At 32.3% G+C, this 115,343-nt stretch carries 98 protein-coding genes and 2 tRNA genes (1 of these 100 running past the window's edge); 39 read left to right on the top strand and 61 right to left on the bottom strand.

What is annotated here, in order from left to right:
- From PMI10_RS07065 to PMI10_RS07055, 4 genes are all read left to right on the top strand, one after another.
- On the top strand, positions 1–1,343 hold the 3' portion of the coding sequence (locus PMI10_RS07065; protein ID WP_007806104.1) for a SusD/RagB family nutrient-binding outer membrane lipoprotein. It extends 82 nt beyond the left edge of the window; only the last 1,343 of its 1,425 coding nucleotides appear in the window; its start codon lies off the left edge, out of view; the stop codon is at positions 1,341–1,343.
- Positions 1,344–1,607: 264 nt separating this feature from the next.
- Complete coding sequence (locus tag PMI10_RS22035; protein ID WP_007806101.1) at positions 1,608–1,763, top strand: hypothetical protein; 156 nt, start codon at positions 1,608–1,610, stop codon at positions 1,761–1,763.
- A 73-nt stretch (positions 1,764–1,836) separates the two neighbouring features.
- Positions 1,837–2,346 carry a PRC-barrel domain-containing protein gene (locus PMI10_RS07060; RefSeq protein ID WP_007806099.1) on the top strand — a complete coding sequence of 170 codons (510 nt, stop codon included), beginning with the start codon at positions 1,837–1,839 and terminating at the stop codon, positions 2,344–2,346.
- 147 nt (positions 2,347–2,493) lie between these two features.
- Positions 2,494–3,852, top strand: a complete 1,359-nt coding sequence (locus PMI10_RS07055) for an NAD-dependent succinate-semialdehyde dehydrogenase (RefSeq protein WP_007806097.1) — start codon at positions 2,494–2,496, stop codon at positions 3,850–3,852.
- 93 nt (positions 3,853–3,945) lie between these two features.
- On the opposite strand, the gene PMI10_RS07050 is transcribed toward PMI10_RS07055, so the two are convergent.
- Entirely contained in the window at positions 3,946–4,857 is a 912-nt protein-coding gene (locus PMI10_RS07050) for an SDR family NAD(P)-dependent oxidoreductase (protein WP_007806095.1), read from the bottom strand.
- Positions 4,858–5,035: 178 nt separating this feature from the next.
- Between PMI10_RS07050 and PMI10_RS07045 the strand changes: the two genes are divergently transcribed.
- From PMI10_RS07045 to PMI10_RS07015, 7 genes are all read left to right on the top strand, one after another.
- A complete protein-coding gene (locus PMI10_RS07045; RefSeq protein WP_007806093.1) occupies positions 5,036–5,734 on the top strand; it encodes a DUF1826 domain-containing protein in 699 nt (232 codons plus the stop codon).
- A gap of 509 nt (positions 5,735–6,243) precedes the next feature.
- Positions 6,244–7,551 (top strand): hypothetical protein, encoded by a 1,308-nt coding sequence (locus tag PMI10_RS07040; protein ID WP_007806091.1) that lies wholly within the window; start codon positions 6,244–6,246, stop codon positions 7,549–7,551.
- 346 nt (positions 7,552–7,897) lie between these two features.
- Entirely contained in the window at positions 7,898–8,752 is an 855-nt protein-coding gene (locus PMI10_RS07035) for a M12 family metallopeptidase (protein ID WP_007806088.1), read from the top strand.
- Positions 8,753–8,946: 194 nt separating this feature from the next.
- Positions 8,947–9,345 carry a hypothetical protein gene (locus tag PMI10_RS07030; protein WP_007806086.1) on the top strand — a complete coding sequence of 133 codons (399 nt, stop codon included), beginning with the start codon at positions 8,947–8,949 and terminating at the stop codon, positions 9,343–9,345.
- Positions 9,346–9,347: 2 nt separating this feature from the next.
- The gene (locus PMI10_RS07025) at positions 9,348–10,412 is read left to right on the top strand and encodes a hypothetical protein (RefSeq protein ID WP_007806084.1); all 1,065 of its coding nucleotides are present in this window, start codon (positions 9,348–9,350) and stop codon (positions 10,410–10,412) included.
- A gap of 240 nt (positions 10,413–10,652) precedes the next feature.
- The gene (locus PMI10_RS07020; protein WP_007806082.1) at positions 10,653–12,638 is read left to right on the top strand and encodes a tetratricopeptide repeat protein; all 1,986 of its coding nucleotides are present in this window, start codon (positions 10,653–10,655) and stop codon (positions 12,636–12,638) included.
- Between the two features lie 55 nt (positions 12,639–12,693).
- Positions 12,694–13,530 carry a recombinase family protein gene (locus tag PMI10_RS07015; protein WP_050992435.1) on the top strand — a complete coding sequence of 279 codons (837 nt, stop codon included), beginning with the start codon at positions 12,694–12,696 and terminating at the stop codon, positions 13,528–13,530.
- A 93-nt stretch (positions 13,531–13,623) separates the two neighbouring features.
- Here PMI10_RS07015 and PMI10_RS07010 read toward each other — a convergent pair.
- The 4 genes from PMI10_RS07010 to PMI10_RS06995 all read right to left on the bottom strand — a co-directional run bounded on the left by PMI10_RS07010 (position 13,624) and on the right by PMI10_RS06995 (position 17,093).
- Positions 13,624–13,697: transfer RNA gene (locus PMI10_RS07010), tRNA-Arg, on the bottom strand.
- Between the two features lie 185 nt (positions 13,698–13,882).
- Positions 13,883–14,479, bottom strand: a complete 597-nt coding sequence (locus PMI10_RS07005; protein ID WP_007806077.1) for a 3'-5' exonuclease — start codon at positions 14,477–14,479, stop codon at positions 13,883–13,885.
- Positions 14,480–14,481: 2 nt separating this feature from the next.
- Entirely contained in the window at positions 14,482–16,398 is a 1,917-nt protein-coding gene (locus tag PMI10_RS07000; protein WP_007806075.1) for a DUF294 nucleotidyltransferase-like domain-containing protein, read from the bottom strand.
- A gap of 278 nt (positions 16,399–16,676) precedes the next feature.
- Complete coding sequence (locus PMI10_RS06995; protein ID WP_007806073.1) at positions 16,677–17,093, bottom strand: hypothetical protein; 417 nt, start codon at positions 17,091–17,093, stop codon at positions 16,677–16,679.
- 148 nt (positions 17,094–17,241) lie between these two features.
- Between PMI10_RS06995 and PMI10_RS06990 the strand changes: the two genes are divergently transcribed.
- Entirely contained in the window at positions 17,242–18,471 is a 1,230-nt protein-coding gene (locus PMI10_RS06990; protein ID WP_007806071.1) for a multidrug effflux MFS transporter, read from the top strand.
- A gap of 41 nt (positions 18,472–18,512) precedes the next feature.
- Here the strand turns inward: PMI10_RS06990 and PMI10_RS06985 are convergent, their stop codons facing one another.
- The 6 genes from PMI10_RS06985 to PMI10_RS06960 form a co-directional block, all read right to left on the bottom strand.
- Complete coding sequence (locus PMI10_RS06985; RefSeq protein ID WP_007806069.1) at positions 18,513–19,775, bottom strand: NAD(P)/FAD-dependent oxidoreductase; 1,263 nt, start codon at positions 19,773–19,775, stop codon at positions 18,513–18,515.
- Between the two features lie 64 nt (positions 19,776–19,839).
- A complete protein-coding gene (locus PMI10_RS06980; RefSeq protein ID WP_007806067.1) occupies positions 19,840–21,174 on the bottom strand; it encodes a DEAD/DEAH box helicase in 1,335 nt (444 codons plus the stop codon).
- 348 nt (positions 21,175–21,522) lie between these two features.
- The gene (locus PMI10_RS06975; RefSeq protein ID WP_007806065.1) at positions 21,523–22,200 is read right to left on the bottom strand and encodes a metal-dependent hydrolase; all 678 of its coding nucleotides are present in this window, start codon (positions 22,198–22,200) and stop codon (positions 21,523–21,525) included.
- Between the two features lie 25 nt (positions 22,201–22,225).
- Positions 22,226–23,188 (bottom strand): 1,4-dihydroxy-2-naphthoate octaprenyltransferase, encoded by a 963-nt coding sequence (gene menA / locus PMI10_RS06970; protein ID WP_007806064.1) that lies wholly within the window; start codon positions 23,186–23,188, stop codon positions 22,226–22,228.
- 75 nt (positions 23,189–23,263) lie between these two features.
- Positions 23,264–24,097: a 1,4-dihydroxy-2-naphthoyl-CoA synthase gene (locus PMI10_RS06965; protein ID WP_007806063.1), complete on the bottom strand. Its 834-nt coding sequence runs from the start codon at positions 24,095–24,097 to the stop codon at positions 23,264–23,266.
- 693 nt (positions 24,098–24,790) lie between these two features.
- Positions 24,791–25,696, bottom strand: coding sequence for a LamG-like jellyroll fold domain-containing protein (locus PMI10_RS06960; protein WP_035631517.1), 906 nt, complete (start codon positions 25,694–25,696; stop codon positions 24,791–24,793).
- Positions 25,697–26,173: 477 nt separating this feature from the next.
- Here PMI10_RS06960 and PMI10_RS06955 point away from each other — a divergent pair.
- Positions 26,174–26,254 (top strand) — tRNA-Tyr (locus tag PMI10_RS06955).
- 142 nt (positions 26,255–26,396) lie between these two features.
- On the opposite strand, the gene PMI10_RS06950 is transcribed toward PMI10_RS06955, so the two are convergent.
- Positions 26,397–27,227 carry a M57 family metalloprotease gene (locus PMI10_RS06950; protein WP_007806060.1) on the bottom strand — a complete coding sequence of 277 codons (831 nt, stop codon included), beginning with the start codon at positions 27,225–27,227 and terminating at the stop codon, positions 26,397–26,399.
- Between the two features lie 572 nt (positions 27,228–27,799).
- On the opposite strand from PMI10_RS06950, the gene PMI10_RS06945 reads away from it, so the two are divergent.
- Entirely contained in the window at positions 27,800–30,514 is a 2,715-nt protein-coding gene (locus tag PMI10_RS06945; RefSeq protein ID WP_007806059.1) for a S8 family serine peptidase, read from the top strand.
- A 318-nt stretch (positions 30,515–30,832) separates the two neighbouring features.
- Here PMI10_RS06945 and PMI10_RS06940 read toward each other — a convergent pair whose 3' ends face one another.
- Together PMI10_RS06940 and PMI10_RS06935 are read right to left on the bottom strand one after the other, a co-directional pair.
- Positions 30,833–31,522 carry an SIMPL domain-containing protein gene (locus PMI10_RS06940; RefSeq protein WP_035631526.1) on the bottom strand — a complete coding sequence of 230 codons (690 nt, stop codon included), beginning with the start codon at positions 31,520–31,522 and terminating at the stop codon, positions 30,833–30,835.
- A 52-nt stretch (positions 31,523–31,574) separates the two neighbouring features.
- The gene (locus tag PMI10_RS06935) at positions 31,575–32,213 is read right to left on the bottom strand and encodes a rhomboid family intramembrane serine protease (protein ID WP_007806057.1); all 639 of its coding nucleotides are present in this window, start codon (positions 32,211–32,213) and stop codon (positions 31,575–31,577) included.
- A 112-nt stretch (positions 32,214–32,325) separates the two neighbouring features.
- On the opposite strand from PMI10_RS06935, the gene PMI10_RS06930 reads away from it, so the two are divergent.
- Positions 32,326–33,195, top strand: a complete 870-nt coding sequence (locus PMI10_RS06930; protein WP_007806055.1) for a lysophospholipid acyltransferase family protein — start codon at positions 32,326–32,328, stop codon at positions 33,193–33,195.
- Between the two features lie 56 nt (positions 33,196–33,251).
- On the opposite strand, the gene PMI10_RS06925 is transcribed toward PMI10_RS06930, so the two are convergent.
- Positions 33,252–34,106, bottom strand: coding sequence for a CvfB family protein (locus tag PMI10_RS06925; RefSeq protein ID WP_007806052.1), 855 nt, complete (start codon positions 34,104–34,106; stop codon positions 33,252–33,254).
- 166 nt (positions 34,107–34,272) lie between these two features.
- On the opposite strand from PMI10_RS06925, the gene PMI10_RS06920 reads away from it, so the two are divergent.
- Positions 34,273–35,622 (top strand): M28 family metallopeptidase, encoded by a 1,350-nt coding sequence (locus tag PMI10_RS06920; protein WP_007806049.1) that lies wholly within the window; start codon positions 34,273–34,275, stop codon positions 35,620–35,622.
- Positions 35,623–35,676: 54 nt separating this feature from the next.
- Here the strand turns inward: PMI10_RS06920 and menD are convergent, their stop codons facing one another.
- Positions 35,677–37,338 (bottom strand): 2-succinyl-5-enolpyruvyl-6-hydroxy-3-cyclohexene-1-carboxylic-acid synthase, encoded by a 1,662-nt coding sequence (gene menD / locus PMI10_RS06915; RefSeq protein ID WP_007806047.1) that lies wholly within the window; start codon positions 37,336–37,338, stop codon positions 35,677–35,679.
- 174 nt (positions 37,339–37,512) lie between these two features.
- On the opposite strand from menD, the gene PMI10_RS06910 reads away from it, so the two are divergent.
- Positions 37,513–38,013 carry a GNAT family N-acetyltransferase gene (locus tag PMI10_RS06910; RefSeq protein WP_007806045.1) on the top strand — a complete coding sequence of 167 codons (501 nt, stop codon included), beginning with the start codon at positions 37,513–37,515 and terminating at the stop codon, positions 38,011–38,013.
- A gap of 147 nt (positions 38,014–38,160) precedes the next feature.
- On the opposite strand, the gene PMI10_RS06905 is transcribed toward PMI10_RS06910, so the two are convergent.
- Entirely contained in the window at positions 38,161–38,748 is a 588-nt protein-coding gene (locus PMI10_RS06905; protein ID WP_007806043.1) for a glutathione peroxidase, read from the bottom strand.
- Positions 38,749–39,349: 601 nt separating this feature from the next.
- Here PMI10_RS06905 and PMI10_RS06900 point away from each other — a divergent pair.
- The 3 genes from PMI10_RS06900 to PMI10_RS06890 all read left to right on the top strand — a co-directional run bounded on the left by PMI10_RS06900 (position 39,350) and on the right by PMI10_RS06890 (position 42,474).
- Complete coding sequence (locus tag PMI10_RS06900) at positions 39,350–39,880, top strand: RNA polymerase sigma factor (protein WP_007806041.1); 531 nt, start codon at positions 39,350–39,352, stop codon at positions 39,878–39,880.
- Positions 39,880–40,668: an anti-sigma factor gene (locus PMI10_RS06895; protein ID WP_007806040.1), complete on the top strand. Its 789-nt coding sequence runs from the start codon at positions 39,880–39,882 to the stop codon at positions 40,666–40,668. The genes PMI10_RS06900 and PMI10_RS06895 overlap by 1 nt, the downstream gene beginning before the upstream one ends.
- Positions 40,669–41,094: 426 nt before the next feature.
- Complete coding sequence (locus PMI10_RS06890; protein WP_007806038.1) at positions 41,095–42,474, top strand: T9SS type A sorting domain-containing protein; 1,380 nt, start codon at positions 41,095–41,097, stop codon at positions 42,472–42,474.
- A 160-nt stretch (positions 42,475–42,634) separates the two neighbouring features.
- Here the strand turns inward: PMI10_RS06890 and argH are convergent, their stop codons facing one another.
- From argH to PMI10_RS06830, 12 genes are all read right to left on the bottom strand, one after another.
- Positions 42,635–43,915, bottom strand: coding sequence for an argininosuccinate lyase (gene argH, locus PMI10_RS06885; RefSeq protein ID WP_007806036.1), 1,281 nt, complete (start codon positions 43,913–43,915; stop codon positions 42,635–42,637).
- Positions 43,916–43,993: 78 nt separating this feature from the next.
- Entirely contained in the window at positions 43,994–45,064 is a 1,071-nt protein-coding gene (locus PMI10_RS06880; protein WP_035631515.1) for a M20 family metallo-hydrolase, read from the bottom strand.
- A gap of 212 nt (positions 45,065–45,276) precedes the next feature.
- On the bottom strand, positions 45,277–46,050 hold the full coding sequence (argB, locus tag PMI10_RS06875; RefSeq protein ID WP_007806032.1) for an acetylglutamate kinase: 774 nt from the start codon (positions 46,048–46,050) through the stop codon (positions 45,277–45,279).
- A 102-nt stretch (positions 46,051–46,152) separates the two neighbouring features.
- Entirely contained in the window at positions 46,153–47,100 is a 948-nt protein-coding gene (locus PMI10_RS06870) for an N-acetylornithine carbamoyltransferase (protein ID WP_007806030.1), read from the bottom strand.
- An 86-nt stretch (positions 47,101–47,186) separates the two neighbouring features.
- A complete protein-coding gene (locus tag PMI10_RS06865; protein ID WP_007806028.1) occupies positions 47,187–47,576 on the bottom strand; it encodes a GxxExxY protein in 390 nt (129 codons plus the stop codon).
- A 62-nt stretch (positions 47,577–47,638) separates the two neighbouring features.
- On the bottom strand, positions 47,639–48,400 hold the full coding sequence (proB, locus tag PMI10_RS06860; protein WP_007806026.1) for a glutamate 5-kinase: 762 nt from the start codon (positions 48,398–48,400) through the stop codon (positions 47,639–47,641).
- Positions 48,401–48,458: 58 nt separating this feature from the next.
- Positions 48,459–49,652, bottom strand: coding sequence for a glutamate-5-semialdehyde dehydrogenase (locus PMI10_RS06855; protein WP_007806024.1), 1,194 nt, complete (start codon positions 49,650–49,652; stop codon positions 48,459–48,461).
- 39 nt (positions 49,653–49,691) lie between these two features.
- The gene (locus PMI10_RS06850) at positions 49,692–50,831 is read right to left on the bottom strand and encodes an aspartate aminotransferase family protein (protein WP_007806022.1); all 1,140 of its coding nucleotides are present in this window, start codon (positions 50,829–50,831) and stop codon (positions 49,692–49,694) included.
- A gap of 87 nt (positions 50,832–50,918) precedes the next feature.
- Entirely contained in the window at positions 50,919–51,896 is a 978-nt protein-coding gene (gene argC, locus PMI10_RS06845) for an N-acetyl-gamma-glutamyl-phosphate reductase (protein ID WP_007806019.1), read from the bottom strand.
- On the bottom strand, positions 51,889–53,082 hold the full coding sequence (locus PMI10_RS06840) for an argininosuccinate synthase (RefSeq protein WP_007806017.1): 1,194 nt from the start codon (positions 53,080–53,082) through the stop codon (positions 51,889–51,891). Before PMI10_RS06840 ends, argC begins: the two co-directional genes overlap by 8 nt.
- A 66-nt stretch (positions 53,083–53,148) precedes the next feature.
- On the bottom strand, positions 53,149–53,790 hold the full coding sequence (locus PMI10_RS06835; RefSeq protein WP_007806016.1) for a GNAT family N-acetyltransferase: 642 nt from the start codon (positions 53,788–53,790) through the stop codon (positions 53,149–53,151).
- A 467-nt stretch (positions 53,791–54,257) separates the two neighbouring features.
- Positions 54,258–56,528, bottom strand: coding sequence for a M1 family metallopeptidase (locus PMI10_RS06830; protein ID WP_007806014.1), 2,271 nt, complete (start codon positions 56,526–56,528; stop codon positions 54,258–54,260).
- A 183-nt stretch (positions 56,529–56,711) separates the two neighbouring features.
- Between PMI10_RS06830 and PMI10_RS06825 the strand changes: the two genes are divergently transcribed.
- Positions 56,712–57,563, top strand: coding sequence for an aldose 1-epimerase family protein (locus PMI10_RS06825; RefSeq protein ID WP_007806012.1), 852 nt, complete (start codon positions 56,712–56,714; stop codon positions 57,561–57,563).
- Positions 57,564–57,641: 78 nt separating this feature from the next.
- Here PMI10_RS06825 and PMI10_RS06820 read toward each other — a convergent pair whose 3' ends face one another.
- From PMI10_RS06820 to PMI10_RS06800, 5 genes are all read right to left on the bottom strand, one after another.
- Positions 57,642–58,484, bottom strand: a complete 843-nt coding sequence (locus tag PMI10_RS06820; protein WP_007806011.1) for a DUF2911 domain-containing protein — start codon at positions 58,482–58,484, stop codon at positions 57,642–57,644.
- A 72-nt stretch (positions 58,485–58,556) separates the two neighbouring features.
- A complete protein-coding gene (locus PMI10_RS06815; RefSeq protein ID WP_035631513.1) occupies positions 58,557–59,219 on the bottom strand; it encodes an HAD family hydrolase in 663 nt (220 codons plus the stop codon).
- 44 nt (positions 59,220–59,263) lie between these two features.
- On the bottom strand, positions 59,264–59,989 hold the full coding sequence (locus PMI10_RS06810) for a tRNA threonylcarbamoyladenosine dehydratase (protein WP_007806008.1): 726 nt from the start codon (positions 59,987–59,989) through the stop codon (positions 59,264–59,266).
- Between the two features lie 41 nt (positions 59,990–60,030).
- The gene (locus PMI10_RS06805; protein ID WP_007806006.1) at positions 60,031–60,678 is read right to left on the bottom strand and encodes a TatD family hydrolase; all 648 of its coding nucleotides are present in this window, start codon (positions 60,676–60,678) and stop codon (positions 60,031–60,033) included.
- Complete coding sequence (locus PMI10_RS06800; protein ID WP_007806004.1) at positions 60,678–61,277, bottom strand: DUF1684 domain-containing protein; 600 nt, start codon at positions 61,275–61,277, stop codon at positions 60,678–60,680. The genes PMI10_RS06805 and PMI10_RS06800 overlap by 1 nt, the downstream gene beginning before the upstream one ends.
- A 433-nt stretch (positions 61,278–61,710) precedes the next feature.
- Between PMI10_RS06800 and PMI10_RS06795 the strand changes: the two genes are divergently transcribed.
- From PMI10_RS06795 to PMI10_RS06780, 4 genes are all read left to right on the top strand, one after another.
- On the top strand, positions 61,711–62,613 hold the full coding sequence (locus PMI10_RS06795) for a right-handed parallel beta-helix repeat-containing protein (protein WP_007806003.1): 903 nt from the start codon (positions 61,711–61,713) through the stop codon (positions 62,611–62,613).
- Between the two features lie 209 nt (positions 62,614–62,822).
- The gene (locus PMI10_RS06790) at positions 62,823–63,191 is read left to right on the top strand and encodes a BlaI/MecI/CopY family transcriptional regulator (protein WP_007806001.1); all 369 of its coding nucleotides are present in this window, start codon (positions 62,823–62,825) and stop codon (positions 63,189–63,191) included.
- 6 nt (positions 63,192–63,197) lie between these two features.
- On the top strand, positions 63,198–64,925 hold the full coding sequence (locus PMI10_RS06785; protein ID WP_007805999.1) for a M56 family metallopeptidase: 1,728 nt from the start codon (positions 63,198–63,200) through the stop codon (positions 64,923–64,925).
- An 87-nt stretch (positions 64,926–65,012) separates the two neighbouring features.
- Complete coding sequence (locus tag PMI10_RS06780; protein WP_007805998.1) at positions 65,013–65,153, top strand: hypothetical protein; 141 nt, start codon at positions 65,013–65,015, stop codon at positions 65,151–65,153.
- Positions 65,154–65,157: 4 nt separating this feature from the next.
- Here PMI10_RS06780 and PMI10_RS06775 read toward each other — a convergent pair whose 3' ends face one another.
- From PMI10_RS06775 to PMI10_RS06760, 4 genes are all read right to left on the bottom strand, one after another.
- Positions 65,158–65,673 carry a DinB family protein gene (locus tag PMI10_RS06775; RefSeq protein WP_007805996.1) on the bottom strand — a complete coding sequence of 172 codons (516 nt, stop codon included), beginning with the start codon at positions 65,671–65,673 and terminating at the stop codon, positions 65,158–65,160.
- Between the two features lie 11 nt (positions 65,674–65,684).
- Complete coding sequence (locus tag PMI10_RS06770) at positions 65,685–68,273, bottom strand: phosphoenolpyruvate carboxylase (RefSeq protein WP_007805994.1); 2,589 nt, start codon at positions 68,271–68,273, stop codon at positions 65,685–65,687.
- Between the two features lie 89 nt (positions 68,274–68,362).
- Positions 68,363–68,842, bottom strand: coding sequence for an Lrp/AsnC family transcriptional regulator (locus tag PMI10_RS06765; protein WP_007805990.1), 480 nt, complete (start codon positions 68,840–68,842; stop codon positions 68,363–68,365).
- Between the two features lie 77 nt (positions 68,843–68,919).
- Positions 68,920–70,074, bottom strand: coding sequence for a M14 family metallopeptidase (locus PMI10_RS06760; RefSeq protein ID WP_007805987.1), 1,155 nt, complete (start codon positions 70,072–70,074; stop codon positions 68,920–68,922).
- A 312-nt stretch (positions 70,075–70,386) separates the two neighbouring features.
- Here PMI10_RS06760 and PMI10_RS06755 point away from each other — a divergent pair, with 312 nt between their 5' ends.
- The gene (locus PMI10_RS06755) at positions 70,387–70,866 is read left to right on the top strand and encodes a helix-turn-helix transcriptional regulator (RefSeq protein ID WP_007805985.1); all 480 of its coding nucleotides are present in this window, start codon (positions 70,387–70,389) and stop codon (positions 70,864–70,866) included.
- An 85-nt stretch (positions 70,867–70,951) separates the two neighbouring features.
- Here the strand turns inward: PMI10_RS06755 and PMI10_RS06750 are convergent, their stop codons facing one another.
- Complete coding sequence (locus PMI10_RS06750; RefSeq protein ID WP_007805983.1) at positions 70,952–71,464, bottom strand: 1-acyl-sn-glycerol-3-phosphate acyltransferase; 513 nt, start codon at positions 71,462–71,464, stop codon at positions 70,952–70,954.
- A gap of 102 nt (positions 71,465–71,566) precedes the next feature.
- Between PMI10_RS06750 and PMI10_RS06745 the strand changes: the two genes are divergently transcribed.
- Genes PMI10_RS06745 through PMI10_RS06725 form a run of 5 tightly spaced genes read left to right on the top strand, consistent with a single transcriptional unit; the run spans position 71,567 to position 74,454 of the window.
- Positions 71,567–72,232 (top strand): spermidine synthase, encoded by a 666-nt coding sequence (locus tag PMI10_RS06745; RefSeq protein ID WP_007805980.1) that lies wholly within the window; start codon positions 71,567–71,569, stop codon positions 72,230–72,232.
- Positions 72,233–72,241: 9 nt separating this feature from the next.
- The gene (locus PMI10_RS06740) at positions 72,242–72,919 is read left to right on the top strand and encodes a peptidoglycan DD-metalloendopeptidase family protein (protein ID WP_007805978.1); all 678 of its coding nucleotides are present in this window, start codon (positions 72,242–72,244) and stop codon (positions 72,917–72,919) included.
- 6 nt (positions 72,920–72,925) lie between these two features.
- On the top strand, positions 72,926–73,402 hold the full coding sequence (locus PMI10_RS06735; RefSeq protein ID WP_007805976.1) for a hypothetical protein: 477 nt from the start codon (positions 72,926–72,928) through the stop codon (positions 73,400–73,402).
- A gap of 7 nt (positions 73,403–73,409) precedes the next feature.
- Positions 73,410–73,934: a hypothetical protein gene (locus PMI10_RS06730; protein ID WP_007805974.1), complete on the top strand. Its 525-nt coding sequence runs from the start codon at positions 73,410–73,412 to the stop codon at positions 73,932–73,934.
- A gap of 49 nt (positions 73,935–73,983) precedes the next feature.
- Positions 73,984–74,454, top strand: a complete 471-nt coding sequence (locus PMI10_RS06725) for a nuclear transport factor 2 family protein (RefSeq protein ID WP_007805972.1) — start codon at positions 73,984–73,986, stop codon at positions 74,452–74,454.
- 75 nt (positions 74,455–74,529) lie between these two features.
- Here PMI10_RS06725 and PMI10_RS06720 read toward each other — a convergent pair whose 3' ends face one another.
- The 6 genes from PMI10_RS06720 to PMI10_RS06695 all read right to left on the bottom strand — a co-directional run bounded on the left by PMI10_RS06720 (position 74,530) and on the right by PMI10_RS06695 (position 80,237).
- Entirely contained in the window at positions 74,530–75,906 is a 1,377-nt protein-coding gene (locus tag PMI10_RS06720; protein ID WP_007805970.1) for a nucleoside permease, read from the bottom strand.
- Between the two features lie 67 nt (positions 75,907–75,973).
- Positions 75,974–76,666 (bottom strand): (d)CMP kinase, encoded by a 693-nt coding sequence (gene cmk, locus PMI10_RS06715; protein ID WP_007805968.1) that lies wholly within the window; start codon positions 76,664–76,666, stop codon positions 75,974–75,976.
- Positions 76,667–76,703: 37 nt separating this feature from the next.
- The gene (locus PMI10_RS06710) at positions 76,704–77,303 is read right to left on the bottom strand and encodes a murein L,D-transpeptidase catalytic domain-containing protein (protein WP_007805965.1); all 600 of its coding nucleotides are present in this window, start codon (positions 77,301–77,303) and stop codon (positions 76,704–76,706) included.
- A 5-nt stretch (positions 77,304–77,308) separates the two neighbouring features.
- Positions 77,309–78,328 (bottom strand): type IX secretion system protein PorQ, encoded by a 1,020-nt coding sequence (porQ, locus tag PMI10_RS06705; protein WP_007805964.1) that lies wholly within the window; start codon positions 78,326–78,328, stop codon positions 77,309–77,311.
- Positions 78,329–78,526: 198 nt separating this feature from the next.
- Complete coding sequence (locus PMI10_RS06700) at positions 78,527–79,627, bottom strand: BT_3928 family protein (RefSeq protein ID WP_007805962.1); 1,101 nt, start codon at positions 79,625–79,627, stop codon at positions 78,527–78,529.
- Positions 79,628–79,697: 70 nt separating this feature from the next.
- Positions 79,698–80,237 (bottom strand): DUF1599 domain-containing protein, encoded by a 540-nt coding sequence (locus tag PMI10_RS06695; RefSeq protein WP_007805960.1) that lies wholly within the window; start codon positions 80,235–80,237, stop codon positions 79,698–79,700.
- Positions 80,238–80,390: 153 nt separating this feature from the next.
- Here PMI10_RS06695 and folP point away from each other — a divergent pair, with 153 nt between their 5' ends.
- Both folP and PMI10_RS06685 read left to right on the top strand, forming a co-directional pair.
- Complete coding sequence (folP, locus tag PMI10_RS06690) at positions 80,391–81,215, top strand: dihydropteroate synthase (RefSeq protein WP_007805958.1); 825 nt, start codon at positions 80,391–80,393, stop codon at positions 81,213–81,215.
- 5 nt (positions 81,216–81,220) lie between these two features.
- Complete coding sequence (locus tag PMI10_RS06685; protein WP_007805956.1) at positions 81,221–81,853, top strand: hypothetical protein; 633 nt, start codon at positions 81,221–81,223, stop codon at positions 81,851–81,853.
- On the opposite strand, the gene PMI10_RS06680 is transcribed toward PMI10_RS06685, so the two are convergent.
- Positions 81,843–82,658, bottom strand: coding sequence for a M48 family metallopeptidase (locus PMI10_RS06680; protein WP_007805955.1), 816 nt, complete (start codon positions 82,656–82,658; stop codon positions 81,843–81,845). The genes PMI10_RS06685 and PMI10_RS06680 overlap by 11 nt on opposite strands.
- A gap of 296 nt (positions 82,659–82,954) precedes the next feature.
- On the opposite strand from PMI10_RS06680, the gene PMI10_RS06675 reads away from it, so the two are divergent.
- Complete coding sequence (locus tag PMI10_RS06675; RefSeq protein WP_007805953.1) at positions 82,955–85,162, top strand: tetratricopeptide repeat-containing sensor histidine kinase; 2,208 nt, start codon at positions 82,955–82,957, stop codon at positions 85,160–85,162.
- A gap of 19 nt (positions 85,163–85,181) precedes the next feature.
- Entirely contained in the window at positions 85,182–85,823 is a 642-nt protein-coding gene (locus tag PMI10_RS06670) for a response regulator (protein ID WP_007805952.1), read from the top strand.
- A gap of 148 nt (positions 85,824–85,971) precedes the next feature.
- Here the strand turns inward: PMI10_RS06670 and PMI10_RS06665 are convergent, their stop codons facing one another.
- From PMI10_RS06665 to PMI10_RS06600, 13 genes are all read right to left on the bottom strand, one after another.
- On the bottom strand, positions 85,972–86,751 hold the full coding sequence (locus tag PMI10_RS06665; protein WP_007805950.1) for a carbonic anhydrase family protein: 780 nt from the start codon (positions 86,749–86,751) through the stop codon (positions 85,972–85,974).
- A gap of 705 nt (positions 86,752–87,456) precedes the next feature.
- Positions 87,457–88,377 carry a PorP/SprF family type IX secretion system membrane protein gene (locus PMI10_RS06655; RefSeq protein WP_007805947.1) on the bottom strand — a complete coding sequence of 307 codons (921 nt, stop codon included), beginning with the start codon at positions 88,375–88,377 and terminating at the stop codon, positions 87,457–87,459.
- A gap of 3 nt (positions 88,378–88,380) precedes the next feature.
- Positions 88,381–94,059, bottom strand: coding sequence for an HYR domain-containing protein (locus PMI10_RS06650; RefSeq protein ID WP_007805945.1), 5,679 nt, complete (start codon positions 94,057–94,059; stop codon positions 88,381–88,383).
- 319 nt (positions 94,060–94,378) lie between these two features.
- The gene (locus PMI10_RS06645) at positions 94,379–94,936 is read right to left on the bottom strand and encodes a hypothetical protein (protein WP_007805943.1); all 558 of its coding nucleotides are present in this window, start codon (positions 94,934–94,936) and stop codon (positions 94,379–94,381) included.
- A 119-nt stretch (positions 94,937–95,055) separates the two neighbouring features.
- Complete coding sequence (locus tag PMI10_RS06640) at positions 95,056–95,448, bottom strand: hypothetical protein (RefSeq protein ID WP_007805941.1); 393 nt, start codon at positions 95,446–95,448, stop codon at positions 95,056–95,058.
- Between the two features lie 139 nt (positions 95,449–95,587).
- Complete coding sequence (locus tag PMI10_RS06635) at positions 95,588–96,370, bottom strand: hypothetical protein (RefSeq protein WP_007805939.1); 783 nt, start codon at positions 96,368–96,370, stop codon at positions 95,588–95,590.
- A 75-nt stretch (positions 96,371–96,445) separates the two neighbouring features.
- A complete protein-coding gene (locus PMI10_RS06630) occupies positions 96,446–98,143 on the bottom strand; it encodes a leucine-rich repeat domain-containing protein (protein ID WP_007805937.1) in 1,698 nt (565 codons plus the stop codon).
- 124 nt (positions 98,144–98,267) lie between these two features.
- Positions 98,268–99,230, bottom strand: coding sequence for a DUF2931 family protein (locus PMI10_RS06625; RefSeq protein WP_007805935.1), 963 nt, complete (start codon positions 99,228–99,230; stop codon positions 98,268–98,270).
- 219 nt (positions 99,231–99,449) lie between these two features.
- Entirely contained in the window at positions 99,450–101,363 is a 1,914-nt protein-coding gene (locus PMI10_RS06620; RefSeq protein WP_238539452.1) for a tetratricopeptide repeat protein, read from the bottom strand.
- A 6-nt stretch (positions 101,364–101,369) separates the two neighbouring features.
- Positions 101,370–101,897 carry a hypothetical protein gene (locus PMI10_RS06615; protein WP_157489736.1) on the bottom strand — a complete coding sequence of 176 codons (528 nt, stop codon included), beginning with the start codon at positions 101,895–101,897 and terminating at the stop codon, positions 101,370–101,372.
- A 377-nt stretch (positions 101,898–102,274) separates the two neighbouring features.
- Positions 102,275–102,649 carry a T9SS type A sorting domain-containing protein gene (locus PMI10_RS06610; RefSeq protein WP_007805926.1) on the bottom strand — a complete coding sequence of 125 codons (375 nt, stop codon included), beginning with the start codon at positions 102,647–102,649 and terminating at the stop codon, positions 102,275–102,277.
- A 150-nt stretch (positions 102,650–102,799) separates the two neighbouring features.
- Entirely contained in the window at positions 102,800–105,394 is a 2,595-nt protein-coding gene (locus PMI10_RS06605) for a T9SS type A sorting domain-containing protein (protein ID WP_007805925.1), read from the bottom strand.
- A gap of 143 nt (positions 105,395–105,537) precedes the next feature.
- Positions 105,538–107,727 (bottom strand): glutamine synthetase III family protein, encoded by a 2,190-nt coding sequence (locus tag PMI10_RS06600; RefSeq protein WP_007805922.1) that lies wholly within the window; start codon positions 107,725–107,727, stop codon positions 105,538–105,540.
- Positions 107,728–108,156: 429 nt separating this feature from the next.
- Between PMI10_RS06600 and PMI10_RS06595 the strand changes: the two genes are divergently transcribed.
- On the top strand, positions 108,157–109,170 hold the full coding sequence (locus PMI10_RS06595; protein WP_007805919.1) for a glutamine synthetase beta-grasp domain-containing protein: 1,014 nt from the start codon (positions 108,157–108,159) through the stop codon (positions 109,168–109,170).
- A 356-nt stretch (positions 109,171–109,526) separates the two neighbouring features.
- Here PMI10_RS06595 and PMI10_RS06590 read toward each other — a convergent pair whose 3' ends face one another.
- Entirely contained in the window at positions 109,527–111,563 is a 2,037-nt protein-coding gene (locus PMI10_RS06590) for a M13 family metallopeptidase (protein WP_007805917.1), read from the bottom strand.
- 82 nt (positions 111,564–111,645) lie between these two features.
- The gene (locus PMI10_RS06585) at positions 111,646–112,518 is read right to left on the bottom strand and encodes an AraC family transcriptional regulator (protein WP_007805914.1); all 873 of its coding nucleotides are present in this window, start codon (positions 112,516–112,518) and stop codon (positions 111,646–111,648) included.
- A gap of 598 nt (positions 112,519–113,116) precedes the next feature.
- On the opposite strand from PMI10_RS06585, the gene PMI10_RS06580 reads away from it, so the two are divergent.
- From PMI10_RS06580 to PMI10_RS06570, 3 genes are all read left to right on the top strand, one after another.
- Positions 113,117–113,521 (top strand): T9SS type A sorting domain-containing protein, encoded by a 405-nt coding sequence (locus PMI10_RS06580; RefSeq protein ID WP_007805912.1) that lies wholly within the window; start codon positions 113,117–113,119, stop codon positions 113,519–113,521.
- Between the two features lie 386 nt (positions 113,522–113,907).
- The gene (locus tag PMI10_RS06575; protein WP_007805910.1) at positions 113,908–114,318 is read left to right on the top strand and encodes a hypothetical protein; all 411 of its coding nucleotides are present in this window, start codon (positions 113,908–113,910) and stop codon (positions 114,316–114,318) included.
- Positions 114,319–114,702: 384 nt separating this feature from the next.
- Positions 114,703–115,110, top strand: a complete 408-nt coding sequence (locus PMI10_RS06570; RefSeq protein WP_007805908.1) for a T9SS type A sorting domain-containing protein — start codon at positions 114,703–114,705, stop codon at positions 115,108–115,110.
- Positions 115,111–115,343 lie beyond the last annotated feature (233 nt).

The raw sequence follows: 115,343 nt of genomic DNA, 5'->3' as shown, positions 1-115,343 counted from the left end.
ATCCAAATGCAACTGAAACACCATTGGCACCTTACCTGTTAACAGGAACATTAAAGCAGGGTGCTGACTTATATTGGGGCTCGGAAAATAATTTTAATTCGTCTTTGTTATTTGTTCAGCATTGGGCTAAAATACAATATACGGAACCGGACAGATACGATGTGTCCAACACTTCTTTCACTTCTTTGTGGAATACCGGATATGCAACCCTGATCACGGATTTGAACATGATTCTGAATTTCCCGGATCAGCAGGCAAATTCAAATTATAAAGGGATTGCACTGACTCTGCGTTCATGGACGTTTTTATTGTTGACAGATGCTTATGGAAGTATTCCTTATAAAGAAGCAGGTCTAAAAGTGACGCCGGCATATAATACTCAAAAGGAAGTATATACAGGATTACTCGAAGATTTGAAGCAAGCCCAGTCCTTACTAAGTACAACAAACGGTACTGTAACCGGTGATTTGGCTTATAAAGGAGACATTTCAAAATGGAAAAAACTGGTGAATTCACTTCGTTTGCGTATTGCATTGAGAATCTCGGACAAGGAACCTGCTTTAGCAAAGCAAGCCGCGATTGATGCAACAACTGATGCTGCAGGGGTAATTAGCAGCAATAGCGAAACCTTTCAGTTTATTTATACCAGTTCACCACAACAAAATCCGGCCTCAGCCTGGTTCGAAACCCGTGATGATTATCGTATTTCGAAGACATTGGTTGATAAGTTATATGAGTTATCCGATCCGCGTTTACCCGTTTATGCACAGCTGCCATCAGACGCAAGTGTAGGTAAATACGTTGGAGGTGCGAATGGATTGTCAAACAGTGATGCCAACAGTCAGGGTTTTGCCAAAACATCAAAACCGGGTACTTACTTCCTGACCTCGTCATCACCGGCTGTGATTGCTTCTTATTCCGAAACGTTGTTCAATCTTTCCGAAGCGGCAGCCCGTGGCTATATTGCCGGAGATGCAGAACAGCTTTATAAAAATGCAATTACCGCATCATTTAATCAATTTGGTATTACCGATGCAACAATTATTTCTAATTATCTTAATCAGGCAATCGTGAAGTACGATGCAGCAAATTATGCCAAATCGATAGGTACACAAAAATGGATCGCATTCTTTGGACAAGGTCTTGACGCCTATGCTGAGTGGAGAAGACTGGACTATCCGGTTTTAACAGCCGGTCCGGCTACGGTTTTGGATGGAAAAATACCTTCACGTTTCTTCTATCCGGGCACAGAGCAGTCGTTGAACGGAACTAGTTATCAGGCTGCAGTAGCTGTTCAGGGAAAAGACCTGCTTACTACAAAGTTGTGGTTTGATGCAAATTAAGCTGAATTACTAAAAGGGAATAATTTAATATGAAAAGCTAAATCGAAAGATTTAGCTTTTTTTGTACTGGACTCGTTAATATTATATGACAGATTTTCAGTAATTTTTCATTGAATTGAAATCGTATAATTATAAAATAATTTTCCAAATCAATCTACTGGGAATTGTGTAACATCCTGCTGAAATTAAATACTTCTTAGTCTCATCTCATTTGTATCTTTAATAGTATTTTAAAACTATTTTATAATCAAAAAAAAATGAGTTATGGCAGAAATTAAAATTGAGAAAAAGAAACCGATATGGCCATGGATTGTAGCACTGCTGATAATCGGAGCACTTATATACTACATCTATTGTACAGATCATGAAGCTAACAGTGAAAGCACCATACAAACCGAAAATACTACAAGTGCACAATAGACACAATAACTGGAAAACAGTGGGACCATATTGTTCTTTCGCATACAGTAGATAATATTATTTATAAAAAATTATGGAAAATAAAGACAAAAACTTATACAGACTGGACGAACTGTCTGATTATAAAATTGCTTCAAATTATTCTGATGTAAGAGGATGGAAGATAGTAGATGCTGACAACCATACAATAGGCAAAATTGATAACCTCTGGGTTAATAAAGATATGCAGCGCATAGTCTACCTGGATGTGAAATTAGATAAAGGATTAATAGACGACGACAACCGTAATGAGGTACGTGATGTGATAGCGAACGACAATGGAAAGGAGTTTATCTATAAAGAAGGAGATAGCCATATCATCATACCAATTGGATCAGTAAACATAAATAAAGATACGAAAATTGTTATGGCTAACAATATAGGATATGATACCTTTAGAAACACAAGCAGATACAATAGACTGGATAATTTTGACAGGGACTATGAAAGAAGAGTAATGAAGTCCTATTATCCTGAAAATGATCCTGGTTCTGACAGCAATGATGACGCTTTTTACAACCGCAGGGAATTTGACAACCACTAGTATTGCTGATTAACAGATCTTAGATCTCAGGGATAACCGATGTGTTATAAAAATAAGATTAAAAAGATCAAATGTTTAATATGTTTGATCTTTTTTTTAAAGTATCTTTTACAGAACTTTTAATTAGACAGGTTAAAATTTAATATTATGATAAAGTCTATAAATCCTTATAACCAAGAGATGGTTTATGAGATTTCTGAATTCGGGAGACAAGATATTGACAAAGCAATTGACAGGGCGGAGTTGCAGTATAAGTTATGGAAAGAAGTTCCCTTTTCTGAACGTTCAGTGCTTATGAGGGCGGCAGGCGAGGAATTGAGGAAAAACTCCAGTGAATATGCCCAAATTATTACTCAGGAGATGGGAAAGCCTATCATTCAGTCATTAGCAGAAGTGGAAAAGTGCGCTAATTTATGTGATTATTACGCTGAGTACGCTTTCGAAATGCTTGCCGATAAAGTAATTGAAACAGAAGCGCATAAGAGTTATGTAAGCTACGAACCAATAGGGATTGTTTTGGCGATTATGCCATGGAATTATCCGTTTTGGCAGGTCATGCGTTTTGCAGTGCCTGCACTGATGGCAGGAAATGTTGGAATATTAAAACATGCCAGTAATGTGATGAAAAGCGCCATGAGTATTGAAAAAATATTCGAAAGGGCAGGCTTTCCTCCAGGTTGTTTTACTAATCTGCCTATTGGCAGTAAAATGGTAGAAGAAATCATCAGGAACCCCAAAGTGAAAGCTGTTACACTGACTGGAAGTGAAGCAGCAGGAAGAGCTGTAGCAGCCATTGCAGGAAGTGAAATTAAAAAAACGGTACTAGAGTTAGGGGGCAGTAATGCCCTGGTTGTTTTTGCTGACTGTAATCTTCAGCAAACTGTGAAAACCTGTGTGCAAGCTCGTTTTCAAAATGCGGGACAGAGCTGTATAGCCGGAAAGCGCCTGCTTGTAGAATCATCTATTGCGGCAGAATTTACAAAAGCATTTCTGGAAGGTGTCAGCAAGCTGCGACCGGGAGACCCATTGAGTGAGGAAACAACAATAGGTACTATGGCACGTATTGATCTTGCTGAAGAACTCGAAAAGCAGCTTCAGGACGCATTGGATAAAGGTGCAGAAGTCTTGCATGGAGGTAAAAGGAATAAAGCTTATTTCGAACCTACTGTTATAGGCAGTGTTACAACAGATATGGCTATTTTTAAAGAAGAAGTTTTTGGTCCTGTGATTGGAATCACAACTTTTAAGGATGAAGAAGAAGCTGTTCAGCTTTCAAATAACAGCCCATTTGGACTAGGAGTTACAATTTTCACAGAGGACTTTAAAAAAGCATCCAGATTGGTGCCGAAATTTGATGAAGGGGCAGTCTTTGTAAATGAACTCGTAAAGAGCGATCAGAGACTGCCTTTTGGAGGGACTAAAAATTCAGGATATGGACGTGAACTGTCACAGGATGGCATTCAGGAATTTGTAAACAAGAAAACTGTTTACATTAATAAATATTAAAAATTGGAGTATTAACCTTTTTGTTTTATGGAAACATTAGCTAAAAAGTACAGATAGTCATCTTCGATTCGGAAGTTTCCCCAGAGACGGTATTTAATCGGCAGCTGTTCCATATAAGGATACAACCCACCTCCGGGGAAGTATCCGAATAAAAAATGAACTGATCTTCGCAAGAGTTCCGGGAATGATCATCATTTTTCCCCGCAGCGTACCGCGAACTGCAATTTCACCAACTCTTTCCGGCGGCACAGCCATCTTCATACCAAACCAACCCAGTTGTTTCTTTGTATATTGAACAATCTCTGGTTTGGTAAACACCGGACCAGGACTCAGACAACTCACACTAATATCTTTTTTTCTTAATTGATGACGTAAAGCGTAACTGAAAAAGATGACCGCTGATTTAGTTGCAGAATACATGTTTTTGGAAGGAATAGGGGCAAGTCCGGCCATACTTGCAACATTCAGTATATAAGACGGTTTGTTTTTCTCTAAAAGTGGCAACAAGGTAAGAGTCAAGGCCATGCACGACTCCACATTTAGACGCACCATATACCGCAATGAATCAAGAGGCAGGGATAAATAATCCTTTGGCCCTCCCAACCCGGCCACATTGCAAAGCATTTTTAAGCGGATATTTTTGCTTGTACACCATCTGGCGATTGAATCGGCAGTTGATTCGTGCTCTAAATCTAGTTTTAATAATTCAACATGAACTTTATAACCCTTTTCTAATCTTTCTTTTGTCTTATCCAGAGAATCCTGATGACGGGCAATCAGGATTAGGTTAAACTTCCTTTTTGCCAGAGCCTTGGCAATGCCATAACCAATTCCCTTGCTACCACCGGCAACCAGAGCATAATCTGAATGTTCAATACTTACGTTGGTCGGCTTCACATAAGACATAGAATCAATATTTGCCTGCAGGAGGCGCAACTCATCTTTCTGTGCACTGACAGGTAAAGCGGTTAAGAAAAGCAGGATGAATAAAATAATAACTTTCATTTATTTGTTTCTATATAAGCAATTTAAGTATTATTTTGGCAAGTTTTAATAAAAGGCTAAGAAATTTGTCCAGGTGGATTGATGGGGAAATTTATTTAGTTTTAAAATGATTTTGCAATAAAATATGATTGCATAATTTTGTAATGCATGAAGTAGCCAGCTTCGTAAATATTATACTATGAGGAATACATTTTCTGACAGCAACCAAATTGGAGTGGTATCTACTTTCTCTGAGCTTGTACATACGGATTTCAAGGGAGAAATGAATGCGCTGTGCTGGTACAGAAATTTGGATGGTGATTTTAATGATATTGTAGCCCGGTTATGCATAAAAGAAAATATAACAGAAGTTTATCCTGAAGATCTAATCGCACTCCAACTATCAGAAAAGGGGAATATAGCAAGGGAAATAATCTTAAATGATTTACAATTATTAGCTGATTTTGGAGCTTCGCCGTCTCTTAATTTACTGAAGTGTTATGAACGTGATGATGAATTTGATTTCATATCGACTGATGTGTATTCGTTTCATGTAGATCGTTCGCCCATTGCAACAGATACTTTTTTATGTACCTATCACGGAGCGGCTAGTGATATTATTTCTAATTCGCAGGCAGAGCAAAAAATTCTAATCCCAGAAATCCGAGCAAAGCTAAAAGAGCTGTATGACGGACCATCCGAAGATTTCGAAAACTTTTTGAAGGAAAATTATTTTGATTTGCATTATCATGCACATACAGATGTAGAACCTGTTAATTTAGGATTAGGACATCTTTGGAGGCTGGCTGTAGATCATCCAAAACAACAGGTGCTCCCTTGTATTCATAGAGCACCAATAGAAAATGAAGGGGAATATCGGTTGTTGTTGATTTGTTAAGGGGATTATTAGAGCAATGCAGTTGAGGAAAGCTTTTTTTAAATCCTTGAAAACCGAATTGGATGTATTAACAATATTCATCTTCTCCGTTACAGTAGGGGAGAATAGTATTAATTTTAACCATAAATATGATGTGCGCAACGATAGCGCGGAAATTCTTTCCGTGCCCGTTCCTATATTAATAAAAACTAATATAAAGTTATATAGTTAAAAACTGTATTTTCTTTTTTTTAAATCTGTTAAGATATACTTTGCGGGCACGGATTACAAATCCGCGCGATCGGGTTTAGTCTTAAGGCTGTCCTTTTTTTGTGAGACCATAGTAAATCCCCTTAATGCAAAGTGATTGAAATAATTTATCCTACAGCAGATGAACAGGTATTTTTACCTGCTTGAAGAATGCTAGCTTTTGATATTTTAGCCTTTTGACTATAAGTGATTTTTCAAACTGTCTCTTTGAGCGGTTTGACAGTGAAAAATTTTGAGAAGAATAATATAAAATAGAAAAAATGTACGATTTCAGTATTGAGCATAACGCCCAAAAAATTAATTCCCCGGAAACTAAATTGTTTTTTAAGGAAGTGTCAAGTTCTTATTTTAATGATAATTATCGCGCTGCAGTAGTAACATTATACAGTGTGGTGATTGTTGATATTCTAGGAAAATTGGAAACATTATACGACATGTATTCGGATCCTGCAGCTGAAGCGATACTAGATCAGATTCGTGGTTTGCAGGCTGCAAATTCAGTGGGTTCGGAATGGGAAAAAGTATTGATTGAAGAAGTTAAGACCCGTACCAATCTGCTCAATAACATTGATCATGCAAGAATTTTATCTTTAAGAGGCGACCGTCATTTGTGCGCCCATCCTGTATTGGACAGGGGCGATAAACTCTACACTCCAAACAGGGAAACCGTGGCTGCCCATATCAGAAATATGTTGGAGTCGGTGCTGCAAAAACCTGTAATATTATCCAAGAAAATTTTAAAGGTAATACTGGTTGATATTGCTGCAAATGCATCCATTTTGATTGGTGATGAGCTGGAGAAATACATTCAGTCGAAGTATCTTCAAAATTTGGACAGTATAACAGAAGTGGCTATTTTTAAAGAACTGTGGAAGTTTGTTTTTAGATTGGAGGATGAGGAGAGTTCTGTTAACAGAGAGCTTAATTACAGGCTGTTGACTTTGCTTTATAAAAAGAATTTTGTTGTGTGCGACCAAAAAATTAAAGAGGATAGTAAATATTACAGTACCGTGGCTAATTTACCTGAAGCTATGAGTCTGATTGTAGATTTTCTTGCAAGGCATGGGGAATTATATCAGGATTTTACAGCTGATTTTAAGCTAGTTTTAAAAAAGTTTGTTTTGGCCAGCCCGAATGCCGTAATGGTCTGCTGGTTTTTAGAAGGTGATTTTGTGAAACATCTTGCAAAATTGAAAGTGGAAATCCCAAAAGATTTTGGAATGTCTCAATGGCCCTTTGATGCCAATTCTCAGGCATATGAGAATTTAGTTAAAATGGCAGAGACAAAGGGATATCTTTCGGAGATTGCAGATTTTATTGCTTGGAGATATCCCGCAGTGAGAGGCTTTGATGAAGCTGACAGGGTTTTCAATGATATCCTAAAACCTAATATTGATATGTTGTCCGATGCGCAGTTAACCAAAATTTGTGCAGATACCAATAAAAACGGCCAGGCATATGGACGTAAAAAAGCAGCAGGAGATCATATCTTTTTAAAATCTGTTATTGAATCAAGGCCGATGGCTGCAGGTTTCTCATTTAGTGCCTACAGAAATGTTTTCAGATAAATCAAGTATGGTCGTTTTATTAAGGCGGGATGTTTATAAATGTATATACTTGAAATTGAGGAAAGATGAACCCTCAGCAGTTCGTGATACTAAAATTAGTAGGTACCCAAATCTGCGGTCTTTATTAATTCCGAAAACCTTTTTAATACAGTATCTATTAGTTGCTCATAGTGCACTTCCTCGGGCACGTGAAAACAGGTAAATATACTCCTTGCAGATAATAAAAATAGATCTATTTTTACTACAAAAAAACGGAGGTTCTATTTATAAGTTAAGATTTTCCACGTGTCTTTTGAACAGTTTTCGTTTTTTCGTTGAAAAAATAAATTTATTAATTAGCAATATCATGGAAGAATTAAAGGTATGTGTTGACTTAAACAATGATTCGAATCCGAACAGCTTAAAATTTGCTTTGTTTAATTCATATAAAGAAAGAGATAGTAATTTATTTACTGATAATTACCGCGCAATTATTCAATCCGACACTTTGACGGAGCAATTATTGTTGGATGCAAAAGAGCACAATGACTTTGATAGCCTGCTTTTTACAAAACAAAACACTTCAGATTTGATAATAGAACTTGCTGTCGAAAGAGGAAAGCTATGGGCAAATGGAAGGGAATTGAAAATCAAATTTTTAGGAGGGAACGATACACTCCGAAGCAGGGTAATTTTCTTTGCTAGACAATGGGAGGAATTTGCCAATATTAAATTTAATTTCATTGAATCGGGAGATGCTGAAATCAGGATTTCTTTTATGATGGGAATGGGATCATGGTCTGCTGTCGGAACAGATGCATTGAACAATACAGATCAATCAAAGCCTACTATGAATTTTGGCTGGCTTGATGATAATACTCCTGACTCTGAATTCAGCAGAGTGGTTATACATGAATTTGGGCATTGTTTAGGATGCATCCATGAACACCAAAGCCCTGAAGCTAATATAACATGGAATAAGGAAGTTGTTTATAATTATTACAAAAGTACTCAAACTCCTCCATGGGATAAAAATAAAGTTGATCATAATATTTTTAATAAGTTCACTTCAGCAACAGTATCAAATAGTGTTTTTGATCCAAATTCTATAATGTTGTATCCGATCCCGAAGCAATTTACTACTGATGGATTTTCAGTCGGCATGAATGAAGTTCTTTCCGAAAGCGATAAAAATTTTATTGCGAAGTGCTATCCAAGATAGTAACAATGAACTTTAAAATAATTTCAAATATTAATACCAAGAGGTACTTTTTAATTTTTGGGTATTCTGCTGATATTCATAAAATAGTAAAAATATAATAGTTGGTTTAAAAATCATTTGTATAGCATTTCTGAATTTTGATTTATAACATCAAGGCAATTACGATAATATTTTCTTTAAAAAACCGATAGATTATGGCAAAAACTCTACGAATTAATCTTACTCTAGATGAAATCGAATTACTCATTCGCACTATGGAGAATTCATCTTCACCAAATATCTTGAAAAAAAAAGATAGACTGGCAGTTAAATATCTTTCCCATGTGATTGCACAGGATGTTATTAATGTAGTGCCATTAAATGTAATTTCGAAAGGGATTTCGTTACTTACAGGAAAACCTCAAGATAAAATTACCTTATTATCCAAACTTAGTGATCTTGGTCTTACCCCTACAAAGAAAGGACAACTTCGTGCCTATCTAAATGGATACATTCAAAAGCAAGGGAGCAGTTTATTTATTTCTGAAACAGAAATGGGGATTGTTGTCACCGTGGAAGATCTAAATAGACTTGTAGAATCCAAAATTCCTTGACAATGATTAGAGACAAAATAATTTTTATAAATTTACTATTTTTCATTTTGTATGCCAATTCGTTTGGACAGGTAAATGTAGCACCTAAAGTCAAAGACACTACAGTAACGATTAAGTTATTACAAACAAAGGACACTACTTTCTCTATTAAGACAAAAAACGATAGTATTTTGGCTTTTCTACTTTCTAAAGAGACAAAAGTAGAATTCGCATTAAAAAATACCAAACTGGATACGAAATCTCCGGCATGGTATACGAAATTATCTTTGAGACAGTCATTTCAGAATAAAAATGACAAGGCTGAACCTGCATATGCAACACTTATATTTCCTAAAGATTCAGCATCTTCACAAAATTTTAGTTTTGCTTTGGGATATAATGTACTTAGCGGAAGGGGAGAGGCATCACTTAATCCATTTATTGAGTGGCAGAAGAATAATCTTAGTGATAAAGAACAAAATGCATTTATGGCAGGCCTAAATTTCCAGATTCCTTTATGGCCAGTTATTAAATATGGAAGCGACAAAGGGAAAAAATGGACACTCTATACTATTGCTGCCTTAAATTATAAACATGATTCTGAGAAAAAAACGGAGGGAACTCAGGCAAGCTTATATTTTACCCCTTCTTTTGTTGGTAATGATAAGAAAATTGCTCTATTACCTGATGTCCTAAGTAACAATTGCGTGCTAGATTATTATTATAATATTTACGGCGGATTAGAGTTTGAAAACCGTGCCCAGGTATCAGACCCTATATATAAAGGCAAGACAGGGCGTTGGTATTTCCGAATTACAGGGACGTTTTATCCATTGTCAGAGATTTTAGTCAAACGATTGGAATTCATTCCAGAATTTACTTATCGCAATGCTTTTTCAAATACAAGTGCTGTTGAAGAAAGGGTTAATAGATTGACAAAACTGTCGGTGAATTTAGTTATAGTAAGTAAAGAAAAATCAAAATTTGCTGATGTTAAACTCGGATACGAATATAAAAAAGGCTGTGATCCTACAGTAGGATTTGATAGACAACAAGTAAATACAGTTGTATTTAAAATTAAAATATAGCTGAAAGTTATTATAAAATATATGCCTGCTCTTGAAATTAGTTACTTTTGAAATGCTTTTATATAAAGATTAAATTCATTGATTCTTATGACTACAAAAATATTATTTTTAAAGCCAGTAATTATTATTGTGAAAAGGAAATTAAGATCTTTGTATCTATAGATGTTTTTAGAAGTGTTTTATAACTGTATGCTTTATTTATTTTAATTTAATTTTTGCAGCAAGGCTGCTTTTTTACTGATGGACAAACCCAGCAGACATTTTACCCATGTTTTAGAAAATAGATCAAACAAATTTTTAAATGCGCAGCTTCCTGAAGAATGGTTTTTAGATAAGCCTGATCACGATTACGGGATTGATTTTACAGCTAATATCGTAATTAATGGACAGGTAACCGGTCTTAATTTTTCGATTCAATTAAAATCAAAAAAGATTGAAAACAATGAAAGTTCAGCAGTAATATCTATCAAGTACCGTACATTACGTCTATATAATACCCGATTGGAGCCCGTGCTACTTATTGCATATGTCAAGGCAGAGGATGAAGCTTATTATCTCTGGTTTGATGAACTTAAAATAGACCTTACCAGCAAGCAAAAAACTTTAAGAATCAATATTCCTAAAACAAACAAACTTAGCCTGATAAAGTGGGATGAACTAACGGCCCATGTACAAAAAAGATTCAGCATCAAAACATTAGTTGATGGAATCAAGGATTTAGAATATGACGAGATGTCTAATGCACAGATTATGGCATGGAACAATTACTATTGTTCAAAGTTTGAAAACGCGGCCTTTTATTTTAAGAAGACGCTTTACGAAGAACAGAATCCTGACTCAGAAATCTCCCTTCTCGAAGGACTGGCGCACAGTTTGTATATGCTTTACCGCTATCAGGAGGCGCTTGAGACAATTGACAAGGCGATATTATTATCCGGCACTTCTGGACAATATCTTACTAAGGCCTGCATACTGGCAGAGGACGGAATAACCAATAAAAACAAAGCAAGATCTTTAGAGGCAAAAAAAATATTTTCCTCATATATTGAGCAGCAGGATACTGTCGCCAGTCACTTGTTTAACTATGCCAATTCATTGCGATATTTGAATGAATATGAACAGGCAGCCGCACATTATAAAAAAGGACTGGCTATAGATCCTAATCATGCAGAGGCATGGAAAAATTTAGGCTCGTGCTATTACGAGTTTCGTGATCACGAAAAGGAAATCAGCTGTTATGATAAAGCTTTAAAGTTAAAGCCGGATCTGCAGGAAGCGCTGTTCAGTAAAGGAGCCACACTTTCTTTTGTCTATAATAAAAATAAAGAAGGGCTCGAACTGATGATGCAGGCTTTGGATGTGGGAGAGAAAACAATGATACTTAATTTCCCTTTTGGTTATTTTTGGATTGCCCAAGCATATAAAAAAATGGGAAATACAGAGCAGGTTCTTTATTTTATAGATAAAGGCTTAAATATTGATCCAGAGAACAGTACCATGCTGGATTTTAAAACAGATTTCCTGGCATTGCACTGGGATGATAATGAAGTATTGAAATCAAAAGCACGAGATTTTTTTTCGTTCAGATTAGAACTCGACGGGAATTACAGATGTCTTTATTATTTAATAAAAATACAGGAGGCATTTGATAATAAAAACGTACTCGAATATTTGAAAAAAAATCTCGACATACTCCAAAAATCAACGGTAGAAACACTTTCGCAAAGCAATGTGCAGCTCAGTGAAGTTCTTGATTTTTTGATTCATTATGACAAGTACAGGCAGTTCAGAAATGATATTCCTCAGAACCGATACACCAGTCATCTGGTAAGCCCGCATTTCTATCCTGAAAAGGAATTTTTAGAGGTTCTCGATTTAGTGGCTGCCAGTAGTTTCAGTGCTGCAATCTCAGTTTATGAAAATGGAGGCGACCTGTATGCTGTTGCTTCTAAAATTTTGGATTGTCTGCTTTCACTGCCGGATTTAATAACGCTGCTGACTATCAAAGAAAATCTTAGCATGCAAGATAAAAAGGAAGCTGTGATTATTCTGTTTAGGGAATTTCCTCATGCAGTGATACGTGAATTTTCAGGCCAGCTGGGATACATAAGTGGAAAGCTTAATCTTGAGCCCCTAAATACGGATGATATTCTTTCGGGAAACTGGCTGGATCAGCTTCAGGAAAAAGTATATAATATGGCACTTGAAAAGTTTAAACTGAAGTAATCTAGATAATGCAGTGATACCTACAAATACTGCCTGTTGTAATTAGTCCACTCTGTTGTGGTATAATCACAGCCAAATAAATAATTGCTGCAGCCAAAGAACTTATAAGTATTGCCTTCTAAATAGTATTGAAGTACAAGATGTAATTTACGAAGACTTTTCAGCAAAAACTTTTAACAGGCCGGAATGGAAGAAAATTTTGTTGAATCTTAAAAGATATAAAAATAAAACTGATTTGGTTTTATTTACAAAATGGGACAGATTCAGCAGAAATGCTGTGGATGCATACCAAATGATAAACCTTCTGAGAAAAATGGGAGTTGAGCAGGCTATCGAGCAACCATTGGATTTAAGTATTCCGGAGAATAAAATGATGCTTGCTTTTTACTTAGCCGCACCTAAAGTAGAAAATGATAGACGAGCCTTAAATACTATGCATGGTATGAGGAGAGCTCGGAAAGAAGGGCGGTATATGGGTACAGCACCTTTTGGTTATATGCACAAGACTACTGAAGATGGGAGGAAGTATATAGCAATAAATGAAAAGCAGGCAGCTGTAATTAGATGGGCTTTTCATGAAATTGCTAAAAAAGCTTTCAATACAGAGTCAATTTATGTTTTAGCAAAGAAAAAAGGACTTACTGTTACAAAAAGTGGTTTTTGGGTAATGATTAAAAATCCTTTGTATTGCGGAAAAATATTTATTCTCAAATATAAAGACGAGAACAGCTATTTTGTAACTGGACAACATGAGGCTATTATTTCGGAAGAATTGTTTAATCAGGTTCAAGAAGTGTTAGATGGCAGATCTAGAGTTTACAGGCCTAAAATAGTAACATTTACCCTGAAAATTTTACATTTAGAAATAATCAATTCCAAACCGCGCAGGTAAACGAAATTGCCAGTAGTATCTATTTGGTAAACAGGGAGTTAAAGGATAAAAAAAACGGGACAAAAGATGATTTTAATCTTTTGTCCCGAAGAGTGACCTCGACTGGATTCAAACCAGTAACCTCTTGAGCCGTAATCAAGTGCGCTATTCAGTTGCGCCACGAGGCCTTAATGCGGGTGCAAATATAGGTATAAATGTGACATATGCAAAATAAAAATACCAGAAAAATCAAATAAAAATGATTCGTAAAATTATATATATGATAGTCAGTACTTTCCTCGTAAATTATTTTCCAAATAATTTCGGCTTGCTTCTCTAAAACCGGATTAAGCGGTGAAAATCGGTGCAAAATTTATTTAATTCCCAGTCTCGATTTTAGTTTTAAAAACAATAATGCAATTTTATAAGCATCTTCGGCTGAAGAATTTCTATCGCTTTTTGGAATTTTATATATATCACATAAATCATCCAACGAAAATTGTTTGTCATTAATATCATGTAATTTTCTGTACATAACATCAATATCTAATGCTTCATTTTTTAATCTGCCACAACTTAATCGTTCCAGTGCCGCATTTATCATTTCAATATCAAAATTAATATGATGACCTACTAAAACTGCATTTCCCAAGTAATTTATAAAAGTTTCAAGAGCTTCATTCTCCTCAAGCTTTGTCATTTTGCTGTCTATTATAAATTCATTTGACAGACCATTATCATGCAAATACTTATATTGTAATAAAACCGCTTCGAAATTATCCAGAATAATTATACTGTCATTAACAATTCCAAAAGAACCTAAGGATAAAATTACATCTTTGTCAGGATTTAATCCTGATGTTTCTGTAGATATAACTACAAACCTATTTGGTTTCGTTTCAAATTTATCCAGATAGTTTTTCCAAAAATCGGGATATTCTTTGTTGATATTTTTAAGCCAGTCCAGCATATTTATGAAAATTGTGTAAGTTGAAATTTACTTTTAATTAACTCCTCAAGGTCACGCATAGGAGCTAATGCATTTTTTAATTTCTCTTTATCTGTTTTAGAAAAATCCTTCAAATTTATATATTGTCCGGAATCATCATTCTTTAATCCTTCAACTGTTCTAAATTTAACCAATGTCATAAAAGCTTCAGCACAACTTAAATATATTTCAGCATTTTTAGAATCTGAAATTGCGAGTTGTTTAAATCTTAAATAAGTGTTTTTAATTCCTTTTATGTTTGAACTTAATATAAGTAATCTTGCTCCGTCTATCAAAGGCATTAATGCTCTTGTTTTAATATCGAATTTCATTTTATGAGGGCCTTCTTCTTCTAAAATAAATTTTTTGAAAAAACTTAATGGTGAATTCTTTTTTAAAGCATCGTTTCCTAAAAAATCAAAAAATAATGGATTGTTAATGGCGTTTTTATAAATAATATTTTCTATTGCTTCTTCTATTTTTGGTTCCCCAAAAACAATTTCATAATCAAAGAAAATACTGCTTAAATCATTACTGTTTTCACCTGGAGTATTCATCCAGCTATTGTACTGTTTTACCCAGTCTGTCAACGACTTACACCATAACATATTACTTGCCATATGACCATTTGGACAAAATTCATAACCCACTTTTTCCAACAAGGATGTAGTTCTTTTTGCGAGCCTTAAAAAGTAATCTTTTACTTCTCTGTACTTATCGGGAGTGACGTCTTCAAAAATCAAAATACTGTCCTGATCAGTAAGTAAAAGCTGCTCTTTTCTTCCCTGGCTGCCTATACTTAACCATGCAAAACGGGCAGGAGGGGAGCCTAAATCTAAAATTGTCAATTCAACGGCACGTTTTATAAGAGCTAAATTTATTTCGCTTGCTATATTACTGATATGTGAAATTGGAATATTCTTTTGAATTGAATTTTGAATTAAATCTGATAATCGTTCCCTGATTTGTTTTAAATCTTTTGGCAATTGTGAACGTTTTATTTCTTTAATCAATACGCCAGGATTACTGGCCTGGGCAACAATTAAATCATGTTCTGAAATAATTCCCTTAACAGCCGATTTGTTTGTTCCGTCTTTGGTAACACATAAGTGCGTCACATTATGTTTTAACATTAACAACTGAGCTTCAGCCAATGATACGTTTTCAATTACAGTAACAACAGGAGAAGACATAATTTTATCAATTCTCTCCGTAATAGGATAACGTCCTGTGGCTATTTTTGATGATAAATCACCATCAGTTAAAATACCAATTGGGTTATTATTTTCGCAGACAACGATATTATCAACCATTGCGTTTGTCATTAATATGGCAACATCCTTAACAATTTTATCACCTGTAGTTGTCAATGGCGAATTATTATAGTTCAAAGACTGGATATACTGCATATCTGATTGTGGATCTGCATAATACACATTCTCTGAAGTCAATTTACCACCAGAATTTACACTTTCTTTTGTATGTCGTGAATTTATGGCGAAACTTTCAAGCAGGAAGTTTAAAACATCTGAATTATTTGCTACAAACGGCCTGAAAATCGCAATTGGAATAGCATAAACAATACTATCTTCACGCGCTTTGGCGGTCATCATATAATTATTTTTTGCAAAAAATGGACGCAAACCAAAAATATCTCCTTCGTGACATTTATTGATTATAGTTTCTTCTGCATCAGCAATTGTTGTCAGATTAATGATTCCTGATGATACGACATAAAAACTATCATGAAGTACGTCGTCATTTTGAAACAATATTGCCTGTTTTTCTAAATTTATTACACGAATATTGGTCGCAATATCATACAGCTCCTGAAAAGTTAAATTATTAAATGGTGGGTATTCTTTTAAAAAATCTGCAATATGTTCAGCAATTGTATTCATAGTGAATTTAATATAGTCTGATGTAAAAATAATAAAATAAAAAATCATAATACTACCAATGATGGAGTAAAACGATTAATTTGTAAAATTCTTAATATCTTTTAAAATTATTTAAAGAAAATATCTATTAGCTTCAAATGATTAAGAAATTAGGCAATCGACCAGAGTTATGTCATGAACGCAAAAACCGAATATTCTATTTTACATAATATAAATTATAGTTCAAATGATAATAAACTTAAAAGGCATTACAAACGTAATGCCTTTTAAGTGAAAATTTATATCTTTTTAGAAAAAACAGCTTTACCGTTTAACGAAACCTCTATTTCGTTTTTTTGTTCATTGAAAGTTGTTCTTAAAACGTTTCCTTTAAAAACTGAAACGTCACCATAAATTTTTCCGTTTTCAACAGAAACATATTCAAATAATAATTTTTTATTATCCGGTTCGATTCCTAATTTATAACTGGAAAATTTAGTTCCTTTTAAATCAAATTGCTGTTGTGAATCAATAATTTTTCCATCAGCATAAAAATTCGTGATAGATTTATTTAATGTAATATCCGGATAATATTCATTTACTTTTTTAAGGAGATCATATTGTGCCGGATTTACATCTTCCAATTTTGATGAAATTGTCTGAGCAAATGATATTGTTGTAAAAATAAAAGCAAATAGTAAAATGTAATTTTTCATATTTATAAATTTATAAGATTAATACCTGACTCATTATTGAGTCAAATATGTTAAAAACCAATCCGTTTTTATATAAAATGGATTAGTTTATGCAACAAGATAAGAAATATTTACCTTTGCAGGAAATTAAAAGCAATATTTTAAGAAAATGACAACAAAAAAATATATTAAACTCATCCTTATTTTAGGTTCTTTGACTGCACTTGGTCCTTTTTCAATTGATATGTATTTGCCTGGTTTTTCAGGAATTGCAAAGGACCTGCATACAACTGTAGCTAAAGTATCTATGAGTTTATCCAGTTATTTTGTTGGAATTTCTACTGGCCAATTGTTATATGGTCCATTATTAGATCGCTTTGGACGCAAAAAACCATTATTTATTGGTTTGCTGGTTTATATTTTGGCATCTTTAGGATCTGTCTACGTTACAGATATAGACACTTTTATATTCCTGCGTTTTATCCAGGCTATTGGCAGTTGTGCCGCAACCGTAGCTTCAGTAGCTATGGTACGGGATTTATTTCCTGTAAAAGATATCCCTAAAGTCTTTTCATTATTAATGCTTGTTCTTGGGCTTTCACCAATGTTAGCACCAACAATTGGAGGTTATATAACTGAATATTATGGATGGCATGTAGTCTTTTTAATATTAATGTGCATGGGAATTGCTATTCTGGCGGCATCACAACTAGGCTTGCCAAATACCTATAAACCGGATACTTCTATTTCACTAAAACCAAAGCCAATCATTTCAAACTTTTTAAAAGTCCTAAAAGAACCTCAATTTTTTACTTATGCATTTACCGGAGCAATAGCATTTTCAGGGTTATTTTCATATGTTGCGGCATCGCCTATTATTTTTATGAATATTTACCATGTTGATGCCAAAACATATGGATGGATTTTTGCGTTTATGTCGGTAAGTTTTATTGGTTCAAGCCAATTAAATTCGGTTTTACTGAAGAAATTTTCCAGTGAACAAATGATTTTTAGTGCTTTAATAGCTCAATCTGTAATAAGCATTATTTTTTTAATTCTTTCTTTAAATGACCTTTTAGGGTTGTATGAAACAATTGGAATGTTATTTTTGTTTTTAGCCTGTTTAGGAATTTCAAATCCTAACACTGCAGGACTTACAATGGCTCCTTTTGCTAAAAATGCCGGAAGCGCTTCTGCATTAATGGGAGCAATTCAGCTCGGTTTGGGAGCTCTGGTTTCTTTTTCCATTGGGGTTTTTGTTAAGGATTCTGTAACTCCAATGGTAGTGATTATGACAGCAACAACCATTTTGGCATTTATTATTCTAAATATTGGGAAACGTTTTATTAAACAAAAAGTAGAAGTATCTTCTGGAGATGACATTACGGTTGCACATTAGATTATATAAAAAAACCGGAATCTAAATTCCGGTTTTTGATTTTATTGTTGTTTTTTATCGGGTCTGATTATCATTCTAAGAGATTGATCGCTGGCAAAATAAGCTATCATCCAATTATAGAAAGTTTTTATTCGGTTTCTGTATGTAATCAGCGAAATTAAATGAATAAATAACCAAATGATCCACGCAAAAAATCCATTAAAATGCCATTTTGGACTTGGTAAATCCACTACCGCTTTGTTTTTTCCAATAATAGCCATAGATCCTTTGTCATTGTAAACAAAAGGTTTAAGTGGTTTCTCCTGAATTAAAGCTTTAAAGTTTTTTGCCAGGTTTATTCCTTGTTGAATCGCAACCTGAGCAACCTGAGGATGTCCGTCAGGAAAGTTTTTATCACTCGTCAAAATAGCTGTATCACCAATAGCATATATATTTTCTGTTGCATTCACTTTACTGAAAGCATCAGTAGCCATCCTTCTGCCACGGCCGTAACTTTCGGCCGGCATACCTTCAAATATTTTGGCTGTAACACCGGCTGCCCATATTAAATTTCTGGTTTTAATGGTTTCGCCGTTTTCAAAATATACTGTATCATCAACATAATCAGTCACTCTGCTATTTAATTTTACTATAACTCCCAAATTTTTAAGTGCTTCTAAGGTGTCTTTTTGAGAAGCTTCACTCATAGGTGCCAGTAAGGCATCACCACCATCAACTAAATAAATATTACTCGCTGTGGTATCTAATTCCGGATATTCTTTCAATAAAATATTCTTACGCATTTCAGCAAACATACCCGAAACCTCTACTCCTGTTGGCCCTCCTCCTGCTACAACAATTGTTAATAACTTACGACGTTTACGGATTTCTTTACAAATAGATGCTTTTTCAAGATTTTTAAGCAGTGTATTTCGCATTACGATGGCATCATTTAAGGTTTTCATCGGAATAGCATTTTTCATTACGTTTTCCATACCAAAGTAACTCGTTTCTGCACCTGTAGCAAAAACCAAATGGTCATATGTTAATTCACCATTACTCAAAATCACTTTGTTTTCAGCGGGAACTACAGACAATAATTCGCCTAAACGAAATTGAAGGTTTTTTTTGCCTGCAAAAAATTTTCTAAAAGGATAACTGATACTGGAAGGCTCCAAAAAAGCCGTAGCAACCTGATATATAAGTGGCGGAAAAAAATTATAATTATTTTTGTCTACAAGTGTAACTTGTATTTGAGGATGATTAACAAGCTCTTTTGCTAAATTTAAACCTGCAAAACCACCTCCAATAATGACTATTTTCATAAATATTGTTTTAATTACCTCATAAAAGTACAATATAATTTAACAGTTACAAAGTCGGAATAACTTACTTTTTGAATTTTTTAACAGGTTTTTCAACTATATCGTTTTTGTTCTGCAGAACATAATTAGCTAATAATTTTTCAATTAATTCATCTTTAGTCAAATGATGAAAAACAGTTTTTATTTTTGTTTTTAACTCAGCAGAAATATCATGATTTGGTTTTGTTTTAAAGATTTGTTTTGCCCATAAAAGGGTATTATTTTCTTCTAAACTTGCAACAGTTGGTTTTTTAAATTCTGTAAACTTCAAACCCAATTCTCTTTCAAAATCAGGAATCTCAATTATTTCTTCTTCTTGTAAAACTGTTAAGGAAAGTCCCTTTGCTCCTGCTCTTGCTGTTCTTCCGCTTCTGTGGACATAAGTTTCATAAGTGTCCGGCAAATGATAATTTACAACATAAGAAATTTCTTTAACGTCAATTCCTCTGGCTGCCAAATCTGTAGCAATCAAAATATTGATATGTCCTTCACGAAATTGCTCCATAATCCTGTCACGGATTCCTTGTGATAAACTTCCGTGAAGTGCTCCTGATGAAAATCTATTTATGGCCAGATTTTTAGCTAATTTGTTGACCGCAGCTTTAGTTTTACAGAAAATGATTCCACGTTCGCCCTCTTTTGAATTCAAAAAATGCATCAAAACATCCAGTTTTTCAATAGGATCAACCACAATATATTCGTGATCGATTCCCTGATTACCAACTGTTTCCATGCTGGCACTTATCTGAACTACATTTTTGTTTAAATAATTCTGAATCAGCTGTTTTATTGTCCCGGGTAAAGTGGCCGAAAATAATAAAGTCCTGTGTTTTTTTGGAAGCTCTGTAATAATTTCGTCCAAGCTTTCTTTTAAAATTGAAACCATTTCATCGGCTTCGTCTAAAACCAAATATTGGGTTTGTTTCAAGTCAACAGCTTTACGCTGAATCAAATCAATTAAACGCCCCGGTGTTGCCACAACAATATGTGTTGGGTTTGTAAGCCGCTCAATTTGAGGTTTTATCGGAATTCCTCCGCAAGTTGCCGCAATAGAAATATTTGGGATATGTTTTGAAAAACCTTCGAGATTTCTAAAAATTTGCTGCCCAAGTTCTCTTGTTGGTACCAGAATTACAGCCTGAACAACTGGAGATGCTGTATCGATTAATTGCAATAAAGGCAATCCGAAAGCGGCAGTTTTTCCTGTTCCGGTTTTGGCTAAACCCACAACATCATGATTTTCAGATAAAAGTAATGGAATTGTTTTTTGTTGGATTTCTGTTGGCTCAACAATATTCAATTCGCTTAGTGCTTTTAAAATTGGTGTTGAAATTCCTAATGATGAGAATTGTTTAGACATTGTTTTTATTTTAGATTTTAGAGTTCCGGTTTTTTAATTTTAATTTTTCGTCAGTTCAAGTGATCCCGGTTTTAGGAGGGATTGTATCGAGAACAAGAAAATTAAAATTAAAATAGTTCTCGATACATTTTTTGTTCCGTTTTACTACTCAAAAAACACTCGAACTGACGTATTCACCCAACAGGTTTAATTAATGAAACTATTGTTTAAAATAATTTCTTGTAAAAAACTAAAGCTCTAGCCCTGATGGAAGCGGCATCCTTTTTCTGGCTTCTTTAGCCGGAAAAAGATATAGCGTACAGCAGGAAACAGCTCCTTCCTTCTACTACACTCAGGATATAACATATTTTATAATTCTATAGATTCTCCGATTTCGAGGAGCATTAAATCTTTTCCTTTATCGAAAAATTTACGAATAGATTCTTCATGATTGATTTCGATATATCCGAAAGTGTCAAAATGATATCCGAGTATTTTATCGCATTCTACAAAATCAGAAGCAATTATGGCATCCTCAACATCCATTGTAAAATTACTCCCTATTGGTAAAATAGCAAGGTCTAATTTGGTACGCATAGGGATAAGTTTCATATCCATCGTAAGTGCTGTATCGCCTGCAATATAGATATTTTTATGCTCGCCTTCGATCACAAAACCTCCCGGATTTCCACCGTTACTTCCGTCAGGAAAAGAACTTGAGTGAATTGCGTTTACATATTTTACTTTTCCAAAGTCAAAATTCCAGCTTCCGCCATGATTCATCGGATGTGCTTTTAGGCCAAATTTCGCATAATAGCTTGCAATTTCGGCATTTGAAACTATGGTAGCTTGTGTACGATTTGCAATTGCCTCCACATCCAGGACATGATCGCCATGTGCATGTGTAAGCAAAATATAATCGGCTTTTAATGTGTTTATGTCAATAGCTGAAGCCAATGGATTCCCTGTAATAAAAGGATCTACAATAATATGTTTACCCCCTACTTCAATTCCTAATGAGGCATGACCGTAAAATGTGATTTTCATTTTAATTAAATTTTGAGTGAAACAATTATCTTCCTCCTAAAAAAAGATTTACAACAATATCAGAAATTAATGAAATCATACATACTGTTAATAATATGGAAAGCAAGAATGTACTAAGTGCCAGTTTTTTTAATTCTGGATCTAATAGCTTAGGGTTCTGGTTTTTATAAACAGTAATTAAATGTTTTGTTAAAGGTATGTAAGCCAGTAAAAACAGATACTGATCGAAATTATAATGGCTTAAAATGGCAAAAATTACCACTAAAAGCATTGCTGTTATGATTAATGAAAAATGATAAATTTTAGCTTTTGCACCGCCCATTTGAACTACAATGGTGTTTTTCCCTGATTTTTTATCAGATTCTTCATCACGCATATTGTTCAGGTTTAAAACTCCTACGCTCAACAAACCAATTGAAATAGCCGGTAAAATCAAAAGGGGATCAACTTCTTTTGAATATAAAAAGTTAACTCCTAAAGTGCTTACTAATCCAAAAAAGACAAAAACAAAAATATCACCGAAACCTTTGTATCCATATGCTGAATTCCCTACTGTATAACGAATTGCCGAAGCAATTGCTGTAATTCCGAGCAATAAGAAAAAGATGGAATAGATGAAATTTGTTTTTCCAAAAGCAAAATAAATTAAAATTATGGCTGATAATAATGTCAATGCAGACGTAATTATAATTGCTTTTTTCATTGCCTGAGGCGTAATTGCACCACTTTGTATAGCTCTTTGAGGGCCTATTCTGTCAGCATTATCCGTACCTTTTACCCCATCACCATAATCATTTGCAAAATTGGACAATATTTGTAATCCAAGCGTAGTTAAAAGTGCAAAACCAAAAATCTTCCAGCTGAATACTTCTGTTGGTGTATTAATGGTTTCTGTTGGGTTTGATAAAGCATAAATACTTCCTACTATAATTCCGGAAACTGATAAAGGTAATGTGCGCAATCTGGCGGCTTCAATCCAATGTTTCATTATTATTTATTTAGTTTTTTTTAGTTTTAGGTTTCAAGTTTCAGGTTCGTAGCTTGAAACAATTTTTATAATTTTTTATGGTAACCATTTATTTTCACCAAAATTAGGCTTTCTTTTTTCTAAAAAGGCATTTCTTCCTTCTTTTGCTTCTTCGGTCATATAAGCCAAACGTGTTGCTTCTCCGGCAAAAACTTGTTGTCCAACCATGCCGTCATCGGTTAAATTCATGGCAAATTTCAGCATTTTTATAGATGTCGGCGATTTTTGAAGGATCTCTTGAGCCCATTCGTAAGCAGTGGCTTCTAATTCGTCATGCGGAATTACGGCATTTACCATTCCCATATCCATTGCTTCCTGAGCAGAATAATTTCTTCCTAAAAAGAAAATTTCACGTGCTTTTTTCTGTCCAACCATTTTAGCCAGATATGCGGAACCATAACCACCATCAAAACTGGTTACATCAGCATCCGTTTGTTTAAAAATAGCATGTTCTTTACTGGCCAAAGTCATATCGCAAACTACATGCAAACTATGTCCGCCGCCAACTGCCCAACCCGGAACCACAGCAATTACTACTTTTGGCATAAAACGAATTAAGCGTTGCACTTCAAGAATATTTAAACGATGTTGACCATCATCTCCAACATAACCCTGATTTCCACGTGCATTTTGATCTCCCCCACTGCAAAAAGAATAAACCCCGTCTTTTGTAGAAGGGCCTTCAGCAGAAAGTAAAACTACTCCTATTGAAGTATCTTCCTGTGCATCATAAAAGGCCTGATATAATTCTGAGGTTGTTTTTGGGCGAAAAGCATTTCTAACATTTGGCCTGTTAAAAGCTATTCTTGCAACTCCGTTACATTTTTTATACGTTATATCTTCGAATTCTCTGGCAGTTATCCAATCCATTTCTGTTTATTTTTGTTTGAAATAATTATAGCGTAAAAATAAACCATTTTTACATTTTTACCTACTCAATTCCTTGCAAGTCTTTCTTCTAAATTTGATACCTGACAACCAATAAAGTTTTTAAAATAAAAAATAATAATATTTAACACTTGCTTTCAAAAAAAATAAGTATTTTTACAGTCTAGAAATCAATAAGATACATTTTTTTATTGGTTTTAAGATTGATTTTCTTTCACTGATTTATTAACCTAAAAAATGACTTTTTTGAGAAAATTTAAAAAATTTGTCGCTCATTTTTTTACGGTTTTTAATTATAAAACAAAAAATAATGGGCAAATGATTTATTCATATGCATCAACTTCAAAAAAAAGAGAGTAACACCGAAGGTTAAATCCTAGATTTGTTTATTCAATTTATTAAAAAATGATTATGATAATAGAAAATTAAAATTGAAAAACTTTCTATAAATATTATATCAAACCAAAGGTTAAACCGTGAAATTGATTTCTTGTTTTTGAAAAAAATGAATTGATTGTTTAAAAGACACACCTTTCGAAAAGTAATTCTTAAAATTTTTAAAAGTTTTACTTTTTAAGTAGATTAGAATATTTTATTTCTGTTTTTTTTTAATTACAATTTTTTAAAACTAGAATAAAAAGAGAAAGGCTATTCGTAATGAATGGCCTTTCTTGTTTATTTAGATGTTATTTTTTTCGAAGGTGAATTAGTTACTTTCAATAAATATATCCCTTCCGGAAGTTCTTTTAAATTTATTTCCTGTGAATTATTACTTAATACCTTTTGCCCCTGGGAAAAAACTTCTATTTTTTTTGTATTCAAAGTATTTGGTTTTATAGTAACCGTCGAATTCTTATTCGTTTTTTGGTTCTCTTCTTTTACAATAGTATTTAACTTAGAATTTGCTACGGCAACAGGGATAACTTGTTTTGAAGAATTATATAATGCCTGTATCTCTTGATCAGATAAGGCAACGTCATAAATTTTTAATTCATCAAAATCAGCATTGATGCCTACTTTTGTATTGAACTCTCCTAATCTAAAAATATTCCCTTGAGTATCTCGGGATATCTCTTTTGAATCTTTTAATAATTCACCATTTCTGTATATTTTTGAAATACTGCCATCAAATGTAACACTATATTGATACCACGTATCCTTAATCAAAGAAGTGTTCACCATGATGTTATTTGAAACACCCCAACCCGCCAGGCTTAAATCAGAATTAGAGTTTTTTATACCTTGTTGCAGGAGTCCAAAATATTGACCATTAAACGCCAATCCATATCCCCAAATATAATTTGCAGACGAAAGATCATTCATTTTAATCCATATAGTTATCGTTCTTGGTTTGTTATTCTGCGGAAGATTATCAATTACAGCTTCTAAAGCCTTGTTTGTCAATCTTTGTGCACCTTTTTCATTCCCCATTCTATCTGTTACATAATTTTCTGCCCCCATAAAAGATATGGTGTTTTTCGTATTCTGTAATGTTCCGTTAAAATTAAATTCGTGAATCGGTACTTGGGCAGCAACTTCTAACGAAATGAAAATTATTAATGTAAGTAGTGTTTTTTTCATGATAGTTGTATTAAAACATTTTATCATTTTAATATTACTAAAATATGTTTAAACCAATTTTTTAAGAAATTTACTCGACAAACGACTTAAATAATCGTTAAAATGACACAATAGAACAATTTACAAAGCGATTTTTTTTTATTATTTTATCAAAAAAAATATTAAATATATGTTTTTTTGATATTAAAAAACTTATTTTCTTACGTATAAATACGGTTAATCCAATAATTATAATATCATTTAGGGTTTTACAAAAATTAAACCCTAAATACAAGATGAATTTTACCATAAAATGATTTAAACTAATTATTCTGTCATAAAAAATTGAGAAATTGATTTAATCCTGATTATTATTTTATTCACTACCAATGGATTAAAAAATAACTTAAAATTAAGTTCGATTTTAGTTTGTAAACATCAAAAACGTTTATATATTTGCAACCGCTTAGAACAACAAAGCGCATCAATACAAGCTTCGGGGAGATACTCAAGCGGCCAACGAGGGCAGACTGTAAATCTGCTGTGTGAACTTCGCAGGTTCGAATCCTGCTCTCCCCACAAAAAAGTCCTAATGAAAATTAGGACTTTTTTTATGGCATAAAATTAAAGATTCCCAATACCAATGAAAAAAAAAGAGGCTGCTTCACAAATTGGGTGAAACAGTCTCTTCTATTTTGTAAAGACAACTCTAATTCAACTTTTAATATAAATAATTCAGAGCTGTAATATCGTTAGCATTGAAAGCTCCGGTTTCGCTTGAACTAAAACATGCTCTCATATAAGAAGTTGCATCATATCCTGAAGGTGTACCCGGAATTAGAATTGCTCCAACTCCAGCTGTTCCTTCGTTTGAATTCTCTCCACAGCTTTGACGGCTAAACCAGTCTGTATGACGTAAACCAATGCAGTGTCCTATTTCATGTGCAGATACGTGCGCATTTACATTTGTTGAATAAGAATCTAATCCAGAATATAATGTAACTGAATTATAAGGATTCCCTCCTGAAGGGAAACCTGCTACTCCACCGGCAGATCCTGTCTGTCTTCTCACAACAATATTTGCACCTGAAGTACTTGAACTAAAGGTTAGTGTAAAATTAATAGACAAACCTAAATTATTGTATCTGTTTATTGCCGCTTGCAATCCATTACGCATATTTGTGCTCAAGGCTGATGTACCAGTTCCTGATAATCCAACAACCCTGATAGTTCTTGGAGCAGAAACTAAATTAGTGGTACGGTATTGTTCTGTAGTAATACCTCCGTGAAGATCCATTTTATCTAATTGATCCTGTGTGATGACAATATCTCCTTCTATAAGGAAGGCATCCTCAGTTGTACCGTCTAAATTAGTATTTTTAATAACCTGAACATCTGAGTTATTTAGTGATAATGAACTAATTTTACTTAACACTTCTGGTGTTACTTTAAGAGATTCTTGATTTGTTTGAACTGAGTTATCTTCTTTATTACAAGATAACACTGTTAGTGCTATAAGCGCCAAGGCTAAAATTGATTTAATTTTTTTCATAGTAATCTTTTTGATTGTTAAATTTAGTTGATAAAAAAGGGGTCTTTACAAGATATTGTAACATTTGTCCTCAAATTTATATAATATTTAACATTAAAATACTTATAAATTTTATATTTAACAAATTTAACATTCTTTGTTAAATATTTTGTATTATTATTTTAATAATAATTATCTGATTATTAGGGAAGATCCAGTTAAATCGGGAATCAAACATAAACCAGTTAGTTAAATATCATTATACTAGTTCAATATTTTACTTTGTTTAGCAGTAAAAAAAAATATTTTACATTTTTTAGAATAGTATTTAAATATAAAAACGATTACAAATACAATATTGCTTTTACAGATTTTGAAGATTTAGAATGAAATAAAAAATCATAAAATTTTTACAAATAATTTAATAACTTTGATTTACTTATAACGGATAAATATTTCAAATAGAAATCATTAAGCACAAATTTTATCTTTACCTTGTCTAATTAAAAGGGATAAGCACGTGCAACAGACAATCTTTGTGCCATTGATAATATTGATAATAATGCTTATAAAATTTATAACATATATAGTAAATGAATAAACGAATTACCTTTCTCTTTTTTATGATAACGACAATCAGTTTCTCGCAAAGTGCCGAAAAATGGAAACGATACATCAAAAAAGAAAACGAAAGAAAATTTGAGAAATACTATTTTACATTTTTAGAAAATGCACATCAAAACAAATACAAGGTTGTAAAAAAACTGGACAGTACTTTTTGTATTATTGAAAATGAAAGTTTACGATCTGACCACTCTGTAAAAAAAAACCTTCCTGTTAATAGTTTATGGAAATTACCCTCAAATTTTTCAAATCATGAGGAAAAAAGGCAGTATATAATTGCAACTGATACAATCGACGCTTTAATTACTGAATTGAAATCAATGCGTATTTCTGATATTAAAATACTCGATAATCATCTTGTAATCATAAAAAGTGATTCGAAAAAAATTATTGATGAGATCATAGAGTTGAACAGTGTATCTTCTATTTCGCAAGAATCCCTACAGCCAAAAGCTGAATCTAAAATAATAGATCAAAATTTTAGTATAAATTCTATAAATAAAGCCAATATTAATTTTCCTCTTTTAACAGGCGAAAATCAGATTGTTTCTATCAAAGATGATTTTTTTGATCTAAATGATATAGACCTTTTAAATAAACACATTCCTTCTAAAACACAATCGGCTAATGTAACGAGCCATGCAACGGCTATGGCTACTATAGTTTGCGGATTAGGAAATAGTTCTGAATTAGGAAAAGGAGTCGTTCAAAAGGCTAAAATACAATCGTCTGACTTTTTGAATATTTATCCCGATGAAGTTGCAACTTTAGAAGGTGCAACCACTCAAAATCATTCCTACGGCACATTGATTGAGAATTTTTATGGCTCTCTCGCTAATGCCTATGATTTTCAATTATTCTCAAATGTAAATTTGACTCATTGCTTTTCCTCAGGTAATAGTGGACTCCAGGGTTATAAATCTATTACGGGTAATTTTAAGCAATCTAAAAACAGTATTGTATTTGGTTGTATTGACCAAAATGAAATAATTATGCCGTTTTCATCAAAAGGTCCAGCCTATGACGGACGTGTAAAACCAGATTTAGTGGCCTTTAGCACACAGGGAACTTCAAATTCTACAGCACTAGCTACAGGAATTATTACATTGATGAAGCAACATTATAAAACAATAAACAATACCTCTTTGACGAATGCGCTCACAAAAGCAATTTTAATTAATAGTGCAAAAGATTTAGGTAACATAGGCCCGGATTTTACCTATGGCTATGGTAATATCAATGCTAATAAAAGTTTAAAAACCATCAGCGAAAATAGAATTATATCTGGTAATTTGACATCTGGTCAGACAAATTCACATACCATTACGCTTCCGTCAAATGCAAAAAACTTAAAAATCACATTAGTATGGAATGATTTGCCCGCTGCAATCAATAGTAATATAAGTTTGGTAAACGATTTAGATATGGAAGTAATTTCAGCTGACAATAACACTTTTTTACCATGGATTCTTAATCCGGATGCTCCACAGCAACAAGCTGTAAGAGGCAAAGATAAAATTAACACTATAGAGCAAGTCACTAGTGAAAACCCCGTATCTGGATCTTATACTATCAATATTATTGGTTCATACGTCTCCAATACATCCCAGGAATACAGTATCGCTTACGAATATGAATTGGAAAATCGATTTGAATGGAATTACCCTGCTCATAATGATAATTTCCCTTATGACGGCAAAACTATTTCGCCTTTCAAATGGGATTCTTCATTTTCTGGTATTCCAGGACAATTGTCTATTAGTTATAATAATGGACAGACCTGGGAAATTATCACAGATAATATAAATCTGGATAATGAACAATTTACTTATACGCCTACAGAACAAAAATTTTCAAAAGCAAAACTAAAAATGACTATTGATAATACCGATTATATCTCTGAAAGCTTTACGATTTCTTATGATTTAAATATTAGTACGAGCTTAGTTTGTGATGGCACAACAGAAATTAATTGGGACAAACCTACCAATGTTACTTCATTTAATATATATAAACTAACAGGAGATCATTTAGAATTTAAAGAACAAACAACAAGCTCAAATTACACGTATACTGACGGAAAAATCTACACTGTAGTTCCTGTACTTGACAATAATGAAGGAATAAAAAGTGAGTCAACATTACAATATGCTCAAAACTCAAATTGTTATTTCGAGTTGACTGTAGCAGAAGTTTTTGAACAGAACAAAGTAAAAATTGATGCCAGTCTTTTTAGCTTGTTCAATATCAAAAGAATTGAGTTAGTAAAAATAATTAATAATGCCGAAAGTGTTATTAGTACAATAAATGATATCAATTCAAAAACATTCTCTTTTTTAGACACTGTCCCTATAAAAGGCATTAATAAATATAAAATAAACATAATTTTAAAAAACAATAATATAATAAGTTCTCCAATTCTTGATACCAACTATTTAGGCAATGATTTGTTTTTTGTTTCCCCCACTCTATTAAGCAAAAATGAAGAATTAAATATTGAAGCCAAAAAAGAGCAAAACGCTATTTTCTATTTATATGATATTAGTGGACAAAATACCATTACTTCGCCATTACTTTCTAAAACCAATAACATTTATATGAAAAATATTGCGTCAGGAATTTATATCTATAAAATAGTTACAAGCTTAGGAGAAATGCAAACAGGTAAAATTGCAATTTTTTAAGCTATTGTTGATTATCTACTTTTTTCAACGTATTACATAAATAGTTTTTAATTTTGTACTTTATACTTCTATGAAAGTAAGTGGAATTTTTCCTAATCCGCATTAAAGACTATTCTTAAGATCTTGGTATTAGCATAAATTATAATTTTTCTACCAATGGCTTTAGTCACGGAATTTATATTGTAGAATTAACCTAAAAACAATGAAAAAGGCCTAATGAAAATTAGGACTTTTTTTATGGCATAAAATTAAAAATTCCCAATACCAAAATTTAAGATTATTGGTATTGGGAATTTTTATTGTAATCTGTTTTTAAGTTTAGTCTAAGATAAAACTAACGCTCACATTTGCTGTAATTTCAATTTCTCCAATCGCTAAAGTTTCATTTGAAGCGCCTGCATCAGCTGATTCTTTCATTCTCATACCTGCATACATTGGCTGTGGCTGGTAAATTTGTGAATTATCGGAAATAGTAATTGCTTTTCCAATTTTTTGACCTAAAACCGAAACATAGTCTTCTGCTTTTGATTTTGCATCTTTAATAGCCAGTTTTCTTGCTTCTGACTGATATTGGGTTAGTTTAGATGATTCAAAAGAAACTTTGTCTATACGATTAATTCCTTGCTGAACCAAACCTTCCATCAATTCATCATATTTAGATAAATCTTTCAATACAATTTCTACTGTTTGTATCGCATTGTAGCTGGTTTTCTTTTTCTCATAATCATACTGCGGATTTAGAGCAACCTGTTTCGTTTTAAAATCTGCTGTTGGAATATTCATTTTTTTAATGAATTTTAAAACAGCATCTATTTTTTCGTCGTTTTGTTTTTTAACATCCTTAGCATTATTCCCTTTTGTTTCAACCGTAGCCGAAATACTAACCTGATCAGGTGTTACTTTTATTTTTCCTTCTCCATTTACATTTATTTGAGGAATTTGCTTGATTTCCTGACCGTAAGTCATTGTCATAAACATGATTGTTATAAATAATACTAGTTTTTTCATTTTTGTTATATTTAAATTATTTAATAATGGCATTTCAAAATTTATGCCAGCATTATAATTTATCCATTTTAGCCATTACAAAAAGTATTAGAATAGGAATCGCCAGTAAAATTGTCATCAAACTATGGTCCATAATCAATGACGGTTCTCTTATCAAAGTGATTAAATAACCTCCTACAGCTCCTCCAAAATGCGCCGTATGCCCAATGTTATCATTTTTGGCTTTCATCCCATAAATAGAATATAATAAATATAAAATTCCGAAAAGATACGCTGGTATAGGAATGATCCCAAAAATTCCCAACATCATGTCAGGTTGTAATAATATTGCGGAATATAAAACACCCGTTACAGCTCCTGAAGCTCCAACGGCCCGATAACTGTAATCATTTTTATGGAATAACATAGTTAGTAAGCTTCCAAAAATTAAACTCCCAACATAAACTAAAATGAATGAAAAATTACCCAGATAATCAATAACGGTTGGCGCAAAAAACCAAAGCGTCAGCATATTAAACGCTAAATGCATTATATCAGCATGTAAAAAACCCGAAGAAAGCATTCTTATCTGCTCGCCGGAACGAATACTTCCAACATGAAATTCGTATTTTCTAAAAAAAGCAAGATCGTTAAATCCTTTGTAACTAATTAGTGCATTGGCAACAATAATCCCTATCAAAATGGTATTCATAAATTTTATTTTATTTGAATTGTAAATATAGTCAATCTTGGAGATAACTTTCAAACTGTCCAAAATATATGGCGTTATTCATTTTTACTTTATCTTTGTAAAAAAAAGTTAGATGCAGTTTCTTGTTTATATTTTGGCTTATCCGCTACTTTGGTTTATTTCAATACTTCCTTTTCGAATATTTTACTGGTTTTCAGATTGTGTTTATTTTCTGGTGTATTATGTTTTAGGCTACCGCAAAAAAATAGTACGTGAAAACCTTGCTCTTGCATTACCTCATTTAAACGATACAGAACGAAAAGTTATAGAAAAAAAATTCTATCAGCATATGTGTGATATGTTTTTGGAAATGATAAAAACAATGAATATTTCTCCGGAAGAAATGGATAAAAGATTTACTGTTACCAATATTGATGCGATGAGGGCATATGAAGAAAAAGGTAAAAGTATCGTTTTATTAGCTTCTCATTATGCGAGTTGGGAATGGCTTTTGAGCCTTACTAAAAGATTAAAATTCAGACCAATTGGTGTTTATAAAAAAATTGCCAATCCTTATTTTGATAAATTAGTTCGAAAAATACGTTCAAAATATGGTACTGAATTAGTTGAAACTAAAAAAACAATTCCATTAATGGCACAAAATCAACGAGAAGGAATTTTAAGCCTTTATGGATTAGCCAGTGATCAATCACCTAAAATGGATAGAATTTTTCATTCAAAAACGTTTATGGGAATTGAAGTTCCGGTTCATACCGGTGGTGAAATGCTCGCCAAAAAATATGATTTAAGTGTTTTATTTATTAAAGTAAAAAAAATAAAAAGAGGATATTATGAATCAACGATAGTTCCGATTTGCGAAAATCCAAATGATTATGCAAATTTTGAAATTACTGAAATGTATTTAAAAGAAGTGGAAAAACAAATTCTTGAAGCTCCGGAATATTATTTATGGACGCACAAAAGATGGAAACACCGAAAATAAAAAAATCCCAAAAAGATTCCTTCTCGGGATTTTTTTGAATTAATTTTTAAGTAATTTTATTCTTTTACAAGATAAATTCCATCCTCTTTAATTTCTATAAGTTTGTCTTTATAAAGAGCTCCAATTGCTTTTTTAAAAGTTTTTTTGCTCATTTTTAATACGGTTTTAATGTCTTCAGGATGTGAATTATCATTTAAGCGTAAAAATCCACGATTAGCTCTTAATTCATCCAGGATTTTCTCGGCATTAGGCTCAATGCTTTGATAACCCTGTACCTGCAAAGCAACATCTATTTTATTATCGGGACGAATATTTTTTATATAACCACGCATCCTGTCTCCGGTTCTTATCGCATCATCATATACTTCATCTTTATATAACAATCCTTTATGTTGTTCATTGATGATCACATTGATTCCCAATTCAGTAATATGCGAAACGATTAAATCAACTTCTTCCCCTTTTTCAACTGTAAGCTGATCGTTCTTTAAAAATTGGTTCAATTTACTTGAAGCCACTAAACGATTGGTTTTCTCATCCATATAAAGATAAACCAAATAACGCTTTCCTTTTTCCATTGGACGGGCCTGCTCCTTAAACGGAACAAGGATATCTTTTTCCATCCCCCAATCCATAAAGGCGCCAACCTGATTGATGTAATTTACCCTCAATAAAGCAAATTCATTCAATAAAATATAAGGTTCAAGTGTTGTTGCAACCGGGCGCTGCTCATGGTCTAAATAAACAAAGACAACGAGTTCTTCGCCTATTTCAAATTCATTCGGAACGTATTTATTTGGTAATAATATATCATGAATCCCTTCCGGGTCTTTTTCAGGATTTCCTAAAAATAATCCAACTTTGGTATCACGTAAGATGGTAAGTGTATTGTATTTTCCTATTTCAATCATTATAATGAGATTCTGAGCTCTAAAACAGCTAAGTTTTTAAAGCGCAAATGTACGAAGTTTGAAAATGGTAAAGCGAAAAATGTTTTGCATAAAAATTAAGAAATATCTTTTTTAGGATTCATTCTATTTTAATTAAATTTGAGAACCTTAATTAATTCCAAATCAAATGAAAAAAAATACTTTTTATTTCGTTTTTACCTTTTTATTCTTTTCTCAAATAAGTATTTCACAAGTTGCTGAAGATCCGGAAATAAAAAAAATGATTACAGAAGTTAAAGCGGAAAACCTGGAAGCAACGGTGAGGAAATTAGTTTCTTTTGGAACCAGACATACTTTGAGTGACACGAAGAGTAAAACCAAAGGAATTGGTGCCGCACAAAAATGGGTAAAATCTGAATTTGATAAATATGCTTTGGAATCTAATGGAAGGTTAACTTCAACTATTGATTATTTTACAATTAAGGCTGACGGGAAACGAATTACAACAGACAGCCAGCTTGGTAATGTAATGGCAACTTTAAAAGGAACAGATCCTAATGATAACCGTATTCTTATTATCAGCGGACATCTGGATTCACGTGTAACTAATGTAATGAATGTAAAATCTGATGCACCGGGCGCTAATGATGATGCGTCCGGAGTTGCCGCTGTAATGGAATTGGCTAAAATTATGAGCAAAAGATCTTTTCCTTCCACTATTATTTTTGTTGCTGTAACAGGCGAAGAACAAGGTCTTTATGGCTCCAGACATCTTGCCGAATTAGCTAAAGAATCTAATTGGAATATTATTACCATGCTGAATAATGATATGATTGGAAATAGCTTATCCAGCGGAACTAATTTAAGAGACAACACGCAAGTCAGAATCTTTAGTGAAGCCATTCCGTATTTAGAAACTGAAGACGAAGCTAAAATACGTAAAGCAACAAATCGCGACAATGATAGTCCTTCGAGATTATTGGCACGTTATATTAAAATAGTTACAGAACAATATGTAGATCAGTTAAAAGTAAAATTGGTGTATAGAAATGATCGCTTTTTACGCAGTGGGGATCATACCCCATTTAGTCAAAATGGATTTACTGCTGTTAGGTTTTGTGAAATGAATGAAAATTTTGAACATCAACATCAGGATTTAAGAACTGAAAATAATATTAAATTTGGTGATCTTCCTGAATTTATGGATTTTGATTATTTAAGAAAAAATACCTGTGCCAACTTAGCAACTTTGGCAAATTTAGCATGGTCCCCGAAAGCTCCTGTAAATGTTGGTATAGAAGTTAAAAATCTTTCAAATTCTTCAACGTTAATTTGGAATGCCCCAGATGAGAAAGTACAGTATGGTTATCAGATTTTGATGAGAGAAACTTCTTCTCCCAATTGGGAAAAAACATTTTTTGTAAAAGATACTAAAGCTGAAATACCCTATTCAAAAGATAATTATTTCTTTGCAGTACAAACAGTTGATGATTTGGGACATACAAGTTTACCTGTATTCCCAATACCAATTCGTTGAAACTTTCGCTAAAATAAAAAAGCACCTGATCAGGCGCTTTTATACTTAATTTATTTAAATCAATTCCCTGAAGTATTGCTTTAAAATAACATCATTTTCAAAAGTTGGAGTAAAAATTTCTAAAATATTTGGTTTATCATTTATTTCATAAAATGAAGTTATACTTTTTTCTAATGAAGGTAAATCTGTTGCGGTAAAATAATTTATTTGATACATTTTTGCCAAATGCTCAGCAGTTAAATGATGGGAAGTCTCAAAATAGGTATTAAAAACAGGTTTCTCTTCATGTCCGGGTAAAATTCTAAAGATCCCCCCTCCTCCATTATTAATCAAAATAATTTTGAAGTTTTTAGGAATATATGAATTCCATAACGCATTGCTGTCATATAAAAAGCTGATATCGCCGGTAATAAAAACATTAGGTTTTAAGCTTCCGACAGCTGCACCAATTGCTGTTGATGTACTTCCGTCAATTCCACTTGTTCCGCGATTACAAAAAACTTCAATCGACGGATCAATATCAATTAATTGTGCATATCGAATTGCTGAGCTGTTACTTATTTGCAATTGACTATTTTTAGGCAAAGATGCTATTACTTTTTCAAACACTTTAAAGTCTGAAAATGGGATTTTATCCAAGTACTTTTGCTTTTTAATTTTTCGCAACTCATAAATCTTGTTTATCTGTTTGAAATAATCACTTTTTACAAAAACCGCTTTAGATAATAAATCATTGAAAAAATGATTTGGCTGCATTACAAAATGTTTTGTTAATGCATTGAATGTATCATAAGCACGTAAAGTATCAACATGCCAATGATGCACCGGTTTGTATTTTCGTAAAAAACCTTTAATACGTTTTGAAACGACCATTCCTCCAAAAGTCACTAAAATTTCCGGTTCAAACTCTTTAAAATCAATATCATCAAAGGGTGTAATTAAAGTATCAATACTATTAATAAAACTCGGATGATGTAAATTAGAGGTAGTTTCTGTCAGCACTACAATCGATGGGTCTTTAACCAGATTCTCTATTGTTTTCTCATCAATTGAATTTACTTCATTTACACCAACTAAAACAAGTTTGCGTTTAGCCGAATTCCAAATAGAAACAAAATCTTCTACATTTTCAATGATTTTTGATTCAGTCGTTTCTTCAGCATTGGTGATTTTTGATTGAACCGAAAGTATCTCAACCGTTTCATACAAAGGCTCTTCAAAAGGTGCATTAATATGTACCGGACCTTTTTGAAGAATTGCTGTTTCTATTGCTTTATTTATTTTTAAATCATTTTCTTCCGAAGCTTCTTCAGTTAAATTGGCATTAAAGACCGAATGATTTTCATAAACATTTTGTTGGCGTATTGTTTGACCGTCTCCAATATCTATTTTATTTTGCGGACGATCTGCCGAAATAACGATTAACGGAATCTGACTGTAAAATGCCTCCGCAACTGCCGGATAATAATTCAATAATGCTGATCCTGAAGTACAGACAATTGCTGTTGGAAATTTGGTTTGCTGGGCAATTCCTAATGCAAAAAAAGCTGCACAGCGTTCATCTGCAATGCTGTAACAGTTAAAATTAGAATTTTGTGCAAAACCTATGGTCAAAGGTGCGTTTCTGGATCCGGGAGAAATTATAATGTTGGTGATGCCTTTTGCTGAACAAATTTCTATAATGCTTTGAGCAAGCGGTATTTTGGGGTAAATCATTCGTTATAGTATATTATTTTTTAAGAAATTATAAATTTCCTATATCGCAAAGTTACAAACTTCACATTATAAACAGAAAAGATATTAAGCCTCTTTTTATAAAAGAGAATATATTTGTAAAAGCAAATTTTTAAATAAAATAAGCTTCGCATACATTTAACAATCTTATAAAACATGACAAATTTAACAATACGACCTGCAAAATCAGGAGATTTAGACAAAATACTGGAGATTGTTAATCATTCTATTCTGCATACAACTGCAAATTACAACTATGATATTCAGACTTTGGAAATACAGACAAAATGGTTTGAGGATAAAAAAACTAAAAATATGCCTGTTGTTGTAGCCGATTTAGATGGTGAAGTCGTTGGTTTTGGAAGTTATGGACAATTCAGAGAAAAAATTGGATACCAATATACTGTTGAACATTCTGTATATGTAGTTGATAATGTGATTGGAAAAGGTATTGGAACTAAATTATTAACCGAATTAATCAGGTTGGCTAAAGAACAAGGCTTTCATGTAATGATTGGTGCAATCGACGGTGACAATACAGGAAGTATTGCTTTTCATGAAAAATTTGGTTTTACAGCAATAGGAACTATTCGTGAAGTAGGCTATAAATTTGATCATTGGCTTGATCTGGTTTTTATGCAGCTGATATTAAAATAAATTTTCTTTTCAAAAGACTGCCTGGTCCCTGATGAGAACAGCATGAGCGATAGCGAACTGACGAAGTAAACAGCTTCTAAAAAAAAATCCACAAACTTATATCTTAAATACAAATTTGTGGACTTTTTGGTCTAGATAGTCTAAATATTAGCTTTTTATCCAATTTATAATTTCCGGATCAGTTGGCAATGTCTTTGGTTTAATTACTTTTACCAATTCTCCTTTTTCGTTAATCAGGTATTTCTGGAAATTCCATTCTACTTCAGAATCCTGCAAACCATTTTTCGACTTTTGAGTCAAAAATTTATACACCTCACACATATCATCCCCTTTTACAGAAACTTTGTCCATCATAGGGAAAGTCACTCCGTAATTTTGCTGGCAAAAAGCGCCAATTTCTGCATTTGTTCCAGGTTCCTGCGAAGCAAAATTGTTTGCGGGGAAACCTACAATTACAAAACCTTTATCTTTATATTGTTTGTAAATGGCTTCAAGATCTTTATATTGAGGTGTTAATCCGCACTTTGAAGCAGTATTTACAATCATTACTTTTTTTCCTTTTAAAGAAGCAAAGTCAAAAGCGTTTCCTGATAAATCTTCAACTTTATATTGATAAATGGTTTCTTTTGTCATAACCTTATCTGTTTTAGGCGTTTTTGCTTTATTTGTTTGTGCCTGAATTTGGTAACTAAATAAAAATAGTAAACCACAGGACAGAAATAATATTTTTTTCATCGTTTTAATTTTTTATAAAATTAATCAAAATCAATTTTACATGAAGCTTTTGATTATGTTATTTTTATTAAATATAAGTTAAATAAAGAAGCCTAACGCTAATCAGGCGTTAGGCTTCAACCATACAAACAAATCAAACCATGTATTAAATCTTATTTCCTTTTTCTTGACATTAAAATGAATAGTTGATGCTTCGGTTTATAAGGAAAATTATTTTTTATATCCAGATACCTTAGATACTCTATTAAATACATAAACATTTTCGATTGGAAGTCCCGAAGACATCAACTATTAATTTCTTCATTAATTTGGCTGTACTCATAATAATTAAATAATAAATATGAATTCTTTTACCTTTTACAAGTAAATTAATATCAGATTTTTACTATAATAAATTATGTACGTAAAAAATTGAATTTTGGTTTTAAAAAACATCATAAAAAAGCTAATTATTTTTAGTTTCCCTTATTTTACAAGGGGTTTCAGGCATAAAAAAAACACATTTTTACAAAAAAATGAATTATCTTTAACTCAGATATTTCATACACTTTTGTCCATCAATTGAAAATGTATATGTTTGTATAAGCTAAAACCAAAATCTATGAGTCAGGAAGAATTATTAGTTTTAATTTACAAGAAAGATGAAAAAGCTTTCACACATTTATACGATATGTATTCCAAAAGTTTATTCTCTATAATCAATGTTCTGGTAAAAAACAGAGAAGAAGCAGAAGATGTTCTTCAGGAAGTATTTGTAAAAATTTGGAAAAACATTGATTCTTATCACGAAAGTAAAGGTCGGTTTTATACCTGGATCCTAAATATCGCCCGAAATACATCGATTGATAAATTACGTTCTAAAAGCTTTAATAACAGTCAAAAAAACCTAAACTCTGATAATTTCGTACATCTGTTAGAGGATAATAATAAGTTGAACAATAAGATTGATACGATTGGAATTCAGGAATTTGTTAAAAAACTAAAACCAAAATGTATTGAAATTATTGATTTGTTATTCTTTAAAGGATATACACAACAAGAAGCGTCCGAAGAATTAGCTATTCCGTTGGGAACAGTAAAAACACAAAACAGGAACTGTATTAATGATTTACGTAATTATTTGAAAATCTAATGGAAGCAAAAGACTATATAGAATCAGGTATTTTAGAACTTTATGTGTACGGATTACTAAGTGAATCCGAAAACATAGAAGTTGCCAATATGGCAAAAAATAATCCCGAAATTGACAACGAAATAATTTCTATAGAAAAAGCAATTGTAGCACTGTCCTCTAGTTTTTCACCTTTTCATTCTGTAGCCAATTATGAAAAAATTAAAGCTAAACTTGAACTGAAATACGGTAAAACTATCGAAATGAAACCAGCATCCCGCTGGTCAGAATATACCGGGTGGGCAGCTGCCGTATTATTACTTCTGGGTATTGGTTATCAGACATTACAGTTAAATGAAACCAAACAGGCTATTTCAACTATTGGTAGACAAAAAAATAAAATTGAAAAAGAGTATGCTTATTTAGGAGAAAAAAACAAAGCTGTCGAAAAAAATCTGACTATTGTCAGGGATATTAAAAATACAGGTGTAACTCTGGGAGGCCAAACAGTTTCACCAAAATCATTTGCAAAAGTGTACTGGAATAAAGAAACCAAAACAACTTATATTGATGCTGCAGGTTTGCCTAAACCTCCAAAAGGAATGGTTTATCAGGTATGGGCACTTAAATTAAGCCCTGTCCTGACTCCAACAAGCATTGGTTTATTAAGTGATTTTGAAAAAAATGATCAAAAAATATTTGCTGTAAATCAAACTGTTTATGCTGAAGCTTTTGGTATTACATTAGAACCGGAGGGCGGAAGCATCACGCCAACAATGGAACAATTATATACTTTGGGAAAAGTTTAATTTTATAATATTTAAATTAATGAACATACAAAATAACACCCCTTATTCTCAAATTTGGGGTTTCTTTTTATCATTTTATTTTACAATTTGATTCCTCTCTTGCTCCTTTTTTACTTGTAGTTTTAAGACTGGCTTTTAATTTTTTAGAGTTTTCAAATGAAGTATTCTTACAATATATTTTTGAGGAATCTAATTATCTTTTTTAAATCATATTGAGTTTTTATAGTTTTTAAAATAAAACACTCTTAAGAATGTTTTATTTTTATAAATAATTGAATTAAGCACTCATTAATTCAAAAGTATATCATAAAATTATAATTATTTTATAAAAATATTTATTTTAAATTTTATTCAATTAAATTTGTGCAATCGATTACATTAAACCACGATCGTTAAATTAACTTAAACAATTAAACAAAAATTAAAATGAGAAAAAAATTCCCCTTATTCTTTTTCCTACTAAGTTTATCCAGTGTTTTTGCACAAAATTATTACATGTCAGCTCCCGAAGGATTTGGTGCTGCAGCAACCGGAGCTGGAACTCCGACTGCTTCTAATACAGTAACTGTTTCAGATTATGCATCTTTAAAAACAGCCCTTAACTCAACTTCCACTGCTAATTCAGTAATTTTGGTTTCGGGAACTATTGATTGTGTTTATACTAGTGTATTATTGAATAATAAAACTATTATCGGTTTACCGGGAGCAAAACTTAGAAATACTCAGATAACTGTTGGTGATTCCCCAACTTCAGCCGCAAATTCTGGAACTCTTTATATAAAACCCGGTTCTAATAATGTTATTATCAGAAATCTTATTTTTGAAGGACCTGGCGCTTACGATGTTGATGGCCGTGACAATCTTACCAATGAAGGTACCAATGTTTGGGTGGATCACTGTGAGTTTCAGGACGGAATGGACGGTAACTTTGACAACAAAGGTGATGCAGATAATGTAACCATTTCATGGTGTAAATTCACCTATTTAAAAGCTCCAACTGCTGGTGGATCAGGAGGTTCTGCTGATCACCGTTTTACTGACTTAGTGGGATCGAGTATTACTGATTTCCCAACAACAGATGCAAATGGAAGATTCAGTATTACCTTTAAAAACTGCTATTGGGCAGAAGGCTGTAAAGCCAGAATGCCAAGAGCCAGAAATGCCGAATTACATTTATTAAATTGTTATTACAAAACTTCCGTTTCTGGAGCTACCGCAGTTGGTTTAGGTGCAGGAAATAAAGGTACAACTTGTTATGTGGAGAATTGTAATTTTGAACAAGTAGCTACAATTTCCAGCCCTGTTAGCGAAGGTTCCGGAACAGTTCAGGTAAAATTTGATGGTTGTGTTAAAGGAACAACTTCTACGGCAGTTACAGGTCTGGATGCAGGAACGGCACCCTCAAAACCAACTTATACTTATTCAGTACTTCCTATAGCCAATGTTGCTACTTATGTACCAAATGCAACTTGTGGTGCAGGTGCTACACTTCAGGTTACTTCAGCTGGTGTGATTTCTAGTAGTTGTCCTAATTTAGGCGTTAATGATAATATATCTGATTTAGAACTTAAATATTATCCAACAGTTGTAGACAACTTTTTAAACATCGAATTTTCAAGTATTGAAAATGGTACAGCTCTTATTGAAATATTTTCCGCTAATGGAAGTAAAGTATATACTCATACAAAAAGTGTTACTGGTAACGAGAAATTAGAATTAAACGTTGGAAGCCTTGCTAAAGGGGTTTACATCAGTAAAGTACAAATTGAAAACAGAGTTAAAACTTTTAAGGTTATAAAAAATTAGTTTTAAACAAACTCCATAAAAAAAGGTTATTGACAAAAATCAATAACCTTTTTTTATGCTCAAAACTCTAAGTTTAATACTTATATTAACTTTAATCAATAAATTATATAAAAAAAGACCGATTAGTGTATAAAGCAAATCGGTCTTTTTTTATGATATTTTAAAATGCAGCTTTCATTTTATCTTTTATAGCATCCAGACAAAGATTATTAATACTGCCTTCGTGTGTATGTTTAGTTTCTTTTGGCGATTTATAAGTTCCGGCTTCCAGTTGTTCAGCAACAGCTTTGTAAGCATCTCTAAAAGGCATTCCTGCCGCAACCATTTCATTTAAAGTATCTACAGTAAACAAATAATCATATTTTTTATCTTCTAAAATATGATCTTTTACTGTAATGTCTTTTATAGAGAAAATAGCAATATCCAAACAGGCTTTTAAGTTTTGAATTGCCGGAAACAGACCTTCTTTTAGCAACTGTAAATCTCTGTGATAACCACTTGGAAGATTATTTGTAATTAAAGTGATTTCATAAGGCAACGCTTGAATTTTATTACATTTCCCTCTGATTAATTCAAATACATCAGGGTTTTTCTTGTGAGGCATAATGCTCGAGCCTGTTGTAAGATGCGATGGCAAACCAATAAAATTAAAATTTTGACTCATATACAAACAAACATCCATCGCAAATTTTGATAGGGTTGCTGCTACACTGCTCATTGCAAAAGCAACGGTTTTCTCAGCTTTACCTCTACTCATTTGTGCTGCAACTGCATTGAATTTTAAAGTTTCGAAACCCAATTCCTGAGTTGTAAATGTTCTGTTGATAGGAAATGAGCTTCCGTAACCGGCTGCAGAACCTAACGGGTTTTGATCTACAATTTTTCCCGCTGCATTAAGCATTGTAATATCATCAATCAGACTTTCGGCGTAAGCAGAAAACCACATTCCGAATGAGGAAGGCATTGCAATTTGTAAATGCGTGTACCCTGGCAGCAAAACATTTTGATGTTTCTCTGCAGATTCCATCAACAAGTCAAAAAGTGTTTTTACCTGTTCTTTTAAAGCTTTGACTTCGTCCTTTAAATACAAATGAACATCCACTAAAACCTGATCATTACGAGAACGCGCTGTATGGATTTTTTTTCCGGCATCGCCCAATTTTACTGTCAGTAAATATTCAATTTTTGAGTGAACATCTTCAAAACTATCTTCAATTTCAAAGTTCCCTACCACAATGTCGGCGATAATATCATTTAATCCATCAACCAAAGAAGTAGTTTCTTCTGAAGTCAATAAACCTATTTGTCCAAGCATTTTGGCATGTGCAATAGAACCTAACGCATCATATTTAGCAAGAACCAAATCAAGTTCACGATCGTTTCCAACAGTAAAATGTTCGATTTGCTTGTCGGTTGGTATTCCTTTTTCCCAAAGTTTCATAGGTAATATTTTTATATATTTTAAGTAAACCTAACAGGTTTTAAAAACCTGTTAGGTTTAATCAATTTTCGATAACAATTATAATTTAAAGAAATCCGTTAGTATTTTGATATACAAGTCGATTCCTTCTTCAATTTCGTTGATAAAAATAAATTCGTCTGCCGAATGTGACCGGAGTGTTTCCCCCGGACCAAGTTTTAAAGACTGACAACTCAAAACCGATTGGTCTGAAAGCGTTGGTGAGCCATAAGTTGTTCTTCCTAAAGCGATTCCGGCCTGAACCAAATCATGTGCAATTGGAATAGACGAAGCATTTAAATGCATTGATCTTGGTGTTACTTCGGCATTTACATTGGCTTTTACCACTTCAAGAATTTCTGTATTTGAATAGCAGTCGTTCACACGAATATCGATAACCAAATCGCATTCTGAAGGTACAACATTATGCTGTTTTCCTGCACTGATCTGCGTTACGGTCATTTTTACGGGGCCTAAAACATCAGATATTTTGTCGAATTTATAGTTTTTAAACCATTCCATTACCGGAATTGATTTGTAAAGCGAATTATCATCATTTTGATGTGCGGCGTGACTTGCGGTTCCTTTCACTTTTACATCAAGAACCAACAAACCTTTTTCGGCAACGGCCAATTGCATTAAAGTCGGTTCGCCTACAATAGCACAATCCAGTTCCGGTAAATGTTTTAAAACGCTGTTTAAACCATTTTTTCCACTACTCTCTTCTTCAGCTGAAGCTACGATTACCAAATTATATGGCAAGTTTTGATTCTCATAAAAATGAACAAAAGTGGCTAACAGTGACACCAAACATCCTCCGGCATCATTACTTCCTAAACCAAATAATTTCCCGTCTTTTTCAATTGCTTTAAACGGATCGTTTGTATATGCCTGATTTGGTTTTACGGTATCGTGATGTGAATTCAGTAAAAGCGTTGGTTTATTTTCGTCGAAATATTTATTGAAAGCCCACACATTATTGTTCTCTCTTTTAAAAGGAATCTCGTTTTGATTGAACCAATTTTCTATTAAAAGTGCCGTTTGATCTTCTTCACTGGAAAATGAAGGTGTTTCAATCAGGTTTTTTAATAAATTAATTGCCTCTTTGGTAAGCGTTTCTATATTTTTCATATGTGTGTTGTCTCTGCCACTAAGGCTCAAAGTCACAAAATTTTTCAATTGATTCCTTATAATCAATTTGTGACAATTTTAATTTGCGCAAATTTCTTAAATTAATATTTAAAATGGCTTCCTGGTTGCGTTTTTTTGCCACGAATTATACCAATTTTTACTATTTTTTTAAAATTTTAATTCGCCAAAGTTGGTGTAATTCGTAACATATTTTATAATGTAATTGTTGTATGCAAAACATTTGGATTCTGTAACATTCTATGATGCCCAATTTTAATTTTCTGAACGCCTCGTGCTAAACTATTAAAGCAATTATCCAGTTTTGGAATCATTCCGGAATGGATAACTTTTTGTTCCTTTAACTCTTTGTATAAAACCTCATTTATTTCAGCAATTACCGAAGAATCATCTTCTGAATCTTGTAAAACACCTTGTTTTTCAAAGCAATAAGTTAGTGTAACATCAAAAACTTCAGACAATGCAATTGATAGTTCGCTAGCAATCGTGTCTGCATTTGTATTTAATAATTGACCATTTTTATCGTGTGTGATGGCGCAGAAAACGGGTACAATTCCGTTTTCAAGCAACGTTTTCAATAAAGGTGTGTTTACTTGCTTTACATCACCAACAAATCCGTAATCGATTGTTGGATGGTTTCTTTTGGTTGATTGGATTAAATTCCCATCTGCTCCTGAAAAACCAATTGCATTATTATTTTTAGCCTGTAATTGCGCCACAATATGTTTGTTGATTTGTCCTGCGTAAATCATCACGACAACATCAAGCATTGGAGCATCTGTAATTCGGCGCCCTTCAATCATTTGCGGAACCAACCCAATACTTTGAGCCATTTTTGTAGCTGATTTTCCACCGCCATGAACAAGAACTTTATACCCTTCAATCTTAGAAAAATCGGTTAAAAATTCCTCTAATTCGGATGGATTATCAATTATATTACCGCCTATTTTTATTACTGTAACGTTCATTTCTTTTAAGGTTCATAGGTTCAGAGCGACAAAGACACAAAGGTTTCTTTTAAGGTTTTTAAACCTTTTTACCTCTGTAACTTTGTGACTTTATACCTTTATTTATAACTTCTTCAAAATCTTCTGTAAAACTAATTGTGCCGAATAGGTTCTGTTATTGGCTTGCTGAATTACAATTGAATTTTCACTGTCGATAACTTCATCGCTCACAATTACATTACGACGTACTGGCAGACAATGCATAAACTTTCCATTATTGGTCAATGCCATTTTTTCAGCAGTTACAGTCCAATTTGAGTCAGTGTTCGTTACTTTTCCGTAATCATTAAAATTACTCCAGTTTTTCACATATACAAAATCAGCATTTTCGAACGCTTTATTTTGATCGTATTCAATTTTGCAGTCTTTTGTGATTTCCGGACTTAATTCATAACCTTCCGGGTGTGTGATTACAAAATCCATATCTTTTTGCATTTGCATCATCTCTACAAATGAATTAGCTACCGCCTGAGGCAAAGCTTTAGGATGTGGAGCCCATGAAAGAACTACTTTTGGTTTGTGTTTCGTTTTGTATTCTTCCATCGTAATTGCATCAGCCAAAGATTGTAATGGATGACGAACGGCACTTTCCATATTTACAATTGGCACTGTAGCATGTTTCAAAAATCCTGAAATTACTGTTTCAGCATAATCTTTTTCTTTATCGGCCAAACCTGCAAAAGCACGAATGGCAATAATATCACAATATTGAGAAACAACTTCTGCAGCTTCTTTGATGTGTTCTGAAGCACCGGAATTCATTACTGCTCCGTCTTCAAACTCTAAAGTCCAGCCTTCGTTGGTAAAGTTCATTACCATAACATTCATTCCTAAGTTTAAAGCGGCTTTTTGAGTACTCAAACGCGTTCTTAAACTCGGGTTAAAGAATAACATTCCTAAGGTTTTATTCTTTCCTAAGCTTTGATTTTTAAGCGGGTTCTTTTTAATTTTTAGTGCACTTTTTACCCATTTTGATAATGAATTGATATCTTGAATTGAAATATAGTTCATGTTTTTTTGTATTGTGTTATTTAGACGCGGATTATACTGATTCACTATCGCGAAAACGCGGATAAAAACTGATTTTTCTTTTCTTTCTATTTTCTTATTTTCCTACTATTTTCGAAAACCTTCCGTTTAAATTCAGGTTTCTTTCCAAAATTCAGGAGCAAACCAACTTCACAATTTGTTCCTCTTAAATAGTTTAATATTTGATTTTCAAATGCAGGAGCAATACTGTCTGCAGCTTTTAGTTCTAGAATAACTAAATTCTCAACAATTAAATCTGCGTAATATTCTCCAACTTCAATTCCTTTATAGTAAACTTCTATTTTTCTTTGAGCTTCAACTTTTAAGCCTTTACTTTTTAATTCCAAGTATAAAGAGTTTAAATAAACTTTTTCTAAAAATCCATACCCTAATTCATTATAAACTTCATAAAAAGTTTTAATAATTGCATCGGTTAACTCTTCATGTAATAATTCCATATATAAAAATCAGTTTTTATCCGCGTTTTCGCTTTAGCGAATCCGTATTATCCGCGTTATAATTAAACGATCTTAGTAAAAGGAATTTCGTTTTGTAAAGCTTTCAAAATAAAATTATCATTTAAACCGTTCACAATCCAGGTTTCGATGTTTGCTGCTTTTGCAATTCCTGCAGCTTCAATTTTTGACTGCATTCCTCCTGTTCCGTGTGACGATTTAGATTCTCCGATTTCTTTTTCCAAAAGTTTCAAATCATTCACTAAACCAATCGTTTCCGGATTTTCATTATGAATTGAAGCCTTTGTATATATTCCGTTAGTATTAGTTGCAATTATCAGAATATCAACATTTAATAAAACTGCTGCCAAAGCCGCCAATTTATCATTATCACCAAACTGAATCTCATCTGTGGCAACAGTATCATTTTCATTGATAATCGGAATGTAATTATTCTCTACCAAAACATTAATCGTATTGACAATATTTACTTTCGACTGGTCCTTTTCGAAATCAGAATAAGACAATAAACATTGTGAGGTCAATAAACCTAAATCGCTGAAATTTTCGTGGAAAATCCGCATTAAATGAGGCTGTCCAATTGAAGCCAAAGCTTGTTTTACAATAATTTCCTTGCCTTTGCTTTCGAGTTTTACAAATTGTTTAGCAGCTGCAATAGCACCTGAACTTACAATTACAAACTCGTAGTCTTTGTTTAAAGCTGCGATTTGCATACCAATATCCTCAATCTTTCCTCTCGAAATATGATTGGTTTCCTTGGTTAAGGTATTACTTCCTATTTTTAATAAAATCCTTTTTTTAGTCATTATTTTTTTAGCTCCTAAGGTTCTGAGTTACTAAGATTCTAAGTTTTTAAATCTAAAATTATCTAATTTGCCCTTCTCCGTAAATATACCACTTATTAGTAACCAGATGTTGTAAACCAATTGGTCCTCTTTGATGCAGTTTGTCTGTACTGATAGCCAACTCTCCTCCTAATCCTAATTGAAAACCATCTGTAAATCGGGTCGAAACATTCTGATAAACAGCTGCAGCATCAATACTTTCCATGAAATTTTGTGCTATATTATCATTTTTTGTAATGATGGAAGCAGAATGTCCTCCACAATATTTATTAATTTTAGCAATAGCTTCAGAATCTGAATCAACTGTTCCAATTACAATTTTATAATCTAAAAACTCTTCGTACCAAATATTTTCATCTGCAAGTAATTTGGTGTTTTTAAACGTCTCCAGTGACTTATCCACTAAAATTTCAACGTTAGCTTCTATCAATTCTTCAATTAACATTGCAGCAAAACCTTCAAAATTTGGTATTCTGTTATCAATTAGAACTTTGTCAACAGCGTTGCAAGCAGATATTTTAGCCGTTTTAGCATTCAGAATTACTTTTAAGGCAATTTCTAAATCGGCTTCCTGCTGGACATAAACAAAATTATTTCCGCGACCACTTACAATTACAGGACAAGTTGCGTGTTTTTTGACAAACTCAATCAGTTTTTCACCACCACGGGGAACTATTAAATCAACTTTTTGAGTTGGTTTTTCTAAGAAAGCCTGAGTTTCGGTACGATTGTAATTTAAATATTCAACCCAATCTTTTGAAACTCCATTTTCTTCTAAAGCTTTATGCCATAAACTCACAATTTTCAAATTCGATTTTAAAGCTTCCTTTCCTCCTTTTAATAAAATCTTATTTCCGGATTTAAAAGCGATTCCACCTGCTTCAATGGTTACATCAGGTCGTGATTCGTAAATAATTAAAACTGTGCCAAATACAGCTGTTTTATTTGTTACCCGAATTCCATTATCATGAACAAAATGAAAACGCTCTACTCCAACAGGATCCTCTTGAGAAGCCAATTGATTTAATGATAAAATCATCTCGTCGACTTTTTTATCATCTACTTTCAGGCGTTCTTCCATCGCTAAATCTGAACCGTCGTATGCATTCAAATCTTCTTGATTGACCTGAATAATCTGACTCCGATCCTGCTCTACCAGTTTTGCCATGGAATGCAAAACCAAATTGCGTTTTTCTATTGATAATGGATTCATAATTTATAGTTGGTTGGTTTTTTGGTTGTTTCTAAAAACTTAATTTTTAAGCTCTTCTAAACTTTCTTTTAAAGCTACGATGAAAGTATCGATATCTGATTTTTTCACAGTAAGTGGCGGTAAAATTCTAAGCAAATTTTTATTGTTTGCACTTCCTGTGAAAATATGTTTCTCGATAATCAGTTTTTTTCTCAATGCACTTACATCAAAATCAAATTCAATTCCGAGCATTAATCCTTTTCCTTTTACTTGTTTGATTCCTGGAACTTGTTTGATTTGTTCAGCGAAATAAGCCGAAACTTCGTTTACGTTATCTTGTAGTTTCAATTTTTCGATTACATCCAAAACTGCAATTCCTGCTGCACAAGATAAATGACTTCCTCCAAAAGTAGTTCCTAATAATCCGAAACTTGCTTCAAATTTTGGAGAAATTAAAATCGCTCCCACCGGAAAACCATTCCCCATTCCTTTTGCAACCGAAATAATATCAGCGTTAATTCCGTGATGTTGGAATGCGAAGAACTTTCCGCTTCTTCCGTATCCTGATTGTACTTCGTCTAAAATTAAAACAACTTCATGTTTTTTACATGCTTTTTCTAAAGCCTGAAAAAATTCGGTTGTCCCCTGATCTAAACCTCCAACTCCTTGAATTCCTTCAATAATTACAGCAGAAACATCACCTTTTGAAAGCTCTGCTTCTACTAATTCGATTTGATTAAGTGGTAAAAAAGTTACTACTTGCTGTGCGTTAATTGGCGCTACAATTTTTTTGTTATCTGTAACAGCAACGGCTGCAGAAGTTCTTCCGTGGAAAGAATTATGAAAAGCCACAACTCTGGATTTTCCGTTATGGAAAGAAGCTAATTTCAATGCATTTTCGTTTGCTTCAGCTCCGGAACTGCATAAAAATAATTCGTAATCTTCTAATCCTGAAAGCTTTCCTAATTTCTCTGCTAATTCAACCTGCAAAGGATTCTGAATAGCATTCGAATAAAATCCTAAATGATCCAATTGATCTTTCAATTTGGCAACATAATCAGGTTGCGTATGGCCAATCGAAATTACGCCATGTCCGCTATATAAGTCTAAATATTCCACTCCGTTATTATCTGTAATGGTGCAGTCCAGCGCTTTTACAGGAGTTATATCGTAAAGTGGGTATACATTAAATAAATTCATATCTTTTTTTGTTTAAAATTTCATGTTTCATGTTTCAAGTTACGTTTAGGGTGAAACTTGAAACTTAAAACCTGAAACAAATTTTTCCTAAAATCCGCTTGGTTTCAAATGTAAACCTGTGGTTTCTTCCAATCCAAACATTAAATTCATGTTTTGAATTGCTTGCCCGGAAGCACCTTTGGTTAAGTTATCAATGATAGAAGTGATTAAAATCCGGTTTCCTTTTTTCAATAAACTGATGATACATTTATTTGTTTGAACGACTTGTTTCATATTGATGTTTGTCGTTGTCACCGTTACAAAAGGTTCATCTTTATAGAAATCTTCATATTTAGCAACCAATTGCTCTAAACTATCATCAGAAAGTGTGTATAATGTTGCAAAAATTCCTCTTGGAAAATCTCCTCTATTCGGAATAAAAAGCAATTCACTTTCAAAATCATCCTGTAATTGAACCAAACTTTCTGAGATTTCGCCCAAATGTTGGTGCTCAAAAGCTTTATAATGAGACATATTATTGTTTCTCCAACTGAAATGAGATGTTTCTGAAAGTCCAACTCCAGCACCGGTACTTCCTGTTGTCGCATTAATATGAACGTCATTATTCAATAAATTATTTTTCGCCAAAGGCAACAAAGCCAATTGAATAGCCGTAGCAAAACAACCAGGATTTGCAATATAATTTGCTTTTTTAATCTCTGCTTTATTCAATTCCGGTAAGCCGTAAACAAAATCTTTCCCTTCGAAATGAGCAGCTGCATTCAATCTGAAATCATTTCCTAAATCAATGATTTTCGTATGACTTGCAAATTGATTTTCCTTTAAAAATGAAATCGACTTTCCATGACCCAAACATAAAAACACAACGTTTACATCCGGATTAATAGTATCAGTAAAATTCATTTCAATGTCTCCCATCAAATCATGGTGCGCCACAGAAAGTGGTTTACCAGAGTTCGTCGTACTGTAAACAAAATCGATGTTTACATTTGGATGATACATTAATATTCTGATAAGTTCTCCGGCCGTGTAGCCTGAACCACCAATTATTCCGATATTAATCATGATCTAAATGGTTTACAGATGAAAATATGTTTTGAGCATTTCCTAAAATTTTAATAAACCCTTTTGCATCGTCAGATGTCCAGGCATTGTTCATTTCTCCATATTGACCAAAACCGGTGTTCATCAAATCATTATCTGATTCAATTCCGTCTAGCGAAAAATGATATGGTTTTAATGAAACAGTTACAACACCATTCACTGTTTTTTGTGTGTCTTGCAAAAACGTTTCAATGTTACGCATCACAGGATCTAAAAACTGTCCTTCATGAAATAACATTCCGTACCAGTTTCCTAATTGCTCTTTCCAGTATTGCTGCCATTTACCCAGTGTATGTTTTTCTAATAAATGGTGTGCTTTGATAATGATTAAAGGCGCAGCGGCTTCAAAACCAACTCTTCCTTTAATTCCGATAATCGTGTCACCTACGTGAATATCTCTTCCAATGGCAAAAGCATTTGCGAGCTTTTCCAATGCAACAATGTTATTTGAAGGTTTGTCAAATTGTCCGTTTAATCCAACCAGCTCTCCTTTTTCAAAATGTAATCTTACTTTTTCTTCACCTTCTTTTTTCAATTGCGAAGGATAAGCTTCACTTGGCAAAGGCTGGCTTGAAGTTAAAGTTTCTTTTCCTCCAACACTTGTTCCCCATAATCCTTTATTGATAGAATATTGTGCTTTTTCCCAAGAATAATGAACACCATTTTGAGCTAAATAATCAACTTCTTCTTGTCTTGAAAGCTTTAAATCTCTAATTGGAGTAATAATTTCAATTTCCGGAGCGATAGTCTGGAAAATTAAATCAAAACGAATCTGGTCATTTCCTGCACCTGTACTTCCGTGTGCGATGGCACTTGCTCCCACTTTTTTAGCATATTTAATTGCTTCAATAGCCTGAAAAACACGCTCTGCACTTACTGATAATGGATACGTATTGTTTTTTAATACATTTCCAAAAATCAAATATTTTATAGCTTTATCATAATATTTATCTACGATAGTTAAGTTAGCATGTTGTGCGCTCCCTAATTCGTAGGCTCTTTTTTCGATAGCAGATAATTCTTCTGCATCAAATCCTCCTGTATCTACCAGTACGGTGTGAACTTCGTATCCTTTTTCATTTTTTAAATATTTCAAACAATACGAGGTATCTAATCCTCCACTATAAGCTAATACAACTTTTTTCATTTTTTATAATTTAGGCCAATACTTTCGTATTTAGCAAGTTTGAGATTCATTTTATCTGTTTATTACTTATGATAAAAATCCAAAAGAAAGGATTTTACTTAAGAATAAAGCTTGTTTAATTTTTTTCAGTCTTTTCAAAACAGCTTCATTAAAAGGATGTCTTGGCGGATCTTTTTGCTTTTCTTTTGGGTCATACAACATTCCTGTACAAAGACACATTTTGTTTTCTTTGCTTTTTAGAATTTCGTAATTCGTACAGGTTTTACAGCCTGACCAAAAACTTGGATCGGTTGTAAGTTCTGAGAAAGGGACTGGTTTGTAGCCTAAATCAGAATTAATTTTCATTACCGCCAGACCAGTTGTGATACCAAATATTTTGGCGTCCGGATATTTTTGCAAAGAATAATCAAAAACTTTCGATTTTATCTTTTTGGCTAAACCATGGTTTCTATAGTCAGGATGCACAATTAAACCTGAATGTGCCACGAATTGGCCATGTTGCCAACTTTCGATATAACAAAAACCTGCAAATTTTCCGTCTGCCAGAGCAATCATAGCATCACCGTTCGACATTTTTTTCTGAATGTACTCAGGAGTTCTTTTAGCAATTCCGGTACCTCTCAGCAAGGCCGATGATTCTATTGTATCGCAGATTTCCTGTGCATACTTAAAATGTTCTTCTTGAGTAACAACAATAGAGATTTTCATTTCAATAGTTGAAGTTTAGTGTTAAAAATAAAAACAGATTGCTTTTTCTGAAATCCAAAAAATAATCCGGTAAAATCAAATAGAATACTTGCTATCAACTCTAAACCAAAAAAATGATTGTGAGTGACGTTTAAATAATAAATGCTTTTAGGATATGTTTGCCCTATGGACAATTTAGATGATTTCAAAATGAAAATGAATATAAATAAATATGCGACGAAAAACTCTGTGAATACTATAGAGATAGCATCCGTACTTCGGGAGAAGTAATCGGCAAGTTTGTCCGTGTAATAGAAATTATATGTAAACTTATTTTATTCATTGGTGCAAAAGTACACTATTTTTTTATTTACAAATCGAATTTTTGAAATTCTAACATTTTTTTAATTAAATGTTATTTTTTAATAAAAACAAAACCCGATAAGTTTCATAAACCTATCGGGCTGAATTATTTGTAAAATTTTATTTTAGTTTTTAGTAAACGGGATTACTTGTCCATTTCCTATAACAATCATATCAAAAGCAGTTTTAGCTTCATTAAATTTAAATTTCAACCCTGCTCTATTGGATTGAAAAGTATCTTTTTCATTAGCTACTGGCTCAATAGTAAATTTAGGATAATTTGTAATTTCAACACTAAGTACACTGTTTTTTTCAGTAATATCAATCTTTAAAGGTGCTTTTGCAGCAGAATAATTTCCTAAATAAGCATCTAAAATTATATCTTTTTCCACTATCCCTTTTCCTGCAGTCCAAACATTGTTACTTTCGTTATAATCAGGAAAAACATGATCAGGATCCAGCGTTATACTTTCAATTTCTTCTGTTGAATTGTGTTTGAATGACCAATCTTTATTACGCTGCCAAATTTCAACCGGCAATTTAACTCTTGTAACTTTTCCGCTTTTTGTTTTTACATCCAGAATAATAGGCATTGGCATTTTATCGAAATTTTCTACCGTAATAATAACACCTTTTGCAGGGTCATTTTTTATATATTTAATAGAATTAATTCCCTGGTCAAAACGCCAGTTATTAACAAACCAACTTCTCCAGAACCAGCTTAAATCTTCTCCGGCAACATTTTCAATAGTTCTGAAAAAATCATCAGGAGTCGGGTGTTTATATGACCAACGCTCAACATATGTACGCAATGCTTTATCAAAACGCTCTTCTCCTAAAACCTGCTCTCTTAAAATTGTCAATCCTGCACTTGGTTTTGCATAACATAAAACCCCAATATTGGCTTCTTTCATGTTATCGGGAGAACTCATAATAGTTTCTAATTTCGGGCTTGTATAATATTCCCAATCTTCATGTAAATCAGTAGGTTTCTGCTTATATTCACCTTTATTAAAATCAACTGAACTTACAGAATTGATAAAAGTATTAAAACCTTCATCCATCCAGGCGAATAAACGCTCATTTGAACCAACAATCATTGGAAACCAAATGTGTCCGAATTCGTGATCCGTTACTCCCCATAAATCTTCTCCTTTTGACTTCCATCCACAAAAAACAATACCGGGATATTCCATTCCTCCTTCATTTCCTGCAACGTTTGTAGCTACCGGATAAGGATATTCAAACCATCTTTTCGAGTAATTTTCAATTGATGTCTTCACGTATTCAGTTGAACGCCCATAAGCATCATTACCGGCACTTTCTACCGGATAAGCTGACAAAGCCAATGCCTTTTTACCACTTGGCAAGTTTATTTTTGCTCCGTCTAAAATAAAAGCAGGAGATGACGCCCAGGAAAAATCACGTGCATTTTTGATTTGATAATGCCATGTTTTTTCGGCTGTTGCATTCGAATTAGCTGTCGCAACAACTTCTTCTGCGGAGCGAATCATAACAGTTTTATCACTTTGGCCTGCTTCCTTATAACGTTTAAATTGCTCTGCAGGCAATACCTCTGCCCCATTCAACAATTCACCTGAACCTACAACATAATGATTTGCAGGTGCCGTAATTTTTACATCAAAATTACCATACTCCAAATAAAACTCAGATGCTCCCAAATATGGCGCAGTATTCCAGCCTCTTACATCATCATACACACACATACGAGGATACCATTGTGCAATCGTGAAAATTTTACCGTTTTTAGTTTCTAAAACTCCCATTCTGTCCGATCCTTCAAAAGGTGCAATAAACGAGAATTCAATTTTAATTTTTACAGCCCCTCCTTTTGAAGCTAATTCCTCCGGAAGAAAAATTTGCATTCTGGTGTCTGTAATTATATATTTTGCTTCAGCCTCTGTTTTTTTCTTCCCACCTGAAATTACTTTTACGGATTTTATTTTATTTCCTCCATCAAAAACCTGCCCCTGAGCCCCGTTACGGCTTCCTGTTAAAGGCACTACTGCATTTCCTCTTGAATCATTTTTGAATAAATTCTGATCTAAATTCAGCCATACAAAAGACAGCTTATCCGGACTGTTATTGGTATACGTAATCTCGTCCGTACCAATAATTTCATTTGTTGGGGCATTTAATTTTGCTGTTATTTGATAATCAGCCCTGTTTTGCCAATATTCAGCACCGGGTTGACCACTTGCTGAACGGGTCGAAGTACCGTTCTTTGTGTAAAAATGTGGTGCAAATGCATCATGATAATCATAATTATTAACTGAATTTGTTGCTGTCGTAGCTGGGGTTTGTTGCGCCCAAACAGAAGAAATTCCAATAAACAAAGCCATACTCAATATCGCTTTTGGAAAGTTTGTTTTCATATTTATACCTATTTGTATAACAAATTAATGAAAAAAAAAGCTATTTACAGAGAAAAACAAAAGCTATAATTCAGTTTTAATAAAATTTTATCAAAATAATAATTTGACACTTTTAAACTGAAAACTAAAATTTAAAAAATATATTTACAATTAATAAAATCAACTTAAAATAAACTTACTATTTTGAATACAACTATTTCCAATAAAACACTAACCGCTTCTATAAAACATGCCGGAGCTGAACTATTTTCGCTAATTGACAATCAAAAAAAAGAATATATATGGAATGGAAACCCGGACTTCTGGCCAAAACATTCCCCTATACTTTTTCCAATTGTAGGTAGCTTAAAAAATAACACTTATACATTTAATGAAAAAGAGTATCATTTGTCAAGACATGGTTTTGCTCGTGATATGGAATTTCAATTGATTGAAAAAACAGAATCTTCGGCTACTTTCTCTTTGGAATATAGTGAAGAAACACTTCAAAAATACCCTTTTAAGTTTGAATTGCAGATTATTTACCTGCTTGAAGAAAATAAACTTCAAATCGCTTACAAAGTAATCAATAAAGGAGAAACTCAAATTCCTTTTTCTATAGGTGCACATCCTGCCTTTGCTTTACCGAAAGAATTTTCAAATTACAGTATTCAATTTGAAAAAGAAGAAAAACTGGAATATTCGCTTCTTGAAGACGGCTTGATTTCCACTAAAACAGAAATTTTAGAAACTACCAAAAATGGTGTTTCATTAAATTACAAATTATTTGAAAATGATGCTTTAATTTTTAAAACTCTGGAATCAAATTCGTTGACTATTCTTGAAAACTCAAAACCATATATTAAAGTTGATTTTGAGGATTTTCCAAATTTAGGAATCTGGACCAAAGAGAATGCATCATTTATTTGTATTGAACCTTGGTTTGGTTATTCTGATACTATTGAAAAATCGGGCGATTTATTCAAAAAAGAAGAGATACTGATTTTAGAAGCAAAACAAACTTTCAATACTTCATTTGATATAGAAATCCTTTAATTTTTTTTTAAACGTAATAAAAAACCCATTTTGAAATATATCAAAATGGGTTTTATTTTTTTGAAGACAGACTGCAAATTATCTACTCCACTCAGAAATACTATCCTTGTTCATTTTTACGTAATCCTGATTATTGGCAGCTTCAGCGGCAGCCAAAGAAATTTTAGCAGTTTCTATTGCACCTGCTTTATCACCTTGCTTTGCCTGAATTAACGATTTTAATCTCGTAAGATAATACGGTTTCTCTGTACTCATTTCCAAAGCTTTATCGACATAATCCCTGGCACTAATCATATTCCCGTTTGATTGAAACAGATATTGTGATGCTGCATAATAATCGTTCCATGTTGGGCCTGCCAAAGTTTTTTGAATGCTTGCAGTAGCAATTTTAGAAGTAGGAACTTCAAATTTCAACGCAACGTGAGAGTTTTCCCAAGCCATTTCCAAATAAGCGAAATTCTGATCCAATCCGTTGATTCCAATTGTAAAAGACTCAACCGGAGTTGGTAATGCATCTTCTTTAACAGTTGTTCTTAAAACTACATATGACTCGTTCCAATTTTCAGGTAATCCCCAATTATCTGTAGAAAGATAAAAAATCACTTCCCAGCTTTCAATTTTAGGAATAGTATAAATTGAATATTTTCCTTTTTTTAATGTTTTACCATCAATAACCACATCATCACTAAAATTAATAATTGTATTTTCATTAGCTCCGGTTCTCCATATTTTACCAAAAGGAACTAAATTTCCAAATACAGCCCTGCCTCTGGCACTTGGTCTTGAATAAGTAACTTCAACATCTGTTAAACCAACAGTTTGTTTTATATAACCTTTTGGACTTGCCTGAGGTGTTTTTATTTGTGCTTCTGTAGCAAAAGGCGCCAAAATAATAGCTAATGCAATAAGAATTTTTTTCATTATAATAGTTTATTTGTTTTGTTTTCAAATTTACAAATTCAAAAAGGGTAAAAATGTTAAATATTACTTAATTCAAGCATCCAACTGTGATATTTTTAGAGCATTTAATTCATTGAAATGATTTATAATCAAATCAGCATCTGATAAATCCTGTAATGCCGAATTTTCACTGTTATATCCGACACAAAAAATACCTGCGGCTTTTGCGGCCTTTACTCCATTGGTACTATCTTCTATTATTATACAATTTTCTTTTGGAGCAACCGATAAAGAAGCTGCATGTACAAAAATTGCAGGATTAGGTTTTGACTGTGGAAAATCTTCTCCACTAACAATCGCAGAAAAATACTGATGCAAATTGAATCGGGTAAAAACGCGGTCAATAGTTACTTTTGATGCCGAAGAAGCCAAAATTAACTGAATTTTATTATGGTATAAATCTTTTATTAAATCTTCAACGCCTTCCAGTAAATACAAATCTTCTTTGGTGTCAAAAGCATCATTAAAAATACTTCTTTTTCTTTGAATCAAATCTTCAACTCCATGTTCAATTGTTGGAAAAAAGCCTTTTAACGTTTGAAAAGTGTTACGGGTCGAAAATCCTGTAAATGAGGTATACATTTCTTCGGTAACATCAATGTCCAATTCTGAGAATTGTTTGTAGTAGGCATAACGATGAACGGGTTCTGTGTCAACAATTACGCCATCCATATCAAAAATTACTGTTTTTATCATTTTATCGATTGTGGTATTTTAAGCTTATTAGGAATATTATAAATTTAGATTTTATTTTCTTTTTTAATTAAATATCGAATAACCGTTTCCGCTGCATATAAACCAAACAAACCAGGCATATAACTATTGGTTCCGTAGAATGATTTTTTATAATTAGACCCATCAGTCATTCTTAAACTCGATTCATCCTGAATTTCTGAGGAAAAAACTACTTTTAATTTATCAATTTTGACTTCTTTCAGGCGTCTGCGAATCGTTTTGGCAAAAAAACAATTTACTGTATTGGTAATATCTGCAACTTTTACTTTTGAGGCTTCCATTTTACCGCCTGCACCCATACTACTGATAATTTTGACCCTTTTTCTCTTGGCAGCAATAATTAAATTTAATTTTGGAGTTACGCTATCGATACAATCCAAGACATAATCAAACTCTTCAGTAACAATTTCGAAAGCACGTTCAGGAGACAAAAATTCCTTTACACGGGTAAGTTTTAATTCCGGATTAATATCCAGCAAACGATCACCTACAATAGTAATTTTTGGCTGCCCGACAGTAGAATGTAAAGCCGGTAATTGCCTGTTAATATTAGTGATATCTACTACATCACCATCAACAATTGTCATTTTTCCAACTCCCGCCCTTGCTAAAAACTCAGCTGCAAATGAGCCTACTCCACCCAATCCTACTACCAAAACATTTGAGTTTTGTAAATTATTTAGTCCTTCTTTTTTAAATAAAAGCTCGGCTCTTTCTGTCCACTCTGCCATATTTTCCTTGTTGTTTATATTTTGTTTTTTGTTAATAGTTTTTATTTATTAAAAACACTTTTGAAATTACCTGAAATAATATCTTTTAATTCTTTGATTGATATCTCTTTATATTCTGAAGCTAAATCATATACCTTTTGAATATTTTCATCAGCTGTATCAGTTTCCAGGAAAAAACAATCATTTGGAACGGCCTGAAAAACAGTTTTTAATTCAGGGTTCTTCAGTAAATATTTTCCAAACGAAATATAAAATCCTTCCTTGATAAGCTGAACTGCCAGCTGACCATTTTTTGAAAAACCATGTACAATCATCGGAACTGAAATTTTCATTTTTTTCTTAATGGCAATCAATTCCTGAAAAGCAGCCACACAATGTATGACAACCGGTTTTTTATATTTTTCGGCTAAGGCTAATTGTTTTTCAAAAACTGAAATTTGTAATTCTAACGGGATTTCAATTCGTTTATCTAAACCGCATTCTCCAATCGCCAGGCAATTTTCGGTTTGTAATTTCTCTTCAATAATTTTCAAATCAATATCAATTTGATCTTCTGTAATATACCATGGGTGAATTCCAATAGAATAAAATGGAAGAGAATCATTAAATTCCCGGGGATATTGATTTACCAGTTCTAAAACACCAGGTTGATTTGTATATTGATGTGTATGAAAATTAAAGAATTCCATTAATGAAAAGTTTTTACTCCGGCTTTAATTTCTACATTCAGATCATTTTCTAAAGGTACAATTGGACATGAATACTTATGATTATAGGCACAATACGGATTGTAAGCTTTATTAAAATCAATTAGAATCGTATTCCCTTTCGGAATTTTTAAATCTATATATCTTCCACCTATATAACTTTCTTTACCACAAGTTTTATCTGAAAACGGCAAAAATAAATAATCTTTATATTCATCAGACTTTGAAAGTTCAATATCCTGATAAACGTTTAATTTTAAAGCTATACCATCAATAGAGAAGAAAATGGTACCATATTTTATGTATTTGGGTTTTCTGCTTGTAGAAGTTTTCATTTCGAAAACTTTTTCATCTTTTGCCTTAACAAATTTTGCATTCACATAATACTTGCTGCTTAGCGGATAAAAGTCTAAAGTTTTAAAAGTTTTTAAATCCGTTTCCATCAACGGACTTGTCTTCGCATCGGCATATTCTGAATTAATCTTCTTCTGAAATTTTTCAGCATCTATTCGATCAAATTTCTTTTGACAAAAGCCAAAATTAAAAGTTAAAAGCACAACAAGAATAAAGATTTTTTTCATCGTTAAAATTTTAGCAAAATTAACCAAAAACAACAAATTAATGTTCCCTTTTAATTGTTTATTGTTTTTGAAAGCTTCTAATTCAAAATATACCTTCTATAATATTCAAACAATAGTAACGAATTAGGGATTTAATCATTACTTCAGATTAAAATTAAGAACAATTAAAATAAAATAATTGTTAGTTAAAAAATTGAATAAGTTCAATTTTTTAATGGAAATAATTTAGTAATAATCATTTTTAGTCAATATTTTTTAAACAATATGTAATTTTGTAATAAAATTTTCATAAGTTTGCGTAATCGATTACATGCTGATTATCAATGTTTTATTTTTTTTTAAAATTTTCATTGGAATCAAAAAATAATCATGAAAAACAATTAAACTTTATTAACCACATTTATTAACCAAATTATCAAACCTTTTAATTATTATGAAAACAAATTTTAAATTACTTGTATTATGTTCAATAATTTCTTTCACAGCGTGTGAAACCAGCGAAGCTCCTTTAACGGATAATGAAGCAGCAATTAATTCAGAAGAAGTTACACCAAACAACAGTTCTCTTACTGCAAAAAGCACTACAGTTACAACCGAATCTGCATTGAGATCCGCTGTTTCGTCTGCAGCTGCAGGAGATGTCATTACAATTAGTGGCACAATAAACCTTACACAGACCTTAGAGCTTGCAAAAAGCGGTACTTCAAGTTCTAAAATAAATCTAACAGGAGGTGTTTTAAATTGCTCAGGTCAGCCATCAGGCAGCTGGGGAGTAAAAGTAAACGGAAGCTACTGGAATATTACCAATATGACAATTAAAAATGCACCGGATTGTGGTATAGTTTTTCAAGGCGGCGGTTATAATTATGTTAATAATGTAACCACTTCTGCTAATGGAGATTCAGGTTTACAAATTTATAATGGAGGACATGACAATTATGTATCCGCATGTAAATCAAACGACAACTACGATGCTGCAAACGCAGGGGAAAATGCAGATGGCTTTGCTTGTAAATTATCTGCTGGAAAAAATAATGTATTTGATGGCTGTACAGCTAATCATAATTCTGATGATGGTTGGGATCTTTATGGTCAGCCATATACAGTAACGATCAGAAACTGTACTGCAAGCAACAATGGTTTTGGAACTAACGGAGACGGTAACGGATTTAAATTAGGAAGTGCCGGCCAAAGTGTTCCTCATACCGTAACTAATAATACAGCTACAAATAATTTAGCCTGGGGTTATGATGGAAACGGAAATACTGGCCATATTACTATTACCGGCAGCGGAGGATCTGGAAACAAAAAAGGTCTATTTACACGTTTATATTAATTCATATATAAATTCAAAATATAATATTCAAAGGCTGTCTAATCAAGACAGCCTTTTTTTTATGCCTCTTTAAAACAATAATTAAAATCAGAATTAAAAGTACTTATTTGTAAAAAAGCACTAAGCAAACTATAAAAAAAGTTAAATAACTATTTTTATAGTTGTGTAACTAAAAAAATAGTTGTACGTTTGAATTAAAATTACAACACATGCAAAAGTTAACCAACAAGGAAGAAGAAATCATGCACATTTTATGGAAACTTAAAAAAGCTTTCGTAAAAGAAGTTCAGGCAGAAATTACTGAAGATCAGCCACACTATAATACATTATCTACTATCGTGCGTAATTTGGAAGAAAAAGGATATGTTAGTCATAATGCTTTCGGGAACACGCATCAGTATTATCCAATTGTGAGTATTGAAGACTATCGCAAAGGATTTATGAGTACAGCAATTGATAATTATTTCAATAGCTCCTATAAAAGTATGGTTTCATTTTTTGCCAAAGAAGAAAAAATATCTGCAGCCGAATTACGTGAAATCTTAGCTATGATTGAAACTCCCAAAGAAGAAAAATAATCGCTTATGGAAACACTTTTCATATATATCGCAAAATCAAGCGGATTGTTAATATTGTTTTACTGCACTTATTATTTTTTGTTACGGCAAGAAACATTCTTTAACAGCAGTCGTTGGTTCTTATTGGCCGGTTTGATCACATCAGTAGCTTTGCCATTTTTGGTTTATACCAAAATTATTTGGGTTGATCCTCAAATTTCAAATATTAACTATTCACAAGTATATATTCCGCAAAATATTGAAAAAGAAACTTTTGAAATAGATTGGAATTTAGTTTCACTCATCATTTATGCTATTGGTTTTTTAGCTTTTATGATAAAATTTACATTCGATTTTTACAGTTTAAATTCTATTTTAAAAAATAAAAAAATACAACAACAAGCTGATTTTAAGTTTATTGATATAAAGGAAAACATCGCTCCTTTTTCTTATTTTGATTATATCGTGTACAACTCATCACTGTACACTTCTACAGAATTAGAAAGTATTATTGAGCACGAAAAAGTGCACAGCGATCAAAATCACACAATTGATGTATTAATTTCAAGAATTTTTTGTGTACTGTTTTGGTTTAATCCAATTATTTGGCTGTATAAAAAAGCCATACTACAAAATCTTGAATTCATTGCCGACAGTGAAGCAGCAAAAAAAATATCAGACAAAAAAGCGTACCAATACACGCTTTTAAAAATAACAACACATGAAAGCTGTGTTGCCATTACCAATCATTTTTATCAATCATTAATCAAAAAACGAATTGTCATGTTAAACAAAAATCAATCAAAAAAAAGGAATTATTGGAAGTATTATGCTGTAATTCCTGCACTAGTAGCATTTGTGTTTGTGTTCCAAATTAAAACAATAGCACAGGAGAAAAAAGAAGCTAAGGAAGTTTCTGAAAAAATATCATCTGTTGATGTTTACAAAATTAAAAAAACAACAACCGATCAGGAATTAAAAGTAATGAGTGAAAAATTGAAGCAAAATCACGATGTTGATGTTACTATCTCAGATGTCAAAAGAAACTCAAAAAACGAATTGACTTCAATCAAAGTTGATCTTCAAAAAGGAACAGAAGAAGTTCAAACTATCCAGATTGAAGGAAACGAAGCTATTAAAAGCTGTGGAATTATTATTACAACTGACGACAATGGTTCTAAAAAAATTAATTTAGTTACTGATGGAGGAATTGATAAACCAATGGTTATCAAAAATCACGTAGTAGAAGCTAGAGAAACTAAAAATCAAGATGTTTCCCCAACATACCCTGTATCTCCTGCACCACCCGCACCACCGACAATGCCTGTGTTTCCTGAAGGTCCAATGCCGGCAGCCCCAGCTGTTGATATGTCAAAAATGCCAAAACCTCCTGTAGCTCCAACCAATCCACAAGATAAAGCAGCTATGAAAAAATTTGAAAAAGAAATGGCGGAATTTGAGAAAAAAATGGAAGCTTATGAACCTGACATGTCTGCCTACGAAAAAGAAGTAGATGAGATCATGGAAAAAAGATCCGCTATTTTTGACAAGGAAATGGAGAAATATGATCTGGCAATGGAAAAGTTTAACGCTGATATGGAGAAATACAATGAAGATATAGAACAGAAATATGGAGAAAATTCAAAGCAGTACAAGCAAAATATGGAGCAACATAAAAAAGACATGAAACAACATGCAAAAGATATGAAAGAACACGAAAAAAATATGAAGAGAATGGAGCAGGAAAGTAAATAAATATGCTCCAATTCTAAAATCATAAAACAAAAAGACTTTGCAGTTATGCAAAGTCTTTTTTTATATCTTTGAAAAAATATATTAAAAATGTATAAAATTTTAGCCAAAATAAACAAAATCATTTTACCGAGTTTTACTAAACAAGGCTTAGATATTTCGAAAGCAAAAAAATGGCAAATGGCTATTATTGGCTATCGTTATTTTGTAACTACCCGTGCTTTGGGATAATAAATTATAAATATCTTTCTGAAATCACTTTCAAATGATGATTTTGATGTCCTGTTATAATAAATCCAATCGCTCTTACCGAAATAGCTGTATTTGAAGCTGTACCTAAAAAAGTAAGCTGCTCTTCATTTAAGCTTTCAAAAAAACTAATAGTTGCCTTTCTGACATTTTCATATTCCAAAAGTAAACTTTCAATAGAACGATTATTGGCAAATGCAAACGGAACATAATCGTTTTCTTCAAAACCGGGTAATGGTGTTTTATCACCACGACTAATTCTCAAAGCGCGATATGCAAAAATTCGCTCCGTATCCGTCATATGCAGAATGATATCTTTTATAGTCCATTTTCCTTCCGCATAACGATATTCTAATTTTTCAACTGGAATCTTTTTTACAAAACCCACCAACTGAGGTAAACCCTCAATCAGACCTTCCATTAAAGTCTTATCAGTTGTAGCTTTAATATAGGTGGCATTAAAAATAGAATATTCATTTGGTAATAATTCGCTGGCTTTCATAATTTAATATTTTAGGCTGAATTTCTACTTGCATTTGTATTTCCAAAAAGAGAACGGGTTACCACTTTTTCATAAACCTTAATCAGTTCTTCGTTATGGCCTTTTTCTTTATTCAATTCATTAATTCTCAGTAAGGCATATTGCTGTATTGTCAACAATGGCAACACTATACGCTCTCTTATCTGAATAGAAGCTTTACCATCAGGATAATTTTCCATAAGGGTTTTGTGACCGGCTATTTTAAGCAGAAGGCGTTCTGTTTCTAAAAACTCATCGTAGATAATTTGCCAAAACTCACCAAATTCAGGATCTTTTCTCATATAAGCTGTTAATGGTAAAAATGATTTTGCCAGTGACATCATACTGTTTTCTAAAAGTGTTCTAAAGAACAAAGAATTATGATACAAATCATGTACTTTATCCCATTGGTTAGTCTCTTCAAAATGTTTTAAAGCTGAACCAACTCCAAAAAACCCAGGAACGTTTTGTTTTAATTGACTCCATGAACCTACAAAAGGAATTGCTCTTAAATCAGCAAAATCCAATTGTTCAGATTTACTTCTTTTAGACGGACGGCTTCCAATATTTGTTTTAGAGTAATATTTTAACGTACTCATTTTCTCTAAATACGGAATAAATTTTAGGTGATTTTTAAAACTTAAATATTTATCATATCCTAATCCTGCCAATTGAGTCAAAATTGCAGTTTCTTCTTTACTCAATTCATTTTTCTCTTTACTAAAAACCTGATTTGTTACTCCGGCACTTAATAAATTTTCGATATTGTAACGACAGGAATCTAAAGTTCCAAAATTAGAACTGATAGTTTGTCCTTGTACCGTAATTTGAATTTCATTATTCTCGATTTTTGGACCTAAAGACGCATAAAATTTATGAGTTTTTCCTCCACCACGTGCTGGAGGCCCACCACGTCCATCAAAGAAGATAGCTTTTATACCATATTTTCTTGAAATTTGCGTAAGTTCAATTTTAGCCTGATAAATACTCCAGTTTGCCATTAAATAGCCACCATCTTTTGTTCCGTCTGAAAAACCAAGCATAATAGTCTGCTTATTTCCCCTTGCGGTTAAATGTGCTGCATATTCCGGATTTGTATATAACTGCTCCATAATTTCATGTGCTTTTTGCAAATCATCAACTGATTCAAAAAGAGGAATGATATCAACTGTTGGATTTTCCCAATTATTCAAACGAATCATGGCAAAAGTTTCCATTACATTCAATGCGCTTTCATTGTTACTAATGATATAGCGATTAGCACCAAATTCTCCGTTATTTTCCTGAATCGTTTTAATTGCCTGAACTGATTCCAAAGTTGATTTGGTAATCTCATTATCAAAGTCAGCCGGATTTAAATTACCTTTTACTTTTGATAAAACAACTAATTTTTCTTCTTCTGATAACTCAAAATAATTGTTCGGGAATATTTTTGAATCTGAATTTAAATAATAATTTACTACATCATGAAAAACGGCATCATGAATTTTACTATTTTGACGAATGTCCAAAGTAGCAAAATGAAATCCAAATAAATTGATTTTAACCAATAAAGATTCCAATTCATGTAAATATAAAGACTGGTGATTTTCAATTATTATTTTACGGATCTTATTTAATTCTACTAATAATTCTTCCAAAGTGATATAAATTTCACCCTCCTTAGAATAAAAAACGGAACGATAAAGTTTGTTTTCAAGTTCAGCCACCAAAGTATCTACACCTGAGAAAGTTAGCTTTCTTTTTAAATTCCTCATTTCAACATAATAACACTTTAAAATTGAAGTACGAAGACGTTCAGCAACTTTTAACGTAATTTCTGTTGTAACAAACGGATTTCCATCACGATCACCTCCTGGCCAAAAACCAAGTTTTATTAATTGATTTTTAATAGCTTTTCCCTGAAGAATATTTTTTTGCAGATAATGTACAATTTCACCGGAAGTTTCATAAAATACATTTTCCAGATACCAAATTAAACTCACCGCTTCATCATATGGATTTGGTTTTTCGTTTTGTATAAAAGGAGTCTTTCCTAACTGTGCCAATAATTGCTTAATTTTTAATAAATCATTCAATCGAATTGCTTCTGTCAAATCATTTATAATTCCAAGAACCGGACCAGGATAAAATTGCGTTGGATGTGCTGTTAAAACCGTTCTTACATTAAAACTCTCAAGAAATTCAATTAATTCTTCATCTTTTTCTTTCGCATCTGATTTTTCTTTAATATCTCTTAAAGAACCACGTCCTTCCATATTGTTTACGGCAGGAAAAGCAGCATCTTCAATTGCATCAAACAATACAATTTGGCGCTCGATATATTGAATAAATCGAAACATCAAATCTATTTTTTCAGTTTCCGAAGCGTTATTTAAATATTTGTTTGAAAAAAAATCAAAAATCTCTTTAGGGGTTTCTTGTTTTTTAAAACCGGTTTCGCAAGTTTCTGTAAATAAAGGAAGTAAAACCCCGGTATTATCTATAGAATCAAAAGGCAATGTTATAAAAACACTATTATAAATATGATATTTAGAGAGAACATCTTGATTAAAACGCTCTATTTTAGGCAACGTGTACATAATCCTTTTTATAGTTGATTGGTTAATTAGTCATAAAAAAACCCCAAGAAAACTTGAGGTTATATTTTAATATAGCATTCAAGAAAATATTACATATTTTTAAAAATAGTATGCATCAAACGCTTCTTATCGTTAATACTTTCTTCTAATGAAATCATTGTTTCAGTTCTGTAAACTCCCTCAATATCATCAATCATGAAAATAACTTCTTTAGCATGCTTGGTATCTTTAGCTCTGATTTTACAGAAAATATTAAATTTTCCTGTAGTTACAGACGCTACTGTTACGAATGGAATTTGGTTAATTCTTTCTAATACAAATTTTGTTTGAGATGTATTATTAAGAAATACGCCTACATAAGCAATAAATGAATACCCTAATTTATCGTAATCTAAGGCTAATGAAGATCCCATTATTATCCCTGCATCTTCCATTTTTTTTACTCTAACATGTACAGTTCCAGCAGAAATCAACAATTTTTTGGCAATGTCAGTAAACGGAACTCTCGTATTATCTATTAACATATCTAAAATCTGGTGATCTACTTCATCTAAACGAAATTTACTCATAATTCTTTAATTAATATTACTAATTGGTATTACAAAGTATAAAAATATATATAAAAAACAACAAATTCACAAAAAATTTAACTTTTTATCAATCCGTTAACAAATTTAACATTTTTGTTTAAATAAAAATTTGCTTTTTGATTCGTTTTTGGAAAATTACTAAACTCATCCGAATACTCCGCGCCTTTTGCATCGTATTCATAATGTCCAAAATAATTTTCTAACTCACCTACTTCAACTATATAAGCGTTAAATTGAATCTTGTTGTCAATCAATTCTTCTTTGTATTGTGCGACAAAATTCGTAATAATTTCGATACCATCATAATTTATTTTGATATTTTTATACATAAAATCATAAAAAACCACTTTATTTTGTGAAATATTCAAATAATCAGTAATCCTATTATTAACTATATCGTTTTCGAGAAGTGCTTCAAAACTTGTAACAAGTGAGAAAAATATAAATTTTCGGGTAATCTCTCTGGAGTAATCATTTTGAAAATGACCAGCTTCAAATAAAATAGTTGGCACTCCTAAAAACTGAAATGTATCTCCTATACAATTAATATTGAACGAATCATCAAAACGGCCAATTTGACCGGGAATATATTTTTCAAGCTCATCATTAATTGCAGCAATTAAATTAATAGCTTTTAATCTGTTTTCGTTAATTTCTCTTTCTTCATTATAAGACGGGGCCAAAAAAGAAACAGTAGCAGGTTTACCCGTTTCTCCGGCACCAAAAATAGTACGCTGATCGTGCAGATTAAAACAATAATGAGGTTTAAAAACTTCAAAAACTTCACGCAGTACTTTGCTTTCAGGCTGAGTCAGGGTTTGAGAATCACGATTTAAATCAATTTCATTAGCATTAGCACGGGTATATAACGCTGCACCATCAGGATTTAGTATTGGTATACAGTAAAAAGTAAAAGCTTCGAGCATTTTTTTAGCAAATTCAGATCCGCTGTTTAAGACATTAATGAAGTCGAACAAAGCTTTAGTAGTCGTACTTTCGTTTCCATGCATTTGCGACCACAGATAAATTCGTGCTTTACCAGTTCCAATTTCGTAACTATATATTGGTTTATCTAAAACCGATCTGCCGATAATCTTAACTTGATTATCCGTATTAATTTTATCTAATAGAGGTTGAATATGTTCTATAGTAAGGTAACGCCCTTCAATAGATTGCTCTTTGTTTTGGTTGAATAATTCTTCTAAATTCATGACTTTTTAATTAGTTTACAAAAGTAAACATCTTTATTTTTACAATTGTAAACTAATTAAAATAATATTAATTTAGAATTGTAAACAGGTTTTCAGATACTGATGAAGGTTTTGTTTTGTTAATAATTGACAATTGTTATTCATGTTAATAAAAACACTTAACTAACTGTAAATTAATAATATAAAAATACTAACCTATAGTTATAAATCAAGGTTTGTAAGTTGTAAAATTTGATTCTAATCCCATAAATAGGTTATATCATTTCTTTTGGTTACATTTGTAAATAGTTAATTTATAAATAATAATTTACAATGGTAAACATCGATGATTTTGTAAAAAGACTTGAAATTATATTGGATTATTATGCGCTAAATGCTTCCTCTTTTGCAGATAAAATTGGTGTTCAGCGTTCAAGTATGTCACACCTTCTTTCCGGAAGAAACAAACCCAGTTTAGATTTTGTATTAAAAATTTCAGAGGTTTTTCCCGAGGTTGACTTATATTGGATCTTAAATGGCAAAGGAAATTTTCCTAAAAATGATGAAAATATAATTTCAAAAAAACAAATTGCTGATGAGATTATGCCAATAGTCCCACCTCCTTCTGTTTCATCAAATGAAAATTATATTACCCGAGATTTATTTTCAAAAATTGATAATAGCGAAAAAGAAAAAACACAATCGGGAAACATTCGGGAATTTAAAAATACAAATTTTGGTTCTGAAGAAAATGAAATAGAAAAAATTGTGTTTTTTTATAAAAACGGGACATTTAAGGTATATATCCCGTAATTTCAAATTTAGCGTGTTTTTGAAAAATTTTAAAAATATTTTTCATTTAAGCGATTCTCAGGCAACTTAAAATATATTAAAAAAATTAAAGCTGAAAGCCATTTTTAGAAATCCTGCCTGAAACAGCTTCATAATGTTTTTTTAAAATTTGTAAATCTGCTTCATAATCACCGGTAGGGAAAAATGCCTTTCCAAGATTTACTTCTTTTTTACCCCAATCAAATGCAACAGGAATAATTGGCACGTTTGCCTTTAAAGCAATATAATAAAATCCGCTTTTAATTTCCGAAACTTCTTTACGGGTTCCTTCAGGAGCTACGGCCAGACGAAAAACTTCTTTTCTGTCAAAAATTGAAGCTATTGCATCTACCTTATTCAAACCACCAGATCGATCAAGAGGCTCACCTCCTACACTTCTAAAATAATATCCAAACGGAAATTTAAATAATTCTTTCTTACCTACCCAATTCATTTCCAAACCTGATATTCCTCTTGTGAAAATTCCTAAATAAAAATCATGATTACTTGTATGTGGCATCACCATCATCACACACTTTTTTACTTCAGCATTCTCAATCCCTACTATTTTCCAGCCCATTAGCTTAAAAAAAAGGAATTTATACAATTGTTTCTTCATTAAAATTTCATATTTCGCACAAAATAAAAAAAAATTAAACTAAATTTGAGTAAAAGCATAAAAATGATTCAAAAAATATTTAGTTATTTAATTCCAATTAAAATATTCAAAAAAAAATCAACACGCAGTAAAATGATTGAAGTTACCTGGGCTAATGGCGAATTGGTTTTAGATTCTGAAAACACAAATTACTCTTATGGAAGCCTGCAGCGTATATTAAGGTATGGTTTAAAAAGCATTGGTTTTAAAACTATTCAAAAAATGAATCATATTTTAGTTTTGGGAGTTGCGGGTGGAAGTGTTATAAAAACACTGGTTGATGAAATTAAATATAAAGGTAAAATAACCGGAGTTGAAATTGATTCTGATATAATTCAGATTGCAAACGAATATTTTAATCTTAATCAGATTAAACAATTAGAAATTATTATTGATGATGCTTTTGAATTTGTTTTAAAAACCAAAAATCAATATGACTTGATTATCATTGACATTTTTGAAGACACAAATATGCCCAACTTTTTATTTGAACGTTTTTTTAGCGAAAGAATTTGTTCAATATTAAAAAATAAAGGTTTTGTACTCTTCAACACTATGATTCTCGATGAAGCTCATAATATTAGAAATCGGAAATACATTTCAGAAATTAATTCAAAATTATATTCCTCTAAAATGTTACCTCGTGTTGAACATCATAACGAATTGATTATTATCGAAAAAGTAGCCTAAACTCTATTTATGAAACCTCTTTCATCCATATTAAAAACTTTCCCTGCAACAAAAGTTATTGATTCAACTATTGATTATTCAAAATATATTTCGCTGGATTTGTCTGTTGCCAATCAGGAATTAGTTGAAAATCCGTCTGAGATCTCAGCTGATTTTGAAGAGTTTATTGCTAATTATTTAAAAAAAAATAATGCAAAAGTGGCTTTTGGCGGTTATATCGAAGGAAGGAATATATATCAGCGAAGCCCCATTTTTAGAAATGGTCAGTATCCTGAACGTAACATTCATATAGGTCTTGATTTATGGATAGAAGCCGGCACTCCTGTTTTAGCAGCTCTTGATGGTAAAATACATAGTTTTAAAAATAATGTGGGTTTAGGAGATTATGGACCTACAATAATTTTAGAACATGAAATTGAAAATCAAAAATTTTATACTTTATATGGACATTTATCGTTAGAAAGTATAGAAGAGATTAGCGTTGGGCAATTTTTTAAAAAAGGAGAATATTTGGCAAGTATTGGAAATTCTGAAGTTAACGGAGATTATGCACCTCATTTACATTTTCAGATTATTAAAAATATAGAAGATTATTGGGGTGATTATCCGGGAGTTTGCAATACAAATGATTTAAATTTTTATATCGAAAATTGTCCTGATCCAAATTTATTATTAAAAATAACATAAATAGTTATGAAGAAAGCAGGATTGATTATATGTTTGTTGTTATTAATTGGTTGTAAATCTAAAACAGTCAGCAGGGACACTGAAGATTTGAAAATAAAAAAAGTTTCAGCTGATGAAGTAGATTCTAATCAGCAAAACAAAATTTACAGATTAGGTAAAAGAGTTCTGGAAACTTGCAATACATCAAAATTTAAACCTTTTAACGAAACTGAAGTTACTAAATCTGTGATGGAGAATACAACTGAAGAGCGTTTGACTAAAACTTGTTTGAGATTTAGACAATATTACGGCAGTTTTATTGACTTGAAATTGGATGGTGTTTATAAAACCAAACAAGAAACAATTTATCGCTATCATGCTTTATACACAAAAAAGATTGCCAACAAAGAGCTTCGGATTTTTGTGAATGAGGAAAATTTAGTTTCTGCCATAAAATCAATGGATTGGGATGAAAAATTCGAATCTAAAATAATTGAAAAATAAATTAATTATGAATTTTAAATTACCCTTGTTTTTGTTTCTTTTGCTTTCAACATTTGTAAATGCTCAACAGACTATGAGTGTTAAGGGATCAAAATCTTTTCCCGCAACTGAAAATTATACTTTTATTTGCGAAAAGTATGTACTGACAGGAGAAGTTGATGTGCAAATTGCAAAAACAGATAAAGGGGGTATTTTAAAATTGACAATTGCAACAACAAATGATAAAACAAGAATTTCAGGCGGTGTGTATGTTGATTTAGTTAATGGCGATGTAATTGCTTGTGTGGATAAAAACAATAAAGAAACCGGGGATGGAAAAACTACTTCCTATTATTATTTTACACCAGCAGAATTATTAAAACTAAAAAAAACTGACATTCAGGCAACCAGATTTATTGTTACGGGTAATTCAAATACTTTTGGAGATCAAACAGGCTATTTTACTGCCGTCAATAAAAAGAATTACTTTTCTACAGCGTTTGATAAATCTAAAAAAACCTTTGATACTGCCAAAGCAATTAGTCTTTTATAAGTAATTTTAATCAAAATAAATCTTACATTTATAGTCTAATTTTGTGTAAATGAATCCGAACGAAAATTTAATTGTTAAGTTTTATACTGCTTTTGCAAATGTTGATGCCAAAACCATGAGCGAATGTTACCATCCCAAAGTACATTTTGTAGATCCGGTGTTTGGCCTTTTAAAAGAGGAACACGTTTCTAAAATGTGGGAAATGCTTCTTTTAAAAAGTAAGGGAGACATAAAAATTGAATTTTCAAATGTAAAAGCTGATGAATTTTCAGGGTCTGCCCGTTGGATTGCTACTTATAATTTTAGTAAAACAAATCGAAAAGTAGTGAATAAAATTTCTGCCGAATTTCTTTTTCAAGATGGTTTGATTATTAAACACACCGATAATTTTGATGTTTGGAAATGGTCAAAACAAGCTTTCGGATTTACCGGATATTTATTAGGATGGACTGGCTTTTTTCAAAACAAAATAAAAGAACAGGCCTTACTATCACTTAAGAAATTTCAACAACCCAGGTAATTTTTATAATTATTTAATTTTAATCCAATTAACTCCCCTTTTTAAAGAAGGAGTTAATTTCTGATTATATCTCTATTAATGCCCTAAATTTTCCAACTCTTTTGGGTTGTGTTTGTGTTTAAACAAAATTGCAAAAGCTATTGAAATAATCAAGGCATATGCTGCAAAAGACAGCCATATGGTGTGCCAGTCTTTCATTAAAATCGGATTATTAAAAATCCCTTCAGCCGAAATTGAATTTCCCTGAGATTTTACAAAATCCAACATTTTAGAATTTGAAGAATCGGTTTGTAAAAATGCTGCCAGTTCAGAAGTAGTTGTAAAAGATTTTGTAAAATATTTATCAATAGCCCAACCTGATGTCAAACTTCCTAAGACTGCACCTACTCCATTAGTCATCATCATAAATAATCCCTGTGCTGAAGAACGAATTTTAGAATCGGTATTACTTTCAACAAATAATGAACCGGAAATATTGAAAAAATCAAATGCCATTCCGTAAACGATACATGACAAAATAATCATCCATAAACCTGTAACAGGATCTCCAAAAGCAAATAATCCAAAACGCAGCACCCAGGCTAACATACTAATCAGCATTACTTGCTTGATTCCGAAACGTCTTAAAAAAAATGGAATTGCCAGAATAAATAAAGTCTCAGAAACCTGTGAAATCGACATAATAATAGTCGAATATTTTATCACAAAAGAATCTGCATATTTTGGAAAGTGTTTAAATTCATCCAAAAAAACATCTCCATAAGCATTCGTTAACTGTAAAGCTCCGCCTAAAAACATAGAGAATACAAAAAACAAAGCCATTTTGTAGTTTCCAAATAATTTAAAAGCTTCTAAACCTAAAGTCTCAACCCAGGAAACATTTTCTTTGGTCAAACGCTGTGGTTCGCATTTTGGTAATGTAAAAGAATAAATTCCTAAAATTAAGGCACCGATTCCAGCAATATAAAACTGGTATTCTGTTGCCTTACTACCACTTAAATTAGTAATCCACATAGCAACAATAAAACCTATTGTTCCCCAGACACGAATTGGCGGAAAGTCTTTTACTATATTTTTATTGTTTAATTTTAGCGAAGTATAGGAAATCGAATTACTCAAAGCAATTGTTGGCATATAACAGCACATAGCGGCGAGCATTACATATATAAAATTATCGGGGGTGGTGACTTGCGTAATACCAAATAAAACTAAGGCATATAGAATATGTAAACCTCCATATAATTTTTCTGCATTTACCCACCTGTCAGCAATAATTCCGGTTAAAGTAGGCATAAATAAAGAAGCAATTCCCATCGTTCCGAAAACCAACCCAAACTGAGTTCCTTCCCAGTTTTTAGTCCCAAACCAATAATTTCCAATTGTGATAAGCCACGCTCCCCAAACAAAAAATTGAAGAAAACTCATTACAATTAACCTGTTTTTAATTCCCATATGATGAAATTGTCTTTAAAATAAATGAAGTGGTAAAACTACTATTAAAAATGAAATCTACAAAGAATTAAACAGTTTTAACAACTTCATTTACCAATTCTAATACTGCAGCAAATTGTTCTTCTCTATTTAAATAAGAATTATCAATTTCTATAGCATCTTCGGCAATTATCAAAGGGGAATCTTCCCGATGAGTATCTATATAATCTCTTTCGACTACGTTTTTTAAAACATCTTCATAAGATACATTATCACCTTTTTGTTGTAATTCATCAAAACGTCTTTGTGCGCGGGTTTCTGCGCTGGCTGTCATGAATATTTTTAGCTCGGCATCTGGAAAAACTACAGTTCCGATATCTCTTCCGTCCATGACTATAGCTTTGTTTTTCCCCATTTCCTGTTGTTGTTCTACTAATTTGGAACGTACTTCAGAAACTTCGGCAACTTTGCTGACAAAATTGGAAACCTCAATAGTGCGGATTTGTTTTTCAACATTCTGGCCATTCAGATACATTTCTGCAAAACCTAAATCGGGATTAAATTTAAAATCCAATTGGATTTCAGGAAGTGAATCAATTAAGGCTTTTTTATCAAAGAAATCAGATCTGATCAGATTGTTGTTCATTGCAAAGAAAGTAACTGCCCGGTACATTGCTCCAGTATCAACATAGACATAAGCAAGTTCGTTCGCCAGTTGTTTTGCTAAAGTGCTTTTGCCGGTTGAGGAAAAGCCATCTATAGCAATCGTGATTTTTTTCAAAGTGGTGATTTTAAATTTTATAGGTACTTATTATTATTTAATAATAAATATTTAAAAGTATGTTTGATTTAGAAGTATCAATTATTTTTTCAATTCTTTTAAAAAATTGTTCATTTACCATAGGACATCCATGACTACGGCTGATATAATGATCTTGTTCTTCGTATGGAACTGCTGAATAATAATGTAAAACTATGGCTCTTTCAAGTGCTTTACTGTTAGTTTCATCTAAACCAGTCAGTCTGTATGCTTTGCCAAAAATTCCCTTATAATTTTTTCCTATAGAATATCTGCCTAAAGAAGTACAATTAGAATTAGGTTCATTACTAAACTTCAAACTCCCCTTTACTCCTGTTTCAGAACCACATCCGTGAGCAACAAGGCCTTGATCCAAAATTTTATTGTTTACTAAATCATAAACGAAAAAACGATTTTTTCCTGATGGAATTTTCATATCAACAAAAAAAGCAATTTTAGAATTGTATTTTGGATTATTATTAATCATCGTTTTTATTCCATCAATCTGATAATTAATTCTTTCAAGTTCCAAACTGTTGGGTTCATCTTTAAAGTAAGGTTTTGAACTTGTGAAAACAACTCCTGCTATAACAAATAAAATTAAATTAAATATTTTCATAATTATTACTGAAGATTAATAATTAAACCAAAAAGACTTGTATTTGCTGCTAATGTATATTTAGAATACGAATAATTAAATTTTAATCGATTCATTTTTAATCCAAAACCTAATGAAATTCCTGAAAAATTGCGTTGCTCTTCGATTCTCAATTCTTCGGCTCTTCTAAAATTATATCCCAATCTTATGTTGAATGCTTTTTGTGGAAAAAGTTCTACACCAAAAATCACATGTCTCAAAGCATTATTTACAAATGAAACTTTTTCTACATTTGCTGAACCATCAATATTACTTTCTCCACGAACCGGATTCGAGAAAGAAATATTCCATTGTTGCAAATTTTCTAAAGAAAGATGCCATCTAATCGGTACGTGATCTAATTCTTGTGAAACTCCTGCAATAATTTCAAGTGGCAATTTTTCCTTTACACCTGAATAAGTTGTAAACTGAGTTCCGATGTTACGAATTGCCAATGCCCAATTTACATCATTCCTTTCATCAATAAATAAAAAACCTAAATCCAACGCTCCACCTACGGAATTATAACTTTCTAAAGTAGACGTTATTAACTTAGCATTTGCTCCAATATGTATATCCGTATATGGAATATTGTATGCATAACCAACTGAAAGCGCTCCTTCACTACCCGTAAAATCTGATGTTGCTTGTCCATTTTCATCATAACCTTCAAAAGTTCCGTAATTTATGTAACTTATACCGGCATATAATGTTTGCAAATGTCTATCGTAAGTATAAGCGTAAGAAGCTGTTCCATATGATGCTTCCCCATAATAATTACCATAATTCATTGCTAAATGATTATCCATATCCGGATTTAAAGTGGCAGGGTTGAACATTACCTGATTAACATCTTCGTCATAAATCGTAATCGATTTTCCTCCCAGGGCAGCCTGTCTTGGCGAAGTTGTTAAGTTTAAAAACTGATATGTATACCGCCCTCCTATTTGACCAAAAGAGACGGAAGCAATCAATAACAAAAAAAACAGAGCAAATTTTTTCAACATGTATATTAAGAGCTTATTCTGCATTTAGAACGTGAATATGAGTAAAAAATTATAATTCTGAAACATTTAAATTTTAAAATATAATTTCTAATTCATATTTTTTTTGTATATACAGGACAAAATTACAAAAAAATAAATTATAAATACAAAAATTTTATGAAACATTTGGGAACAGAAATTCTTTCTATCGCCTCATTTTTAAAGCTTTAGATCCTTAATATCATTATAATGCACTTTTTGAATTATTGTACCTTTTTGAAGAACAACAATACTTGGATTTGCTCTTTCTATTGTTTTTAAAGCTGTTGCATCACAAAAATAAAAATCAACATCTAAACCATATTGCTTTTTAGTTTTAGCAATTTCATCTGCTCCGGATGCTGTCATTCCTATTACTTTGTAGCCTTTTGCTTTAGCCTCCTCGTTTAGTTTCTCTAATTTTTTCATTCCTTCAGGATTTGATAAAGCTAAATCATAGGTTACAAAAACTAATAATTTTGGTTCTTTCAAAAACTCTTCTTTATAATCAGAATCATCTTTAGTCATTGTAAAATCGTGAATTGGCGGTACGTAGCCTTCAGTAATTACTTTATCCTTTCTGTCGATAAAAGTTGCACCTTCAGGAATATTCATTAAATCTTTTTCACTAAACTCTTTTTCTACACCATTGACTTTATAGATAAAAATCATTTCAACTACTGATTTTGGGGAGCCTTCAGGAATTTCCATTCCTTTCACAATATTTGTTCCGACTTTATAAGGACGAAAATCTTTTATTGGATTATGATTTAAAACCCTAATTGCTATAAAAATGCATAAAACAATACTTGCTAACGTAATGATATTCGTTACAATATTTGAAAATAAAGGTTTTACCAATTTTTTATTGATGAACAAAATCAAAATAAAGAAGAGTAATACAATATCCTTTGTGAATGACTGCCAAGGTGTTAAGTGTAAAGCATCGCCAAAACAGCCACAATCTTTAACTACATCAAAATAAGCCGAGTAAAAAGTAAGGAATGTAAAGAAAACAATTAAAAGCAACAAACACCAAATCGTAGCTTTTGCTTTGTATCCGACAAGCAGCATAACTCCCAGAACAACTTCTAAAATCACCAGAAATATTGCCAATCCTAATGTAAAAGGTTCTAAAAATGGCATATTAAAAACAGGTTCACTAAAATATTCAGTCAATTTATAAGAGAACCCTACAGGGTCATTTAGTTTTATTAATCCTGAAATAATAAACAATATGCCGACAAATATGCGAGAGAATTGGGTAATGATGTTTTTCATGAATATATAGGTTTAATTTAAATTCCAAATTCTATTATGGAATTTGGGGTTCATTTTTGGAATTTATATTTTATTTCATTGGGTTTAAAATCAAAGCAAAAACAGAATAATTGATCATATCCTGATAATTGGCATCGATACCTTCTGAAACTAAGGTTTTACCTTTATTATCTTCTATTTGCTTTACACGAAGTAATTTTTGAAGAATTAAATCGGTCAAAGAACTCACACGCATGTCACGCCAGGCTTCCCCGTAGTCATGATTTTTGGCCTCCATTAATTCTTTTGTCAATTTAATTTTGGCATCATATAATTCGGTTGCTTTTTCAACATCTAAATCAGGCTGGTCTACAACGCCCAATTCTAATTGAATCAGGGCCATAATCGAGTAATTGATGATTCCGATGAATTCACCTTTTTCATCTTCGTCTACTTTACGGATTTCGTTTTCCTGTAAACTTCTGATTCTTTGTGCTTTTATAAAAATCTGATCTGTTAATGAAGGCAGCCTTAAAATTCGCCAGGCACTGCCATAATCTTTCATTTTATTGATAAATAAGGTACGGCAAACCGTAATTACATTATCATATTCAAGGGAAGTATTCTTCATTTATTGCTGTATATTTGCTAAAATTTCTTCAAAAATAGGGATAATATTAAAGAGTTTCAAGTTTCGGGTTTTCTTTTACTTCAAGTTTTTTTAAAAAAGAACATGAAATTCCGAAAACCTGAAACCTGAAACAAAATAAAACTTGAAATAAAAATGTTAATTAACTGCAAAGGACAACTTATTGATTTGTCAATTCCTAAAGTGATGGGAATTTTAAATGTAACGCCTAATTCATTTTTTGATGGAGGAAAATATAAAAACGAAGACGAGATTATCTTACAGGTAGATAAAATGCTTTTTGATGGTGCCACATTTGTAGATATTGGTGCTTATTCAAGTAAACCAAGTGCAGAATTTGTTTCGGAACAAGAAGAGATTGATCGAATTGTTCCTGTAATCGAATTGATTTTAAAGCATTTTCCGAAAACTTTATTATCGATTGATACTTTTAGGGCTGAAGTAGCAAAAATAAGTATAGAAAACGGGGCAGCAATTATAAACGATATTTCTGCCGGAGAATTAGATGAGAAAATGTTTGCTGTTATTGCACAATATAACGTTCCGTATATTATGATGCATATGCGTGGAAACCCGCAAACCATGCTGAGCCTGACACATTATGATGACATTATAAAGGAAATATTGTTGTATTTTTCTGAAAAAGTAAAAAAAGCCAGAAGTCTCGGAATTAACGATTTAATTTTGGATCCGGGTTTTGGATTTGCAAAAACAACCGATCAGAATTATGAGGTTTTACAAAAAATGGAACTTTTCAATCTTTTAGAATTGCCGCTTTTAGCAGGTGTTTCGAGAAAATCCATGATTTATAAAACGTTAAATAATACACCTCAGGAAGCATTGAACGGAACAACGGTCCTAAATACAATTGCTTTAACAAAAGGTGCAAAAATTCTTCGGGTTCATGACGTAAAAGAAGCAATGGAATGTGTGACCTTGTTCAGTAAACTAAATTTATAACAATTATGAAATACTTTAGTTTAATCCTTATCAGTCTTCTTTTTTCCTGTGGAAACAAAGAAGATATTTTATTGCCAAAATCAAATGTTTCAATAATTAAAAGTGTTGAAGATCTTTCGCCTGTTTATATCTTTTTTAAAACAAAAGGGAAAGATACCCTGGCAGAAGTAAATCGTAAAAACAGTATTATTTCGACCAATTGGATTTTCAATATAGACAAACGCCTGCCTCTGAAACTAGTAATTCCTGAAGTAATGAAACTTCAGGAAAAAAAGCGGGCTGAAAAAGCTCATAAAAACGAAAAAGCCGAAAACTATTATTCGTATGCCGATTCTGTCGGGAAAAATTTAGCCTTTTTGCCTTTTACAAAAGTGTATTATAAAATAGGAAAACCTAATAAAGGAAACTTTACTTTTCAATTTAGAAAAGGAAATGATTTCGTTTTATTAGGTGGTTCTGAAGTTAAAAAGTCAGAATTATTGAAGAAATTTTATAGTACAAAATTCGAAAAATTCTCCAAAGTAGTTTTTTGTTTTGATAAAAATATGAGCTATCAGGAATATCTCCAAAATAAAATTTTACTTCGACAATTTATTTCACATCAATTAGATGAAGTTTCTGAGGAGTTTATATTCTGACAATTCCAACTTTTGCCGCCGTAGCTTTCGCTTGTGGAATTAATGATTTTAGATTAGCAATTCTTGTAGCATCAGACGGGTGTGTACTTAAAAACTCCGGAGTTCCCTGTCCTCCTGACTTAGCAGACATTCTGGTCCAAAATGCGATGGAATCATCCGGATTATAACCTGCTATCGCCATAAGTGTCAATCCTATTTTATCAGCTTCACTTTCATTACTTCTGCTAAACGGAAGCATTACTCCTACTTCTGATCCCAAACCATAATATTTTTGCCACATTTGTTGATTTTCGGCACTTTGACTTCCGGTTGCAACCGCTACTCCAACGGCTCCTAATTGTTGCAATTGAGCTGCACTCATTCTTTGGGCCCCATGATTTGCTAAAGCATGTGAAACTTCATGTCCCATTACAGTTGCCAAACCGGCATCATTTTGTGTAATTGGTAAAATTCCCGAGTAAACAACGATTTTACCCCCAGGTAAACACCATGCATTAACCTCTTTGTTTTCAACTAATTTGTATTCCCAACGATAATCTTTAAGGTATTGCGATTGTCCTAAATATGTTAGATATTTTTCAGCCGCAGCTTTAATTCTCATTCCAACGTTTTCTACTTTTTTAGCATCAGCTGTTCCTGATATTACTTTATTTTCTTTAAGAAAAGTATCATATTGCTGAAAAGAAGACGGAAATAATTCGCCATTTGAAACAAAATTAAGGTCTTTTTTTCCTGTAACAGGATTTGTTGCACAAGAATAAACTAGCAGAACTGCAAAAATGGTTGGGAATAAATATTTTTTCATGATTTATGTTTTTTGAAACAGTAAAATTACTTTTATTTCTCTTTTTATCCTTATACAATTTAGAAAAAAAGTAATATAATTTTAACTAAAAATGATCAGGGAATGTTTGCCTGAGCTGTTTTTTACATCTTTTAAGACAATATTTATATTTAACTAATTTGTTAAAATATTTTAGATAAAAAGAATAAATTTTAATACTATTGTATTAATTTTAACGACTTTACCAAAGTTTATTATATCTTATAAACGCCAGATTTACAGGACTATAATTTTTATCTTATTCACTAATAACAGTTATGGTAATTAATTTTAAATGGCTTATTGCAGTTGTTTTTTTAACATTGTACTTCTCTTTGCATGCACAAATAGACAATAATGATAAAAAGCCATTATCTGTTGTAAAGAAATCCCAGGAAGCAAAAGAAAAAAAAACTGTTACGGCAATCTATAGTTTATACAATAATGGAGAAGAAAAAAAAGCGCTGCGAAGTGTCAAAACTTTTTTAAAAAATGCAAAATATCCTTCAAATATAGCCAGTGCTGTTTTATTACAGGCTTATTACTACAATAAAAGATCTATTCTTGATTCCTCTATTTACTATACCAATCAGGCTTTAAAATTCAATGCCAAAATAACAAATGATTCCTTAAAAAACAGACTTTTTTCTTTGGAATATAATCTAATGGGATTGAATTATATAAGGAAAGGATTATTTGAGGTAAGCAAGAAATGGCATCTAAAAGGACTTGAAGTTTCACAAAAATATAAAGAAACAGATTTATATTATACACATTTACATGGTTTAGCCGGCGTTTATAATTCTTTAAAAGACTCTAAAAATGCTTTAAAATTATTTAAAGAATGTTTAGATTATAAAAAAGATGAAGAAATAACTCTCGGAAGTTATATAAATATTGGTGATATTTATTCTGATTTAAAAGATTACGAAAAAGCCAATTATTATTACAATAAAGGAAAGGAACTCAGTGAAAAAACAAATAATCAACAAGCGAGAGCTGTAATTACACTTAGTCTTGGCGCAAATTATCAATTGCAGGAAAAGACAAATGATGCCATTAAAATGTATAATGAAGTTGTTTCTATTGCAGATAAAAATGAATTAAATCAGATAGCTTTAATAGCACGCGGTAATATTGGAGACGCTTATATTGATTTGAAAAAATATAAGGAAGCAAAAGAAATTTTTATCTCAGCATTACAAAAAGCCACTATTTATGGTTATCTGAATGATCAGGTATATTTTTACAATGAATTAAAAAAGATTGCAGTTTTACAAAATGATTATAAAGACGCATTCGATTATTTAAACAAGGCTACTAAATTAAAGGACTCGATAAATAAAGTTCAACAGATTAAAGAAATTAACGAGCTCGAAATCAAATACAAAACTGCACAAAAAGAAAAAGAAATCAGGCTTTTACAATTTGATAATACTACAAAGAAATTAAAACTTGAAAAGCAGGAAGAGGCTATTGAAAACATGAATCTTCAGGAAGAGATTTCTCAAAAAATAACTGAAAATACCATATTGTTTTTTCAAAATTCCTCTCAAAAGAAGCTTAGCGAAATTTCATTGCTCAAAAAAGACCAACAACTGAAATCATTAGAAATCAAGCAGGAAAAAGAAACTAAATTATTGACTATTTTTGGTTTTTTAATTGTTTTATTACCGATTATTGGATTATTACTTCAATATTATAAGCGACTAAAAACACAACGCCTGCTAAATATCCAACAAGCTGAAATAAGTACCCAAAATATAAACAATCTTTTAAAAGATCAGGAATTAAAATTAATAAAAGCATCAATTAGCGGACAAGACAAGGAAAGGCAAAGAATTTCTCAGGAGCTGCATGATAGTATTGGCGGAAACCTGGCAGCAATAAAACTCCAACTCAATCATTTAGTGATTTCCAGTTCTCCAAAGATTAAAAATCTTACTGCACTGTTAGATGAAACCTATCAACAAGTTAGAAATTTATCGCATACCTTGATTCCGAAGAAGTTTACTCATCATAAATTTTGCGAAGTTTTAGAATCATATTTTAATAATATAGGAGAAGCCAGTAATATTACTACTTCTTTTACAGTTTATCCAAAAAAAGAAATTGATGCTTTAAATGAAGAGATCCAAATTGAAATTTTTAAAATAATTCAGGAGCTTCTGACCAATACAATAAAGCATGCGAAAGCTTCAAAAATCGACTTACAACTAAACCTTATCGAAAATATTCTGAATATTTTATTTGAAGATAATGGTATAGGATTTAACCCTGACGATTATAAACCCGGTATTGGTTTTATAAATTTAGAAAACCGAATTGATAAACTGAGTGGTTCATTTGTAATTGACTCAAAATTTAAAAGAGGTACAATTGCCAATATCGAAATCCCTGTTTTATCAATATCGAATGCCATAGAAGACGAAACAGCAAAAGGAATTAATGTAAAAAAACAACTTGATAACCTGACCAAATTATAACTAAATATTATTTTTATTTATGGAAAAATTAAAACTTATTATTGCCGATGACCACACTATGTTCCTGCAAGGAATTATTTCATTAATAGAACATGAATCTTCAATAAAAATAGTTGGTAAAGCAGTAAATGGTATTGAAGTTTTGAATATTTTAAAAATCCAAAGTGCAGACATAGTCATACTTGATATCAGTATGCCGGAAATGGACGGAATTGAACTAAGCAAAATATTAAAAAAAGAATATCCTTTTATAAAAATTATAATTGTCAGCACACACAGCAATGCGAAAATAATTTCGAGGCTAATTCGTATTGGTGTAAATGGTTATTTACTGAAAAATGCTGAAAAAGCCGAACTATTAGAGGCAATTTATACAGTAGCTGATGGGAAAAAATATTTCTCAAAAGATGTGGAAGATCAATATCTGAGCAACAATCAAAAAATTGAAAAACAAATTTCCAATTTGACAGAATTAAGTTCAAGGGAGAAAGAAATTCTGGTTTTAATTGCCCATGAATACAACACAGCCGAAATTGCCGAAAAAACCTTTATTAGCCTAAATACAGTAAATACACATCGCAGGAATTTATTGTCAAAGCTAAATGCTAAAAACACTGCAGGTCTTGTAAAATATGCAGTTGAAAACGGATTGGTTGATTAAGAACGATTCAATTTACTGCAAATTAATTTCCATAATATTTTCGGATAAAGTATCTTATAAATCTGCCGAATCTGCGCCGAATAGCTGGCGCAGATTTAGTAGATTTTAAAATTATAATGATTAAAGCTACTGTTTTTTAAGCAACAATTTATCTGATGTTTTCGTAAACAGTTCTGCTGTTAAGTGGTTGTATTGCGCGGAAGTTTTCTTCTTCATATATATTCGCATAATCCTCTAATTGATCACCTGTCATTTGAATATTATTCTTGAAAACAATCCATGTTACGGGTCCCTGATTTGGAGTTGAATCCAAATTTGGAGTTGTCAGTGAACCACTATAGCTATAATATTTTCCAGTATCTGAAGGCATGATAGAACTCAAATAAAAAGTATCAGTCATCGCATTTATACCTTTATCTGTTGGAGATGCATCGATAAGCGTTTGCAAAGCACTATTAACCGATCCGGTTTTGATAACTACTCCCAAAACAGCATAAGCACCTGTTTCCGATTTGTTTACAAAGTGAAGTTCCATAGTCCCATATTCTCCGTTTATATTATGTTCGCTATGACGGTGAAAGTGAAATTGCTGTAATTCATATTTCATACCCTTAATCATAATATAATTGTTTGCTTTATCGGTAGTTGACAAACTTACTTTTAGGTTTTCGTTTGTGTTTTCTACGCTGCTTAGTGTTATTGCATTATAATGAATAACAGGATCTGTAGTATTCATTTTTTCGGTAGCACTTGTGTTGATGCTAATAGGTGATTGTCCCTGAATATTGGTTGTTCCAAGAGGGTAATTATAACTTACTATGCCTTCTGGAAATTCTGTATTCGTTTCATTTGATTCATCTTTATTACAAGAAACGAACATTACTGTTACTATTAATGCAATACTTATTTGTTTGATATATGTTTTCATCTTTTAAGTCTGTGTATTTTTATCTAATTATTGTTTTTGGATATTTTCTTTAAAAAACCAATGGAAAGAACATTCAAAAAGTGACTTAAACAGAAGCTTACTTCCATGTAAATCTATCTTGATTTGTACTTTGGTTTTGAATTAAAGATTTAGCAAATAATCAAATTAAAAATGTGGCGGACGGAAAATTGAAGAAATAAAGTTGAAAAAATAACACGTATTTTTAGAAAGAGCCGTGTTTTGCTGATCAGCTAAAATAATTAAACCGGCAAAAAGATTTACTGGCTGAATTTTTATATCCTTTTTTTTGAGGAAATTACTAACCCGGGACTTGTTATGGGAATTTCTCCTTTTATTATTTTGTTTCTGATGGGATGAGACGATTGGTGTGTCTGACTTTTTTTGAAAAACAAAACTTGGGGTAAAACTGCTGTTTTTGACAGAAACATCTCTTTTAAACAAATCAACAGATTGTCCAAAAGATATAAAAAAACTCATAGAGATAACAATAATCCCTAGTGAAAAATAAAATCGAAGAGGTATTTTAAATATATTTTTCAGCAATTCTTTTGTGGTAGTTTTTTAATATTTGGTTCGGTAATTTGACTGCAAATTTGCAATAAAGCATTGCTTTAACAATATTAATTAACATAATTTTGTTTGTTAAAACAAAAACTAAAATGAAGACCTAAAAACCTGTAAAGCTTATCTTTCAAAACCGTTTCCAAAACGAAAATTTAAAACAATTCCATATGTATCTGGAAATATTACGTTATCAATAGATTTATTATAAGTAAATATTAGTCTTGATTTTTGTGCCAAATGAAAGCCAGCCAAAAAATTTAAGGTATTTGAAGAACGATAACCTCCACCCAATTCGAATTTATTTTTATAATTAACCAATAAATTCAAATCTAATTGTAGTGGAGCTCCTTCGACATGTTTAACCAAAAAGCTTGGATTTATTAGTATATCCTCAAATAAGTCCGTGAAGATGCGATACCCAAAATAGGTATAATACACATTTTTTAGATTTGTATTATTATTTGAATTAAAAGTCCTGCTTAATATGTTTGGTGCCGATAAACCAAAATAAATCCTGTCACGATTATACAAAAAACCTACCCCAAGTGTTGGCGTAAAACTATGTACATTTTTCTGAAATTCAGGATCATTTTCGATTCCCAACTTGGTTAGATTTTCATCATAAATTTGGGCTCCGGCTGTGATACCAAAAGAGATAATATTTGGATCATAAGCCCACCATTTTCCGTATTTATAATCTTTATCAAAAAAAATCTTATACGAATACGATGCAAAAAAATTAGTGGCATAAGTTACTCCTATTTGGCTATGCGCAATCCCGGCTGCCAATCCTATTTTTTCAGATCGGGTCAAAGTATTTACTGAAATATCGAAATTTTTAGGACTCCCTTCTACCGAATTAAAATAGCCGTTTGTTGTTAATGCAATGTCAGTATCTTCATAATAGCCCGCATGCGCTGGATTTATTAAAACTGTATTGTAATTATAGCTCGAAAAAACGGGTGTTTGCTGAGCCATAATTGTATTAGGAATAACTACTAAAAACAGTATTGTAAAAATTATATTAATTTTATTTTTCATGAATTAACGCTTTAAAACAAGGTATCCCTTAAGTTTTTTGAAATGATTTGGTTTGTCTACATTTATTTCGAAGAAATAAGTTCCTTCAGGCAGTTCATCGGCACCAAGACTTCTGCTTTTATTTGCTTTTCCTGCAAAAACATTCGTGTTGTTATTGTAGCCTTTTGTTTGAAAAACCAAGTCTCCCCAACTGTTATAAATTGATACTTTATTCTCCGGGAATTTTTCAATTCCATCAATATTCCAAAAATCATTAATACCATCATTATTCGGCGAGAAACCATATTTAGTGTCGTCCTTTTCATTTGATATGACAGAAACAGTTACTGAATCCTCTGCATCACATCCGTCTTTATTGATAAAAGTAACTATGTAAGTAGTTGTTTGTGCAGGTGTTACTATCGGATTAAAAATTAAACTACTGTTCATTCCCAAAGAAGGATGCCATTTAAAGCTACCGTTCTCAGTTGCCATTGCAGTTAATTGAACAGATTGCCCTTTTTCGATTTCCTGATCTTCGCCGGCATCTACAATTAAAATATCTGAATTCAATAAAAATCTACAAACTTTACTGTTTTTACTTTTGTCGGTTGCTTTTATCTCGACTTCCATTCCATCAACAAATGCACTGCCGGCAACTGGATTCTGAGTAATAATTGGATTTAAATCTTCATTATCTTTTACAGAAATCATTTTGGTGTAATCCGGAATTGTTTTGGTTTTACAGGAAATTATCTGATTAGCGATACAAGCAAAAACAGGTGCTTCAGTATCCTTAATTGTATTGACTATAAAAGAGCAAACAGATTCATTTCCGCTTTTATCGGAGACTTTTATTTCGACTGTCATTCCATCAACAACAAAAGTTCCTGCAAATGGGTTTTGAATAATACTAACATTAGGATCACAATTATCTGAAGCCGAAATCAAGTTTCTATAATCTTTAAGCAGACTACCAAATGCTACACTTTGATTTCCGGGACAAGATGTAATCAATGGTTTAGTTACATCTGCAGAAGCATTGATTTTAAAATCGCATGCTGAAACATTATTCGAAGCATCTTTCGCAGTAATTGTTATCGTCATTCCTGCTGTAAAAGCACTTCCTACCACAGGACTTTGAGTAATAATTGGTGCTGTATCACAATTATCTGTAACTGTTATTAATTTTGTATAATCCGAAATTGTTGCACCACAAGATAAAAACTGGTCGCCAATGCAAGTAATGACTGGTTTTGTTACATCTGCGGAAGCATTGATTTTAAAATCGCAAGCTGAAACATTATTCGAAGCATCTTTCGCAGTAATTGTTATCGTCATTCCATCTATAAACGGACTTCCTGCCACTGGGCTTTGTGTTATTACTGGTGAAGCATCACAATTATCAGTGGCGGTGATTAACGGAATGTAATTAGGTAAAGTCGAACCACAAGCCAAAGTTTGGTCACCAATGCAAGTAATGACCGGTTTGATCACATCTGTGGAAGCATTAACTTTAAAACTACAGGTTTCTGTATTATTCGTAGCATCTTTGGCAGTTATTGTGATTGTCATTCCAACTATAAACGGACTTCCTGCCACTGGGCTTTGTGTTATTACTGGTGAAGCATCACAATTATCGGTGGCGGTGATTAACGCGGTATAATCCGGAATTGTTGCACCACAAGCCAAAGTTTGGTTTCCAATGCAAGTAATTACAGGTTTAATCACATCTGCGGAAGCGTTGACCAAAAAACTACAAGTTTGCGTATTATTCGAAATATCTTTGGCGGTCATTGTGATTGTCATTCCAACCACAAAAGGACTTCCAGCGATTGGACTTTGCGTAATTGTTGGCGAAGCATCGCAATTGTCAGTGGCAATGATTAATGGAATATAATTTGGAATTATTGCACCGCAGGATAGTGTTTGATTTCCAATACAAGTAATTACAGGTTTAGTCACATCTGTTGCTGCGTTGACTTTAAAACTACAGGGTGATTCATTATTAGAAATATCTTTGGCAATCATTGTAATGGTCATTCCTGCTACAAATGGGCTTCCCGCTACCGGACTTTGAGTAACTGTTGGCGAAGGATCTGTATCGTCAGAAGCCGTTACTAAGCTTATATAATTTGGAATTGTAGCACTTCCGCAAGCTAATTGTTGATTTGAGGGGCAAGTTATCGTTGGTGCTTGTGTGTCTCCAACGGATGAAATCGTAAAACTGCAAGTAGCAAAATTAGATTTAGCATCCGTGGCAGTAAGCGTTATGGTTTGCGAGCCACCTGCAAAAATAGTTCCTGCTACTGGAACTTGTGTAACTACAGGACTGCTGTCACAATTATCAGTAACGGTAATAGCTGTTTTGTAATTTGGAATAGAAGCTCCGACAGCCAAAACTTTGTTGGTTGGACAATTGGCAATAACAGGCTTTTCGATATCGTCTATCTTCTTTTTGCCAAAGATTACATAAGCAAAACCGGGGTCGTTATTTATATTGTATCCCGAATAATAATCTTGAATACTTCCTATAATAATATCATCTACACCATCTTTATTTACGTCTCCTGCAAAATTTACTGCATAGTTTGCAGAATAACGCAACTCAATTTTTAGGGCATCATTTGGGGTATAAAAAAAGTAATTGCTGTTTGCAGACCAAGTGCTCTTGCCATACAAAATATTAGCAATTTGATTGGTTATAAAAACAAAATCATCAAAGCCATCTTTATTAAAATCTCCAGCAGGGCCAAAAGAATAGATCGTATTTGTGTTAGTAATTCGGAATCCGTTTGTGCCATTCAGCGTATTCAAATCTAAAACAGCAGGAATAGAAGTGCCTCCAAAAACAATATTACCTTTAGCAAAAGCGATGTCTTTATAGCCGTCTCCGTTAATATCACCCACTTTTGAAACGGCACTATAACCCGATAATGGATTTGCAGAATCTTCTACTCTAAAGCCATTGGTACCATTAAGACTTGAGATATTGAAAATAGCAGGAAATGGATTTGCACTTCCATATACTACGTATTCTCTACTGCTCTTTCCTCCAATGGCAATATCCGGAATGCCATCGCCATTAATATCCCCTAATCCTGCTACAGATGGTCCTATCCTATTTGGGTCGGCGTTCCCTTCAATAATAAAACCATTGCTACCGTTAATTTGATCTGTATTTAATATAGAAGGAAAAGTAGGTGCGCCATAAATAATAGTACACTTACCGTTATTCGTTGTAGAATCTCCACTAGATATAATGGCAATATCATCTTTTCCATCTTTATTAAAATCACCAATAGCATCAATACTATAGCCAAAATATTCATTTTTGGTTTTTACTCCACTTAAAGTAAAGCCATTTGTACCGTTCAATGTTGATAAAAAGAACTCAGGAGCGAAACCGGTACTTTTTCCATAAATAATATATACATAACCTAAATTTCCATTAGAATCCCATACACTAGGATTGCTAAGCATCAAATCTCCAATTCCGTCACCGTTTATATCTCCTGCACTTCCTACGTCATACCCCGTTCTGACGTAAATAACAGCAGGATTGGTATTTCGAATAGCAAAACCATTGGTTCCGTCTAAAAAGGCCAAATCAATATTGGGCGGAAAACCGGATGCTTTGCCGAAAACAACAAAAGCGCCACCTCTAATCTGTGGATACTCTGTTCTGTTTGGTCCTTGAAAATAAAAATCTTCTCCAGTTGCACTAACAATAAAATCAGCAATACCGTCTGCGTTGATGTCTCCAACAGTATTTACACTATATCCCGTTTTGGTACTGTGCTTTTCGCCATAAATTGTAAATCCAATTGTACCATCAAGATTGCTAGTTTGAATTCTATCTGTTTTACAATCTATAGTGGTAGTTTGGGTTCTTTTTTTAACTAAGAATGTACACGATTCTGTGTTTCCTGATTTATCGGTAACGGTTATGGTTACATTTGTGTCTGTAGTAAATAATGTCCCTCTTGGTGGTGTTTGAGTAAAAATCAATTCTGTACTTTGAGTACAATTATCACTTACGGATTGCAAAAAAGAAACATAATTAGGTAAAGTAGCATTAGCATACAATTCTTGATTAGTCGGGCATTGTATAATTGGCTTTTGGGTATCATAGCGATCTAGTTTTTCTCCATAAAAAACATACGCTTTTCCTTTTTTATTATAAATATCATTAGTACCTACAGACCCAACAATAAAATCATTCGTACCATCATTATTAAAATCTCCAATTCCTGCCACATCTTTTCCAAAAGTATAATTCGAACTAATATCTTCGTCATTATACACTTGATACCCTATTGTTCCGTTAATGGTATCTTCGGTGATGGTACCTGATGCGGTTGAACCACCAAAAACAACATAAACCGCACCCAAATGTGAAATCCCTCCATTAGTCGAAGAGAAAATAATGTCTGAAACACCATCTTTGTTTACATCCTTTACGCCATGTACCACTTTTCCTAATTGTGTATAATAGTCTAGTTTGGATTGAAAAACAATTCCCGTACTTGCTGTTATACTAGAAGCAGGAAATGTGAGTGGGAATGTGTTTTTTCCAAAAACGATATACACTTCTCCAGAATTTTCAATGCTGTTTACTTTCTTTCCCGGTGCCCCGATGATTATATCTTTTATTCCATCGTTATTAAAATCGCCTGCCCCTGCTACAGATGTTCCCATTGCCGTATATTGTCCGGAATTCGTTATTATAAAACCATCTGCTGCTGTTAATAAATCTAATTTTAATAGCGTCGAAAAACCTGTGGTTTTACCAAACACAACAGCAACTCTACCCACACTACTTTCAGTTCCCTCGGTATAATTTGGAAAGCCCAAAATTAAATCATCTATACCGTCATTATTTATATCTCCTGCATTTCGTACTATTGAAGCAGTACTGCTTCCTGTTTTTGAAAAACACTCTATTTTAAAGCCATTCGTTCCATTTATACTTGAAGTAGTTGTATTTGAAATACCCGATTTTCCAAAAAGCACAACATAATTTATGTTGAAGTTTACATTCGTAATTAGCACTACGTCATTGTTTCCATCTTTATTAAAGTCACCTGCATCGCTAACGCCCATAACCGCAGTATTTGTAGTTTGGTCAACGGTAATAACAACTCCATTTGTGGTGTTGATATCGGTTCTGTTGTATAAGGGTAAAAAAGCAGTTTTAGATCCAAAAAACACAAATGCTGTACCTTGACCTGTGAGGTTAAAATTGTCCCCCACAATAATATCATCAACACCATCGTGGTTAAAATCACCAGCAGTGCTTATCATTGCACCTAGTTTTTCGTTTTGTGCTACACCTCTTATCACAAAACCATTGGTACCGTTTAAGGTAGTAACATCAAAAGTAGTAGCCGTAATTCCTGTTCCTCCAAAAATGATATAAATTTCACCCACATCACTCAATGTCCCAGCATTAACTCCGGGGGCTCCAATCATAATATCAGCAATACCATCTCCATTTATATCGCCTGCACTTTTGGTGGTGGTTCCAAGATGGTCATTTGCGGTTTTCCCTTCTGTAGAAAATCCGTTTGTCCCATTTAAAATAGTATGAGGTACTTCGGGACAACCTTGACCATAGGAAACTAGGCTGTTGACCAACAAAAAAAGTGACGTAATTATATAAAAAAATGATTTTTGAACTGAAATGATACTGTTTCTCATTATACAATTTTGATTTTATATTAAATCTAAAAAAGCAAAACTAGCTGTTGAGCAAAAAATATCCGTCACTATAAATGATGATTTTTCTATTTTAAAAAAATAAACCACTATGGACTGAAAGTCCATAATTTGGTTTGGCAGACTGAAAGTCTGCAAGGTTGCAATATAATTTAACCGCAGATTCGCAAATTATTATAATTATTAATCTTTTAAAATCTGCGAATCTGCGGTGTAAAAATTTTTAGAAGCTAAAGCGAGATGCACTGAAAGTGCATAGTTTTAAACTCTATTTGAGACCAATAAAATGGGTGTATTTTTGTTACAGCAAATTTTCAATAGCGGTTTTAATTCGCTCTTTCTCTTTAGTCTCAAGGATTGTTATAGGCGAAAGGATTTCCAGATGAAGTGTATGCTCATTTAGTGTAATGGTATTATTTGTTCCAATGGTAATTTGGATGTTTTTGATGGCGTTTTGTACCAATTTTTTACCCAATTCATCTGCGGTTAGCGCTTCAAAAATGGCAGGAAGATAGCCAATGGTGCGCAACACATCGCTTCGGGAATTTTCAGGAAAAGCATCAACATCCAGAAGGAATTGTGTTTTCTCTCCGATGATTTTTTCTAATTCGATTTCAGTATTTTTGATGGCTCGTTTGAGTTCCAAACTTCCCACTATGGCGGTGTTTTCTGGAGCAGAAAAAAACTTTAAATAATGATTCGGGTCAACGAGTGTTATGGCTGTTACCTGACTACTTGAAACCAAAGTAATTTCGGATTTTGAATACGAATCGGGAATTCCTAGTATCATCAGTAAATGCTCGTTAGCTGTTTTTCGGGAATGAATAATACTGCCACATATAGTATTTCCTGTATGCAACAATAATTCCAGTTTGGGTAAACTGGAATTATCTTCTGTATTTTGTGCTAAATCAGCGAGTTCTGTAAACCAACCGGAAAAGTCTTTGAACAGATTTTTTTTATAAGATGCAATTATAATTACAATAACGCTTCTACATAGTTTGCAATTTGAGAATCGGTTTGTGAACTGAAAGATCCCTGAACCAATTGAACTGTCAAGGATAATGTATTGTCTTTAAGTTCCATTTTCACTTCATCATTATTATCTGAATTAGTTAAATGAATAGTTGACATTTTGTCCTGCAAAGCCTCTTTCCCCATATCATCAGAACATATTTTTTTTACGAATGATTCTAAATCATCAAAAACGATGTCTAATCTTGAAAGCGGGTATTCATCATATGCTGTAAATGTATTCCAGTCAACATCTACTTTAATATCATATCCGGCTTTATCTTTTAATTTTGCTTCAAAAGCCGGAAGTTTCTCTGTTTTAATTGATTCTGCTAAACGTTTTTCTGCTAAACCCATGATTTACATTTTTTATTATTAGTTAATTATAAAACTTTATAATACAAATCTAATTCGGAGTTTTTTAAGGGCTATCACTATAAATAATGATTTTACATTTTGAAAAAAGTATCGGCTAAAATTATTCTGATCAAAAAAATCAGAATAGTTTGTTTGTTTTAGAAGAGACTGTCTTGGGTTTGGATACACTTGTCGTATCAAAAACAATATCATAGACCTTTTCATTATAAATTTCTCTCATTTCAAGTCTTGCATTATTCAGCTTAGTTATTTCAAGCTCGACCTCTTCATCCTTGTCTATTAACCACTGTGGACTTTTTATCTGGGTAATTATTATTTTAGTTTCTTCCTTATCCTGCCATTTCCATTTACCAAATTCTGTTAAATTAGTTTTTGAAGAAATAATACTAAAGTTCGTAAAACAGGTTCCCGCCTTAGAAAAATTTATTAAGTTGGTGGTATCCTTAACAGATACTTTTCTGGTAAATTTCCAGGTGTTATCACATAATAAATCAGTTTTGGGTGTACTTGCAAATTCAGCCGCTTTAGTTACATTTAAATCATATGTGTAAGTATCAGACCCTTCGTATTTAATCGAAAATTTGATATGATTTGGATCACTGTCATCAAACTTCACAGTTCCGAAATTAGACAGTAAAAAAATATCCGTATCTAAAATTTCATAAGTGCCCAGCAAAACAATCTCTTCTGCTTCATTCGTTTTTGAAGTTGAAGCAATGTTGTTTTTTGTAATAATATAATTTCCGTTACTATCAAATTCGATCGATTTGAATTCTGTTGAATTATTAACAATCCATTTATTCTCAATACTTTCCTTTTCAGAATTATTATCCTCTTTGGAACAGGAAAAGAAGCTGGCTATTATTAAAAGCGAAACGATAATCTGTTTTAATTTGTTCATTTTTTTTTTAATTTATTCATTAAATATTTTGGAAACGATTAATTATGGTTCAAATTGTTTTTTTACCACGCTAAGTTATAATTTTTTCTTATCATACATAAATAGATGTTTGTAAGATTCCGGTACTTTTTCTTTCAGGTTTTGACTGTCATCGATGTATAATTTTTCCATACCAATCATTGATTCCGGTAAAGTAGTGACATTGGTTAAAGTTAGGCTCAAATACTCTAATTGTTTTAATATACCAATGTTATCGGGTAAATTTGAAATTTCATTGGCACCAATATTTAGTCTTTTTAGGTTTTTAAGTTCCAAAACAACAGAGGGAAATTCTGTCAGTTTATTTGAAAATAAATCTAAATCTCTTAATTCTGTCAGTTGGGTCAGTTGGGGTGAAATTTTTTGAATTCTGCAGTGTTCCAACGACAATTGCTGCAATTTGGGAAGTTTTGAAATGGCATCCGGAATTTCATTTATTGGCGCGCTTATTTCCAAATGGGTCAGGTTTTTCAATCTCTCAATTTCAGGAATCCATTCGTGAAGATTTTTATCAATCAATTTTAATGAAGTTACTTCATCAGGCTGCAACAATGCTTCTTGTAAAGTTACCGGCAAAGTATTAAAATGCTCTTCTGTTATGTCTGAAGGAATATCGGCCGATGGATTCGTATTTGTAACCGGACGTACAACAAAGACACCGCCACCCAAACGGTTACTGCCTGAATTTTGAACTGACTCCATAAACACAAGCGATTTTTTTGTCCGATACTTTGCCGGCAACTGAAAAGTACGAAGACCTAAATTATAGGCTGGAATGAAACTTATTTTTTCAACCTCTAAAATTTTGATTCTGAAAGTTTCTCCTTTTGCCTTAAAACGAACATAAGCTGTACCCGAGGATTCACCAGGACCATAGATTGGAATAATGCCCAACTTTACAATACCCTGCAATCCTGAAGAATATTGGGTTTTATATTTTTCAATCTTAAATTCCCTTTTAAAACCCAGTCTCCAATATATAAACGGGTTTATATTGGTCGTTTCCAGCCAGATCATTTCTATTGATGGCTTCGACTGCGGAAAGGTTTCCTTATTCTGAATATCTGGCAAATAATAATCCTCACGATTATTAATCGTTCGGTCTTCCTGAAAACGACAAATCATACGGCTGTCTCTTAAGCCTGAAAGCAGAATCTCAATTTTACCCTGACGTTTGAAAATTACACCTGCTTGATGAATATCATCACGCGAAGCCCGAAGATTAATAAATTCTACATACTCCGCCGATGTATATAATTGTATAAAAAGTTTTTCGAAATCTCTTTTACCCAAATCCAGGTTTGAGTTGTGTATATGATCGTAGTGAAGGATATCTTTTTTTCCTGTCCCTAATAAAGGAATATAGGATGAAGGTCCATAGAAACAGCCGCTTCGGTAGGAAAAGCGTAAAGGGGTTTCAAATGTAACAATATTATTTCCTTCTTCATCCAATAAGGCATACGAATCTCCATCAGGTTTTGTTTTCGTTTCATATACTCTAAAAGGACCGCTTTCATCCACATTCGAATAAACCATGTATTGTTTTAAAGATGGGATATAAAAATAACGCGGATAATACACCCGCCCGCGAAGTACCGGGGCAAGTTCATATTTGTTTGACTTGCTTAATATGTTATTGCGAAACAGATATTTATATTTTAATAGATTTCGGGTTTGGCCGAACAGAAAGAATCCCAATAATAAAGCAGGAATTATTATATACAAGTTTGTCATTTTAATCATTTTTTATTTTTTATCAGTACACAAACAGCAAGTGAAAATCTCCAGTTCATTAGTATCCGTATTCATAATGGATATTATAATTTTGATGTTTTTATCGTTGAAGTAAATTAATTTATCAAATCAAAAAAATCCTTTGTATATCTTCCTCGCTAATCGGAATTTCTTTACTATCAGGATAATCTATTAATATTTCGTCATTAAAAAGCAATTTGACTGCCCCGTTAGGATAAAGTTGAAGGTATAATGGTTTTGTTACTTTACCTCTGAATATCTTTAAATTATTTGTCGAATGTTTCCCACGGTCAATTATAAGTTTATCAAAAGGGAAAGGAATTTCTATGGAATAATATTTATTCTCAACAAACGAAAACCAGGATAGTAACAGCATATTTGTACTAAAAGGAATCTGAACCGGCTCTCTAAAACCGTGTTTATTTGCATAATATTCCCTGGTTTTGGTTTTCATTGCAATAAACTCTTTTTGAGAGTAGTATTGCATGTTCTTTTTTATATTTATGTTGGATGATTTTCTGTTTACAGTATTTATAAACTGAACATTATTTACGGATAATAACAGCTCCGAATCATGATTAATAATCAGGAACACTTTTACAAAATCAATAGCCTGACGTTGTTTTATGTAATAATAACGGATTAATTTTATACTATAATAAAATAACGGTAAACCAAACAAAATCAGCAGCCATGAATAAAAATAAAAAATATTGAATTCATTATTTTTTTGGTACAGAACCAATAAATAAAAACCAAAATCGGCAATCAGTAAAACCATTAATACGATCAGAAAAGAAATAAACCGAAAGAAAACCAATCTATATCCTGAATCATTATTTGTGCTGCTTAAAATTAACATCCGGCTTTTAAAATCTTTGTGATAATAATTAGCAGCCAACGCAACAATAACATTAAAAAGAATCATAGCCTTAGTTCCTGAAAAATATAAAACGGGATACGAAATATAGGATACTATTACTAATGGCAAAATAATGCCTGTAAGCAATTTTTCAAAATTAATGCTGACCGGTTCGACTTTTTTATACAATTTATATCTCTTCATAAATTTTGCTGGAAATTGAAATTTTAAATCGTTAGGTGTAATTCAAAAACGTGTCAGGCAGAGTCTGTTCGACTCCGCTTAAAATAAACTTAGTCGAAGCCCTTTGCATGTAAAAAGCCTTCGATTCCGCTCAGGATGACATAGATTTCTGGAAATAGAAAGATTTACTCAAATTTATGATTATTGGTTTTCTAAAGCATCACTATTTGTAGTGATTTTCTATGAATAATGCATTCCTTTGCTTTCTAAAATAGCATTTAATGTTGGCGATTCGTGCCCTGTTTTTTTAGATTTTTCTGCTGCCTCGAATGCTTTTTTCGGATTATTCAATTTACAATAGATTTCGGCAAGGTTACATACATAAGTTCCTTCTTTTGGGTTTGTTAAAATTGCCTTTTCAAAATAAGACAGCGATTCCTCATAACGCAATTCTAAATCTAATATGCATCCAAAACTATTATAAATATGTGCCAAAGCTGCCGGTTCATGCTCTGTTTTAGCAATAAAATAGTCTTTTTTGGTATAGCAGGCTTCAAAACCTTCCTTATACCACACTAATCGGGCTTCCAGAAAATATGCAAAACCATATCTTGGATCTATTGCCATTATTTCATCACATTTTTCCTGAGCCAGATCGTATTGTTTGTTTGCAACCAAATCCCAGGCTTCTTTTAACAGGGAACGTTTTTGCTGATCTTCGTCTATGTCAAGCAAATGATCTTCCATGTCTTGTTTGCGGTCCTTATGAATTGTAATCTTCCAATCATTAAATACTATAGATTTTTCATTTACGATAATTCTGAATTTTAAATCTGTCAACGAATCTTCAAAAACGAGCTCAAACGCAACAGGAATTTCATCATTTCCCTCAGTAAGTCTGTGGATAAATTGATAAAGTTTTTGAGTGTTGATACGTAAAGTTAGCCAATCATACAAATAATTTCCTCTGTAAACAATTTCAAGTTTTTTTGGTAAGGATTTCAATGCCGGGATTTTCAATGCATCAATTTCGCTTTTGTATTCACTAAATGAAACATCAAATACTTCCAAATAATTTTCCCCCTTAAGTCCGGAAACATTCATACTCCAGAGAATTAACTTGTTTTTTATTAAAAAACGTTCTTCAATTCCGTTGGAAGATTTAATTTTTTCTACTAAAGCCGAAAATGCTTTTGGGTCGTTATAATATTCATGTGAACGGCGATGAAATTCAATCTTGTTATTACGTACCTCGTCTGTAATAACACTTGGAAAATTCTCAGCGAGATCAATTAAAACCATATCACTGTTAAAAAGACGAACTCCCCCATTAGCATGAATATGCAGATTTAGTCTTTTGGTTTTCTTACCTCTCAAAGCAGCAGAAACATCTGTAGGGTATTTTTCCTGTTCAATAACCAGTTTTTCAAAAGGAAAAGGCACTTCGATATCATAATATTTATCCTCTATAATCGAATACCAGGACATGAAAAGACAATCTGCATCAAAAGGCATGTGAATAGTATTGCTAAAAATATCTTTTTCTAAGTAATAATTTCTATCGCTGTCATCCATTTTTTTCAACTCAGCTTCCGAATAATAACAAAGAGGTTTTTCTAATTTAACGTCCGACATTGTACGATTTGAAGTATTTACAAATTGTATACTATCAATACATATAAACAGCTCTTTATCATGATATACCTCCAGTGATACTTTTAGATAATTTACAGCCATTGTCCTTTCTTCAAAATAATAACGGCTATATTTAAAAGCATAATACAATATTGGAATACCTAACAAAACAACTAACCAAAACCGAAAATAAAAAGTATTAAACAATCCTGTTTTTTGGTAAACAACGAATGTATAAACTCCGTAATCAACAAATAATAACACTGTCAATATAAGGACAACGCCCTTTAAAAAATCGAAAGTTATATGTATACTTGACTTACCATAATTATAAAGATAAAAGTAAGAGCACCATGAAATAAACACATTAAAAAAGATCGCAATGGGAGCTCCAAAAAAATAAAGCAATCCATAAGTAATAAGTGATGCAATCAATATTAATACGATAGGAAAAGCTATTTCTCCACTAAAATAAACCTCATTTGTTTTTTTATAAAAACTGTAATTCTTTTTCATCATTTTCAATTATTTAATTTCAGTAAGAATATCTAAATCTTCAATTCGCTCAGGCGTTGGCATTGGATCATAAGATGCCTGAATTGCCGGCTTTTGTTTACCTGTTTTTTTATTCAGGACATATTTACCATACGAATATTGATTTTGAAGATCTATAAAATAATCTTCTTCTCCCTCATAAATTGTATTTTCAAAATCAGAAGAAAATCCCCCAAAATTTTTCTTTATAAATTCAATTGACTTTTTGTCTTCTTTGGTCTCAATATAAAACTCAGATTTAAAAAAATCATCAAATGGTGAAATTTCATTCGTATTTAAATTAACTGTTATATCATATGAAAAACGTTTTTCAGGATCTGTCCCAAGTGGAATATAACGTATGATTCTTCTAAATTTAACTAGTATTTCTTTACTGTTTCCCCATGCTGTACCTTCAAAATCATTTAAATCAATTACTAAAGAAGGCTGCTTCTCTTTCAGGGTTTCTAATGCTATTTCTATAAGTTCCTGCTTTTTCTTTGACTTTAAATGCTCCATACTATATGTTGTTTTATGTTGAGCAAGGGAAAAAATAGTGTTAAGCATTAAAATCAGTATTAAAAGGAAAACCTTGTCTCTTCTGTTTTTCTTCACCAAATTACTCTTCATTTGAAATTTTATCATCGTTTATTTTTCTTCAATAACTTTTATAAAATCAGTGTCTTCCCTAAAAAATTGACTGATCAGCACGAAACTTATTGAATACAATAATTTATTGAGGTAATGAATTATACCATTCAGTAAACCAAATATTTAAAAGAGAAACATACTCTTTATCTAAAGAACTAATTCCTGCAATTTCTATATTATGAATGTCTTTAAATTTTTCTTTTAAATTTATTCATCCGATTGATATGTCTAATCTCTTACCAATTCTAATTAATGATAATTTTTCTATTGGCCGTTTTATTTTCATTTTCCAAAACGATAAAATAAACTCCTTTAGACAGTTCAGATAAATTGATGGAATGATCTTTAGTATTATTTAAAAACACAAATGATTTTTGTAATTGTCCAAGAGTATCGTAAACAGTTATTTTATCTAAAACTGCATTTTTAATGCTTACTTTCCTTTTTATTGGATTTGGACAAATTAAAGTCTGATCAAAAAAAGAATCATCTTTTACAGATAGAATATTTTTTAGAGGATATGTACTTGTTTCTTTTTTAGAATTTATTTTCACGGAGTTGTATTGACCGTAATTTGAAACACTAAAACAAACAGATAAAACGAGTAAAATATTTTTCATTTAGCAATTAATATATTTAACAAATTTAATTTTTACCAAAACGTAAGGAATCATTATAAATGATGATTTTATTCAAACGCAATATTATAAACAGAAAATGGGCTGTCTAAATAATTATAGATAGCCCATTTTTTTAATAAACCTGAATGTTTAATTTTTAATCAATTTCGATACATACGTGTTTTTATCGCTTATGACTTTGACAAAATAAAGTCCTTGAGCTAAGTCTGACACATTGATTTTTTCAATAGTATTTTGAGATAAAAATGATTGCTTTTTAACTATTTTACCTGCTGAATCTGAAATAATCACTTCTGAAATTAGCTCGTTCAAAGCAGAAACAGTCAATTCATTCGCTACGGGATTAGGATACAATTCCACATTATTTTTGATTTCTGTCTTCACATCATTTGTAGTTGACGAATCTATTTTTTCTTGTGATAATCCATTTAGAATAGCATCAATAATTTCTGCTTTTTGTTGTTCTGTAATACCAGTAGTATTAGCTGTTTTAGCTGTGGTATTAAAGGTTAACTGGTATGTAAAATCACTATCATAACAATCACATTCCGGTGTGTACATTCCAATTATATACATTTTATTATTTGCAAAAGTATAACCCGGAAAAGTAGTGGTAAGATTCCATGCAGTAGGCGAAGAAGTCCCTGCAAATGGAGGCAAATTACTTCCGGTATTATTTCCATGAGCAAAAGTACTCCAGTCAATCACAATAGAAGGATATGAAGTTACCTCTGCTACATACCAATGGTATTTTCTACAATTTCCTTTAATACTGTCATCTGTTGTTGCTATACTATTAACAGATGCAATAATCGCATTATTCGTTCCATTGTGCTGTACCGTAATTGCAAGCCCCGGATCACTTAAGGCACCTACATAAATATCATCAATCGCCAGGTCATTTCCATCACCATTTCCTGTTTCGTCAATATAAATTCGAACGGTTTCACTAGTTCCAGTTGCTGTAAAAACTACATCTATATTTTGCCATGCACAAGCATTCGTTGTCGGCATATTTACTGTAAACACAGCTGAGGTGGTAGTTCCTGCTTCCATTTTAACTTGTGGAAGAATATCAAAAGTACACTGTTTCATGTTTTTGAAATTGGCACAAAAACGATAGGTTGTTCCTTTTCTTAAACCTGTTATCGTTTGTTCCCAAACCACGGAAGAACCGGATTGTTGTGTTTTTCCGTTAACTGTCAAATATTTAGTATTTGAAGCATACGCTACAGGATCAGCACAATACGAATGATCCGTTACTGTTGCTCCAAAAGCTACTGCGGAATTAGTTACATTAAATTGTCCCGGATAAGTTAATGCATCCAGCGTATAAGCACTGGAGAAACCTGTATTGCCAGCCTCAAAATTACCGTTTACAACCAAATTCTCAGAATCACAACAATAGGAACCTAAATTATTTATACAAAAACAGATGTCATTATTAAAACCTACCGTTTGTCCGTATTGTACCCCTAAAACAGGATTTGCAGAATACTGGACAACCGTTTGTACGTTTCCGTTTAAATCAATTAAATTAAAAGTCAGTTTTGCCACCACATCATAACAAGTCCCCGGTGTTTGATTTGGGAAATCAGTTGCGGCTATATCAACTGTATAATTGGAACCTGCAACTGTGGTAGCAGCTATGGTGTTCAACAATGTTCCGTTTTGATAAATTTCAAAACTAATCTGAACATTGGCTGCCAGAGCAGGAACAGTAAATGTCCCATTAAAAGTTTGTTTCGGATTTATACAATCGTGTCCTTTTAAATCTAAATCAATAACTCCTTCTGAAGTATTTTTACAAGTCGTACACGTATCATCAATATAGGTATATCCATTATGACCACCCGCAGAACAATCTGAGTTAATAAACATGATCACCACTTCTTTCCCTATATGGCTTGACAAATCCAAATAGGCACAACGCCAGTCTCTGTAATATTTCACTCCTTCACCAGGAGAGTTAGTTGCACTGATAAAAGGATTAGACGGAGCTGCAATATCTACCATTTTATCTACAGTTACTCCAGTCATATCTACCGCTTCAGCTACAAAAAAGACTTCAGAACCATTGACGCTTCCATTTGGATTTGAGTGACTTTTATCCATTACCATAGCATATTGAAAATAGTATTTTGCATTTGCTGCTGTCACAACAAAACGCTTGGCAACACCTTCTGCTCCGTAACCTGGCTGGTCATTTCCTAAACGAAGTGATTGTGTCCCGGAGGAACCCGGTGCTGTTTTAGACATCGAAAAAGAAGGGCTCGAAGCCAATAATAGAGCATCTGTTCCTGTTGTTTCGATTGAAGTAAAATTCTGTCCATATGCCAAACCAGTAAAAGGCAATGCCGAAACTCCCGGATTTAATGTTAAGCCATTTTCAATTGGAAGTGTTTGAATTCCATGTTTCAGGCTCAAACCAGTCCATCCGCTGTAACCACTTTCAAATCCCGAATTAACACAAGGATCTTTAGAAACTTTTATATTTTGTAAAATAGACTGGATTTGTGTAGAAGATTTAATCGAGGGTTCAGATTGATTTTTGATAAATTGTTCAATACTTCTCGCCTTGACTTCTTTAGTCCAGCTTAAATCATATTCATAATGCAGTTTAGCATTTTTGACAGTTATTAATGTGTCCTGATATTTCTGTGCAGAAACTGACCCGGACATTAAAATGAACAATCCCGTAATTAGATGTACAATTGTTTTCATAATAAATAATTTTGAGGTTAATAAATGTATAAACACACATCTATATCAGAATTCATTTACAATTGTTACCCCTTTAAGCTTTAAAATAAAAAAATGCCTCTCCAAAAACTGGAAAGGCATTTAAATACACTACTGAAGCTATTCTATTTTGTAAGCAGTAATTCTCTGTATTTGGTTAATGTCCAACTTTCATCGTCAACCAATAATTCAAGTTTATCACAATGCTTACGAATTTCGTCAAAATAAGGTATTACTTTATTACAATATGCTTCTGCCATTTTTTGGGCATCAGTTAATTGGTTTGCCGTTCTTCGTTCATTTGTCATGGTGGCAACCTTCGAATTAATTCCTTCGATATGGTTTGAAATTTCTTTTATCAAAAGAATTTGTTCCTTGGCAATGGTTTCAAATTCTTTGCCGAAAATTTCTTTTAATCCTTTTACATTTTCAATTAAAGTATTTTGATAACGAATAGCTGTCGGTATCACATGGTTTCTGGAAATATCCCCCAAAACCCTTCCTTCTATCTGGATTTTTTTAGTATATTCTTCTAATTCAATTTCATAACGTGCTTCAGCTTCAATATGGTTTAAAATACCCATTTCATCAAATAAATCCAACGCTTGTTTTGAAACTTTTGCTTTAATTGCTTCCGGAGTAGTTTTAAAGTTACTCAAACCTCTTTTTGCCGCTTCCTTCTCCCAGGCTTCACTATAACCGTCGCCTTCAAATAAAATTTTCTTCGATTGTTTGATGTATTCCCTTAAAACATTGAAGATTGCATCATCTTTTTTCATGTCTTTAGAATCAATTAAAGCATCTACTTCAATTTTAAAATCCTTCAGCTGTTTGGCCACAATAGCATTTAAAGTAGTCATTGCATTTGAACAGTTTGCATTTGAACCTACCGCTCGGAACTCAAATTTATTTCCTGTAAAAGCAAAAGGCGAAGTTCTGTTTCTATCCGTATTATCCAAAAGAACATCCGGAATTTTACCCACAACATTCAGCTTTAAATCGGTTTTTTCCTCAGGAGATAATTTACCTCTGGTTACACTTTCCAATTCTGATAAAACTTTTGTCAATTGTGCCCCAATAAAAACCGAAATAATAGCCGGAGGCGCTTCATTCGCTCCTAACCTGTGATCGTTACTGGCTGTCGCGATAGAAGCTCTTAATAAAGTTTCGTAATCGTTGACTGCTTTTATGGTATTAATAAAGAACGTCAAAAACTGTAGATTACTCATTGGGGTTTTACTCGGACTCAATAAGTTAACTCCGGTATCTGTTGCCAATGACCAGTTGTTATGTTTTCCGGAACCGTTTACACCTTTAAAAGGTTTTTCATGAAATAAAACTTTAAAATCATGACGTTCTGCTACTTTTTGCATTACATCCATCAATAAGGAATTATGGTCAACGGCAAGATTTGTTTCTTCAAAAATTGGAGCCAGCTCAAATTGATTTGGTGCCACTTCGTTATGACGTGTTTTTACCGGAATTCCCAATAACATACATTCCTGCTCTAAATCTCTCATATACGTTAATGCACGGGTCGGGATAGATCCAAAATAATGATCATCCAGCTGCTGTCCTTTTGCAGATGTATGTCCCAATAAGGTTCTTCCGGTCATCATTAAATCCGGGCGTGAATTCGCCAAAGCTTTATCAATCAGGAAATATTCCTGTTCCCAGCCTAAAGTAGCTGTAACTTTTTTGACATTTTTATCAAAATATTTGCACACTTCGGTTGCTGCTTCATCCATTGCTGACAAAGCTCTTAATAACGGAATTTTATTATCTAAAGCCTCACCTGTATACGCAATAAATACTGTTGGAATACATAAAGTTGTTCCGTAGATAAACGCAGGCGAAGTCGGATCCCAGGCAGTATATCCTCTGGCTTCAAAAGTATTTCTGATTCCTCCGTTAGGAAAACTTGATGCATCCGGTTCCTGTTGTACCAATTGGGCACCGCCAAATTTTTCTACCGGATCACTCCCGTCAAAAGATGTTTCAAAAAAGGCATCATGTTTTTCAGCAGTAGTTCCGGTAAGCGGCTGAAACCAGTGTGTATAATGAGTAACTCCTTTTGCCAAAGCCCACTCTTTCATCCCCATTGCAATATACTCTGCCTGTTTTCTGTCTATTTTAGTTCCGTGCTGAATAGCATCCCTCACTCCTTTCAAGCCATCTGAAGTCAAATATTGCTTCATTGCTTTCTCATTAAAAACATTTGAACCAAAAATGGTTGATTTTTTATCTATTTCTTCAAAATGTACAGGCTTTCTCGATGAAGCTTCTTTCAAAGCTTGAAAACGTAATGTTGACATGTATATAATTTTTAAAAATTCGTAATAATTCAATTGAAAAAGAATAACAAATATAAAGAATAAAAAAGCCTTTTTAAAAGATAACTTTTTAGAATTTTAAGAACCGATTTTTCAATAAAAAAGTCTATTTACAAAGAATACCGAAAATGTTTTAAAGAAATATAACAAAATAGTCAGGTAATACTCAATAAATAAACAATTTTTCGTAATTTAATTATAATAAAAATCAAAAAAACCGTTCGTTTATTACGAATTTATTTTTTAAACATTAAAAAATTGCTATTTTTCAAATATACCCCTGCCAAAATTGCGCTTATGTAAAAAATTATAACTAGTAACACAAAATATACCCCCTTATTTTTATGACTAAAAAAATAAATCTATATTTGACCCAGCGAAAAAAAACAAAAAAAATTAATTTATATTATTATGGCTAAAATTAAGTTAGAGTACATTTGGTTAGATGGATATGAACCAACTCAAAATCTTAGAAGTAAAACTAAAGTTGAAGAGCACGAAAATTTCAAAGGAACATTAGAGGAACTGGGGAACTGGTCATTTGATGGTTCATCAACAAAACAAGCCGAAGGAGGTTCTTCTGACTGTTTATTGGTTCCTGTTGCGATTTATCCGGATCCAACTCGTATTAATGGTTGGTTAGTAATGACAGAGGTTATGTATGCAGATGGAACTCCACACTCTTCTAACGGTAGAGCTACTATTGATGATGATGGTGATTTCTGGTTTGGTTTCGAACAAGAATACTTCATCATGGATACAAAAACTTTATTGCCATTAGGTTTCCCTGTTGGAGGTTATCCTGCTCCACAAGGTATGTACTACTGTTCAGTAGGTGGAAAAAACACTCACGGAAGAAAATTAGTAGAAGAACATGCTGATTTATGTATCGCTGCCGGAATCAACTTTGAAGGTATTAACCAAGAGGTTGCTTGTGGACAATGGGAATTCCAATTATTCGCTAAAGGTGCTAAGAAAGCCGGAGATGAAATCTGGGTTGCCAGATATTTACTAGATCGTTTGACTGAAAAATATGGTTACTATATCGAATACCACCCAAAACCACTTGGAGATACAGACTGGAATGGTTCAGGTATGCATGCTAACTTCTCTAATGAAGTATTAAGAACATGTGGAGATAAAGCAACTTACGAAAGAATCTGTGAGGCTTTCAGACCTGTTACTGCTGAGCACATCGCTGTTTACGGAGCTTACAACGATCAACGTTTAACTGGTAAACACGAAACTGCTTCTATTCACGATTTCTCTTATGGAGTATCTGACAGAGGATGTTCAATCCGTATTCCTTTAATGACTGTTCAAAAAGGATGGAAAGGTTGGTTAGAAGACAGAAGACCAGCTTCAAACGGTGATCCATACAAAATTGCTGCCAGAATTATCAAAACTGTAAAATCAGCGCTATAATTCATTAGCTTAAATTATACCCGAAAGTGCCATCGTAATTGATGGCACTTTTTTTATTTCCTAATTCCTTGGGGCAGAAGAGCCTTCACTGCATTTCGACTTCGCTCAATGTGACAGTATAATAATAATAATAATAACGTGATTCAAAAGGTGTCAGGCAGAGCGGAGTCGAAGCCCTTTAAAGCTTCGACTAAAGTTTTCTTGCGAAGCCGAATCAGATGACAATAATTTCTGGAAATATCAAGTTTTACTCAAAAATTTATCTTTTTGATCTATTTGTTTTTATATCGAATAACATTTCAATTACACCAACGGTTAATCAATCCCTTCACCCCTAAATTCTACGGTTTTAAAATTTACCAAATTACTACACGTAAACTATCCGGTCGATACATATTATCTCCTTCTTTTACGTTGAATGCCTTATAAAATGCAGGGAAATTGCTTAGCGGTCCATTTATTCTGAATTGTTCCGGCGAATGTACATCAGTCATCATTAATCTGATTTTAGCTTCAACCCTCCTATTAATCATCCAGGAATATGCATACGAAAGAAAATAACGCTGCTCTGGTGTTAATCCGCTTATTTTTTTCTGTTTTTTATATTGCTCCGTTTTCTTAAAGGCTTCAAAACCTACAATCACGCCGCCTAAATCTGCAATATTTTCTCCTTGTGTAGCTTCTCCGTTAACGTGTTTTCCAGCCACTGCATAATTATTATATTGAGAAACTATAGCTTTAGTTTTTTCTTTGAATTTTTTCAGATCCTGAGAAGTCCACCAATTATTTAAATTCCCGTTTTCATCATATTTACTTCCCTGATCATCAAAACCATGAGTGATTTCATGACCAAAAGTAGAACCTCCAATAATTCCATATAGAACAGCATCGTCCGGCATACGGCCTTCAAAACCCGGAACAATAATATTACATGCCGGAACTACAATTTCATTATTACTGCAATTATAATAAGCATTGTAAGTCTGGGGCTGAATCTGCCATTCTGTTCTGTCTACTTTTTTACCAAATTTAGATACCATATAATTATGCTGCCACTTACTGACTCTTATTACATTACTGCAATACGATTTCCTGTCAATAGAAAGACTACTCATATCTTTCCATTTATCAGGATATCCCACTTTCATTACAATCTTACTAAGCTTCTGAAGTGCTTTTTGTTTAGTTACTTCACTCATCCAGTCTAGTTTTTTGATATGTGAAGCGTAAACATCCCTGACATTATTTCCTATTTCCAGCAGTTTTTCTTTTGTGCCTTTTGGTAAATATTCAGTTACATATACCTGACCTATTAATTCTCCTAATGATTCATCTGTTGCGTGAACAATTCTTTCCCAGCGGGGTTTCTGTTCTTTTGTACCATTCATTATAGTACCAAAGAAATTAAAATTCTGTTTTTCAAAATCTTTATTCAGCGTATTAGCATATGAATTAACCAGGTTCCATTTTAAATAGGTTTTCCAATCTTCGATTGAGTACTTTTTCAATAATAAATTTAATCCTGTAAAAAACTCAGGCTGTCCAACAATAAGGGTATCTGCTTTTGGAATTCCTAAAATTGGCAAAACTGCATTCCAATCTATATTTGGTGTCAATTTATTAAATTGTCCCACCGTCATTTTATTATAGTTTTTAACCGGATCCCGAAGATCTTCCATCTTTCTTGAAGATTTAGCTAAATCTGTCTCTAATTTCATAATTATCGAGGCATTTTTTGCCGCAGCAGCATCTTTTTCTCCCATTAGCTTCATCATCTTTTCAATATGCTTTACATATTCTTTTCTGATGATGACGTTTCTATTCTCTGTATCAAAGTAATATTCCCTGTCTCCAAGACCTAACCCGCCCTGATAGAAAAATACAGCATATTTGGTACTGGCTTTATCGTCCTGACCTATATAAAATAAAAAACCCGGAGCTGTTCCTATAGTCTGAAAATGAGCAATAGATTTGGTTAAAGAAGAAACATCCGTTATGGCCTGAATGTGATTTATTTCGGCTTGAAGCGGGCTTAAACCGGCTTTTTCGATAGCAACAGTGTCCATCGCAGCAGTATAAAAATCGCCGATTTTTTGTTTATTGCTTCCTTTTGCTGCAGATTTATCCTGAGCAGCATTTTCGCAGATACGTTTTATCTGGGAATCAATTGTATCCTGAATTGTTTTCCAAATTCCGTTACTGCTTTCAGAATTTTTTATTGGATTTTTTTTAAACCAGCCATTATTTGCATAACTAAAAAAGTCATTGACAGGATTAATGGTTGTATCACGATTTGTGAGTAAAGGATCTGACAATGCAGCTTCTTTTTTACTGCAGCTTGAAAAAGCAGCACAAATAAAAAGCGCAAGAATTGAGGCTTTTAATAAATTCATATTATTTTGTAAGGGATTTCTATTTAAGGGCGTAAAAATAATCAATAAAACGCTTAAAAGACACAAATTTTAGAACTTATTCTTACATAATTATGACCGTATGCTCCTGGCGATATTGCGAAGCACTTTTACCTGTATATTGTTTAAATGATTTGCTGAAATGACTAAAATTATTAAATCCGCTTTCGTAACAAACTTCATTTATACTAATTGCTTTTTCGGCCAAAAGTTTAGAAGCATGAACCAAACGGTATTCATTTACAAATTCAGTAAAGGTTTTATTGGATATTTTTTTAAAATAGCGGCAGAATGAAGGAGTTGTCATACTGACCAAACTTGAAATCTCATCAACTGAAATCGGTTCCTTAAAATGGTCTTTCACATAATTGAATACAACATTGATCCTGTCGTTATCCTGTACTTGCATTTCAAGTGAAAATCCATCAGCATTCAAAATCGTATATTCTTCAGACGATTCTAATTCATCTAAAATACTTAAAAGTGTCAATAAGCGCTCAAACGGAGATTTATTTTCCATTAATTCCATTTTTGTTCCCACCCGTTTTTTGGTTTCTCCACCAAATGCAATTCCAGCTTTTGCCTGATTAAGAAGATTTTGGATTTTTTTCATTTCCTGGGCACCAAAAAAATCATTCCCCAGGAAATCAGGTTTAAAATGAATTACAATTTCATCCTTATTACCTGTTTTTTCATCTGTAAATCCACAATGTGGCAAATTAGAGCCTATCATCACCAAAGAACCGTTTGTATAATAAGAAATATGACTTCCTATCTGTCTCTTTCCTGCACCGCCATTTACAAAAACTATCTCAATTTCAGGATGATAATGCAATAAATGCGATTTACTGTTAGTTTTTTGGGCGTATTTAGTATAGGTAAAGGAACTTCCGTAAGAGTTTGATATTAATTCAAGAGCTGGAGCAATTGTTTTCATTTCAAATGTTTAAAAAATAATAGCAAATTTAACAAAAACGTCTAAAATAATTCAAATTTTAACCTACAACGCTTTCGTAAATAAGAATAATTCATATAAATCAGCAAATAAGTCTCTGTAAAACTGAAATAATTTAACACTATAAAATTAGAACATTAATTAAAAACTAATGTCATGAAAAAGGTTTTTTAAAATTAAGTTTTGTGTCTGTGGTTAATTTAAGCAATATAAAAATAGGGCAAAATTATCAGTAAAACTCGAAATTCATTTAAAAATACACCTCATTTAGTTATAAAAGCTGTTTTTTTACCCTGCCATTTTGCAAATAAATTACTATAAATTAATTTTTTCATGACAAAATTTACGAGTAATAAATAAAATCATTTGATTGATTTTCATATTCTCAGAATGATCAAAAACATTAAAAAATAATAATCAAATTAACAAAAACACCTAATATAATTTAAATTTTAACCTATAACGGTTTCGTAAATGAGAATATAACACATAAATTAGAAAATAGAGTTGTGTACTTAAGTCTCTTATTGAAGTAATTTAGCACTATAGAATTAGAACAATAATCTTAAAAACTATAATTATGAAAAAGATGTTAAAATTAAGTTTAGTATGTGCAGTGCTTTTCACAGGAATGAGTACTTATGCAATTGACGGGAATGGAGATTTTGCACTTCACGTAATTAAAAGAAGTGGTAAGGAAGTAACTTTTGCATTAAACAATGTAACAAAAGCAAACTTATCTATTTATGATAAAGATGGTAATCTGATTTATTCTGAAAATGCTTCAGGTAAAGAAGGTATTTTGAAAACTTTCAGCTTTGAGGAATTTCCAACAGGAACTTACTTTTTGGAAGTAACAGACAATGTAAAAACTATAAAACATGAAATTACTATTACTGATGAAAATACAGTATTGTCATCAAAAGCAGTTTCATCAGTTTATAAAGCAGGTTCTGCTAAAAATACAAGCGTAGCAGTACGCTAAAAAAGTTATACTCGCATACAGTATAAAATGAGGTTAGATAGTTAGTAAAGTTTAAAACTTAATTGTTTTTAAAACAGCTCTTGGTGGTTCTCGAGCTGTTTTTTTTTGTGCTTTATTTTTTTGCAAGATAAGCTTTGGAATAATGTTTTCTACAATCAAAAAGGGTTATCATAAAGTTAGGTAAAAGTAAATTTCATTCTTTAACAATTTTAAATAATTGTAATCAAATTAACAAAAACGATTAAAATAATTCAAATTTTAACCTATATCGGTTTCGTTAATGAGAATATAGCATATAAATTAGAAAACTGAGTTATACAAAACAATGAAAGATCTAAGTAATTTAGCATCAGAGAATTAGAACTATTAATTTAAAAACTAATGCTATGAAAAAGATTTTAAAATTAAGTTTAGTATGTGCGGTGCTTTTTAGCGGAATGAGTACATACGCGATTGATGGAAATGAAGATTTTAATCTTCATGTATTGAAAAAAGGAAATGGAAAGCTAATTACTTTTGCTTTAAACAAAGTAACAAAAGCAAAATTGTCAATCTATGACAAAGACGACAATTTAATTTACTTTGAAAACGCTTCAGGTAAAGAAGGTATCTTGAGAACTTTTAGCCTGGAAGAATTTCCGGAGGGAACTTACTTCCTGGAAGCTGAAGACAATGTGAAAAAAGTAAGACACGAAATTACTATTACTACTGATACAACAGTTTTATCAACAAAAGCTGTTTCATCAATTTACAAAGCAGGTTTTTCTGCTGAAAAAACTAACGTAGCGGTACGTTAAAAAATTATACTCTATCAGTATAAAAATGGTTAGATAGTTAAAAAAATTAAAAACGTTATCGTTTTTTTGAAAGCAGCTCATTGTGGTTATTGAGCTGTTTTTTTATGCCTTGTTTTTTTGAAGGGAAGGATCCGGCTTAACCACTTTATGCAACCTGGAAGGTTACTGAAAAGTTAGGAAAAGGTAAATTTAACAACTATAAAAAACTTACATAATAAAATGTAAATTAACTAAAACGGTTAAAATAGTTCAAATTTTAACCTATATCGGTTTCGTAAATGAGAATATAACACATAAATCAGAGAATAGAGTTGTGCACTTAAGTCTCTTATTGAAGTAATTTAGCAGTATAGAATTAGAACAATAATCTAAAAAACTAAAGTCATGAAAAAGATGTTAAAATTAAGTTTAGTATGTGCAGTGCTTTTCACAGGAATGAGTACTTATGCAATTGACGGGAATGAAGATTTTACTCTTCATGTAATTAAAGGAAATGGTAAGCTGATCACTTTTGCATTAAACAATGTAAAAAAAGCAAATCTATCTATTTATGATAAAGATGGTAATCTGATTTATTCTGAAAATGCTTCAGGCAGAGATGGAATTTTGAGAACCTTCAGCTTTGAGGAATTTCCAAAAGGAGCTTATATCTTAGAAATCGAAGACAGTGTAAAAACTACAAAACATGAAATTACTATTACTGATGATACAACTGTTTTATCAACAAAAGCAATTTCATCAGTTTATAAAGCAGGATTTTCTGCTAAAAATACAAGCGTAGTAGTACGCTAAAAAATTATACTTAGTCAGGTATAAGAATGGTTAGATAGTTAGAAATTAAAACTTAATTGTTTTTTGAAACAGCTCATTGTGGTTACTGAGCTGTTTTTTTATTTTCCGCTTTTTACAGATAAATTATTATAAATTAATTTTTTTCTGACAAAAATTACGAGTAATCAATAAAATCATTTGATTGGTTTTCATATTCTCAATTTGATTAAAAACATTAAAAAATAATAATCAAA

Source organism: Flavobacterium sp. CF136, from assembly GCF_000282055.1.
In the GTDB taxonomy this organism is placed as follows: Bacteria; Bacteroidota; Bacteroidia; order Flavobacteriales; family Flavobacteriaceae; genus Flavobacterium.
This window is presented reverse-complemented; position numbering and strand designations above follow the sequence as displayed.

What these genes read in the sequence shown, in the direction of transcription:
- PMI10_RS06750 (WP_007805983.1), bottom strand. Translation starts at nt 71,464, where the DNA reads ATGGGCTGGAAAATAGTAGGGATTGAGAATGCTGAAGTAAAAAAGTGT.
- PMI10_RS06755 (WP_007805985.1), top strand. Translation starts at nt 70,387, where the DNA reads ATGGTAAACATCGATGATTTTGTAAAAAGACTTGAAATTATATTGGAT.
- PMI10_RS06570 (WP_007805908.1), top strand. Translation starts at nt 114,703, where the DNA reads ATGAAAAAGATGTTAAAATTAAGTTTAGTATGTGCAGTGCTTTTCACA.
- PMI10_RS06650 (WP_007805945.1), bottom strand. Translation starts at nt 94,059, where the DNA reads ATGAGAAACAGTATCATTTCAGTTCAAAAATCATTTTTTTATATAATT.
- PMI10_RS06590 (WP_007805917.1), bottom strand. Translation starts at nt 111,563, where the DNA reads ATGAATTTATTAAAAGCCTCAATTCTTGCGCTTTTTATTTGTGCTGCT.
- PMI10_RS06945 (WP_007806059.1), top strand. Translation starts at nt 27,800, where the DNA reads ATGAATAAACGAATTACCTTTCTCTTTTTTATGATAACGACAATCAGT.
- PMI10_RS06830 (WP_007806014.1), bottom strand. Translation starts at nt 56,528, where the DNA reads ATGAAAACAAACTTTCCAAAAGCGATATTGAGTATGGCTTTGTTTATT.
- PMI10_RS06910 (WP_007806045.1), top strand. Translation starts at nt 37,513, where the DNA reads ATGACAAATTTAACAATACGACCTGCAAAATCAGGAGATTTAGACAAA.
- PMI10_RS06785 (WP_007805999.1), top strand. Translation starts at nt 63,198, where the DNA reads ATGGAAACACTTTTCATATATATCGCAAAATCAAGCGGATTGTTAATA.
- PMI10_RS22035 (WP_007806101.1), top strand. Translation starts at nt 1,608, where the DNA reads ATGGCAGAAATTAAAATTGAGAAAAAGAAACCGATATGGCCATGGATT.
- PMI10_RS06760 (WP_007805987.1), bottom strand. Translation starts at nt 70,074, where the DNA reads ATGAATTTAGAAGAATTATTCAACCAAAACAAAGAGCAATCTATTGAA.
- PMI10_RS06940 (WP_035631526.1), bottom strand. Translation starts at nt 31,522, where the DNA reads ATGAAAAAACTAGTATTATTTATAACAATCATGTTTATGACAATGACT.
- PMI10_RS06610 (WP_007805926.1), bottom strand. Translation starts at nt 102,649, where the DNA reads ATGAAAAATATTTTACTCGTTTTATCTGTTTGTTTTAGTGTTTCAAAT.
- PMI10_RS06895 (WP_007806040.1), top strand. Translation starts at nt 39,880, where the DNA reads ATGGAAGCAAAAGACTATATAGAATCAGGTATTTTAGAACTTTATGTG.
- PMI10_RS06665 (WP_007805950.1), bottom strand. Translation starts at nt 86,751, where the DNA reads ATGAAAACATATATCAAACAAATAAGTATTGCATTAATAGTAACAGTA.
- PMI10_RS06700 (WP_007805962.1), bottom strand. Translation starts at nt 79,627, where the DNA reads ATGAAAAACATCATTACCCAATTCTCTCGCATATTTGTCGGCATATTG.
- PMI10_RS06900 (WP_007806041.1), top strand. Translation starts at nt 39,350, where the DNA reads ATGAGTCAGGAAGAATTATTAGTTTTAATTTACAAGAAAGATGAAAAA.
- PMI10_RS06615 (WP_157489736.1), bottom strand. Translation starts at nt 101,897, where the DNA reads ATGGAGCATTTAAAGTCAAAGAAAAAGCAGGAACTTATAGAAATAGCA.
- argB (WP_007806032.1), bottom strand. Translation starts at nt 46,050, where the DNA reads ATGAACGTTACAGTAATAAAAATAGGCGGTAATATAATTGATAATCCA.
- PMI10_RS06685 (WP_007805956.1), top strand. Translation starts at nt 81,221, where the DNA reads ATGAAATACTTTAGTTTAATCCTTATCAGTCTTCTTTTTTCCTGTGGA.
- PMI10_RS06880 (WP_035631515.1), bottom strand. Translation starts at nt 45,064, where the DNA reads ATGAAAAATATAGAAACGCTTACCAAAGAGGCAATTAATTTATTAAAA.
- PMI10_RS06805 (WP_007806006.1), bottom strand. Translation starts at nt 60,678, where the DNA reads ATGGAATTCTTTAATTTTCATACACATCAATATACAAATCAACCTGGT.
- PMI10_RS07030 (WP_007806086.1), top strand. Translation starts at nt 8,947, where the DNA reads ATGGCAAAAACTCTACGAATTAATCTTACTCTAGATGAAATCGAATTA.
- PMI10_RS06640 (WP_007805941.1), bottom strand. Translation starts at nt 95,448, where the DNA reads ATGGGTTTAGCAGAAAAACGTTTAGCAGAATCAATTAAAACAGAGAAA.
- PMI10_RS06790 (WP_007806001.1), top strand. Translation starts at nt 62,823, where the DNA reads ATGCAAAAGTTAACCAACAAGGAAGAAGAAATCATGCACATTTTATGG.
- PMI10_RS06775 (WP_007805996.1), bottom strand. Translation starts at nt 65,673, where the DNA reads ATGAAAGCCAGCGAATTATTACCAAATGAATATTCTATTTTTAATGCC.
- PMI10_RS06960 (WP_035631517.1), bottom strand. Translation starts at nt 25,696, where the DNA reads ATGAAAAAAACACTACTTACATTAATAATTTTCATTTCGTTAGAAGTT.
- PMI10_RS06990 (WP_007806071.1), top strand. Translation starts at nt 17,242, where the DNA reads ATGACAACAAAAAAATATATTAAACTCATCCTTATTTTAGGTTCTTTG.
- PMI10_RS06670 (WP_007805952.1), top strand. Translation starts at nt 85,182, where the DNA reads ATGGAAAAATTAAAACTTATTATTGCCGATGACCACACTATGTTCCTG.
- PMI10_RS06810 (WP_007806008.1), bottom strand. Translation starts at nt 59,989, where the DNA reads ATGGCAGAGTGGACAGAAAGAGCCGAGCTTTTATTTAAAAAAGAAGGA.
- PMI10_RS07005 (WP_007806077.1), bottom strand. Translation starts at nt 14,479, where the DNA reads ATGCTGGACTGGCTTAAAAATATCAACAAAGAATATCCCGATTTTTGG.
- PMI10_RS06635 (WP_007805939.1), bottom strand. Translation starts at nt 96,370, where the DNA reads ATGAACAAATTAAAACAGATTATCGTTTCGCTTTTAATAATAGCCAGC.
- PMI10_RS07035 (WP_007806088.1), top strand. Translation starts at nt 7,898, where the DNA reads ATGGAAGAATTAAAGGTATGTGTTGACTTAAACAATGATTCGAATCCG.
- PMI10_RS07000 (WP_007806075.1), bottom strand. Translation starts at nt 16,398, where the DNA reads ATGAATACAATTGCTGAACATATTGCAGATTTTTTAAAAGAATACCCA.
- PMI10_RS07020 (WP_007806082.1), top strand. Translation starts at nt 10,653, where the DNA reads ATGGACAAACCCAGCAGACATTTTACCCATGTTTTAGAAAATAGATCA.
- PMI10_RS06680 (WP_007805955.1), bottom strand. Translation starts at nt 82,658, where the DNA reads ATGAAAAAATATTTATTCCCAACCATTTTTGCAGTTCTGCTAGTTTAT.
- PMI10_RS06655 (WP_007805947.1), bottom strand. Translation starts at nt 88,377, where the DNA reads ATGAAAAATAAAATTAATATAATTTTTACAATACTGTTTTTAGTAGTT.
- PMI10_RS06815 (WP_035631513.1), bottom strand. Translation starts at nt 59,219, where the DNA reads ATGATAAAAACAGTAATTTTTGATATGGATGGCGTAATTGTTGACACA.
- argC (WP_007806019.1), bottom strand. Translation starts at nt 51,896, where the DNA reads ATGATTAATATCGGAATAATTGGTGGTTCAGGCTACACGGCCGGAGAA.
- PMI10_RS06985 (WP_007806069.1), bottom strand. Translation starts at nt 19,775, where the DNA reads ATGAAAATAGTCATTATTGGAGGTGGTTTTGCAGGTTTAAATTTAGCA.
- PMI10_RS06850 (WP_007806022.1), bottom strand. Translation starts at nt 50,831, where the DNA reads ATGAATTTATTTAATGTATACCCACTTTACGATATAACTCCTGTAAAA.
- PMI10_RS06950 (WP_007806060.1), bottom strand. Translation starts at nt 27,227, where the DNA reads ATGAAAAAAATTAAATCAATTTTAGCCTTGGCGCTTATAGCACTAACA.
- PMI10_RS06745 (WP_007805980.1), top strand. Translation starts at nt 71,567, where the DNA reads ATGATTCAAAAAATATTTAGTTATTTAATTCCAATTAAAATATTCAAA.
- PMI10_RS06725 (WP_007805972.1), top strand. Translation starts at nt 73,984, where the DNA reads ATGAATCCGAACGAAAATTTAATTGTTAAGTTTTATACTGCTTTTGCA.
- PMI10_RS07040 (WP_007806091.1), top strand. Translation starts at nt 6,244, where the DNA reads ATGTACGATTTCAGTATTGAGCATAACGCCCAAAAAATTAATTCCCCG.
- PMI10_RS07025 (WP_007806084.1), top strand. Translation starts at nt 9,348, where the DNA reads ATGATTAGAGACAAAATAATTTTTATAAATTTACTATTTTTCATTTTG.
- PMI10_RS06710 (WP_007805965.1), bottom strand. Translation starts at nt 77,303, where the DNA reads ATGAAAATATTTAATTTAATTTTATTTGTTATAGCAGGAGTTGTTTTC.
- PMI10_RS06935 (WP_007806057.1), bottom strand. Translation starts at nt 32,213, where the DNA reads ATGAATACCATTTTGATAGGGATTATTGTTGCCAATGCACTAATTAGT.
- PMI10_RS06930 (WP_007806055.1), top strand. Translation starts at nt 32,326, where the DNA reads ATGCAGTTTCTTGTTTATATTTTGGCTTATCCGCTACTTTGGTTTATT.
- PMI10_RS06625 (WP_007805935.1), bottom strand. Translation starts at nt 99,230, where the DNA reads ATGAAGAGATATAAATTGTATAAAAAAGTCGAACCGGTCAGCATTAAT.
- PMI10_RS06925 (WP_007806052.1), bottom strand. Translation starts at nt 34,106, where the DNA reads ATGATTGAAATAGGAAAATACAATACACTTACCATCTTACGTGATACC.
- PMI10_RS06820 (WP_007806011.1), bottom strand. Translation starts at nt 58,484, where the DNA reads ATGAAAAAAATTCTTATTGCATTAGCTATTATTTTGGCGCCTTTTGCT.
- PMI10_RS06740 (WP_007805978.1), top strand. Translation starts at nt 72,242, where the DNA reads ATGAAACCTCTTTCATCCATATTAAAAACTTTCCCTGCAACAAAAGTT.
- PMI10_RS06630 (WP_007805937.1), bottom strand. Translation starts at nt 98,143, where the DNA reads ATGACAAACTTGTATATAATAATTCCTGCTTTATTATTGGGATTCTTT.
- porQ (WP_007805964.1), bottom strand. Translation starts at nt 78,328, where the DNA reads ATGTTGAAAAAATTTGCTCTGTTTTTTTTGTTATTGATTGCTTCCGTC.
- PMI10_RS06920 (WP_007806049.1), top strand. Translation starts at nt 34,273, where the DNA reads ATGAAAAAAAATACTTTTTATTTCGTTTTTACCTTTTTATTCTTTTCT.
- PMI10_RS06695 (WP_007805960.1), bottom strand. Translation starts at nt 80,237, where the DNA reads ATGAAGAATACTTCCCTTGAATATGATAATGTAATTACGGTTTGCCGT.
- PMI10_RS06585 (WP_007805914.1), bottom strand. Translation starts at nt 112,518, where the DNA reads ATGAAAACAATTGCTCCAGCTCTTGAATTAATATCAAACTCTTACGGA.
- PMI10_RS06855 (WP_007806024.1), bottom strand. Translation starts at nt 49,652, where the DNA reads ATGAATCCATTATCAATAGAAAAACGCAATTTGGTTTTGCATTCCATG.
- PMI10_RS06720 (WP_007805970.1), bottom strand. Translation starts at nt 75,906, where the DNA reads ATGGGAATTAAAAACAGGTTAATTGTAATGAGTTTTCTTCAATTTTTT.
- menD (WP_007806047.1), bottom strand. Translation starts at nt 37,338, where the DNA reads ATGATTTACCCCAAAATACCGCTTGCTCAAAGCATTATAGAAATTTGT.
- proB (WP_007806026.1), bottom strand. Translation starts at nt 48,400, where the DNA reads ATGACTAAAAAAAGGATTTTATTAAAAATAGGAAGTAATACCTTAACC.
- PMI10_RS06980 (WP_007806067.1), bottom strand. Translation starts at nt 21,174, where the DNA reads ATGTCTAAACAATTCTCATCATTAGGAATTTCAACACCAATTTTAAAA.
- menA (WP_007806064.1), bottom strand. Translation starts at nt 23,188, where the DNA reads ATGAAACATTGGATTGAAGCCGCCAGATTGCGCACATTACCTTTATCA.
- PMI10_RS07045 (WP_007806093.1), top strand. Translation starts at nt 5,036, where the DNA reads ATGAGGAATACATTTTCTGACAGCAACCAAATTGGAGTGGTATCTACT.
- PMI10_RS06780 (WP_007805998.1), top strand. Translation starts at nt 65,013, where the DNA reads ATGTATAAAATTTTAGCCAAAATAAACAAAATCATTTTACCGAGTTTT.
- PMI10_RS06675 (WP_007805953.1), top strand. Translation starts at nt 82,955, where the DNA reads ATGGTAATTAATTTTAAATGGCTTATTGCAGTTGTTTTTTTAACATTG.
- PMI10_RS07055 (WP_007806097.1), top strand. Translation starts at nt 2,494, where the DNA reads ATGATAAAGTCTATAAATCCTTATAACCAAGAGATGGTTTATGAGATT.
- argH (WP_007806036.1), bottom strand. Translation starts at nt 43,915, where the DNA reads ATGAAACTTTGGGAAAAAGGAATACCAACCGACAAGCAAATCGAACAT.
- PMI10_RS06995 (WP_007806073.1), bottom strand. Translation starts at nt 17,093, where the DNA reads ATGAAAAATTACATTTTACTATTTGCTTTTATTTTTACAACAATATCA.
- PMI10_RS06620 (WP_238539452.1), bottom strand. Translation starts at nt 101,363, where the DNA reads ATGATGAAAAAGAATTACAGTTTTTATAAAAAAACAAATGAGGTTTAT.
- PMI10_RS07060 (WP_007806099.1), top strand. Translation starts at nt 1,837, where the DNA reads ATGGAAAATAAAGACAAAAACTTATACAGACTGGACGAACTGTCTGAT.
- PMI10_RS06800 (WP_007806004.1), bottom strand. Translation starts at nt 61,277, where the DNA reads ATGAAAAAAATCTTTATTCTTGTTGTGCTTTTAACTTTTAATTTTGGC.
- PMI10_RS06600 (WP_007805922.1), bottom strand. Translation starts at nt 107,727, where the DNA reads ATGTCAACATTACGTTTTCAAGCTTTGAAAGAAGCTTCATCGAGAAAG.
- PMI10_RS06765 (WP_007805990.1), bottom strand. Translation starts at nt 68,842, where the DNA reads ATGAGTAAATTTCGTTTAGATGAAGTAGATCACCAGATTTTAGATATG.
- PMI10_RS06580 (WP_007805912.1), top strand. Translation starts at nt 113,117, where the DNA reads ATGAAAAAGATGTTAAAATTAAGTTTAGTATGTGCAGTGCTTTTCACA.
- PMI10_RS06835 (WP_007806016.1), bottom strand. Translation starts at nt 53,790, where the DNA reads ATGAAAATCTCTATTGTTGTTACTCAAGAAGAACATTTTAAGTATGCA.
- PMI10_RS06975 (WP_007806065.1), bottom strand. Translation starts at nt 22,200, where the DNA reads ATGAAAATCACATTTTACGGTCATGCCTCATTAGGAATTGAAGTAGGG.
- PMI10_RS06905 (WP_007806043.1), bottom strand. Translation starts at nt 38,748, where the DNA reads ATGAAAAAAATATTATTTCTGTCCTGTGGTTTACTATTTTTATTTAGT.
- PMI10_RS06965 (WP_007806063.1), bottom strand. Translation starts at nt 24,097, where the DNA reads ATGGATTGGATAACTGCCAGAGAATTCGAAGATATAACGTATAAAAAA.
- PMI10_RS06865 (WP_007806028.1), bottom strand. Translation starts at nt 47,576, where the DNA reads ATGGAATTATTACATGAAGAGTTAACCGATGCAATTATTAAAACTTTT.
- PMI10_RS06575 (WP_007805910.1), top strand. Translation starts at nt 113,908, where the DNA reads ATGAAAAAGATTTTAAAATTAAGTTTAGTATGTGCGGTGCTTTTTAGC.
- PMI10_RS06870 (WP_007806030.1), bottom strand. Translation starts at nt 47,100, where the DNA reads ATGAACTATATTTCAATTCAAGATATCAATTCATTATCAAAATGGGTA.
- PMI10_RS06840 (WP_007806017.1), bottom strand. Translation starts at nt 53,082, where the DNA reads ATGAAAAAAGTTGTATTAGCTTATAGTGGAGGATTAGATACCTCGTAT.
- PMI10_RS06795 (WP_007806003.1), top strand. Translation starts at nt 61,711, where the DNA reads ATGAAAACAAATTTTAAATTACTTGTATTATGTTCAATAATTTCTTTC.
- PMI10_RS06770 (WP_007805994.1), bottom strand. Translation starts at nt 68,273, where the DNA reads ATGTACACGTTGCCTAAAATAGAGCGTTTTAATCAAGATGTTCTCTCT.
- PMI10_RS06735 (WP_007805976.1), top strand. Translation starts at nt 72,926, where the DNA reads ATGAAGAAAGCAGGATTGATTATATGTTTGTTGTTATTAATTGGTTGT.
- PMI10_RS06595 (WP_007805919.1), top strand. Translation starts at nt 108,157, where the DNA reads ATGGCTAAAATTAAGTTAGAGTACATTTGGTTAGATGGATATGAACCA.
- PMI10_RS06730 (WP_007805974.1), top strand. Translation starts at nt 73,410, where the DNA reads ATGAATTTTAAATTACCCTTGTTTTTGTTTCTTTTGCTTTCAACATTT.
- PMI10_RS06890 (WP_007806038.1), top strand. Translation starts at nt 41,095, where the DNA reads ATGAGAAAAAAATTCCCCTTATTCTTTTTCCTACTAAGTTTATCCAGT.
- PMI10_RS07050 (WP_007806095.1), bottom strand. Translation starts at nt 4,857, where the DNA reads ATGAAAGTTATTATTTTATTCATCCTGCTTTTCTTAACCGCTTTACCT.
- PMI10_RS06605 (WP_007805925.1), bottom strand. Translation starts at nt 105,394, where the DNA reads ATGAAAACAATTGTACATCTAATTACGGGATTGTTCATTTTAATGTCC.
- folP (WP_007805958.1), top strand. Translation starts at nt 80,391, where the DNA reads ATGTTAATTAACTGCAAAGGACAACTTATTGATTTGTCAATTCCTAAA.